Source organism: Streptomyces sp. PA03-3a (genome assembly GCF_033792735.1).
In the GTDB taxonomy this organism is placed as follows: Bacteria; Actinomycetota; Actinomycetes; order Streptomycetales; family Streptomycetaceae; genus Actinacidiphila.
In genome coordinates this window covers 56,080-167,916 of the sequence record NZ_JARAVM010000004.1, presented here as the reverse complement: position 1 = coordinate 167,916, position 111,837 = coordinate 56,080, and the positions used below count along the sequence as shown (strand labels likewise).

The 111,837-nt window shown below is 72.8% G+C and carries 102 protein-coding genes, 7 tRNA genes and 2 pseudogenes (2 of these 111 cut by a window edge); 29 read left to right on the top strand and 82 right to left on the bottom strand.

Features of this window, described 5'->3' with window-relative positions:
• The 3 genes from PV342_RS06345 to rpe all read right to left on the bottom strand — a co-directional run.
• Positions 1 to 269: the 5' portion of a guanyl-specific ribonuclease gene (locus PV342_RS06345; RefSeq protein ID WP_018564161.1), read on the bottom strand. It extends 118 nt beyond the left edge of the window; 269 of the gene's 387 nt are visible here — the first part of the coding sequence; the start codon lies at positions 267 to 269; the stop codon falls past the left edge of the window.
• 79 nt (positions 270 to 348) lie between these two features.
• On the bottom strand, positions 349 to 1,392 hold the full coding sequence (locus PV342_RS06340) for a sugar-binding transcriptional regulator (RefSeq protein ID WP_037733358.1): 1,044 nt from the start codon (positions 1,390 to 1,392) through the stop codon (positions 349 to 351).
• A 66-nt stretch (positions 1,393 to 1,458) separates the two neighbouring features.
• Positions 1,459 to 2,124 (bottom strand): ribulose-phosphate 3-epimerase, encoded by a 666-nt coding sequence (gene rpe / locus PV342_RS06335; protein ID WP_018564163.1) that lies wholly within the window; start codon positions 2,122 to 2,124, stop codon positions 1,459 to 1,461.
• Here rpe and PV342_RS06330 point away from each other — a divergent pair.
• A pseudogene (locus PV342_RS06330) lies at positions 2,123 to 3,376 on the top strand (MMPL family transporter). The gene rpe and the pseudogene PV342_RS06330 sit on opposite strands and share 2 nt — an antisense overlap.
• Before the next feature lie 43 nt (positions 3,377 to 3,419).
• Here PV342_RS06330 and PV342_RS06325 read toward each other — a convergent pair.
• Together PV342_RS06325 and PV342_RS06320 are read right to left on the bottom strand one after the other, a co-directional pair.
• Positions 3,420 to 3,494, bottom strand: a complete 75-nt coding sequence (locus tag PV342_RS06325) for a 50S ribosomal protein bL37 (RefSeq protein ID WP_373297613.1) — start codon at positions 3,492 to 3,494, stop codon at positions 3,420 to 3,422.
• A gap of 107 nt (positions 3,495 to 3,601) precedes the next feature.
• A complete protein-coding gene (locus tag PV342_RS06320) occupies positions 3,602 to 4,861 on the bottom strand; it encodes an FAD-binding protein (RefSeq protein WP_433418023.1) in 1,260 nt (419 codons plus the stop codon).
• A 391-nt stretch (positions 4,862 to 5,252) separates the two neighbouring features.
• On the opposite strand from PV342_RS06320, the gene PV342_RS06315 reads away from it, so the two are divergent.
• A complete protein-coding gene (locus tag PV342_RS06315; protein ID WP_391577797.1) occupies positions 5,253 to 6,404 on the top strand; it encodes a glycoside hydrolase family 19 protein in 1,152 nt (383 codons plus the stop codon).
• A gap of 59 nt (positions 6,405 to 6,463) precedes the next feature.
• Here the strand turns inward: PV342_RS06315 and PV342_RS06310 are convergent, their stop codons facing one another.
• The 3 genes from PV342_RS06310 to def form a co-directional block, all read right to left on the bottom strand.
• Positions 6,464 to 7,960, bottom strand: coding sequence for an RsmB/NOP family class I SAM-dependent RNA methyltransferase (locus PV342_RS06310; RefSeq protein WP_500316095.1), 1,497 nt, complete (start codon positions 7,958 to 7,960; stop codon positions 6,464 to 6,466).
• 77 nt (positions 7,961 to 8,037) lie between these two features.
• The gene (gene fmt / locus PV342_RS06305; protein ID WP_361014045.1) at positions 8,038 to 8,970 is read right to left on the bottom strand and encodes a methionyl-tRNA formyltransferase; all 933 of its coding nucleotides are present in this window, start codon (positions 8,968 to 8,970) and stop codon (positions 8,038 to 8,040) included.
• Positions 8,971 to 9,002: 32 nt separating this feature from the next.
• Entirely contained in the window at positions 9,003 to 9,548 is a 546-nt protein-coding gene (gene def / locus PV342_RS06300) for a peptide deformylase (protein WP_361014048.1), read from the bottom strand.
• Between the two features lie 187 nt (positions 9,549 to 9,735).
• On the opposite strand from def, the gene PV342_RS06295 reads away from it, so the two are divergent.
• On the top strand, positions 9,736 to 10,242 hold the full coding sequence (locus tag PV342_RS06295) for a hypothetical protein (RefSeq protein WP_386990420.1): 507 nt from the start codon (positions 9,736 to 9,738) through the stop codon (positions 10,240 to 10,242).
• A 94-nt stretch (positions 10,243 to 10,336) separates the two neighbouring features.
• On the opposite strand, the gene PV342_RS06290 is transcribed toward PV342_RS06295, so the two are convergent.
• The 15 genes from PV342_RS06290 to pyrR all read right to left on the bottom strand — a co-directional run bounded on the left by PV342_RS06290 (position 10,337) and on the right by pyrR (position 27,597).
• Complete coding sequence (locus tag PV342_RS06290) at positions 10,337 to 10,840, bottom strand: GNAT family N-acetyltransferase (protein ID WP_500316093.1); 504 nt, start codon at positions 10,838 to 10,840, stop codon at positions 10,337 to 10,339.
• Positions 10,841 to 10,926: 86 nt separating this feature from the next.
• A complete protein-coding gene (locus PV342_RS06285) occupies positions 10,927 to 13,074 on the bottom strand; it encodes a primosomal protein N' (protein WP_500316091.1) in 2,148 nt (715 codons plus the stop codon).
• Positions 13,075 to 13,422: 348 nt separating this feature from the next.
• Positions 13,423 to 14,631 (bottom strand): methionine adenosyltransferase, encoded by a 1,209-nt coding sequence (metK, locus tag PV342_RS06280; RefSeq protein ID WP_018564172.1) that lies wholly within the window; start codon positions 14,629 to 14,631, stop codon positions 13,423 to 13,425.
• Positions 14,632 to 14,835: 204 nt separating this feature from the next.
• On the bottom strand, positions 14,836 to 16,044 hold the full coding sequence (gene coaBC / locus PV342_RS06275) for a bifunctional phosphopantothenoylcysteine decarboxylase/phosphopantothenate--cysteine ligase CoaBC (protein ID WP_400800473.1): 1,209 nt from the start codon (positions 16,042 to 16,044) through the stop codon (positions 14,836 to 14,838).
• A gap of 103 nt (positions 16,045 to 16,147) precedes the next feature.
• Complete coding sequence (rpoZ, locus tag PV342_RS06270) at positions 16,148 to 16,420, bottom strand: DNA-directed RNA polymerase subunit omega (RefSeq protein ID WP_018564174.1); 273 nt, start codon at positions 16,418 to 16,420, stop codon at positions 16,148 to 16,150.
• Positions 16,421 to 16,449: 29 nt separating this feature from the next.
• Entirely contained in the window at positions 16,450 to 17,007 is a 558-nt protein-coding gene (gene gmk, locus PV342_RS06265) for a guanylate kinase (protein WP_329188955.1), read from the bottom strand.
• 38 nt (positions 17,008 to 17,045) lie between these two features.
• Entirely contained in the window at positions 17,046 to 17,369 is a 324-nt protein-coding gene (locus tag PV342_RS06260; RefSeq protein WP_018564176.1) for an integration host factor, read from the bottom strand.
• 223 nt (positions 17,370 to 17,592) lie between these two features.
• A complete protein-coding gene (pyrF, locus tag PV342_RS06255) occupies positions 17,593 to 18,426 on the bottom strand; it encodes an orotidine-5'-phosphate decarboxylase (protein ID WP_018564177.1) in 834 nt (277 codons plus the stop codon).
• Entirely contained in the window at positions 18,423 to 19,538 is a 1,116-nt protein-coding gene (locus PV342_RS06250) for a quinone-dependent dihydroorotate dehydrogenase (RefSeq protein ID WP_500316088.1), read from the bottom strand. The genes pyrF and PV342_RS06250 overlap by 4 nt, the downstream gene beginning before the upstream one ends.
• A gap of 76 nt (positions 19,539 to 19,614) precedes the next feature.
• Entirely contained in the window at positions 19,615 to 22,926 is a 3,312-nt protein-coding gene (gene carB / locus PV342_RS06245; RefSeq protein WP_500316087.1) for a carbamoyl-phosphate synthase large subunit, read from the bottom strand.
• Positions 22,919 to 24,058 (bottom strand): glutamine-hydrolyzing carbamoyl-phosphate synthase small subunit, encoded by a 1,140-nt coding sequence (gene carA, locus PV342_RS06240; RefSeq protein ID WP_386990409.1) that lies wholly within the window; start codon positions 24,056 to 24,058, stop codon positions 22,919 to 22,921. The genes carB and carA overlap by 8 nt, the downstream gene beginning before the upstream one ends.
• Positions 24,055 to 24,627, bottom strand: coding sequence for a PH-like domain-containing protein (locus PV342_RS06235; RefSeq protein ID WP_018564181.1), 573 nt, complete (start codon positions 24,625 to 24,627; stop codon positions 24,055 to 24,057). The genes carA and PV342_RS06235 overlap by 4 nt, the downstream gene beginning before the upstream one ends.
• Positions 24,624 to 25,922: a dihydroorotase gene (locus tag PV342_RS06230; protein ID WP_018564182.1), complete on the bottom strand. Its 1,299-nt coding sequence runs from the start codon at positions 25,920 to 25,922 to the stop codon at positions 24,624 to 24,626. Before PV342_RS06230 ends, PV342_RS06235 begins: the two co-directional genes overlap by 4 nt.
• A complete protein-coding gene (locus PV342_RS06225) occupies positions 25,919 to 26,902 on the bottom strand; it encodes an aspartate carbamoyltransferase catalytic subunit (protein WP_018564183.1) in 984 nt (327 codons plus the stop codon). The genes PV342_RS06230 and PV342_RS06225 overlap by 4 nt, the downstream gene beginning before the upstream one ends.
• A gap of 122 nt (positions 26,903 to 27,024) precedes the next feature.
• On the bottom strand, positions 27,025 to 27,597 hold the full coding sequence (gene pyrR / locus PV342_RS06220) for a bifunctional pyr operon transcriptional regulator/uracil phosphoribosyltransferase PyrR (RefSeq protein ID WP_018564184.1): 573 nt from the start codon (positions 27,595 to 27,597) through the stop codon (positions 27,025 to 27,027).
• A gap of 298 nt (positions 27,598 to 27,895) precedes the next feature.
• Here pyrR and bldD point away from each other — a divergent pair, with 298 nt between their 5' ends.
• Positions 27,896 to 28,396, top strand: coding sequence for a transcriptional regulator BldD (gene bldD, locus PV342_RS06215; RefSeq protein WP_018564185.1), 501 nt, complete (start codon positions 27,896 to 27,898; stop codon positions 28,394 to 28,396).
• Positions 28,397 to 28,579: 183 nt separating this feature from the next.
• Here bldD and nusB read toward each other — a convergent pair whose 3' ends face one another.
• The 13 genes from nusB to PV342_RS06150 all read right to left on the bottom strand — a co-directional run bounded on the left by nusB (position 28,580) and on the right by PV342_RS06150 (position 41,398).
• Positions 28,580 to 29,008 carry a transcription antitermination factor NusB gene (gene nusB, locus PV342_RS06210; RefSeq protein ID WP_018564186.1) on the bottom strand — a complete coding sequence of 143 codons (429 nt, stop codon included), beginning with the start codon at positions 29,006 to 29,008 and terminating at the stop codon, positions 28,580 to 28,582.
• Positions 29,009 to 29,010: 2 nt separating this feature from the next.
• The gene (gene efp, locus PV342_RS06205) at positions 29,011 to 29,577 is read right to left on the bottom strand and encodes an elongation factor P (RefSeq protein WP_018564187.1); all 567 of its coding nucleotides are present in this window, start codon (positions 29,575 to 29,577) and stop codon (positions 29,011 to 29,013) included.
• 55 nt (positions 29,578 to 29,632) lie between these two features.
• Positions 29,633 to 30,742 carry an aminopeptidase P family protein gene (locus PV342_RS06200; protein ID WP_500316083.1) on the bottom strand — a complete coding sequence of 370 codons (1,110 nt, stop codon included), beginning with the start codon at positions 30,740 to 30,742 and terminating at the stop codon, positions 29,633 to 29,635.
• Between the two features lie 57 nt (positions 30,743 to 30,799).
• Complete coding sequence (locus tag PV342_RS06195) at positions 30,800 to 31,549, bottom strand: AAA family ATPase (RefSeq protein WP_500316082.1); 750 nt, start codon at positions 31,547 to 31,549, stop codon at positions 30,800 to 30,802.
• A 135-nt stretch (positions 31,550 to 31,684) separates the two neighbouring features.
• Positions 31,685 to 32,788 carry a 3-dehydroquinate synthase gene (aroB, locus tag PV342_RS06190; protein ID WP_500316080.1) on the bottom strand — a complete coding sequence of 368 codons (1,104 nt, stop codon included), beginning with the start codon at positions 32,786 to 32,788 and terminating at the stop codon, positions 31,685 to 31,687.
• A complete protein-coding gene (locus PV342_RS06185; RefSeq protein ID WP_018564191.1) occupies positions 32,785 to 33,300 on the bottom strand; it encodes a shikimate kinase in 516 nt (171 codons plus the stop codon). Before PV342_RS06185 ends, aroB begins: the two co-directional genes overlap by 4 nt.
• On the bottom strand, positions 33,297 to 34,481 hold the full coding sequence (gene aroC, locus PV342_RS06180) for a chorismate synthase (RefSeq protein ID WP_500316078.1): 1,185 nt from the start codon (positions 34,479 to 34,481) through the stop codon (positions 33,297 to 33,299). The genes PV342_RS06185 and aroC overlap by 4 nt, the downstream gene beginning before the upstream one ends.
• 173 nt (positions 34,482 to 34,654) lie before the next feature.
• Positions 34,655 to 35,488, bottom strand: a complete 834-nt coding sequence (locus PV342_RS06175; RefSeq protein ID WP_500316076.1) for a shikimate dehydrogenase — start codon at positions 35,486 to 35,488, stop codon at positions 34,655 to 34,657.
• 188 nt (positions 35,489 to 35,676) lie between these two features.
• Entirely contained in the window at positions 35,677 to 37,404 is a 1,728-nt protein-coding gene (gene mltG / locus PV342_RS06170) for an endolytic transglycosylase MltG (RefSeq protein WP_500316074.1), read from the bottom strand.
• Between the two features lie 134 nt (positions 37,405 to 37,538).
• Positions 37,539 to 38,003, bottom strand: coding sequence for a Holliday junction resolvase RuvX (gene ruvX / locus PV342_RS06165; RefSeq protein WP_018564195.1), 465 nt, complete (start codon positions 38,001 to 38,003; stop codon positions 37,539 to 37,541).
• A 7-nt stretch (positions 38,004 to 38,010) separates the two neighbouring features.
• Positions 38,011 to 40,680, bottom strand: a complete 2,670-nt coding sequence (alaS, locus tag PV342_RS06160) for an alanine--tRNA ligase (protein ID WP_018564196.1) — start codon at positions 40,678 to 40,680, stop codon at positions 38,011 to 38,013.
• The gene (locus tag PV342_RS06155; protein ID WP_018564197.1) at positions 40,680 to 40,970 is read right to left on the bottom strand and encodes a DUF6167 family protein; all 291 of its coding nucleotides are present in this window, start codon (positions 40,968 to 40,970) and stop codon (positions 40,680 to 40,682) included. Before PV342_RS06155 ends, alaS begins: the two co-directional genes overlap by 1 nt.
• 5 nt (positions 40,971 to 40,975) lie before the next feature.
• Positions 40,976 to 41,398, bottom strand: coding sequence for a DUF948 domain-containing protein (locus PV342_RS06150; RefSeq protein ID WP_018564198.1), 423 nt, complete (start codon positions 41,396 to 41,398; stop codon positions 40,976 to 40,978).
• A 173-nt stretch (positions 41,399 to 41,571) separates the two neighbouring features.
• Between PV342_RS06150 and PV342_RS06145 the strand changes: the two genes are divergently transcribed.
• Positions 41,572 to 43,719: an ATP-binding protein gene (locus tag PV342_RS06145; protein WP_500316071.1), complete on the top strand. Its 2,148-nt coding sequence runs from the start codon at positions 41,572 to 41,574 to the stop codon at positions 43,717 to 43,719.
• 92 nt (positions 43,720 to 43,811) lie between these two features.
• Here PV342_RS06145 and rpsD read toward each other — a convergent pair whose 3' ends face one another.
• Positions 43,812 to 44,423, bottom strand: a complete 612-nt coding sequence (rpsD, locus tag PV342_RS06140; RefSeq protein WP_018564200.1) for a 30S ribosomal protein S4 — start codon at positions 44,421 to 44,423, stop codon at positions 43,812 to 43,814.
• 199 nt (positions 44,424 to 44,622) lie between these two features.
• On the opposite strand from rpsD, the gene PV342_RS06135 reads away from it, so the two are divergent.
• Positions 44,623 to 45,336: a DUF2470 domain-containing protein gene (locus tag PV342_RS06135; RefSeq protein ID WP_400800799.1), complete on the top strand. Its 714-nt coding sequence runs from the start codon at positions 44,623 to 44,625 to the stop codon at positions 45,334 to 45,336.
• A 19-nt stretch (positions 45,337 to 45,355) separates the two neighbouring features.
• On the opposite strand, the gene PV342_RS06130 is transcribed toward PV342_RS06135, so the two are convergent.
• Both PV342_RS06130 and PV342_RS06125 read right to left on the bottom strand, forming a co-directional pair.
• Entirely contained in the window at positions 45,356 to 46,705 is a 1,350-nt protein-coding gene (locus PV342_RS06130; RefSeq protein ID WP_018564202.1) for a replication-associated recombination protein A, read from the bottom strand.
• 44 nt (positions 46,706 to 46,749) lie between these two features.
• The gene (locus tag PV342_RS06125; RefSeq protein WP_018564203.1) at positions 46,750 to 47,394 is read right to left on the bottom strand and encodes a vitamin K epoxide reductase family protein; all 645 of its coding nucleotides are present in this window, start codon (positions 47,392 to 47,394) and stop codon (positions 46,750 to 46,752) included.
• A gap of 280 nt (positions 47,395 to 47,674) precedes the next feature.
• Between PV342_RS06125 and PV342_RS06120 the strand changes: the two genes are divergently transcribed.
• Both PV342_RS06120 and PV342_RS06115 read left to right on the top strand, forming a co-directional pair.
• The gene (locus PV342_RS06120; protein ID WP_026251925.1) at positions 47,675 to 48,484 is read left to right on the top strand and encodes an SAM-dependent methyltransferase; all 810 of its coding nucleotides are present in this window, start codon (positions 47,675 to 47,677) and stop codon (positions 48,482 to 48,484) included.
• Positions 48,481 to 50,586 (top strand): putative bifunctional diguanylate cyclase/phosphodiesterase, encoded by a 2,106-nt coding sequence (locus PV342_RS06115; RefSeq protein WP_386990384.1) that lies wholly within the window; start codon positions 48,481 to 48,483, stop codon positions 50,584 to 50,586. The genes PV342_RS06120 and PV342_RS06115 overlap by 4 nt, the downstream gene beginning before the upstream one ends.
• Positions 50,587 to 50,662: 76 nt before the next feature.
• Here the strand turns inward: PV342_RS06115 and hisS are convergent, their stop codons facing one another.
• Together hisS and PV342_RS06105 are read right to left on the bottom strand one after the other, a co-directional pair.
• Positions 50,663 to 51,925, bottom strand: a complete 1,263-nt coding sequence (hisS, locus tag PV342_RS06110) for a histidine--tRNA ligase (RefSeq protein WP_018564206.1) — start codon at positions 51,923 to 51,925, stop codon at positions 50,663 to 50,665.
• A gap of 14 nt (positions 51,926 to 51,939) precedes the next feature.
• Entirely contained in the window at positions 51,940 to 52,656 is a 717-nt protein-coding gene (locus PV342_RS06105; RefSeq protein ID WP_018564207.1) for an MBL fold metallo-hydrolase, read from the bottom strand.
• 189 nt (positions 52,657 to 52,845) lie between these two features.
• Between PV342_RS06105 and PV342_RS06100 the strand changes: the two genes are divergently transcribed.
• Together PV342_RS06100 and PV342_RS06095 are read left to right on the top strand one after the other, a co-directional pair.
• Positions 52,846 to 53,670 (top strand): peptidylprolyl isomerase, encoded by an 825-nt coding sequence (locus PV342_RS06100; RefSeq protein ID WP_400800528.1) that lies wholly within the window; start codon positions 52,846 to 52,848, stop codon positions 53,668 to 53,670.
• Positions 53,671 to 53,890: 220 nt separating this feature from the next.
• The gene (locus tag PV342_RS06095) at positions 53,891 to 55,120 is read left to right on the top strand and encodes a DUF349 domain-containing protein (RefSeq protein ID WP_375815609.1); all 1,230 of its coding nucleotides are present in this window, start codon (positions 53,891 to 53,893) and stop codon (positions 55,118 to 55,120) included.
• 79 nt (positions 55,121 to 55,199) lie between these two features.
• Here PV342_RS06095 and PV342_RS06090 read toward each other — a convergent pair whose 3' ends face one another.
• From PV342_RS06090 to pgsA, 15 genes are all read right to left on the bottom strand, one after another.
• Positions 55,200 to 57,662 carry a RelA/SpoT family protein gene (locus tag PV342_RS06090; protein ID WP_386990378.1) on the bottom strand — a complete coding sequence of 821 codons (2,463 nt, stop codon included), beginning with the start codon at positions 57,660 to 57,662 and terminating at the stop codon, positions 55,200 to 55,202.
• 213 nt (positions 57,663 to 57,875) lie between these two features.
• Positions 57,876 to 58,436 carry an adenine phosphoribosyltransferase gene (locus tag PV342_RS06085; protein WP_500316070.1) on the bottom strand — a complete coding sequence of 187 codons (561 nt, stop codon included), beginning with the start codon at positions 58,434 to 58,436 and terminating at the stop codon, positions 57,876 to 57,878.
• 55 nt (positions 58,437 to 58,491) lie between these two features.
• Entirely contained in the window at positions 58,492 to 59,634 is a 1,143-nt protein-coding gene (gene secF, locus PV342_RS06080) for a protein translocase subunit SecF (RefSeq protein WP_500316069.1), read from the bottom strand.
• Positions 59,634 to 61,394 (bottom strand): protein translocase subunit SecD, encoded by a 1,761-nt coding sequence (secD, locus tag PV342_RS06075; protein ID WP_400800537.1) that lies wholly within the window; start codon positions 61,392 to 61,394, stop codon positions 59,634 to 59,636. Before secD ends, secF begins: the two co-directional genes overlap by 1 nt.
• Positions 61,395 to 61,497: 103 nt before the next feature.
• The gene (yajC, locus tag PV342_RS06070; RefSeq protein WP_500316067.1) at positions 61,498 to 61,920 is read right to left on the bottom strand and encodes a preprotein translocase subunit YajC; all 423 of its coding nucleotides are present in this window, start codon (positions 61,918 to 61,920) and stop codon (positions 61,498 to 61,500) included.
• Positions 61,921 to 62,081: 161 nt separating this feature from the next.
• Positions 62,082 to 63,146 (bottom strand): Holliday junction branch migration DNA helicase RuvB, encoded by a 1,065-nt coding sequence (gene ruvB / locus PV342_RS06065; protein WP_386990373.1) that lies wholly within the window; start codon positions 63,144 to 63,146, stop codon positions 62,082 to 62,084.
• Positions 63,147 to 63,177: 31 nt separating this feature from the next.
• Positions 63,178 to 63,792, bottom strand: coding sequence for a Holliday junction branch migration protein RuvA (gene ruvA / locus PV342_RS06060; RefSeq protein WP_329188923.1), 615 nt, complete (start codon positions 63,790 to 63,792; stop codon positions 63,178 to 63,180).
• Positions 63,789 to 64,319, bottom strand: a complete 531-nt coding sequence (ruvC, locus tag PV342_RS06055) for a crossover junction endodeoxyribonuclease RuvC (protein WP_018564217.1) — start codon at positions 64,317 to 64,319, stop codon at positions 63,789 to 63,791. The genes ruvA and ruvC overlap by 4 nt, the downstream gene beginning before the upstream one ends.
• Before the next feature lie 134 nt (positions 64,320 to 64,453).
• Positions 64,454 to 65,206, bottom strand: a complete 753-nt coding sequence (locus PV342_RS06050) for a YebC/PmpR family DNA-binding transcriptional regulator (RefSeq protein ID WP_329188921.1) — start codon at positions 65,204 to 65,206, stop codon at positions 64,454 to 64,456.
• A gap of 61 nt (positions 65,207 to 65,267) precedes the next feature.
• Positions 65,268 to 65,867, bottom strand: a complete 600-nt coding sequence (gene pdxT / locus PV342_RS06045; protein ID WP_500316064.1) for a pyridoxal 5'-phosphate synthase glutaminase subunit PdxT — start codon at positions 65,865 to 65,867, stop codon at positions 65,268 to 65,270.
• Positions 65,868 to 65,954: 87 nt separating this feature from the next.
• Positions 65,955 to 66,869 carry a pyridoxal 5'-phosphate synthase lyase subunit PdxS gene (gene pdxS, locus PV342_RS06040; RefSeq protein WP_018564220.1) on the bottom strand — a complete coding sequence of 305 codons (915 nt, stop codon included), beginning with the start codon at positions 66,867 to 66,869 and terminating at the stop codon, positions 65,955 to 65,957.
• A 147-nt stretch (positions 66,870 to 67,016) separates the two neighbouring features.
• On the bottom strand, positions 67,017 to 67,574 hold the full coding sequence (locus PV342_RS06035) for a LemA family protein (protein WP_386990368.1): 558 nt from the start codon (positions 67,572 to 67,574) through the stop codon (positions 67,017 to 67,019).
• A gap of 158 nt (positions 67,575 to 67,732) precedes the next feature.
• Positions 67,733 to 68,920, bottom strand: coding sequence for a glycosyltransferase family 4 protein (locus tag PV342_RS06030; RefSeq protein WP_400800552.1), 1,188 nt, complete (start codon positions 68,918 to 68,920; stop codon positions 67,733 to 67,735).
• Complete coding sequence (locus PV342_RS06025; RefSeq protein WP_391577828.1) at positions 68,917 to 69,900, bottom strand: phosphatidylinositol mannoside acyltransferase; 984 nt, start codon at positions 69,898 to 69,900, stop codon at positions 68,917 to 68,919. Before PV342_RS06025 ends, PV342_RS06030 begins: the two co-directional genes overlap by 4 nt.
• Positions 69,897 to 70,556, bottom strand: coding sequence for a phosphatidylinositol phosphate synthase (gene pgsA, locus PV342_RS06020; protein WP_089227746.1), 660 nt, complete (start codon positions 70,554 to 70,556; stop codon positions 69,897 to 69,899). The genes PV342_RS06025 and pgsA overlap by 4 nt, the downstream gene beginning before the upstream one ends.
• A gap of 249 nt (positions 70,557 to 70,805) precedes the next feature.
• Between pgsA and PV342_RS06015 the strand changes: the two genes are divergently transcribed.
• Both PV342_RS06015 and PV342_RS06010 read left to right on the top strand, forming a co-directional pair.
• The gene (locus tag PV342_RS06015; protein ID WP_500316061.1) at positions 70,806 to 73,010 is read left to right on the top strand and encodes an elongation factor G-like protein EF-G2; all 2,205 of its coding nucleotides are present in this window, start codon (positions 70,806 to 70,808) and stop codon (positions 73,008 to 73,010) included.
• A gap of 179 nt (positions 73,011 to 73,189) precedes the next feature.
• Positions 73,190 to 74,833, top strand: a complete 1,644-nt coding sequence (locus tag PV342_RS06010; protein WP_500316059.1) for an AbeC-like domain-containing protein — start codon at positions 73,190 to 73,192, stop codon at positions 74,831 to 74,833.
• Positions 74,834 to 74,917: 84 nt separating this feature from the next.
• Here the strand turns inward: PV342_RS06010 and PV342_RS06005 are convergent, their stop codons facing one another.
• Positions 74,918 to 75,478, bottom strand: coding sequence for an HIT family protein (locus tag PV342_RS06005; protein ID WP_361006284.1), 561 nt, complete (start codon positions 75,476 to 75,478; stop codon positions 74,918 to 74,920).
• Positions 75,479 to 75,544: 66 nt separating this feature from the next.
• Between PV342_RS06005 and PV342_RS06000 the strand changes: the two genes are divergently transcribed.
• Positions 75,545 to 76,219 (top strand): potassium channel family protein, encoded by a 675-nt coding sequence (locus tag PV342_RS06000; RefSeq protein ID WP_500316058.1) that lies wholly within the window; start codon positions 75,545 to 75,547, stop codon positions 76,217 to 76,219.
• 37 nt (positions 76,220 to 76,256) lie between these two features.
• On the opposite strand, the gene thrS is transcribed toward PV342_RS06000, so the two are convergent.
• From thrS to PV342_RS05985, 3 genes are all read right to left on the bottom strand, one after another.
• Complete coding sequence (thrS, locus tag PV342_RS05995; protein ID WP_386990359.1) at positions 76,257 to 78,239, bottom strand: threonine--tRNA ligase; 1,983 nt, start codon at positions 78,237 to 78,239, stop codon at positions 76,257 to 76,259.
• A gap of 131 nt (positions 78,240 to 78,370) precedes the next feature.
• On the bottom strand, positions 78,371 to 79,558 hold the full coding sequence (locus PV342_RS05990) for a hypothetical protein (protein WP_500316056.1): 1,188 nt from the start codon (positions 79,556 to 79,558) through the stop codon (positions 78,371 to 78,373).
• Entirely contained in the window at positions 79,558 to 80,124 is a 567-nt protein-coding gene (locus PV342_RS05985) for a DUF4365 domain-containing protein (RefSeq protein WP_500316055.1), read from the bottom strand. Before PV342_RS05985 ends, PV342_RS05990 begins: the two co-directional genes overlap by 1 nt.
• 172 nt (positions 80,125 to 80,296) lie before the next feature.
• On the opposite strand from PV342_RS05985, the gene PV342_RS05980 reads away from it, so the two are divergent.
• On the top strand, positions 80,297 to 81,037 hold the full coding sequence (locus tag PV342_RS05980; protein WP_500316053.1) for an exonuclease domain-containing protein: 741 nt from the start codon (positions 80,297 to 80,299) through the stop codon (positions 81,035 to 81,037).
• A gap of 46 nt (positions 81,038 to 81,083) precedes the next feature.
• Here the strand turns inward: PV342_RS05980 and PV342_RS05975 are convergent.
• Together PV342_RS05975 and PV342_RS05970 are read right to left on the bottom strand one after the other, a co-directional pair.
• Positions 81,084 to 81,155 (bottom strand) — tRNA-Val (locus PV342_RS05975).
• A gap of 38 nt (positions 81,156 to 81,193) precedes the next feature.
• Positions 81,194 to 81,670: an SRPBCC family protein gene (locus PV342_RS05970; protein WP_400800568.1), complete on the bottom strand. Its 477-nt coding sequence runs from the start codon at positions 81,668 to 81,670 to the stop codon at positions 81,194 to 81,196.
• 80 nt (positions 81,671 to 81,750) lie between these two features.
• Here PV342_RS05970 and PV342_RS05965 point away from each other — a divergent pair, with 80 nt between their 5' ends.
• Positions 81,751 to 84,111 carry an SCO7613 C-terminal domain-containing membrane protein gene (locus tag PV342_RS05965; RefSeq protein WP_500316052.1) on the top strand — a complete coding sequence of 787 codons (2,361 nt, stop codon included), beginning with the start codon at positions 81,751 to 81,753 and terminating at the stop codon, positions 84,109 to 84,111.
• A 424-nt stretch (positions 84,112 to 84,535) separates the two neighbouring features.
• Here the strand turns inward: PV342_RS05965 and PV342_RS05960 are convergent, their stop codons facing one another.
• The 5 genes and pseudogenes from PV342_RS05960 to PV342_RS05940 form a co-directional block, all read right to left on the bottom strand.
• Positions 84,536 to 85,270, bottom strand: coding sequence for an HAD family hydrolase (locus PV342_RS05960; RefSeq protein ID WP_500316193.1), 735 nt, complete (start codon positions 85,268 to 85,270; stop codon positions 84,536 to 84,538).
• Between the two features lie 594 nt (positions 85,271 to 85,864).
• Positions 85,865 to 86,637: pseudogene (locus PV342_RS05955) on the bottom strand (carbohydrate ABC transporter permease); the annotation flags it as partial.
• Positions 86,638 to 86,674: 37 nt separating this feature from the next.
• On the bottom strand, positions 86,675 to 87,064 hold the full coding sequence (locus tag PV342_RS05950) for a hypothetical protein (RefSeq protein WP_500316050.1): 390 nt from the start codon (positions 87,062 to 87,064) through the stop codon (positions 86,675 to 86,677).
• A 318-nt stretch (positions 87,065 to 87,382) separates the two neighbouring features.
• Positions 87,383 to 87,454, bottom strand: a tRNA-Val gene (locus tag PV342_RS05945).
• Positions 87,455 to 87,543: 89 nt separating this feature from the next.
• Entirely contained in the window at positions 87,544 to 88,020 is a 477-nt protein-coding gene (locus PV342_RS05940) for a TIGR02611 family protein (RefSeq protein WP_500316049.1), read from the bottom strand.
• 190 nt (positions 88,021 to 88,210) lie between these two features.
• Between PV342_RS05940 and PV342_RS05935 the strand changes: the two genes are divergently transcribed.
• Both PV342_RS05935 and PV342_RS05930 read left to right on the top strand, forming a co-directional pair.
• Positions 88,211 to 88,624 carry an SsgA family sporulation/cell division regulator gene (locus tag PV342_RS05935; protein WP_003959770.1) on the top strand — a complete coding sequence of 138 codons (414 nt, stop codon included), beginning with the start codon at positions 88,211 to 88,213 and terminating at the stop codon, positions 88,622 to 88,624.
• 156 nt (positions 88,625 to 88,780) lie between these two features.
• Positions 88,781 to 89,365 (top strand): CGNR zinc finger domain-containing protein, encoded by a 585-nt coding sequence (locus PV342_RS05930; protein WP_400800577.1) that lies wholly within the window; start codon positions 88,781 to 88,783, stop codon positions 89,363 to 89,365.
• Here the strand turns inward: PV342_RS05930 and PV342_RS05925 are convergent.
• Both PV342_RS05925 and PV342_RS05920 read right to left on the bottom strand, forming a co-directional pair.
• Positions 89,344 to 89,478, bottom strand: coding sequence for a hypothetical protein (locus PV342_RS05925; RefSeq protein WP_018564240.1), 135 nt, complete (start codon positions 89,476 to 89,478; stop codon positions 89,344 to 89,346). The genes PV342_RS05930 and PV342_RS05925 overlap by 22 nt on opposite strands.
• Positions 89,479 to 89,622: 144 nt before the next feature.
• A complete protein-coding gene (locus PV342_RS05920; RefSeq protein WP_361013440.1) occupies positions 89,623 to 90,069 on the bottom strand; it encodes a hypothetical protein in 447 nt (148 codons plus the stop codon).
• Between the two features lie 126 nt (positions 90,070 to 90,195).
• Here PV342_RS05920 and PV342_RS05915 point away from each other — a divergent pair, with 126 nt between their 5' ends.
• Positions 90,196 to 90,702, top strand: a complete 507-nt coding sequence (locus PV342_RS05915; RefSeq protein WP_329188909.1) for a DsbA family protein — start codon at positions 90,196 to 90,198, stop codon at positions 90,700 to 90,702.
• Positions 90,703 to 90,851: 149 nt separating this feature from the next.
• Here the strand turns inward: PV342_RS05915 and PV342_RS05910 are convergent, their stop codons facing one another.
• The 3 genes from PV342_RS05910 to PV342_RS05900 form a co-directional block, all read right to left on the bottom strand.
• A complete protein-coding gene (locus PV342_RS05910; RefSeq protein ID WP_500316046.1) occupies positions 90,852 to 91,688 on the bottom strand; it encodes a GNAT family N-acetyltransferase in 837 nt (278 codons plus the stop codon).
• A 64-nt stretch (positions 91,689 to 91,752) separates the two neighbouring features.
• Positions 91,753 to 92,616: an aminotransferase class IV gene (locus PV342_RS05905; RefSeq protein WP_400800585.1), complete on the bottom strand. Its 864-nt coding sequence runs from the start codon at positions 92,614 to 92,616 to the stop codon at positions 91,753 to 91,755.
• Positions 92,603 to 93,670, bottom strand: coding sequence for a chorismate-binding protein (locus PV342_RS05900; RefSeq protein ID WP_500316044.1), 1,068 nt, complete (start codon positions 93,668 to 93,670; stop codon positions 92,603 to 92,605). The genes PV342_RS05905 and PV342_RS05900 overlap by 14 nt, the downstream gene beginning before the upstream one ends.
• Before the next feature lie 202 nt (positions 93,671 to 93,872).
• On the opposite strand from PV342_RS05900, the gene PV342_RS05895 reads away from it, so the two are divergent.
• From PV342_RS05895 to PV342_RS05875, 5 genes are all read left to right on the top strand, one after another.
• Positions 93,873 to 93,945: transfer RNA gene (locus tag PV342_RS05895), tRNA-Gly, on the top strand.
• 27 nt (positions 93,946 to 93,972) lie between these two features.
• Positions 93,973 to 94,043, top strand: a tRNA-Cys gene (locus PV342_RS05890).
• 4 nt (positions 94,044 to 94,047) lie between these two features.
• Positions 94,048 to 94,119: transfer RNA gene (locus PV342_RS05885), tRNA-Val, on the top strand.
• Between the two features lie 44 nt (positions 94,120 to 94,163).
• Positions 94,164 to 94,235, top strand: a tRNA-Val gene (locus tag PV342_RS05880).
• Positions 94,236 to 94,270: 35 nt separating this feature from the next.
• Positions 94,271 to 94,345, top strand: a tRNA-Val gene (locus PV342_RS05875).
• A gap of 41 nt (positions 94,346 to 94,386) precedes the next feature.
• Here PV342_RS05875 and PV342_RS05870 read toward each other — a convergent pair.
• The 4 genes from PV342_RS05870 to PV342_RS05855 all read right to left on the bottom strand — a co-directional run bounded on the left by PV342_RS05870 (position 94,387) and on the right by PV342_RS05855 (position 96,570).
• Positions 94,387 to 94,680, bottom strand: a complete 294-nt coding sequence (locus PV342_RS05870; RefSeq protein WP_078620275.1) for a TFIIB-type zinc ribbon-containing protein — start codon at positions 94,678 to 94,680, stop codon at positions 94,387 to 94,389.
• Between the two features lie 7 nt (positions 94,681 to 94,687).
• Positions 94,688 to 95,665 carry a phosphotransferase enzyme family protein gene (locus tag PV342_RS05865; RefSeq protein ID WP_386990336.1) on the bottom strand — a complete coding sequence of 326 codons (978 nt, stop codon included), beginning with the start codon at positions 95,663 to 95,665 and terminating at the stop codon, positions 94,688 to 94,690.
• 194 nt (positions 95,666 to 95,859) lie between these two features.
• Positions 95,860 to 96,063, bottom strand: a complete 204-nt coding sequence (locus PV342_RS05860) for a hypothetical protein (RefSeq protein WP_500316042.1) — start codon at positions 96,061 to 96,063, stop codon at positions 95,860 to 95,862.
• 264 nt (positions 96,064 to 96,327) lie between these two features.
• On the bottom strand, positions 96,328 to 96,570 hold the full coding sequence (locus tag PV342_RS05855) for a DUF8836 family protein (protein ID WP_037733380.1): 243 nt from the start codon (positions 96,568 to 96,570) through the stop codon (positions 96,328 to 96,330).
• Between the two features lie 207 nt (positions 96,571 to 96,777).
• On the opposite strand from PV342_RS05855, the gene PV342_RS05850 reads away from it, so the two are divergent.
• The 4 genes from PV342_RS05850 (at position 96,778) to PV342_RS05835 (ending at position 100,517) form a co-directional block, all read left to right on the top strand.
• The gene (locus tag PV342_RS05850; protein WP_500316191.1) at positions 96,778 to 98,001 is read left to right on the top strand and encodes a serine/threonine-protein kinase; all 1,224 of its coding nucleotides are present in this window, start codon (positions 96,778 to 96,780) and stop codon (positions 97,999 to 98,001) included.
• 170 nt (positions 98,002 to 98,171) lie between these two features.
• Positions 98,172 to 98,933, top strand: coding sequence for a VOC family protein (locus tag PV342_RS05845; protein WP_400800601.1), 762 nt, complete (start codon positions 98,172 to 98,174; stop codon positions 98,931 to 98,933).
• A gap of 5 nt (positions 98,934 to 98,938) precedes the next feature.
• Complete coding sequence (locus PV342_RS05840; RefSeq protein WP_392613465.1) at positions 98,939 to 99,685, top strand: SDR family NAD(P)-dependent oxidoreductase; 747 nt, start codon at positions 98,939 to 98,941, stop codon at positions 99,683 to 99,685.
• 64 nt (positions 99,686 to 99,749) lie between these two features.
• Complete coding sequence (locus PV342_RS05835) at positions 99,750 to 100,517, top strand: TetR/AcrR family transcriptional regulator (protein ID WP_500316040.1); 768 nt, start codon at positions 99,750 to 99,752, stop codon at positions 100,515 to 100,517.
• A gap of 7 nt (positions 100,518 to 100,524) precedes the next feature.
• Here the strand turns inward: PV342_RS05835 and PV342_RS05830 are convergent, their stop codons facing one another.
• Both PV342_RS05830 and PV342_RS05825 read right to left on the bottom strand, forming a co-directional pair.
• The gene (locus PV342_RS05830) at positions 100,525 to 101,577 is read right to left on the bottom strand and encodes a CU044_5270 family protein (protein WP_400800606.1); all 1,053 of its coding nucleotides are present in this window, start codon (positions 101,575 to 101,577) and stop codon (positions 100,525 to 100,527) included.
• Positions 101,574 to 102,227: an RNA polymerase sigma factor gene (locus tag PV342_RS05825; protein ID WP_329188897.1), complete on the bottom strand. Its 654-nt coding sequence runs from the start codon at positions 102,225 to 102,227 to the stop codon at positions 101,574 to 101,576. Before PV342_RS05825 ends, PV342_RS05830 begins: the two co-directional genes overlap by 4 nt.
• Before the next feature lie 192 nt (positions 102,228 to 102,419).
• Between PV342_RS05825 and PV342_RS05820 the strand changes: the two genes are divergently transcribed.
• On the top strand, positions 102,420 to 103,604 hold the full coding sequence (locus PV342_RS05820; RefSeq protein ID WP_400800612.1) for an acyl-CoA dehydrogenase family protein: 1,185 nt from the start codon (positions 102,420 to 102,422) through the stop codon (positions 103,602 to 103,604).
• Positions 103,601 to 104,722: an acyl-CoA dehydrogenase family protein gene (locus tag PV342_RS05815; protein ID WP_400800615.1), complete on the top strand. Its 1,122-nt coding sequence runs from the start codon at positions 103,601 to 103,603 to the stop codon at positions 104,720 to 104,722. The genes PV342_RS05820 and PV342_RS05815 overlap by 4 nt, the downstream gene beginning before the upstream one ends.
• 1 nt (position 104,723) lies before the next feature.
• Here the strand turns inward: PV342_RS05815 and PV342_RS05810 are convergent, their stop codons facing one another.
• The 4 genes from PV342_RS05810 to cbiE all read right to left on the bottom strand — a co-directional run.
• The gene (locus tag PV342_RS05810; protein WP_500316037.1) at positions 104,724 to 105,542 is read right to left on the bottom strand and encodes a TrmH family RNA methyltransferase; all 819 of its coding nucleotides are present in this window, start codon (positions 105,540 to 105,542) and stop codon (positions 104,724 to 104,726) included.
• A gap of 46 nt (positions 105,543 to 105,588) precedes the next feature.
• Positions 105,589 to 106,836, bottom strand: coding sequence for a uroporphyrinogen-III C-methyltransferase (gene cobA / locus PV342_RS05805; RefSeq protein WP_400800621.1), 1,248 nt, complete (start codon positions 106,834 to 106,836; stop codon positions 105,589 to 105,591).
• A gap of 919 nt (positions 106,837 to 107,755) precedes the next feature.
• On the bottom strand, positions 107,756 to 110,929 hold the full coding sequence (gene cobT / locus PV342_RS05800) for a nicotinate-nucleotide--dimethylbenzimidazole phosphoribosyltransferase (protein WP_500316035.1): 3,174 nt from the start codon (positions 110,927 to 110,929) through the stop codon (positions 107,756 to 107,758).
• A gap of 251 nt (positions 110,930 to 111,180) precedes the next feature.
• Positions 111,181 to 111,837, bottom strand: the 3' portion of a protein-coding gene (gene cbiE / locus PV342_RS05795) for a precorrin-6y C5,15-methyltransferase (decarboxylating) subunit CbiE (protein WP_018564260.1). Its footprint extends 564 nt past the window's final position; the window shows 657 of its 1,221 coding nt (coding positions 565-1,221); its start codon lies off the right edge, out of view; the stop codon is at positions 111,181 to 111,183.

Genomic DNA, 111,837 nt, shown 5'->3' with positions numbered 1-111,837 from the left:
TACTCGCGGTAGTAGTCGCTCGGGCGTTTCGGCAGGATGCCCTCGAAGTTGTGGAAGACGGTGCCGTCCTTCGCGTACGGGAAAGGCCCCCCGGCGTCGATCAGCCGGAGTGTCTCGCGGGCCTCGGGAGGAAGGCTCGCGGCGGACACCGTGGGCACCGCCGCCACGGGTTCGGCGGCGGGCCGGGAGCAGCCGGTGAGCAGCAGCGCGAGGCAGCCCAGCAGGGCGACGGCGATCGCGGTGGCACGGCGGACGGGGCCGGTCGGCATGCGGCGATGCTGCCACACCCCGCGCCCCCCGCCTCGCAGGGCACGCGAGCGGAGGGCGAAGCGTTGGCGCGGCGGGAGCCTAGGCCCGGCGCAGCACCTCGGGGTCGGCGCGGTCGAGGGCGGGGCGCGGCATGGGCGCGGTGGAGTCGAGCAGGTAGTCGGCGGCGGCGGTGTCCGTCACGATGCTGGTCACCAGACCGGACCGCAGCACGGCGTCGACCGCGGCGGCCTTGCGCAGGCCGCCGGCGATGGCGAGCACCTCGGGGATGCGGCGCAGTCGGTCCGCCTCAATGGTGATGCAGCGTTCGCCCAGGTCGCGGCCGACCAGCAGGCCCTCGGCGTCGAAGAGGTGCGAGGACATCTCCGCGGCGACGCCGAGGGAGGCGTAGTGCTCGCGCTCGGCCTCGGTCAGGGCGTCGTGGACGGTGGAGATGCCGGCCGCCCAGGAGCCGATCGACACCACGGCCACGGTGACCTTGTCGAAGTAGCTCATGGCCGCCGCGATACCGCTCTGGGCACGCAGCGCCGCCGCGGTCGCAGGGTCGGGCAGCACCATGGGGGCGTACATGGGGTGGGCCTCGCCACCGGAGACGGCCGCGGCGGTGCGGACCGCCTCGACCGAGCCGCGGTCGGCGGTGCCGGCGTCGTACACGCCGGTGAGCTGGACGACCGTGCACGGCGGCAGCCGGTCCAGGGCGTTGGCCATGGTGATGATGGAGCGCCCCCAGGCGAGGCCGAGCACGTCGCCCTCGCTGACCAGTTCGCCGAGCAGCTGGGCGGCGACCGCGCCCAGGTTCTCCGGATCGGGGCCGTCGGTCTCGTCGGCGGGCGACTCGACGACGACGGCGTGCCGCAGCCCGTAGCGGGCCCGAAGGGCGTCGGAGCGTTCGGCGTCGAGTTCCGCCGGGACCCTGATCTCGATGCGCACGAGGTCACGTTCGAGGGCGGTCTCCAGGACACGCGCCACCTTGAAGCGGCTCACGCCGAACTCCTCGGCGATCTGGATCTTGGACTTTCCCTCCAAGTAGAAGCGGCGTGCCATCGCCGCCGCCTGGACCATCTCGCCGGGGCCCATGCGCACCCCTGTGCGGCCTGTGGTCACGTTCTCTCCCCAGTTGCGCATCTGATCGGCTCCGCGCTCATCCTCGCACGTACTCCGGGGTACCGGGGCACGGTGCCCACGGAGTGGTCAGTGCGCGCAGGCCGCCGCCGCCTGCTTGCGCAGACGCCGTACCGCCTCGGCCGGGTCCTCGGCTCCGTAGACGGCGGAGCCGGCCACGAAGACGTCCGCCCCAGCCTCGGCGCAGCGCTCGATGGTGGAGGCCGAGACTCCCCCGTCGACCTGCAGCCACAGGTCCAGACCGTGCTTGTCGATCAGCTTCCGGGCCCGGCGGATCTTGGGCAGCATGATGTCGAGGAACGCCTGACCGCCGAAGCCCGGCTCCACGGTCATGATCAGCAGCATGTCGAGCTCGGGCAGCAGGTCCTCGTAGGGCTCGACGGGCGTGGCCGGCCTGAGCGCCATCGAGGCCCGCGCGCCCTTGGCGCGGATCTCCCGGGCCAGCCGCACGGGTGCGGCGGCCGCCTCCACGTGGAAGGTGACGGAGCCCGCGCCCGCCTCGACGTACGCCGGGGCCCAGCGGTCCGGTTCGGCGATCATCAGATGGCAGTCGAGCGGGGTCTCGGTCGCCTTGTGGAGGGACTCCACGACCGGCACACCGAGCGTCAGGTTGGGGACGAAGTGATTGTCCATCACGTCGACGTGGAGCCAGTCCGCGCCCTCCACGGCCCGCGCCTCGTCGGCGAGGCGCGCGAAGTCGGCGGAGAGGATACTGGGGTTGATCTGCACGGCCATGTGTCCAGTATGGCGGTGCCCGCCCCCTCCCCGCGCACCCGGGCGTCCGGCTGTGGAAAACCTCTCCGCACGGCCCTTGCGGGCGTGGGATGCCGTGCGGATCGGAGAGCACTCCCCGGGGGACGCCTTGGACGAGGCGGAGGTGGCGGGTGTGAAGGCTCCACGCCGCTGGGCGGTCCTGGTCTGCGGCCGGCGCGGCGAATGGATCGTGGCCGCGCTCTGGCTGGCCCTGCTGGTCGTGGTCGCGCCGCTGGCCCAGAAGCTCACGGACGCGCAGCAGAACGACTCCTCCTGGCTGCCCGGCGGCGCGGAGTCGACCCGGGTCCTGGAACTGCAGAAGCGGTTCCTCCCCGACACCGCCCCGGCTGTCGTGGTCTACGCCCGGCCCGGCGGGCTCACCGGGGCCGACCGTGCGACGGTCGCTCAGGACGCCGCGCTGATACGGGAGATGACCGCGCACGGCGTCTTCGGCGACCGCACCGTCGGCCCGGTGCACGAGAAGCGCGCCGCCGGCCCGCGGGCCGCGCAGCTCATCGTCCCCGTCAGCATGGACGAGGGCGGCTGGACGGGCCTCACGGACGCGGTCGCCGGCATCCGCGCCGTCACCGCCGACGACATTGGCGCCCTCGAGGTGCACATCGCCGGACCGGGCGGCTTCGCGGCCGACTCCGCCGAGGCGTTCGAGGGTATCGACGGCACCCTGCTGTACAGCGCCCTCGCCGTGGTCGTCGTCATCCTGTGGTGCTCTCCTTCGCCGCCGCGCTCGGCGTCAGCGCGCTCGCCTTCCGGCACGTCTTCGGCTTCCAGGGCGAGGACACGGCGTTCCCGCTGTTCGTCCTCGTCTTCCTGGTGGCGCTGGGGATCGACTACACCATCTTCCTCAACGCGGATCCGCGAGGAGAGCGCGCTGTCCGGGACCCGCGAGGGCATCCTCACCGCTCTCGCCGCGACCGGCGGCGTGATCACCTCCGCGGGCCTGGTGCTCGCCGGCACCTTCGCGGCCCTGGCGACGCTGCCCGTCGCCGGTTTCGCGGAGATCGGCTTCGCGGAGATCGGCTTCGCGGTGGCTTTCGGCCTCCTGCTGGACACCATGGTCGTACGGTCGGTGCTGGTCACCGCGCTCACCCTCGACATGCGGCACCGCGTGGGGTGGCCGAGCCGGCTCGACCGTTCCCGCACCAGCGCGCTCCCGGCCGGGGAGCGGGCGGTGCCGGACCCCTCGCAGCGGTACATGAGCCCCGGACAGCGGTGACCGCCCGCGCCTGGCGCGGGCGGTCACCGTGGCCCGGCGTGTGTCACGCGTTGGGACGCTTGCCGTGGTTGGCGCCCTTCTTCTTCCGGGCGCGCCGCTTGTTGCCTCGCTTGGACATGATGCCCAACTCTCTCGTACGGGACATTTCGACCGCGGTCAGTCTATGACCCGCCCCGGCGGGCGGCACATCGGTGGCGCCGGGGCGCGCCGGGCGCGCACGCCGGGTCAGTCCGGGAAGTGCTCACGCATGAAGGTGTTCCGGAAGACCCCGGACGGGTCGAGCCGGGCGGCGAGCGCCCGGAAGTCGTCGTAGCGCGGGTAGAGCTCGCGCAGCGCGCCGGGAGAGGGGGCGGTGAAGAGCTTGCCCCAGTGCGGACGGGCGGAGAAGGGGCGCAGCGCCTCCTCGACGACCCTGACCGCCCGCGCCACCGCCTCGGCGTCCGGGGCCCACGTGAAGTGGAAGGCGACGCTGTCCCGTTCGTATGCCGGGCTGAGCCACAGGGGGTCGGCCGCCACGGTGCGGATCTCGCCGATGAGCACCTCGGCCGAGAACCGCTCCCGCACCTGCCACAGGGCGTCGAACGCCGCCACGGCGTCGCGCCGGTCGACGAAGAACTCCGACTGGATCTCCTCGCCGCTGCTCGGGGTGAACTCCAGGCGGAAGTGCGGCAGCCGCGCGTACCAGGGGCCGACAAGCCCCTGCTGCGGCGTGCAGTGCGTACCGGGCATGCCCGGGATGGGGTGCCGCGGCCCGTCGGCCGCGGTGGCACCGAACCACGTCGGCGGTGCGGGCTCCGTCCCGTCGGCCTCTACCCGCTCCTTGAGCCAGACCTGGTCGAGGGCGCGGTCCCGCCAGCGGGTGAAGCCCGAGACGCTGTACCCGGCGGACATCACCGCATCGAAGTTCTCCCGGAACTCCTCCCGCGGCATGTCCTCGTAGACGGTCTGGCGCACGGCGAAGGCCGGGACGAGGTCGAGGGTCAGCCGGGTCACGACGCCCAGCGCGCCCAGGGCGACGACCGAGCCGTCGAAGTCGGCCTCGCCCCGCCGGACCTCGGCGATCGCGCCGTCGGCGGTGACCATGGTCAGCGCGCGGACCGCGCCGGCCAGGCTGCGCCGTCCGGTGCCGGAGCCGTGGGTGCCGGTGGCGCACGCCCCGGCCACGGAGATGTGCGGCAGCGAGCCGAGGTTGTGCAGCGCCAGGCCCGCCTCGTCGATCGCGTGGACGATCTCGCCGAAGCGCAGCCCCGAACCGACCGTGGCGGTGCGCTCGGCGCGGTCGACGTCGATCACGGCGGGCAGCCGGGAGGTCGAGACGTGCTCGCCGTCGGTGTCGGCGACGGTGCTGAAGGAGTGCCGGGTCCCGAGGGCGCGCACCCGTGGCGCCCGGGCCACGATCTCCTGCAGCTCGGCGACGGACTCGGGGTGGTGGAGCCTTCGTGCGGTGAAGGCGACATTGCCGCCCCAGTTGCTCTCCGCGGGCATCGCGGTCGTTCCTTCCTGTCCGGCCCTCACCGCCGGCCGCCGCGCGGTGCGCGACCTGCCGGACCGGCGGTTCCGGGCCTGCCGTTCCAGGACGATTCTCGCCGCTGCGGACGGCGGGCGCGGGACAGGGGTGCGCCACGGGGCCGGGCGCGCCGGGTCCCACCACCCCTTCCAGTATTGACGTGACCCCGTCACCCTGGCATGGTCTAGACCTAGCTGGGCTCAACGGGACGGTGCAGCAGGGAAGTTCACGCCGCCCTGGACACGACGCACACGCGCCGCGCCCGCGCGCGACCTCCACGGAACCACCCGCGCCTGCCGTGCGGAGCACCCCCGCGAAGCTCCCTCCCCCACGACCACGGCCCCGGGCCGGGTAAGGAGCGACTCCCCCATGTCCACGTCCCTCGCCGGACGGCTTCCCGCAGGACGTACCGTCCTCGGCCCGTCCGCGGTGTTCGCCGTCCTCGCGGCGCTCCTGGCCACCCTGTTCGTCGCGACGCCGACCGCCCGCGCGGCGGACGGCCAGATCAGCGGCCTGGCGGGCAAGTGCGTCGACGTCGCCGGGGCGAACAACGCCAACGGCACCGCCGTACAGCTCTACGACTGCAACGGGACCGGCGCCCAGCGCTGGTCCAACCCCGGCGACGGCACACTGCGCGCCCTCGGCAAGTGCCTCGACGTCGTCGACCGCAGCACCGCCGACGGGGCCGCGGTACAGCTGTGGGACTGCTCCGGCAGCGCCAACCAGCAGTGGGTCGTCACCGCGGCGCGCGACATCGTCAACCCCGCCGCCGACAAGTGCCTGGACGTCCGGGACAACAGCTCCGCCAACGCCACCCGGCTGCAGATCTGGACCTGCACGGGCGGGGCGAACCAGAAGTGGAACGCCCCCGCGAGCGGCGGTGGCGGCGGCACGAACCCGTCCGGATTCGTGGTCAGCGAGTCCCAGTTCAACCAGATGTTCCCGGGCCGCAACGGCTTCTACACCTACAGCGGCCTGGTCGCGGCGCTGAGCTCCTACCCGGGCTTCGCCAACTCCGGTGGCGACACGGTCAAGAAGCAGGAGGCCGCCGCCTTCCTCGCCAACGTCAGCCACGAGACGGGCGGGCTGGTGTACGTGGTCGAGCAGAACACCGCCAACTACCCGCACTACTGCGACTGGGGCCAGCCCTACGGCTGCCCGGCCGGCCAGGCCGCCTACTACGGCCGCGGACCGATCCAGCTCAGCTGGAACTTCAACTACAAGGCCGCCGGCGACGCCCTCGGCATCGACCTGCTGGGCAACCCCTGGCGCGTGGAGCAGGACGCGGCCGTGGCCTGGCGCACGGGTCTTTGGTACTGGAACACCCAGAGCGGCCCCGGAAGCATGACCCCGCACAACGCCATGGTGAACCAGGCCGGCTTCGGCCAGACCATCCGCTCCATCAACGGCTCCCTGGAGTGCGACGGCCGCAACCCGGCGCAGGTGCAGAGCCGGGTGACCAAGTACCAGCAGTTCACGGCGATCCTCGGGGTCAGCCCCGGCGCCAACCTCTACTGCTGAGCCCCTGAGCCGCCGCCGCGCGGGTGCGGTCCGGACGTCCGGACCGCACCCGCGCGCGCTCACTCGCCGGTGCGGCGCAGCAGGGCGAGGTACATCGCGTCGGTGCCGTGCAGGTGGGGCCAGAGCTGGACGTCCGGGCCGTCGCCGAGGTCGGGGACCCCGGGCATGAGCGGGCGGGCGTCGACCCATTCGGCGGGGACGGCGCCAGGGCGGCCCAGGACGTCCTCCACGACGGCGCGGGTCTCGGCCGGGTGCGGGGAGCAGGTCGCGTAGCCGACGACCCCGCCCACGCGCACCGCGCTCAGGGCGGACTCCAGCAGGCCGCGCTGCAGGGGCGCGAAGCCCGGGACGTCCTCGGCCCGTCGCCGCCAGCGCGCCTCGGGACGGCGGCGCAGGGCGCCGAGGCCCGTACAGGGCACGTCGACCAGGACGCGGTCGAAGGCGCCGGGACGCCAGGCGGGGCGGGTGCCGTCGGCGACGATCACCCCGTACGGGCCGGGGTTGCCCGCCAGGGCGCGGGCGACGAGCCGGGCCCGGTGCGGCTGCTTCTCGGAGGCGACCAGGGCCGCCCCGCGCTCCGCGGCGAGCGCGGCGAGCAGGGCCGCCTTGCCGCCGGGGCCCGCACAGCCGTCCAGCCAGAGCCGGTCGGGGCCGTCGCCGAGCGGGGCCGCTGCCAGGGCGGCGGCGACGAGCTGGCTGCCCTCGTCCTGGACACCGGCGCGGCCCTCGCGCACCGCCTCGATGGCGGCGGGGTCACCGCCCTCGGCGAGCCGGACCGCCCAGGGGGACCAGCGGCCGGGAAGGGTGGTGTCCGCGGGAAGGGCGTCGGCGAGTTCCTGCGCGGTGGCGCGGCCGGGGCGCGCGACGAGGGTGACCTCGGGGCGCTCGTTGTCGGCCGCGAGCAGTTCCTCCATGCCCGCGCGGCCCCCGCCGAGGGCGTCCCACAGGGCCGAGACGATCCAGCGCGGGTGCGAGTGGACGACGGCGAGGTGGTCCTCGGCATCCTCGTCGTAGGGCGGTGCCACCTCGTCCAGCCATGCGCCCAGGTCCCGGGCGGCGATCCGGCGCAGCACCGCGTTGACGAACTTCGCCCGCCCGTCGCCGAGGACCACGCGGGCGAGCTCGACGGTGGCGGAGACGGCCGCGTGGGAGGGGATGCGGGTGCCCAGCAGCTGGTGCGTGCCGAGCGACAGCACGTCCAGCACCGGAGGGTCGACCTCGCGCAGGGGCCGGTCGACGCAGGCCGCGATCACCGCGTCGTACGTGCCCCGGCGGCGCAGGGTGCCGTATACCAGCTCGGTGGCGAGCGCGGCGTCGCGCCGGTCGAACTCCCGGCCCTTGCGCGCCGCCTCGGCCTCGGCCTCGCGCAGCAGCGCCGGCAGGACGAGGTTGGCGTACGCGTCGCGCTCGTCGACCGCCCGCAGGGCCTCGAACGCCAGGATGCGCACGGGGTCGCGCTGGGGCTTGCGGTAGGGCCGGCCGCCCTGCGGGGGCCCTCCCTGGCTGCGGCCCTGACGGGCGGCGGGACGCGGTCGGCGGCGTGACGGTTCGCTCACGTGGAAGGTGCTCCGGGAGTCTCGGTGGTACGGCGGGACGCGGTGCGGCCCGCTTCGAGCGTACGTGGGGGGCGCGGTCAGGCGCCGAGCCGCTCCCCGGAGGGGACGCGGACGCCGCGCGCCCAGTCGGCGGCGGGCATCGGCTTCTTGCCCTGCGGGCGCACCTCGCCGAGCTCCACGGCGTGGCTTCCCGTGCCCGCGTACACGGCGCGCTTGGTGACCTCCAGCTCTCCGGGCGCCAGGTCGGTGCGCTCGGGCAGCAGGGTGACGGGGCCGACCTTGAGGCGTTCACCGCCGAACAGCGTCCAGGCGCCGGGGGCCGGGGTGCAGCCGCGGATCACCCGGTCCACCCGCAGGGCGGGGGCGTTCCAGTCGACGCGGGCGTCGTCGACGGTGATCTTGGGGGCCAGGCTGACGCCCTCGGCGGGCTGCGGCCGGGCGACCAGCGCTCCGTCCTCGATGCCGTCCATGGTGGCGGCCAGCAGCTTCGCACCGCTGTGCGAGAGCCGGGTCAGCAGGTCGCCGCTGGTGTCGCGGGGGCGGACGTCCTCGGTGACGACGCCGTACACCGGTCCGGAGTCCAGGCCCTCCTCGATGAGGAAGGTCGCGGCCCCGGTGACCTCGTCGCCCGCCATGACGGCGTGCTGCACGGGGGCGGCGCCGCGCCAGGCGGGCAGCAGGGAGAAGTGCAGGTTGACCCAGCCGCGGGCGGGCACGTCGAGGGCGACGCGCGGCAGCAGCGCACCGTAGGCGACGACCGGGCAGCAGTCGGGGCCGATCTCGCGCAGCCGGGCCAGGAAGTCCTCGTCGCGGGGCCTGGCGGGCTTGAGCACCTCGATGCCGGCCTCCTCCGCGCGCTGGGCCACCGGGCTGGCGACGAGCTTGCGGCCGCGCCCCGCCGTGGCGTCCGGCCGGGTGACCACGGCGACGACCTCGTGCCGCCCGGAGGCGAGCAGGGCGTCGAGGGCGGGAACGGCGACCTCGGGGGTGCCGGCGAAGACGAGCCTCATGCGTGCGGGATGCCTTTCTGCGGTGCGCGGCCCTACAGCGCGCGGCCGAATGTGCTGTGCGGGGAGACGCGGACCTGGGGCGCGGGCTGACCGGCCCACTCGGCGTCGCGTATCGCCTTCATCGCGGCCTTGCGCTGCTCGCGGTCGAGGCGGTCGATGAAGATGATGCCGTCGAGGTGGTCGGTCTCGTGCTGGATGCAGCGGGCGAGCAGCTGGGTGCCCTCGACGGTCACCGGGTCGCCGTACATGGTGAAGCCCCTGGCGACGACACCGTGGGCGCGCTTGGTGTCGAAGCGCAGCCCGGGCAGGGACAGGCAGCCCTCGGGGCCGTCCTGCTCCTCGTCGCTCAGGCTGAGGTCCGGGTTGATCAGATGGCCCAGCTCACCGTCGACGTGGTAGGTGAACACCCGCAGCGAGACGCCGATCTGAGGAGCCGCCAGGCCTGCGCCCGGGGCGTCCTTCATGGTCTCCTCGAGGTCTTTGACCAGGGTGCGCAGCTCTTTGTCGAAGACGGTCACGGGCTGCGCCTTCATGCGCAGCACGGGGTCGCCGAAGAGGCGGATCGGCTGGATGGACACGCGGTGGCTCCGTGGTCGGACGGTGACAGGGCAACCGCACCAGTCTATGGGCCGCCGGGGTAGGGGCGCGCACCCCTGTGCACGCCCCCTGGAGGGTGCGATGCGCCCCTTGGGCGTGACTCCACGGGAGTCTGGCGCGTTGGTCAATGGAGTTTGACCCACAAGAGCCGGTTCGAGAGGCCAGTTGATGCCCGAACACGCAACTCATGACGCCCAGGCCAGGGCGAGCCTTCACCTGCTGGTGCGGGACATCGAGCGGGTCCGCCGACAGGTCGACGCGCTGCGCACCCTCACCACGCAGCTGGGCAATGTCTACCGTCCCCGCCGCGGCGGGCCGTCCGCGGGATTCGTGGTCTACGGCCGCGCCCCCGCCCCCACCGTCCGGCTCGCCCAGGAGCTGCGGGACAGCGTCGAGACCCTGGTGACGGCGGCCGTGGAGTTCGACCGCTCGCTGGGCTTCAGCTGGGACGCCGTCGGCTCCGCCCTGGGCGTCACCAAGCAGGCCGTCCACCGGCGGTACGGCAACCGGCGCTCGGTGCCGGCCGGAGCGGCCGTGACGGAGGTGCACGGCGAGCCTCCGGCGCCGGCGGTCGTGCCCTCGGTGCCCGCGGCCCGCGCCATGCCCGCGCACTCCGCCCCCGCCACCCGCGACGAGGCCGTCCCCGGTGCGGTCCCCTCTCCGCGCACGGGCTGAATCCGGCGGTTCCCCGGGCACGCCCGCCCCGCCGCCCGCCACGCCGACAGGACGGCCGCCGGGGCGGGCGCGTACGGGCACGGACGCACCGCGGTCAGGGCCGCCGGTGCGCCGCGGGCGGCCGTGTCGGACCGAGCTCCAGCTCCCCCACGGTCTGGCCGCCGCTGGACTCCCCCGTCGGCCGGAATCCCAGCCCCAGGTAGAAGCCTTCCGGGCCGTCGGCGCCGGGATGCCAGGTGGTCGTGACCCGGGTGCCTCCCCGGCGGCGGACCTCCTCCGCGACGGACTCGACGGCGTACCTTCCGTAGCCGCGGCCCTGCTCGCCCGCGGCGATGGCGAGGCGCCACAGGCCGGAACGCAGGTCGACGCCGCTTCCGTCGCCCGCGAAGTCGATGTCGAAGAAGGCCATGAGGAATCCGACGGTCCGGTCGCCGTCGACGATCAGCCGGGGCCAGGCCGTGTCTCCGTACGCGTAGGCCTCCGCGAGGGACTTCACGACCGGGGCCACGAGATGCTCCTGGTCGGGGCGGATCTTCAGGGCGATCGCGGCGTCGACGTTGTCCGGGGTGACCTTCTCCAGTCGCAGTGTGCTGGTCATACCGGAAACCCTAGGCCAGGGCGTCACATGCTTTCCCGAACGCTTCGTCAGGCCGCCTCGTCGGCCGAGACCGCGCCCGGCCGCTCCTAGCCGATGTCGGGCGGGTCGATGCGGACCCGGACCGGGTCGGGCTCCTTGCGGGCGATGCGGGCCGTCTGCGCGGCTTTCAGGGCGGTCGCCAGGGCCGCGCCGTTACCCGGCGGCACACGCAGCAGCACACGCTCCCAGCGCTCGCCCGGCGGGGTGTCCCCGGAACGGCGGGGCCGCGCGGGGTCGGTGATGGGCAGCGGCACCGGGCCGAGGACATCGGTGCCCTCGGGCAGCCGCACCGTGGCCAGAAGATCGGCGACGGCGGCGGGGCGGCCGCTGACCGCGGCCATCCGGGAGACCGGGGGGAAGCCCAGCTCCGCGCGTTCGGCCAGCTCGCGCACGGCGTGGCCGACCGGGTCCCAGCGGACGAGGGCCTGCACCGGCCGCAGCGTGGGCTCCGCGAGGACGACCACCATGCCGCCCTCGCCGGCCGGGCGCACCAGCGCCGCCGCCGCGGCCCAGCGGCGCAGGGTCTCCTCCCCCGCCCGCAGGTCCGGACGGTTGAGCAGGGCCCAGCCGTCCAGCAGCAGCGCCGCCGCGTAACCGCCCTCGGCGACCGGTTCCGCGCCCGGGGTCGAGATCACCAGCGCGGGCGTGCCCGGCACGGACGCCAGCACGCCGTCCCGCCCTGAGGTCCGCACCGGCACCTTGGGGAAGGCCCGGCCGAGTTCGTCGGCGGTGCGCCGGGCGCCGACCACCTGGGCGCGGAGCCGGAAACCGCCGCACTCCTTGCAGTGCCAGCCCGCCTCGGGGCGCCCGCACCAGCCGCAGTGCGGCGCGCTCTCGCCGTCGCCGAGCTGCAGCGGCCCCGCGCAGTGGGCGCACCGGGCGGGCTCGCGGCAGCGCTCGCAGGCCAGCCTCGGGACGTAGCCGCGCCGGGGCACCTGCACCAGCACCGGGCCATGCTGCAGGGCGTCCCGGGTCACCTGCCAGGCCACCGACGGCAGCCGTGCGGCCCGCGCGGCGGCGTCCCGCGCCTCGTCGCCCTCGCCGATCGTACGGACCATGGGTGCGGCGGCCCGTACCCGCTCGCGCGGTGCGGTCAGCGGCAGCGCCCACTGGGTGTCGACCAGCTGGGCGCCCTCCACGGTGCAGGTGAGACCGCCGAGCAGGAAGCCCGCCCGCTCCTCGGCGGCCCGCAGCAGCAGGACGTCCCGGGCGTGCGGCTGCGGCGCGTGCTGCTCGGCGTGGCTGGAGTCGCCGTCGTCCCAGAGCACGGCGAGCCCCAGGTCCGCCACCGGCGCGAACATCGCGGCCCTGGTGCCCACGACGGCGCGTACGCTGCCCCGGCTCACGGCGAGCCAGCGGCGGTACCGCTCCTCCGGCCCGGCGTCGGCGGTCAGCAGCACATGGCGGCCCTCGCCGACGATCGCGGTCAGCGCCTCGTCGACGCGGGCGGCGGCGCGGCCGTCCGGCACGACGGCCAGCGCTCCGCGCCCCGAGGCCAGCGCCGCCGCCATGGCACGGGCGATCTCCTCGGGCCAGTGCGGCCCGGGCAGCGCCGTCCACACCGCCCGCGGGGTGTCTCCCCGGGCCAGCGCCTGCAGGAAGGCGGGCCCCGTCGGATAGCGCCGCCACGGCCCCGGCTCCGGCGGGCGGGGCGCCGCCAGCGGATCGCGTACCGGCTCCGCCTCGGCCTTGGCCCGGCGCGGGGGCACCGCGAGCTGCACGATGTCGGCGAGGGCGCCCGCGTAGCGGTCGGCGACGGCCCGGCACAGCCTGAGCAGCCCGGGGGTCAGCACCTCCTCGGGCGACAGGACTTGGGCGAGCGGGGCCAGCGGGCCCCGGTAGTCGCTCTCGGCCAGCCGGTCGACGATGAAGCCGTCGTGCAGTTCGCCGCCCTCGCGCCGGCCGCCCTTGCCCACCCGGCCGCCGAACCGCACGCGGACGCGCACGCCTGGCCTCGCCTCGGCGTCCATGGCCGCCGGGACCGCGTAGTCGAAGTACTGGTCCAGGTGGAGCAGGCCCTTGTCGACCAGCACGCGCGCCACCGGCAGCCCTTCGGCCAGCGCCGCGCCCCGCCAGGTGCGCGGCTTGGCGCGGGGCTCCTTGGCCTTGCGCACCGTCTCCCGGATGAGCGCGAGCTGCTCTCCCCCGTGCGGCTCCGCCGCCGGGGACACCTGCCGGTCGTCCTCGCTGCTCACAGCCTCAGTGTTACCAGACGCGTCGGACACCCGGCCCCGCGCCCGGCCACGCGGGGCCCCTGCCCCATGACCCACCGGACGGGGAGCGCGCGGGCGGCCCTGTGCGGCAAGGCGACGGAACGCGAGGGGAGTTCGCCGGCGGCCGACACGGTCGCGACCGGAGCGCGGCGCAGGCACCGCGGATGGCGCTGCCCGCTGCGGACCTCGCGCGCAGCCCCCTCGCGGCCTCCGGTGCCGGGCGCCCGCTGCCGGCGCAGGTACTGCCGGTCCCGCCCCGCTCCCCGCGCACGCCGACGGCCCCGGACCGCCAGGGTCCGGGGCCGTCGTCAGGCCGTGGATGCGGCAGGCCTAGAGGCCGGCCGCCTGGCGCAGCGCCTCGACGCGGTCGGTGCGCTCCCAGGTGAAGTCCGGCAGCTCACGGCCGAAGTGGCCGTACGCCGCGGTCTGGGCGTAGATCGGGCGGAGCAGGTCGAGGTCGCGGATGATCGCGGCCGGGCGGAGGTCGAAGACCCGGCCGATGGCCTGCTCGATCTTCTCGTGGTCCACGGTGTGGGTGCCGAAGGTCTCCACGAACAGGCCCACGGGCTCGGCCTTGCCGATCGCGTAGGCGACCTGGACCTCGCAGCGCGAGGCGAGGCCCGCGGCGACGACGTTCTTGGCGACCCAGCGCATGGCGTAGGCGGCGGAGCGGTCGACCTTGGACGGGTCCTTGCCGGAGAAGGCGCCGCCACCGTGGCGGGCCATGCCGCCGTAGGTGTCGATGATGATCTTGCGGCCGGTGAGGCCGGCGTCGCCCATCGGGCCGCCGATCTCGAAGCGCCCGGTGGGGTTCACCAGCAGCCGGTAGCCCTCGGTGTCGATCTTGATGCCGTCGTCGAGGAGCGCCTTCAGCTCCGGCTCCACGACGAACTCGCGGATGTCGGGGGCGAGCAGCGACTCGAGGTCGATGTCGCTGGCGTGCTGCGAGGAGACGACGACGGTGTCGAGGCGCACGGCCTTGTCGTCGTTGTACTCGATGGTGACCTGGGTCTTGCCGTCGGGCCGCAGGTAGGGGATCGTCCCGTTCTTGCGGACCTCGGTGAGCCGCCGGGAGAGCCGGTGCGCCAGCGTGATCGGGAGCGGCATCAGCTCGGGGGTCTCGTCGCAGGCGTAGCCGAACATCAGACCCTGGTCGCCCGCGCCCTGCCGGTCGAGCTCGTCCTCGTCGCCCTCGACGCGGCTCTCGTAGGCCGTGTCGACACCCTGCGCGATGTCCGGGGACTGCGCGCCGATGGAGACCGAGACACCGCAGGACGCGCCGTCGAAGCCCTTCTTCGACGAGTCGTAGCCGATGTCGAGGATCTTGTTCCGCACCAGGGTCGCGATGTCCGCGTATCCCTTGGTGGTGACCTCTCCGGCGACGTGCACCAGACCGGTGGTGATCAACGTCTCGACGGCGACGCGCGAGGAGGGGTCCTCCTTGAGCAGGGCGTCGAGGATCGTGTCGCTGATCTGGTCAGCGATCTTGTCGGGGTGACCCTCGGTCACGGACTCCGAGGTGAACAGGCGGCGGGACACATCGCTCCCTGGGGTTGCAGCGGCTGCTGGCTGATCGTTTGCGGCTCGCGCGGGGCTGCGCCCGGCGGGCCATGGGTCAGTTTATCGTCCGACGCATGCGCAAGGACACGGCATCTCGCACCTTGGATATGCCGTGACCTGCGACACTGTGCATCACCTCGGGACGGAACGCCAGTAGCTCACACGCACCGACCCGAAGTGTCGTCAGCTCAGCCGCGCGGCGACCAGGTCCCAGACCTGCTCCGCGAGGGCCTCCTTCGGCCCGTACGGCACCGCGGTCTCGGTGCCGTCGGCGCCGAGCACGACGGCCTCGTTCTCCTCCGACCCGAAAGCCTTGTGGTCCCCCACCTCGTTGACGACCAGCAGGTCGCAGCCCTTGCGGGCGAGCTTGGCGCGGCCGTTGGCCAGCACGTCGTCGGTCTCGGCGGCGAATCCCACGACGATCTGCGCGGGGTGCGGCCGTTCGGCTGAGAGCTCGGCGAGCACGTCGGGGTTGCGCACCAGCTCCACGGGCGCGGGCTCCTCGCCGTCCTTCTTCTTGATCTTGCCCTCGGCGTACCGCGCCGGACGGAAGTCCGCGACGGCGGCCGCCATCACCACCGCGTCGGCGTCGGACGCGGCCTTCAGCACGGCCTCGCGCAGCTGCACCGCCGTGCCGACGCGTACCACGTCCGCCCCCGCCGGGTCGGCGAGGCCGGTGTTGGCGGAGACCAGGGTGACCCTGGCGCCCCGGGCCAGGGCCGTACGGGCGAGCGCGTAGCCCTGCTTGCCGGAGGAGCGGTTCCCCAGGTAGCGGACCGGGTCGAGGGGCTCGCGGGTGCCTCCGGCGCTGATGACGACGTGGCGTCCGGCCAGGTCGGTCTCCAGTGCGCGCGGGCCGCGCAGCAGCACCCGGCGGCAGGCCTCGAAGATCTCGGCGGGCTCGGGCAGCCGGCCCTTGCCGGTGTCGACGCCGGTGAGGCGGCCGACCGCGGGCTCCAGCACGAGGGCGCCGCGGCGGCGCAGCGTCGCCACGTTCTCCTGGGTGGCGGCGTGCTCCCACATCTCGGTGTGCATGGCGGGCACGAACACCACGGGACAGCGCGCGGTGAGCAGGGTGTTGGTGAGCAGGTCGTCGGCGAGCCCGTGGGCCGCCTTGGCGAGCACGTCGGCGGTGGCCGGGGCGACCACGACGAGGTCCGCGCCCTGCCCGATGCGCACGTGCGGCACCTCGTGGACGCTCTCCCACACCTCGGTCGAGACGGGGTTGCCCGACAGCGCCGACCAGGTGGCCTCACCGACGAAGTGCAGCGCCGAGGCGGTGGGCACGACGCGTACGTCGTGTCCCGACTCGGTGAACCGGCGCAGCAGCTCGCACGCCTTGTAGGCGGCGATCCCGCCGCTCACGCCCAGGACGACCTGTGGCTTCCCCATCGTCTCTCCCGCGCTGTGTTGGACCGTGGTGCGTACTACCCCATGACACACCACGGGCCCGGCGGTCGTACCGCCGGGCCCGTGGTGTGACGCCTGGGCGCGGTTACTGGACCGGGCCCTCGACGGCCTCGGAGGTCAGCAGACCCGCGTTGATCTCACGCAGCGCGATCGACAGCGGCTTCTCGTGCACGTGGGTGTCCACGAGCGGGCCGACGTACTCGAGCAGGCCCTCGCCGAGCTGCGAGTAGTAGGCGTTGATCTGACGGGCACGCTTGGCCGCGTAGATCACGAGGCTGTACTTCGAGTCGGTGGCCTCGAGCAGCTCGTCGATCGGCGGGTTGATGATGCCCTCGGGCGTGGTGATGGAAGAGGACACGCTCTACCTTCCGATTGGGTGCAAAAAGATCAGACTACAGCCATCAAGGCTAGCAGCTCGCGCGCGACGTCCTCGACGGAGGTGTTCACCAGGGTGGTGTCGAACTCCGGCTCGGCCGCCAGCTCGACCCGCGCGGCCTCCAGCCGGCGCTCGATGACCTCGGGGGCCTCGGTGCCCCGGCCGGTGAGCCGGCGGACCAACTCGTCCCAGCTCGGCGGAGCGAGGAAGATCAGCTGCGCCTCGGGCATCGACTCCCGGACCTGGCGGGCGCCCTGCAGATCGATCTCCAGCAGGACCGGCTCGCCGGCCTCGAGGCGCTCCAGCACCGCCTGGCGCGGTGTGCCGTACCGGTTCCCCGCGAATTCGGCCCACTCCAGCAGTTCGCCGTTGGCGACGAGCTTGTCGAACTCGTCGTTCTCGACGAAGTAGTAGTGCACCCCGTGTTCCTCACCGGGGCGGGGCTTGCGGGTGGTGGCCGAGACGGAGAGCCACACCTCGGGGTGGACTGTGCGCATATGAGCGACGACCGTGCTCTTGCCGACCCCCGAGGGGCCGGAGAGCACGGTCAGCCGCGGACGTTCACTCATGGAGCGATTATCCCGGTTCCCGGAGGGTGCTGGGAACGTCAGGCAGCGGGGCTGCCGAACTCGCGCTCCAGGGATGCGATCTGGTTGGAGCCGAGCCCGCGGACCCGGCGGCTCTCGGAGATGCCGAGCCGCTCCATGATCTGCTTGGCGCGGACCTTGCCCACGCCGGGCAGGGACTCCAGGAGGGCGGAGACCTTCATCTTGCCGATGACGTCGTTCTCCTGGCCCTGCTTGATGACCTCGTGCAGCGAGGCGCCGGAGTGCTTGAGCCGATTCTTGACCTCGGCGCGCTCCCGGCGAGCCGCGGCGGCCTTCTCGAGCGCGGCAGCGCGCTGTTCAGGGGTAAGGGGCGGAAGAGCCACGCCTACGTCACCTCGGAAGTAGAACTGTCGGATACGGACCGGTGTGGAACCTAGTCGCCCCCACCTGCAGGGGCAACGTGAAACGCGCACCTTGCGCGCTCTCGTCGGAGACTAGCGGCCCCAGCGGCCGGAGTCAGCGCAAACAAGAAGAAAAGTCCTGGTCAGCGTCAACCGACCAGGACTTTTGGGACAAATCTGCGCAGGTTTCCGGACGTCTTGACCGCTACTTGACGACCGAGGCCAGTTCCGCGGCCTCCCTTTCGGCCGCTTCGCGGAGCGCCGCGACGGACGGTCCGAGCTTGAGGACCCCCCTGCTGACGCTCGGCACGACATTGCGCACGGCCTCCCCGAACACCCTGGGGAGGTCGGCCGCGGTGGCCCCCTGGGCGCCGATCCCGGGGGCGAGGAGGGGCCCGTTCACGGCCAGGTCCACACCCGCCTCCCCGAGCGTGGCGCCGACGACTGCGCCGACCGATCCGAGCGGCACGTCACCCTCGTTCTCGGCCGCGATGTGGTTCAGCATCACCTGGGCGAGGGACGCGCCGCCCGCCGCGGTTGACCGCTGCACTTCCGCGCCCTCCGGATTGGAGGTCAGGGCGAGCACGAAGACGCCGCTGCCGCTCGCCCGGGCGGCGTCCAGGGCGGGGCGCAGCGAGCCGAACCCCAGGTACGGGCTGACGGTGACAGCGTCCGAGAACAGCGACGAGGCGGGATCGAGATAGGTGGCGGCGTACGCGGCCATGGTGGAGCCGATGTCGCCGCGCTTGGCGTCCATCAGCACCAGGGCGCCGGCCGCGCGGGCCTCGGCGACGGCCGTCTCCAGGACGGCGATGCCGCGGGAGCCGAAGCGCTCGAAGAAGGCGCTCTGCGGCTTGAGGACGGCGACCCGGTCGGCCAGCGCCTCCACCACGGTACGGGTGAAGCGCTCCAGGCCGGCGACGTCGTCCTGCAGGCCCCAGGCGGAGAGCAGGGAGGAGTGCGGGTCGATGCCGACGCAGAGCGGCCCACGGGTGTCCATGGCGCGGCGCAGCCTGGCGCCGAAGGGCTCGGGGTTCATCGCGGGGTGGCTGCCTTCCGGGTTTCGGCGCCGACGGCGTCGGCGAGGGTGGCGTACGGGCTGGCCTGGAGCAGCGCGGCGAGGTCCCGGTGGATCGTGCGGCACCAGAAGGGACCCCGGTAGACGAAGGCGCTGTAGCCCTGCACAAGGGTGGCGCCGGCCAGGATGCGCTGCCAGACGTCCTCGGCGGTCTCGACCCCGCCCACGCCCACGAGGGTGATGCGGTCGCCGACGCGGGCGTACAGGCGGCGCAGCACCTCCAGGGAGCGTTCCTTGAGGGGGGCGCCGGACAGGCCGCCGGTCTCCTTGACCAGCGAGGCGTCCGAGCGCAGGCCGAGGCCGTCGCGGGCGATGGTGGTGTTGGTGGCGATGATGCCGTCCAGGCCGAGTTCGAGGGCGAGGTCGGCGACGGCGTCCACGTCCTCGTCGGCGAGGTCGGGGGCGATCTTGACCAGCAGGGGGACGCGGCGGCCTGTGACGACGCGGTCCGCGGCCTCGCGCACGGCGCTGAGCAGGGGACGCAGGTGGTCGACGGCCTGCAGGTTGCGCAGTCCGGGGGTGTTCGGCGAGGAGACGTTGACGACGAGGTAGTCGGCGTGCGCGGCGAGCCGCTCGGTGGAGGTAACGTAGTCGGCGACCGCCTCCTCCTCCGGGACGACCTTGGTCTTGCCGATGTTGACGCCGACCGTGGTCGGGAAGACCGCCCTGCGCGCGGCCAGGCGCGCGGCGACCGCGGCCGAGCCCTCGTTGTTGAAGCCCATGCGGTTGATCAGGGCGCGGTCGGCGACCAGGCGGAAGAGCCGCTGCCTGGGGTTGCCCGGCTGCGGCTGGGCGGTGACGGTGCCGATCTCGACGTGGTCGAAGCCGAGCATGGTGAGCCCGTCGATGCCGACGGCGTTCTTGTCGAAGCCCGCGGCGAGCCCGAAGGGGCCGTGCATCCGGCGGCCCAGCGCCTCCGTGCCCAGCGCGGGGTGCCGCGGGGCGAGCAGCGCGGCCGCGAAGGTGCGCAGGACGGGGACCCGGGCGGCGAGCCGGATCCAGCCGAAGGCGAGGTGGTGGGCCTGCTCCGGGTCGAGGCGCTTGAAGAACAGACTGAACAGCAGGGAGTACATGCGGGGCCTTCCACGGCGGGCGAACTGAGGGGGCTCGTGAAGAGGGGGACACCGGATCGGTGTCCCCCTCTTCGGCCTACGCCTCGCGGGCGGCGGTCAGGTGTTCCGCGTGCTCCTGGAGTGAGCGGACCCCGACGTCGCCCCGGTTCAGCGCGTCGACGCCCTGGACGGCGGCGGCGAGCGCCTGCACCGTCGTCAGGCACGGCACGCCGCGCGCGACGGCGGCGGTACGGATGTCGTAGCCGTCGAGGCGGCCGCCGGTGCCGAACGGGGTGTTGACGATGAGGTCGATGGCGCCGTCGTGGATGAGCTCGATGACGGTCGGCTCGCCGTTGGGGCCGGTGCCCTCGCTCTTCTTGCGCACCACGGTGGCCTCGATGCCGTTGCGCTTGAGCACCTCGGCGGTGCCGGAGGTGGCCAGCAGCTCGAAGCCGTGCTCGACCAGCGCCCGGGCCGGGAAGATCAGCGCGCGCTTGTCGCGGTTGGCGACCGAGACGAAGGCGCGGCCCTTGGTCGGCAGCGCGCCGTAGGCGGCGGCCTGCGACTTGGCGTACGCGGTGCCGAAGACCGAGTCGATGCCCATGACCTCGCCGGTGGAGCGCATCTCCGGGCCGAGGACGGTGTCGACGCCCCGGCCGTGCACGTCGCGGAAGCGGCTCCAGGGCAGCACGGCCTCCTTGACGGAGATCGGCGCGTCCAGCGGCAGGGTGCCACCGTCGCCGTGGGCCGGGAGCAGGCCCTCGGCGCGCAGCTCGGCGATGGTGGCGCCGAGCGAGATGCGGGCGGCCGCCTTGGCCAGCGGGACCGCCGTCGCCTTGGAGGTGAAGGGGACGGTGCGGGAGGCGCGCGGGTTGGCCTCCAGCACGTAGAGGATGTCACCGGCCAGGGCGAACTGGATGTTGATCAGACCCTGGACGCCGACGCCCTTGGCGATGGCCTCGGTGGAGGCGCGCAGCCGCTTGATGTCGTGTCCGCCGAGGGTGATCGGGGGCAGGGCGCACGCGGAGTCGCCCGAGTGGATGCCGGCCTCCTCGATGTGCTCCATGACGCCGCCGAGGTAGAGCTCGTGGCCGTCGTAGAGCGCGTCGACGTCGATCTCGATGGCGTCGTCGAGGAAGCGGTCGACCAGGACGGGGCGGTCCGGGCCGATCTCGGTGGATTCGGCGATGTAGGAGGCGAGGCGGGTCTCGTCGTAGACGATCTCCATGCCGCGGCCGCCGAGCACGTACGAGGGCCGGACCAGGACCGGGTAGCCGATCTCGTCGGCGATCGCCTTGGCCTCCTCGAAGGTGGTGGCCGTGCCGTGCTTGGGGGCGGGCAGGCCCGCCCGGTCCAGGACGCGGCCGAAGGCACCGCGGTCCTCCGCGAGGTGGATGGCCTCGGGCGAGGTGCCGACGACCGGCACGCCGTTGTCCTTCAGCGCCTGGGCGAGGCCGAGCGGGGTCTGGCCGCCGAGCTGGACGACGACGCCCGCGACGGGGCCGGCCTGCTGCTCGGCGTGGACGATCTCCAGGACGTCCTCCAGGGTGAGCGGCTCGAAGTAGAGCCGGTCGGAGGTGTCGTAGTCGGTGGAGACGGTCTCGGGGTTGCAGTTGACCATGACGGTCTCGTAGCCCGCGTCGCTCAGCGCGAAGGAGGCGTGCACGCACGAGTAGTCGAACTCGATGCCCTGGCCGATGCGGTTCGGGCCCGAGCCCAGGATGATGACCGCGGGCTTCTCGCGCGGCGCGACCTCGCTCTCCTCGTCGTAGGACGAGTAGAAGTACGGGGTGCGGGCGGCGAACTCGGCGGCGCAGGTGTCGACCGTCTTGTAGACCGGCCGGACGCCCAGCGCGTGCCGGACCTCGCGGACGACGTCCTCGCGCAGGCCGCGGATGGCGGCGAGCTGGGCGTCGGAGAAGCCGTAGCGCTTGGCCTCGGCCAGCAGCTCGGGATCGAGCCTGTCTGCGGCGGCGAGATCGTCGGCGATCTCCTTGATCAGGAAGAGCTGGTCGACGAACCAGGGGTCGATCTTCGTGGCGTCGAAGACCTCCTGCGGGGTGGCGCCGGCCCGGATCGCCTGCATGACGGTGTTGATCCGGCCGTCCGTGGGACGCACGGCGGCGAGCAGCAGCTCGCCCTTGTCGCCCGGGTCGCCGGTGAAGGCGAACTGGCTGCCCTTCTTCTCCAGGGAGCGCAGCGCCTTCTGCAGCGCCTCGGGGAAGTTGCGGCCGATGGCCATGGCCTCGCCGACCGACTTCATGGTCGTGGTGAGGGTGGCGTCGGCGACCGGGAACTTCTCGAAGGCGAAGCGCGGCACCTTCACGACGACGTAGTCGAGCGTCGGCTCGAAGGAGGCCGGGGTCTGCTCGGTGATGTCGTTGGGGATCTCGTCGAGGGTGTAGCCGACGGCGAGCTTGGCGGCGATCTTGGCGATCGGGAAGCCCGTCGCCTTGGAGGCGAGCGCCGAGGAGCGGGAGACGCGCGGGTTCATCTCGATGACGATGACCCGGCCGTCCTCGGGGTCGACGGCGAACTGGATGTTGCAGCCGCCGGTGTCGACGCCGACCTCGCGGATGACGGCGATGCCGATGTCGCGCAGGATCTGGTACTCGCGGTCGGTCAGCGTCATGGCGGGCGCGACGGTGATGGAGTCACCGGTGTGCACGCCCATGGGGTCGAAGTTCTCGATGGAGCAGACGACCACGACGTTGTCGTGCTTGTCGCGCATCAGCTCCAGCTCGTACTCCTTCCAGCCGAGGATGGACTCCTCCAGGAGCACCTCGGTGGTCGGGGAGAGCGTCAGGCCCTGGCCGGCGATGCGGCGCAGCTCCTCCTCGTCGTGGGCGAAACCGGAGCCGGCGCCGCCCATGGTGAAGGAGGGGCGGACGACGACGGGGTAGCCGCCGAGGGTGTCGACGCCCGCGATCACCTCGTCCATGGTGTGGCAGATGACCGAGCGGGCGGACTCGCCGTGGCCGATCTTGGCGTTGACGGCCGCGACGACCTCCTTGAACAGCTCGCGGTCCTCGCCCTTGTTGATGGCCTCGACATTGGCGCCGATCAGCTCGACGCCGTACTTGTCGAGGACCCCGGCCTTGCTGAGCGAGATCGCGGTGTTGAGCGCGGTCTGCCCGCCCAGGGTGGGCAGGAGCGCGTCGGGGCGCTCCTTGGCGATGATCTTCTCGACGAACTCCGGGGTGATCGGCTCCACATAGGTGGCGTCCGCGATCTCCGGGTCGGTCATGATCGTGGCCGGGTTGGAGTTGACGAGGATCACCCGCAGGCCCTCGGCGCGCAGGACGCGGCAGGCCTGGGTGCCGGAGTAGTCGAACTCCGCGGCCTGGCCGATGACGATCGGGCCGGAGCCGATGACCAGGACGGACTGGATATCGGTGCGCTTAGGCACGCTGGCCCTCCATGAGCTTCACGAAGCGGTCGAACAGGTACGCGGCGTCGTGCGGACCTGCGGCGGCCTCGGGGTGGTACTGGACACTGAAGGCGGGGGTGTCGAGCAGCCGCAGGCCCTCGACCACGTCGTCGTTGAGACACACGTGGGAGACCTCGACCCGCCCGTACGGGGTGTCGGCGACCTGGTCGAGCGGCGCGTCCACGGCGAAGCCGTGGTTGTGCGCGGTGACCTCGACCTTGCCGGTGGAACGGTCCTGCACCGGCTGGTTGATGCCGCGGTGGCCGTACTTCAGCTTGTAGGTGCCGAAGCCGACGGCGCGGCCGAGCAGCTGGTTGCCGAAACAGATGCCGAACAGCGGGGTCTTGCGCTCCAGGACGCCCTGGATGACGGTCAGGTCCGCGGTGGCCGGGTCGCCGGGGCCGTTGGAGAGGAAGACGCCGTCGGGGTCGACCGCGTAGACCTCGTCCAGGGTGGCGCCCGCGGGCAGCACGTGCACCTCGATACCGCGCTCGGCCATGCGCTGCGGGGTCATCCCCTTGATGCCGAGGTCGATCGCGGCGACGGTGAACTTCTTCTCGCCGATCGCCGGGACGACGTACGGCTCCTTGGTGGCGACCTCGGCGGACAGGTCGGCGCCCTTCATCTGGGGACTGGCCTGAACCGCGGCCAGCAGCGCGGCCCCGTCGGTGAGCGCCTTGTCGCCGGAGAAGATGCCGACCCGCATGGCGCCGCGCTCGCGCAGGTGGCGGGTCAGCGCCCGGGTGTCGATGCCGCTGATGCCGACGACGCCCTGGCGGGTCAGCTCCTCGTCCAGGGTGCGGCGGGAGCGCCAGTTGGACGGCACGCGGGCGGGGTCGCGGACGACGTACCCGGCCACCCAGATGCGGGAGGACTCCTGGTCCTCGTCGTTGACGCCGGTGTTGCCGACGTGGGGGGCGGTCATGACGACGACCTGCCGGTGGTACGACGGGTCCGTCAGGGTCTCCTGGTAGCCGGTCATGCCGGTGGAGAAGACGGCCTCGCCGAAGGTCTCCCCCACGGCCCCGTAGGCGCGGCCGCGGAAGGTGCGGCCGTCCTCCAGGACGAGTACGGCAGGGACCCTCGCGGGCCGCTGGGTGGAGGTGGTCATCGTGCGCCTTCCTGGTCGTGCGTGAGAGTGTTCAGGGCCTCGACCCACGCGGCGTGTTCGGCGGCGTGGTCCGAGCGGAAGCCGGAGTCGATCAGCCGGTCGCCGTGCGCCCAGGTGACCACCAGCAGGCCGCCCTCGGTGAGGACCTTGCCGGCGATGCCCTTGTCGAGGCGTGCGCCGCGCAGATCCGCGGCCGGGACGAAGAAGCTCGGCGCGCCGGTGCGCTCGACGTCCAGTCCCCGGTCGGTGAGGGTGAGCTCGACCCGGCTGCGCACGCCCAGTCCGTGGGCGACGATCCGGTCCAGCCACTGCCCCGCCGTGGTGCTGCCGTGGTAGCGGCCGCTCGTCGTGAGCAGGACCGGCCGAGGCTCGCCGGTCTCCTCGGGGGCGGTGGGGAGGGCGGGCAGGTCGCCCTGGAGGGTGCCGCGCCACTTCCAGCCCTGGCGCATCAGCCAGTAGACGAGGGCGATGAACAGCAGCAGTCCGACGACCCAGCCGATGCGGGCCGACCAGTCGGTGACCTCGGCGGAGTGCTTCCCCTCCGCCGCGATGAGTACCAGGGGTGTCACGAGAGCTTCCCGTCCATGACCGTCGCCTTGCCCCGCAGGAACGTGGCGAACACCTGGCCCGGCAGCTCCAGACCCTCGTAGGGGGTGTTGCGGCTGCGGGAGGCGAAGCCCGCGGGATTCACCTCACCACGGTATGCCGGATCGACCAGGGTGAGGTTCGCGGGCTCACCGGCCGAGACGGGACGTCCGTGGCCGGACAGGCGGCCGATCACCGCGGGGCGGAACGACATCCGGTCGGCGACGCCGGCCCAGTCGAGCAGGCCGGTGTCCACCATGGCGTGCTGGACGACCGACAGCGCGGTCTCCAGGCCGATCATGCCCATGGCCGCCGCGCCCCACTCGCAGTCCTTGTCCTCGTGCGGGTGCGGGGCGTGGTCGGTGGCGACGCAGTCGATCGTGCCGTCGGCGAGCGCCTCGCGCAGCGCCATGACGTCGGCCTCGGTGCGCAGCGGCGGGTTGACCTTGTAGACGGGGTTGTAGGTGCGCACCAGTTCGTCGGTGAGGAGCAGGTGGTGCGGGGTGACCTCGGCGGTGACGTCCCAGCCCTTGGACTTGGCCCAGCGGACGATCTCGACCGAGCCGGCCGTGGAGAGGTGGCAGATGTGCACGCGGGAGCCGACGTGCGCGGCGAGCAGCACGTCCCGGGCGATGATCGACTCCTCGGCGACGGCCGGCCAGCCGGTCAGCCCCAGCTCGCCGGAGACGACGCCCTCGTTCATCTGGGCGCCCTCGGTCAGGCGGGGCTCCTGGGCGTGCTGGGCGACGACGCCGTCGAAGGCCTTCACGTACTCCAGGGCGCGGCGCATGATGACCGCGTCGTCGACGCACTTGCCGTCGTCGGAGAAGACCCGCACACCGGCGGCGGAGTCCGCCATCGCGCCGAGCTCGGCGAGCTTCCTGCCCTCCAGGCCCACCGTGACGGCGCCCACCGGCTGGACGTCGCAGTAGCCGTGCTCGCGGCCGAGGCGCCAGACCTGCTCGACGACACCCGCGGTGTCGGCGACGGGGAAGGTGTTGGCCATCGCGTGGACGGCGGTGTAGCCGCCCGCGGCGGCGGACCGCGTACCGGTGAGGACGGTCTCGGAGTCCTCGCGGCCGGGCTCGCGCAGGTGGGTGTGGAGGTCGACCAGGCCCGGCAGGAGGACCTTGCCGTCGGCCTCGACCACGGTGGCGCCCTCGGGGGCGGTCAGGCCCGGGCCGACCTCGGCGATGGTCTCGCCGTCGATCAGGACGTCCTGCGGCTCTCCGCCGAGGATCCTCGCGCCGCGGATCAGGGTCTTCGGGGTCGCGCTCATGCTTGGTTGTTCTCCTCGGTGCGGGCGGGGGCGGGGGCGGAGACGGCGGGCTCGGCGCCGCCGAGCAGCAGGTACAGCACGGCCATGCGGATGCTGACGCCGTTCTTCACCTGCTCGACGGCGGTGCAGCGCGGCGAGTCGGCGACCTCGGCCGTGATCTCCATCCCGCGGTTCATCGGGCCGGGGTGCATCACGACGGCGTGCTCGGGCAGCGCGGCCATGCGGAGGCCGTCGAGGCCGTAGCGGCGGGAGTACTCGCGCTCGGTGGGGAAGAAGGCGGCGTTCATGCGCTCGCGCTGGACGCGCAGCATCATCACGGCGTCGGACTTGGCGAGCACCGCGTCCAGGTCGTAGGAGACCTCGCAGGGCCAGTCCTCGACGCCGATCGGCAGCAGGGTGGGCGGCGCCACCAGGGTCACCTCGGCGCCCAGGGTGCCCAGCAGCAGCACATTGGAGCGGGCCACCCGGCTGTGCAGCACGTCGCCGACGATCGTGATCCGGCGGCCGGCCAGGTCGCGGCCGGGGCCGGACAGGTGGCGGCGCATGGTGAAGGCGTCCAGCAGCGCCTGTGTGGGGTGCTCATGGGTGCCGTCGCCGGCGTTGACCACGCTGCCGCCGATCCAGTCGGAGTACGCCAGCCGGTGCGGGGCGCCCGACATGTGGTGGCGGATGACGACGGCGTCGGCGCCCATGGCCTCCAGGGTGAGGGCGGTGTCCTTCAGGGACTCGCCCTTGGACACCGAGGAGCCCTTGGCGGAGAAGTTGATGACGTCGGCCGACAGGCGCTTGGCGGCGGCCTCGAAGGAGATGCGGGTGCGGGTCGAGTCCTCGAAGAAGAGGTTGACGACCGTGCGACCGCGCAGGGTCGGCAGTTTCTTGATGGGCCGGTCGGCGACGCGGGCCATCTCCTCCGCCGTGTCGAGCACGAGGAGGGCGTCGTCGCGGGTGAGGTCGGCGGCCGAGATCAGGTGGCGCTTCATCGGGTCACTCCGGAGGATGCGTGCGGGGGCGGGCCGGGTGGCGGCACGCCACGTCTCCCGGGCGGGCCGGGTGGGGACGGGCGGGCAGGGCGCTGCCCCGGGAGGCCGGGGCGGCGCTCGCGCTACTCGTCCGCCGGGGAGCCGTCGCGTACGCCGAGCAGGACGCAGTCGCGCCCGTCCTCCTCGGTCAGGTGGACCTTGACGGTCTCGCGCAGCGAGGTGGGGATGTTCTTGCCGACGTAGTCGGCCCTGATGGGCAGCTCGCGGTGGCCGCGGTCGACCAGGACCGCCAGCTGGACGGCCCGGGGGCGGCCGATGTCGTTGAGCGCGTCGAGGGCGGCGCGGATCGTGCGGCCGGAGAAGAGCACGTCGTCGACGAGGACGACCAGCCGGCCGTCCACCCCGTCGGCCGGGATGTCGGTGCGGGCGAGCGCGCGCGCCGGGCGGAGCCGCAGGTCGTCGCGGTACATGGTGATGTCGAGCGAACCGACCGGGACCTTGCCGCCGGTGATCTCGTCGAGTTTGTCGGCGAGCCTGCGGGCCAGATGGACGCCGCGGGTCGGGACGCCGAGCAGCACCACGTCGTCGGCGCCCTTGGCGCGCTCGACGATCTCGTGGGCGATGCGGGTCAGGACCCGCGCGATGTCCGGGGCCTCGAGGACGGGCCGGGACGGATCGGAACCGATGGTGCCCATGAAAAAGGGACCTCCTTCCCCGCCTCACGGGACGGGCCTTAAAGGACGCCAAAACTTACGGTTCCACCGTATCAGGCACCCTGGCGTGCTCCCTGGCGGGGCCTGGCGGCGGCCTGGCGCGGCTCTCGGGGCGGGTCCGCCGCACGTACCACGATCGACCACGGATCCCGGCCGAAAGGCCGGTGACCGGCCATTCCTCGCTCTTCCGGGGGACCGGTGTGGACCATTCGGCTTGACGGATTCCAATTACGCTGCGTAACCTCACAGTGAGTTACTGAGTTTCCGTCCGGGGAGCCATATGTCCAGCGATTACGCCAAGCAGCTCGGAGCAAAGCTCCGCGCCATCCGCACGCAGCAGGGACTCTCCCTCCACGGCGTCGAGGAGAAGTCCCAGGGCCGCTGGAAGGCCGTGGTGGTCGGTTCCTACGAGCGCGGCGACCGCGCCGTGACCGTGCAGCGCCTCGCCGAGCTCGCCGACTTCTACGGCGTTCCGGTCCAGGAGCTGCTGCCCGGTTCCGCGCCCGGCGGTGCCGCCGAGCCGCCGCCGAAGCTCGTCCTCGACCTCGAGCGGCTGAGCCAGGTGCCCTCCGACAAGGCCGGTCCGCTGCAGCGCTACGCCGCGACCATCCAGAGCCAGCGCGGCGACTACAACGGCAAGGTGCTGTCGATCCGCCAGGACGACCTGCGCACCCTCGCCGTCATCTACGACCAGTCGCCCTCGGTCCTGACCGAGCAGCTCATCAGCTGGGGCGTCCTCGACGCGGACGCACGGCGAGCGGTGCAGCACGAGGAGGGCTGAGCCCTCGGGAAGCAGAAACGTCCCGCCCCTTGGGCGCGGCCGCCAGGCCGCGTCTGAGGGGCGGTTGTGTTTGCCGCCTCTCGCGCCCCGGCGCACCGCCCCCGGCCGACGCGCCGGGCGCCGGCCGGACATGCCACGGGCCCGGAACGCGATGCGTTCCGGGCCCGGCGGGCACGCGCGGGACTAGTCGTCCCGCAGGCCCGGCTTCAGCTCCTTGAGGCGGGCGAGCAGGCCGTTCACGAACGAGGGGGACTCGTCCGTGGAGAACTCCTTGGCCAGCTGCACCGCCTCGTCCAGGACGACGGCGTCGGGGACGTCGTCCTCCCAGATCAGCTCGTAGGCGCCGAGCCGCAGGATGTTCCGGTCGGTCACCGGCATCCGGTCGAGGGTCCAGCCCACGGCGTGCTTCGACAGCAGTTCGTCGATGCGCCTCGCCCGTCCGGCGTAGCCCTCGACGAGCTGCATCGTGTATTCGCTGACCGGCGGCTGCCGGTCGTCGGTCCGGGCGAGCCTGATCCAGTCCGCCATGGCGGTCTTGGGGTCGACACCCCGCTGCTCCGCCTCGAAGAGGATCTGGAAGGCGCGCTTGCGGGCCTTGTTACGTGCGGCCACGGTTAGCTGGTCACCCGGCCGAGGTACTCACCCGAGCGGGTGTCGACCTTGATCTTCTCACCGGTGGTGATGAAGAGCGGGACGCCGATCTCGTAGCCGGTCTCCAGCTTGGCGGGCTTGGTGCCGCCGGTGGAGCGGTCGCCCTGGACGCCGGGCTCGGTGTACTCGATGACCAGCTCGACGGCGGCCGGGAGCTCGATGTAGAGCGGGGAGCCCTCGTACATGGCGACGACGGCCTCGAAGCCCTCCAGGAGGAAGTGGGCGGCGTCGCCGACGACCTCGGGGGTGATGTAGATCTGGTCGAACGTGTCCATGTCCATGAACACGAAGCTCTCGCCGTCCTTGTAGGAGAACTGCATCCCGCGCTTGTCGACGTTGGCCGTCTCGACCTTCACGCCGGCGTTGAAGGTCTTGTCGACGACCTTTCCGGAGAGCACGTTCTTGAGCTTCGTACGGACGAAGGCGGGGCCCTTGCCGGGCTTGACGTGCTGGAACTCGACGACGGACCAGAGCTGGCCGCCGTCGAGCTTGAGCACGAGGCCGTTCTTGAGGTCGTTCGTGGTGGCCACGGTTGCGGAATCTCCTGCACTGCTGCTTCGGGGACCCGGGAGCCGCGGCCGCCCTCTACAGGGCGAGCAGCTCCTTGGTCGTGATGGTGAGTAGCTCGGGCCCGCCGTCCGTCGGTGGACGCACGACGAGTGTGTCGTCGATGCGGACACCGCCGCGGCCCGGGATGTGGACTCCCGGTTCGACGGTGACCGGCACGCAAGCGTCCAGTTTACCCATGGCCGAGGGGGACAACCGAGGGTCCTCACCGATCTCCAGTCCGACACCGTGTCCGGTGGTCTCCCCCAGCGCCTCGCCGTGTCCCCCTGACTCCAGCACATGGCGCGCCGCGTGGTCCACGTCGCGGCAGGCGGCCCCGGGCGCGAGGGCCTCCCGGCCGGCCCGCTGGGCCGCGAAGACCAGGTCGTACAGCTCGATCTGCCAGTCCGCCGGGGTGGTGCCGATGACGAAGGTCCGGCCCACCTCGCAGCGGTAGCCGCGGTAGCAGGCGCCCAGGCAGACGGTGAGGAAGTCGCCCTCCTCGACGCGCCGGTCGGTGGGCAGGTGGCGCGCGGCCCCCGAGTGCGGGCCCGTGCCCACACAGGTGGGGAAGGCGGGGCCGTCGGCCCCGTGGTCGATGAGACGGCGCTCCAGCTCCAGGGCGAGGTGGCGTTCGGTCCGTCCCACCAGGATCGACTCCAGGAGCTCGCTGAGCGCCTGGTCGGCGATCTCTGCGGCGATCCGCAGCGCCGAGATCTCCTGCTCGTCCTTGACCAGGCGGAGCTGCTCCACGGCGGAGCCGAGGTCGGAGAGGCGTACGCCGGGGGCCGCGCCGCCGACGGCGCGGTGCCGTGCGACGGTGAGGTGGTGCTCCTCGACCGCCAGGGCCTCGGCCTTGCGGTCCGCGGCCAGCGCGGCGGCGGTGACCGCCGGGTCGCCCTCGGGGCCGGACAGGACGACGCCGCGCACGTCGTCCGGCAGCCGGCCCTCGGCCAGGTCGCCGGACGGATGACGTCGATGGACGAGCACGTCCTCGGGACCCGGCCCGACCAGCAGCACGGTCCCCGGCGGGGCGCAGCCCGTCAGATAGCGGACGTTGGCGGGTCGGGAGACGAGCGCCGCCGCCGATCCGGCCGCCGCGCAGCGGTCCCGAAGGCGTTCCCTGCGGGCAGCGTGCACCTCGGACATGTGGCGAGCGTACGTCGCGTGCCGCCGGTCGGCCTGTCGAGAGCCGCCGGGTGGCGGCTACCAGGCGGGCGGGCCCTGCAGGCTGCGGGTGACGACGCCGTCGAGCGCGGCGGCGGCCGCGGCGACGTCGAGGTGGGAGTTGTCGATGATGGGCAGCCCGGAACCGTACCAGCCGGCCATGCGGCCGTGGATGCGGGCGACCTCCTCGTCCGAGAGCCGCCGGTTGCCGCTGCGCTGGGCGTTGCGGGCCAGCACGATGTCGAGGCCGGGCAGGAGGACGACGGGCAGCAGGCCGGGCCCGACGTGGCGCTTCCAGCCGCCGAGGCCGACGACCGGGCGGTCGGGGAAGACCGCGTCGTCGATGATGCAGGAGATGCCGTTCGCCAGGAAGTTGCGGGCCGCGAAACCGCAGGTGCGGCGGGCCAGGCGGTACTGCGCCTCGGAGTTGTCGTTCCAGCCGGACTGCGGGTCGGCGAAGCCTGAGCGGACCCACTCGCGGACGTCGTCCAGGCTGACGTGGGCGGTCGGTACGCCGCGGTGGTCGGCCCAGTGCCGGGCGATGGTCGTCTTGCCCGCCCCGGCCGCGCCGATCAGCAGGACCGCGACGGGGCCGTGCGTGGCGCGCGGGAGCGGAGCGCCGGCTCCGCCGGCGGACTGCGCGGACGGCTGGACCGGATGCTGTACGGGGGACCCCTGGGCCATCGGGAAGTGGCCGGTGGTGCCCGGGGGCTGCGGCGGCGGCCCTGGCTGCCCGGCCTGCTGCCCACCGTGCGGCGGTGGCAGCGGCGCACCCACGGCATGCTGCATCGAGGCCACTCCATCCGTACGAGAGCTTTCAGGTTCGACCGAACGGTACCGTGGGCGGCCGCAGTTGTGTGAACGGCCGGGCAGCCCACGGGGTGCCCGGCCGTTCGGGACCCGTCGTCCCGTGCGTGTGCGCGCCTACGTGGAGATCTCCGCGTAGGCGGCGAGGAGCACCCCGGGGTCGGGGGCTTCCAGGACGGTCGGCTTGGCGAGGCCGTCCAGGACGATGAAGCGCAGCCGGTCGCCGCGGGACTTCTTGTCGACCTTCATCGTCTCCAGCAGCCTCGGCCACTGGTCGCCGCGGTAGGTCAGCGGCAGGCCGACGGACTCCAGGACGGAGCGGTGGCGGTCGGCGGTGGCGTCGTCGAGGCGGCCGGCGAGGCGGCCGAGCTCGGCGGCGAAGACCATGCCGATGGAGACAGCCGCGCCGTGCCGCCAGTTGTAGCGCTCGTTCTTCTCGATGGCGTGGCCGAGCGTGTGGCCGTAGTTGAGGATCTCGCGCAGGCCCGACTCCCTGAGGTCCGCGGAGACCACCTCGGCCTTGACGCGGATGGCGCGCTCGAGGAGCTCGGCGGTGTGCGGGCCCCCGGGACCGCGGGCGGCGGCCGGGTCCCGCTCGATCAGGTCCAGGATCACGGGGTCGGCGATGAAGCCCGCCTTGATGATCTCGGCGAGACCGCTGACGTAGTCGTTGACCGGCAGCGACTCCAGCGCGGCGAGGTCGCAGAGCACCCCGGCGGGCGGGTGGAAGGCCCCGACGAGGTTCTTGCCCTCGGCGGTGTTGATGCCGGTCTTGCCGCCGACGGCCGCGTCCACCATGCCGAGCACGGTGGTCGGCACGGCGACCCAGCGGACCCCGCGCAGCCAGGTCGCCGCGACGAACCCGGCGAGGTCGGTGGTGGCACCGCCGCCGACGCCCACGATGACATCCGTACGGGTGAATCCCGACTGGCCGAGCGCCCGCCAGCAGTACGCCGCGACCTCCGTGGTCTTGGCCTCCTCGGCGTTGGGCACCTGGATGGCGACGGCCTCGTACCCCTGCTCCGCCAGGTCATCGCGCAGCGCCTGGCCGGTGGCCTCCAGGGCCTCGGGGTGGATGACGGCGACCCGCGCCGCCCTGTCGCCGATCAGGCCCGGCAGCTCGCCGAGCAGCTGCCGGCCGACCAGCACCTCGTACGACTCGGTGCCCTCACCGCCCCCGACCCGGATGCGGATGGGGGCGTGTGCGGCGTGCTCCGTCATGCGTTCTTCAGCTCCAGTGCGTCCAGGACGGCGTCCGCGACGTCCTCGGGGGTCCGGCCCTCCGTGCCGACCACGGCGCGGGCGACCTCGGTGTACAGCGGGCGGCGGGCCTCCATCAGCTCGCGCCACTGCCGCCGCGGGTTGACGGCGAGCAGCGGGCGGGCGGTGTCGAGGCCGACCCGCTTGACTGCCTCGGCGACGTCCATGTCGAGGAAGACCACCGGCAGGCCGGAGAGCAGCTTGCGGGTGTCCTCGTCCAGGATCGAGCCGCCGCCGAGCGCGAGCACGCCGCGGTGCTCGGCGAGCGCCGCACGGACGGCCGCCGCCTCCAGGGCGCGGAAGTGCTCCTCGCCGTCCTCGACGAAGATGTCAGCGATCGGCCGGCCCTCGGCCTCGACGATGTCGGCGTCGGTGTCGCGGCAGGTGGTGCCGAGCCGCTGGGCGAGCAGCTCGCCGACGGTGGTCTTGCCGACCCCCATGGGGCCCACCAGGACGACGACCGGGGCGCTCATCGGATCGCCAGGTTCTCGAGGTAGCCGCGCACGTTGCGGCGGGTCTCGGCGACGCTGTCGCCGCCGAACTTCTCCGCGACCGCGTCGGCCAGGACCAGGGCGACCATCGCCTCGGCGACGATGGCCGCGGCCGGGACGGCGCAGACGTCGGAACGCTGGTGGTGGGCCTGGGTGGCCTCGCCGGTGGTCACGTCCACGGTGGCCAGGGCGCGCGGCACGGTGGCGATGGGCTTCATCGCGGCCCGCACCCGCAGCAGCTCGCCGGTGCTCAGGCCGCCCTCGGTGCCGCCCGAACGGCCGGTGGAGCGGCGGATGCCGTCCTCGGTGGAGACGATCTCGTCGTGCGCCTTGGAGCCGGGCACCCGGGCGAGCTCGAAGCCGTCGCCGACCTCGACGCCCTTGATGGCCTGGATGCCCATGAGGGCGCCGGCCAGCCGCGCGTCCAGCCGGCGGTCCCAGTGCACATGGCTGCCGAGGCCGACGGGCACGCCGTAGGAGAGCACCTCGACGACGCCGCCGAGGGTGTCGCCGTCCTTGTGGGCCTGGTCGATCTCGGCGACCATCCGCTTGCTCGCGTCGGCGTCGAGGCAGCGCACGGGGTCGGCGTCGAGCTTCTCGACGTCGGCGGGGGTGGGGAGGACGCCGTACGGGGCCTTGGCCGCGGCGAGTTCCACCACGTGGGAGACGATCTCGATGCCGGCCGTCTCCTTGAGGTAGGAGCGGGCCACGGCGCCGAGTGCGACCCGGGCGGCCGTCTCACGGGCGGAGGCGCGCTCCAGGATCGGCCGGGCCTCGTCGAAGCCGTACTTCTGCATGCCCGCGAGGTCGGCGTGGCCGGGGCGCGGCCGGGTCAGCGGGGCGTTGCGCGCGAGCCCGGCGAGGACCTCGGGGTCCACCGGATCGGCCGCCATGACCTGCTCCCACTTGGGCCACTCGGTGTTCCCCACCATGATCGCGACCGGGGAGCCCATGGTGAGCCCGTGGCGCACACCGCCGAGGAAGGTGACCTGGTCCTGCTCGAACTTCATCCGGGCACCGCGGCCATAGCCGAGCCGCCGCCGTGCGAGGTGGTCCGCCACCATCTCGGTGGTGATCGGCACACCGGAGGGCAGACCCTCCAGCGTCGCGACGAGTGCGGGGCCGTGCGACTCCCCCGCGGTCAGCCAGCGCAACCTGCTCAACGGTGCTCGCTCCTTCATCATCGCCCGGACCGCGGCGAGGCGGACCGGACCATCCGTGCGTAAACCGATCCTTTCACGTCCGGCGGCGAAGCCGGCGCGCGGTCCGCTGGGCGGACAGCCCCGTGGACACCTCCGTGGACCGCCGCGGGCCGCTCAGGAGCGGTCAGAAGGGGTCAGGAGCGGTGCAGCGCCGCCTCCCCCGCCGCCCGCATGGCCGCCAGGGGGGCCGGTTTGCGGCCCGTCATCAGCTCCACCTGCAGCACCGCCTGGTGCACCAGCAGGTCGAGTCCCCCGACGACGGCTCCGCCGCGCCCCGCCCAGGCGGACACGAGCGCGGTGGGCCACGGGTCGTACAGCACGTCGAAGAGGGTGCCGGGCCGCTCCGGCACGGCGGCGGCGAGCGCGTCCGCGGTGCCGGCCGGTGTCGTGGAGATCACCAGGGGCGCGGAAAGCGCCCCGGCGGCGTCCTCCCATGCGGCCGTCCGCACGGCCACGCCGAGCCGCTCGCCCCACCCCCGCATCTCGTCGGCGCGGGTGCCGCTGCGCACGTACGCGGTGATCTCGCCGTCGCAGATCTGCGCCAACGCGGCCAGCGCGGACGAGGCGGTCGCCCCGGCGCCGAGGACGGCGGCGGAGTCGACGCGTTCGACGCCGCGCTCGCGCAGGGCCGCCACCATCCCGGGGATGTCGGTGTTGTCGCCCAGGCGGCGTCCGTCCTCGGTGAGGACGAGTGTGTTGACGGCCTCGACGGCGGAGGCGGTGTCGCTGACCTCGTCCAGCAGCGGGATGACCGCCCGCTTGAGCGGCATCGTGAGCGACAGCCCCGCCCAGCGTCCGCCGCCCGGCTGGTCGGCCAGCCCGGCCAGGAACCCCGGCAGCGCGGCCTCGTCGACCTCGTAGCGGTCGTACGTCCAGTCGGTCAGACCCAGTTCCGTGTAGGCGGCGCGGTGCAGCACCGGGGAGAGGGAGTGCGCGATCGGCGATCCGAGGACGGCTGCCCTAGGCACGCGCGGCCTCCCGAGGGCTCTTCGTCATGGGCTGGTCCCCTCGGTGCGTGATGTCCGGCGGTTCGGGCCGCCCTCCTCAGGCCGGGGACGGCCCGGTCGAGTCTAGGGCCCGGTGGTCCGACGGGGCCGGGCAGCACCAGGGCGCCGCGCGGGGGACGTTCCCCGCGCGGCGCCCAAGAGGCGGCGGCTCAGCCGTTGTGCTTCTTGTCGAACTCGTCGGCGAGCTTGTCGTGCTCGGCGAGTGTCTCCGTGAACTCGGTCGTGTGCCCGTCCAGGGAGATGAAGTAGTACCACTTGCCCGGTTCGGGATCCATGGCCGCGGCCAGCGCCTTCGCGCCGGGGTTGCCGATCGGTCCCGGCGGGAGACCCCGGTAGTAGTACGTGTTGTAAGGGTCGTCGAAGGTGCGGAGCTCCTTGAGCGAGAGATTGATCTCGCTCTGGTTCTTCAGGTAGTTGTACGTCGAGTCGAACTCGAGCTTGCCGTTGGTCTCGGTGTTGGTCGGCTTGAGGCGGTTGTAGACGACGCGCGACATCTTCCGGAAGTCCTCGTCCGACTTGCCCTCGGCCTGCACCAGGCTGGCCAGGGTGACGACCTGCAGCGGCGACTCCAGCCCCAGCTTCTCGGCCTTCGCCTCGACGTCGTACTTGGTGTACTGCTTCTTGGCGTTGGTGACCATGCTGCGCAGCAGGTCGACGGGCTTGGTGTCCTTGCCGACGCTGTAGCGGCTCGGCCAGAGGAAGCCCTCCAGCGGGTCCTTGATCTCCTTGTCGTCGTCCGCCCACTCGGGCAGTCCGAGTTTGCCGACCTCGTCCTCGGCGACCTTGGCGGTGGTGCCCTTGTCGAGCCCCAGCTTGGCGTCGACGATCTCGTAGATCTGCACGTCGCGCAGGCCCTCGGCGATGACAAGGACGTTCTGCGACTTCGGGTCGAGCATCATCGTGACGGCGCTGGACGCGGCCATCTCCTTGTGCAGGACGTAGACGCCCGCCTGGATGGAGTTGCCTTCCGGGTCCTTGCTGACGGCGGCCGTGAAGGCGTCGACGCTCTTGACCACGCCTGCCTTCTTGAGGATGTTGCCGATCTGGATGCCGCTCGCGCCCTGCGGGATCTCGACCTGGACCTCGCCGCTGCCCTTCCCCGCGAAGTCCGGCGGCGGGCCGAAGTTGCTCTGGTAGTACCGGTAGCCGAACCAGCCGACACCGGCGATGCCGCCGCCGAGGACGACCAGCACGACCAGGCACGCCATGCCGGAGCGCCGCTTCTTGCCGCCCTTCCCCGCCTTCCCGCCCTTGCCCGCGCGGCCGCGCCGGTCGTTGCGGCCCTGCTGCGGCTCGTCGTCCTCGTCGTCGTCCGAGCCGGAGAAGAAGGAGTGGTCGTCGGCGGCACCCTCCTCCTCGTCCCAGAGCGGGGCGTCCTGCTCGGCCGGCCGGGAGCGCTGCTGCCGCTGCGGCGGCTGCTGCGGTTGCGGTTGCTGCAACTGCTGCGGCTGTTGTTGCTGCGGCTGCTGCTGGTACTGGGGCTGGCCCTCCGGGTAGCGCTGGTCGGGCCGCTGCGGGGGCGGGTAACCGCCCTGCCCGTAGTAGTCGGGCTGCTGCTGGCCGCCGTAGCCGTCCTGGCCGTAGCCCGCCGGGGCGCCCCAGGAGTCGTACTGCTGCTGGGGGTCGTACGGGTACTGCTGCTGCTGACCGGTGTTGCCGTAGGGGTCCCAGCCGCCCTGCTGCTGGTACTGCGGGTGCTGCTGGTTCTGTGCGTGCTGAGGGTGCTGCTGCTGCGGGTGCTGGGGTTGCTGCTGGTACTGGGAATACTGCTGGTGCTGTTGTTGCTCGGGGTGTTGCTGCTGCCCCCACTGATCACCGAAGAGAGGGTCTTCGGGGTGCCATGCTTCGGAGCCCGGGCTCCGGCCATAGTCAGTCATCGATCCCCTACGGTTCGGTTCGCGAGGCGGCAGCAGGCCGGCGCTTGTGGCGCGGGCGGGACGGGTCCCGGCCCGTCGGCACCCACGGATCCAGCTGTGGCCGCCGTGCTGCGCGGAACGTTACCGTACCGCGATCAGATAAACGGTTCGACGCTCTCGCCCGGCTCTTTACCGGACACCCGTTCCGTCTCGAGGGCGCTCTGCAGGATGACCACGGCCGCCGCCTGGTCCACGACGGAGCGTCCCTTCTTCGCCTTGACGCCCGATGCGCGCAGCCCCTGCGTCGCTGTCACGGTCGTCATCCGCTCGTCCACCAGGCGCACCGGTACGGGGGAGATGATCTTCGCCACATCCTGGGCGAAGCCGCGGGCCTTGGCCGCGGCCTGCCCCTCCCGCCCGTTGAGCGAGCGGGGCAGGCCGACCAGAACCTCGATCGGCTCGTACTCCTCGACGATCTGTGCGATGCGACGGCGCGCGGCCGGGGCGTCCCGGCCGGGCACCGTCTCGACGGGTGTGGCGATCAGCCCGTCGGGGTCGCACGAGGCGACCCCGATGCGGGCGTCCCCGACGTCGATCGCGATCCTGCGACCCCTGCGCATCGAGGCCTCAGGCCGTCTCTGCGACCAGACGCTGCACGGCGGCGATGGCCTCGCCGACCGCGTCCGCGTTCTGGCCTCCGCCCTGGGCGACGTCCGGCTTGCCGCCACCGCCGCCGCCGAGGGTCTTGGCAGCGGTACGGACCAGCTCGCCGGCCTTCAGGCCGCGCTCACGGGCCGCCTCGTTGGTGGCGATGACGGTCAGCGGGCGGTCGCCCGCCACGGCGAACAGGGCCACGACGGCCGCACGGCCGCCGCCGATCCGCTGGCGCACGTCCAGGACGAGCTTGCGCAGGTCGTCGGCGCCGGTGCCGTCCGGGACCTGTCCGGTGACCAGGGCCACGCCCTTGACGTCCTGGGCGGAGTCGGCGAGCCCGGCCGCGGCCTGCAGGACCTTCTCGGCGCGGAAGCGCTCGATCTCCTTCTCGGCCTCCTTGAGCTTGGCGAGCATCCCGGAGATCTTCTCCGGGAGCTCCTCCGGGCGGCCCTTGACCAGCTGCTGGAGCTGGGCGACGACCGTGTGCTCGCGGGCGAGGAAGTTGTACGCGTCCACGCCCACCAGGGCCTCGACCCGGCGCACGCCGGAGCCGATCGAGGACTCGCCGAGCAGCTTCACCAGGCCCAGCTGGGCGGTGTTGTGCACGTGTGTGCCGCCGCAGAGCTCCTTGGAGTAGTCCCCGATCGTCACGACGCGCACCCGCTCGCCGTACTTCTCGCCGAACTCGGCGATGGCGCCCTGCTTCTTGGCCTCGTCGATGCTCATGATCTCGGCGCTGACGTCGAGCTCGCGGGCGAGCACGGCGTTGATCTTCTGCTCGACGTCCGACAGCACGCTGCCCGGCACGGCGGCCGGCGAGCCGAAGTCGAAGCGGAAGCGGCCCGGGGAGTTCTCCGAACCGGCCTGGGCGGCCGTGGGGCCGAGGGCGTCGCGCAGCGCCTGGTGGGTGAGGTGGGTGGCACTGTGGGCGCGGGCGATCGCCCGGCGGCGGCCGAGGTCGATCTTGGCGAGGACGCCGGCGCCGACCGTCACCTCGCCGACCTGGACGCTGCCCTTGTGCACGGTCACGCCCGGCACGGGCTGCTGTACGTCGCGGACCTCGATGACGGCGCCCGAGTCGGTGCGGATCCGGCCGGTGTCGGCGAGCTGGCCGCCGCCCTCGGCGTAGAAGGGGGTGCGGTCCAGGATGACCTCGACCTCGTCGCCCTCGTTGGCGGCGGGCGACGGCACACCGTCGACGAGCAGGCCGACGACGCTGGCCTCGCCCTCGTTGTCTGTGTAGCCGGTGAAGACGGTGCTGCCGGCGGTGTCGGCGACGGCCCGGTACGCGGACATGTCGACATGCCCGCTCTTCTTCACCAGGGCGTCCGCCTTGGCGCGGTCCCGCTGCTCCTTCATCAGGCGGCGGAAGCCGTCCTGGTCCACCGACAGGCCCTGCTCCGCGGCCATTTCGAGGGTGAGGTCGATCGGGAAGCCCCAGGTGTCGTGGAGCAGGAAGGCCTTGTCGCCGGAGAGGACGCCGGAACCGGTGGACTTGGCCTCGGTGACGGCGGTGTCCAGCACATTGGTGCCGGCCTTGAGCGTCTTGAGGAAGCGGGACTCCTCGGCGAGGGCGACCGTCTCGATGCGCTTGCGGTCCTCGACGAGCTCCGGGTACTGCTGCCCCATCGTCTTGATGACGGTGTCCACGAGGTCGCCGACCACGGCGTCCGTGGCACCGAGCAGCCGCATGTTGCGGATGGCGCGGCGCATGATGCGGCGCAGCACATAACCGCGGCCCTCGTTGCCGGGGGTGACGCCGTCGCCGATGAGCATGACGGAGGTGCGCATGTGGTCGGCGACGACGCGCAGCGAGACGTCGGACTCGTGCGCGGAGCCGTAGGCGACGCCGGTGAGCTCGGTGGCCTTGTCGATGACGGCACGCAGGGTGTCGGTCTCGTACATGTTCTGCACGTCCTGCAGGATCATGGCGAGACGCTCGAGACCGAGACCGGTGTCGATGTTCTTGGCGGGCAGGTCGCCGAGGATCGGGAACTCCTCCTTGCCGCTGCCCTCCCCGCGCTCGTACTGCATGAAGACCAGGTTCCAGATCTCCACGTACCGCTCGTCGTTGACGGCGGGGCCGCCCTCGACACCGAACTCGGGGCCGCGGTCGTAGTTGATCTCGGAGCACGGGCCGCAGGGGCCCGGGACGCCCATGGACCAGAAGTTGTCCTTCATGCCCAGGCGCTGGATGCGCTCGGCGGGCACGCCCACGACGTCGCGCCAGATCTGCTCGGCCTCGTCGTCGTCCTTGTAGACCGTGATCCACAGCCGCTCGGGGTCGAGGCCGTAACCGCCGTCCGCCACAGAACTGGTGAGCAGCTCCCAGGCGAACTTGATGGCGCCTTCCTTGAAGTAGTCGCCGAAGGAGAAGTTGCCGCACATCTGGAAGAACGTGCCGTGGCGCGTGGTCTTGCCGACCTCTTCGATGTCGGGCGTGCGGACGCACTTCTGCACGCTGGTGGCGCGCGGGAAGGGCGGCTTGACCTCACCCAGGAAGTAGGGCTTGAACGGGACCATGCCCGCGGGCACCAGAAGGAGCGTCGGGTCGTCGGCGATGAGCGACGCCGACGGCACTACGGTGTGCCCGCGCTCCTCGAAGAAACGCAGCCAGCGGCGGCGGATTTCTGCCGACTCCATCAGTGTTCGTCCTTCCGGTGGTGGTACGAGATCGCCGGCCGCGGGGCCGGCATGTCGAGGTCGGGGGCCGTACGGCCCAGTGCGTCGTTGAGCTGTCCCTCGCGCTCCGACATGCCGGCGCGGACGTCCTGCGCGAAGGTGCGCAGCCGGTCCCCGGCCTCGAGGGCCTTGTCGGCCGCCTTCGCCGCGAGGCTCTCGGGCGTCAGGCTGCGGATCTTGCGATGGACCTTGTTGGTGGCCCACACCCCGGCGGCGGCACCGGCGGTGAACCAGAAGGCACGGCGGAACATGCAGGTCAGCCCCTTGACTTACGGCGGCGGGCGGACGGGAGCGTCCGGCCGACGACCACGGTGCGCTTCTTGGCGGCGCCCTTTGCCTGCAGGGTGACCGCGCGCCGCACGCCGTAGCCGAAGGCCGCGACCTTCACGAGGGGGCCTCCGAAGGTGGAGGCGACGGTCGTGGACAGGGCGGAGGCGTTGGCGGTCACCTCGGCGACGTCGGAGGTGATGGTGTCCACGCGGGCCAGCTGGGCGTGGGCCGCGCGAACCGCGTCGGAGGCCTCGCCGAGCAGCGGCACGGCCTGGTCGGTCACCTCCGCCACGAGGCGGGTCGCCTGACGGAGCGCCTGGGCGAGCCGTACGAGTGCCACGGCGAGGAACGACACGAGGATCGCCCAGAAGACGGCCACGATGAGGCCGGCCACCTCTCCACCGGACACGTTGCCACTCCCTCGGATTCCACCGCGCGAACCAGGTACCGATCAGATACCGACCTTATCGCGACGGGCAGCACGCTCCGTACCGCATTGCGGGCCGGTGCCGCCCCCGACCGCCCCCGGGCGACAGGCCCGGATTGTACGTTCCGCTTATTCGACGATACCCTCCGTGACCCATGCGCCATGAGACGACGCCGGGCAACCTGCCGTGCGAGCTGGACCACTTCGTCGGCCGGCGGCCCGAGCTCGACGACGTGGCCCGCCTGCTGGAACGGGCCCGGATGGTGACGGTGACCGGCGTGGGCGGGGTCGGCAAGAGCCGGCTCGCGCTGCGCGCGGCGGCCGGCCTGCGCGCCGGCTTCACCGACGGGGTCTGGCTGGCCGAACTCGCGGCCGTGCGGGACCCGGGACTGGTGGACCACGCCGTGGCGGACGCGCTCGGCCTCACCGACCACACCGCGCGCGGCCCCCGGGCCGCGCTCGGCGCCTTCCTGGCCCACCGCGAACTGCTCCTCGTGCTGGACTGCTGCGAGCCCCAGGTGGAGGTGGCGGCGGAACTGGCCGACGCGATGCTGCGGCGGGCACCGGGCCTGCGGGTGCTGGCCACCAGCAGGCAGCCGCTGGGGGTGGCGGGCGAGCACATCGTGGCCCTGGAACCGCTGAGCGACGCCGGCGAGGCGGTGGAGCTGTTCGCCGACCGGGCGGCCGCGGTGCTGCCCGGCTTCACCGTGGACGCGGGCAACCGGGCCGAGGTGGAGGAGCTGTGCCGCCGCCTGGACGGGATCCCGCTGGCGCTGGAGCTGGCGGCGGGCCGGGTGCGGGCGCTGTCGGTGCGGCAGATCACCGGGCGCCTGGACGACCGCTTCCGGCTGCTCACCCGCCGCGGCGGCACCGGCGGCCCCGAACGGCACCGCGCGCTGCGCACCACGATCGGGTGGAGCCATGAGCTGTGCACCCCGCGCGAACGGCTGCTGTGGGCACGGCTGTCGGTGTTCGCCGGGGACTTCGACCTCGACGCCGCCGAGTACGTGTGCGCGGGCGGCGAGGTGGCGGCCGAGACGATGGTGGACCTGCTGGCGGACCTGGTGGACAAGTCGGTGGTGCTGCGCCGCGAGGACGCGGGCGTGGTGCGCTACCTGCTGCTGGACACGGTGCGCGAGTACGGGCTGGGGTGGCTGCGCGAGCTGGGCGAGGAGCGCCGGCTGCGGACCCGGCACCGCGACTGGTACCTGGGCTTCGCCACCTGGGGCGAGATGGAGTGGTTCGGCGCGCGGCAGGAGGAGATCTCGCTCGGCACCGAGCGGGAGCTGGCCAATCTGCGGGCCGCGCTGGAGTTCTCCCTGGAGGCCCCCGAGGAGTTGCGGACCGGGCAGTACCTGGCGGCGAGCCTGTGGTTCTTCTGGGTCGGCTGCGGCCGGCTCGCCGAGGGCCGCTACTGGCTGGAGCGCGCGCTGGCGGCCGATCACGAGCCCACGGGGCAGCGTGCCAAGGCGCTGTGGGTGTGCGGTTACGTCTCGATCCTCCAGGGCGACGGCACCGCGGCGCTCGGCATGCTCTACGAGTGCCGGGAGCAGGCACTGGCCACCGGCGACGCGACGGCGGTGGCGTACGCGGTGCACCGCATGGGGTGCGGGGCGCTGCTCGGCGGCGACCTGCCGCGCGCCAGGGCGCTGTTCGAGGAGGCACTGGGCCACTACCGGACGCTGGGCGAGCTGAACAGCAACGTGATCATGGCCGAGGTCGAGCTGGCGATGGCGGTGGCCTTCGACGGCGACCTGGAGGGCGGGATCGAGCTGTGCGACCGCATCCGCGAGGTCTGCGAGGACCACGGGGAGCGGTGGGCGCTGGCGTACGCGCTCTACACGCGGGCGGTCATCGCCTGGTGGCAGGACGACCCGGTGCTCGCCGCCGAACTCGCGGCCGAGTGCGTGCGGATCAACCACACCTTCCGCGACATGGTGGGCATCGTGCTCGGCATCGAACTGCTCGCGCTGCTGCGCGCCCCGGGGGACGCCCGGGAGGCGGCGGTGCTGCAGGGCGCGGCGGGCGGCATCTGGCGGCTCGTCGGGCTGCCGGTGTTCGGCTCGCGCCACTTCGGCATCCCCCATCAGCGCTGCGAGGAGCTGGCCCGCGCCGAGTTGGGCCGGCCCGGCTACGAGGGCGCGTACGCCGAGGGCCTCGTGCTCGACCTGGACGCCGCCGTCGCCAGGGCCCTGACCGGGCTGCCCCCGACGCGGCCCGGCCCGCGTCGGCCCAGCGGTCCCGTCCCGCCGGCCGGCCCGCTGCCCGCCGGCGCGCCGCTCGGCCGGTCGGCCCAGGACTGACCGGCCGGGCCTGCCGGGGGACGCGAAAGCCCCGGCGCCCCGCCGGAAGGGCGGGGCGCCGGGGCTGACGTGCGTGCCGGGTGCGGCAGGCGTCAGCGAGCGTAGTACTCGACGACGAGCTGCTCGTCGCAGATCACGGGGACCTCACGACGGTTCGGCAGACGGTCCAGGCGGAAGGCCAGCGCCTGCAGGTTGACCTGCAGGTACTTCGGGGTCTCGCCCTCGCCGGCCCAGCCGCCCTCGCGGGCGACCTGGAACGGGGTCTTGGCGCGGGAGCGCTCGCGGACCATCACGACGTCGTCGGGGGTGACGCGGAACGACGGCTTGTCGACCTTGTGGCCGTTGACCTCGATGTGGCCGTGGACGACCATCTGGCGGGCCTGGTAGATGGTGCGGGCCAGGCCGGCGCGCAGGACGAGGGCGTCCAGGCGGCGCTCGAGCTCGACGATCAGGGCCTCGCCGGTCTTGCCGCTGACCTTGCGGGCGCGGTCGTAGGCGCGGGCCATCTGGCGCTCGGAGATGTCGTACTGCGCGCGCAGGCGCTGCTTCTCCAGCAGTCGGACCTTGTAGTCACTGTTCTGCTTGCGGCCACGGCCGTGCTCGCCCGGCGGGTAGGGACGGGCCTCGAAGTACTTGACGGCCTTCGGCGTCAGGGCGATGCCGAGGGCACGCGACTTCTTGACCTTGGGACGCGACTGGTTCACGTTTCCCAGACCTCCATGTAAGTTAGGTAAGGCTTACCTTAGCGAAGGAGATCGTATGTCGCGCCCAGGGAACACCACACGCATCACGGACGTAACGGGCGCCGCACAGGGCGCCGCCGACGCCAACGAGGGCGCCGACTTGACGGAGGTCCGATCAGCTCATGGTCAGCCGCGTCCCAGCGGGCATGAAATCGCCCGACTGCCGTCAGCAGCCGAGCGCACACGAACTCTCGTACAGAGTACCGCCTCCGCCATCCTGGTGATTCCCGGCCTGGTGCCCGACCTCCCCGAGCTCATGGTCCCAGAGGAGCGGATCGTGGGCACCGACGGCGACCTGTTCCTGCTGTTCCCCGCGGAATCACCCGCCGTCCGGGCCGCGACGCACGCCGAGGACGACGACCTCACGGCTGTGCTCGACATCACTGACGTCGCCCCGGTCGCGGTGCCCGGGCGCATCCGCGGCCGCGCCTGGATCGCGGGCTGGGTCACCGTGGCACGCGACCTGCCGGCCCCGGCCGGGAAGGTACGGCTGCGGCTGGAGGTCGGCGAGGCGTCGCTGGACGACCTGTGGGGCGCGGAGCAGGTGGAGCCGGACGAGTTCGCCGCCGCCCGCCCCGACCCGCTCGTCGACCACGAGGCGGAACTGCTCCAGCACCTCGCGGCCGCCCACGCCGACCAGGTGGGCCGGCTGTGCGCCCTCGCCGGCGGGGCCGGCGCCTGCCGCGGCGTCCCGGCCACCGCGGTGCCGCTCGCCCTGGACCGCTTCGGGCTGCGGGTGCGCTTCACCGGCGAGGACGGCGTCTTCGACGCCCGCTTCGAGTTCCCGGAGCCGGTACGGGGCCACACCGACCTGCACCGGGCCATGCACGCGCTCTTCGACGCCGCGCGGGAGGCGGCGGCGCGGGACCGCTGAGCTCGCGGGCGGCTCCGCGCTACTCGCCCGCCAGACGCTCCCTGACGCGCTCCAGCACGTCGGCGTAGCGGGCCTCGGCCCCGTAGCGGGTCGGCTCGTAGTAGCGCCGGCCGTGGATCTCGTCGGGTGCGTACTGCTGGGCGGCGATGGCGCCGGGCAGATCGTGCGGGTACTGGTAGCCCGTGCCGTGGCCGAGCTTGGCGGCGCCCTTGTAGTGGCTGTCGCGCAGATGGGACGGGACCGGACCGGCCTTGCCCGCCCGTACGTCGGCCAGGGCGGCCCCGATGGCCGTCGTGGCCGCGTTGGACTTGGGGGCCAGGGCGAGCGCGATCGTGGCGTGGCTGAGGGTGAGCGCGGCCTCCGGGAAGCCGATCATCGCCACCGCCTGGGCCGCGGCGACCGCCGTGGGCAGCGCGGTCGGGTCGGCGAGGCCGATGTCCTCGCTGGCGGAGATCATCAGCCGGCGGGCGATGAACCGCGGGTCCTCCCCGGCCTCGATCATGCGGGCCAGGTAGTGCAGGGCGGCGTCGACGTCCGAGCCGCGGATGGACTTGATCAGCGCGCTGGCCACGTCGTAGTGCTGGTCGCCGTCGCGGTCGTACTTCACGGCGGCACGGTCGACGGTCTCCTCGAGGGTGCTCAGGGAGATCTCCGGCTCACCCTTCGCCAGGGCCGCGCCCGCCCCCGCCTCCAGGGCCGTCAGCGCCCGGCGGGCGTCCCCGCCCGCGATCCGCAGCAGGTGCTCCTCGGTGTCCTCGGGCAGCGTGACCGCGCCCTTCAGGCCGCGCTCGTCCGTGAGCGCCCGGCGCAGCAGGCCGCGCAGGTCGTCGTCGGTCAGGGACTCCAGGGTGAGCAGCAGGGACCGGGACAGCAGCGGGGAGATGATCGAGAAGTACGGGTTCTCGGTGGTGGCGGCGATCAGGGTGACCCAGCGGTTCTCGACCGCGGGGAGCAGGGAGTCCTGCTGGGCCTTGCTGAACCGGTGGATCTCGTCCAGGAAGAGCACGGTGTCGCGTCCGTAGCCCCCGGACTCGCGCTTGGCGCTCTCGATGACCGCGCGGACCTCCTTGACGCCCGCGGTGATCGCCGACAGCTCGACGAAGCGCTTGTTGGTGGCGTGGCTGACGACGTACGCGAGGGTCGTCTTGCCGATGCCCGGCGGGCCCCACAGGATCACCGAGGACGGTCCCGCCGGTCCGCCGCCGCCCTCGCCGACCAGGCGCCGCAGCGGCGACCCGGGGCGGAGCAGATGGCCCTGCCCCACGACCTCGTCGAGGGTACGGGGGCGCATCCGTACGGCCAGGGGGCTGCCTCCGGGCTCCCTCGACTGGCGTTCCTCTGCGGCGGCGGTGAACAGGTCGGGCTCCACGGCAAGAAAGCCTATGTCACCGCACCGACAGCGCGGCGCCGCCGTCAGATCAGGGTGCTCCAGTACGTCCACCAGCGGGTCAGGATCGCCACCGCGATCACGCCGTACCAGAGGACGGGGACGACCCAGTGGAACTCCAGGACCAGGCCCCGGACCCGGGCCGGCGCCGGGATGATCCCGTGCTTGAGGTTGTGGACGAGGGTGTACCAGAACAGCGCGATGGTGACGACCCAGGCCAGCGAGCACCACAGGCACAGCGAGCCGATGCTGTACAGCGACTGGTACTGCAGCCACGTCACGAAGCCGACGCCGAAGAGCGTGCCGCCCTGCAGTCCGAGCCAGAACCAGCGGCGGTAGCGGGCACCGGCGAGCATTCCCACGGCGAGGGCGATGACGACGGGGTAGGCGACCATGCCGATCATCGGGTTGGGGAAGCCGAAGGCGTGCGCCTGCTCGCTCTTCATGATGTTGCCGCAGGAGATGATCGGGTTCAGGCTGCAGCCGGGGACGAAGTTCGGGTCCTCCAGCAGCTTGAACTTGTCGATCGTGATGACCCACGAGGCGAGCAGGCCGAGCGCACCGCAGACCACGAGCAGCCAGGTGAAGGCCCTGCCCGCGCCGATGAGTCCGTCCGCGGACTCCTGGCTCCCGCTGTCGGTGCGAGCCGTGTCAACCGCCGTAGTCACCATGTCGCCGTTTCCGTGGGTGGGGGATGTGCCGCACTGCCCAACGGGTCGGACCGCCGGAAGTGCCGGGTCCCATGGTGCCGTGTCACCCGCGCGAGCGACAACGGCCGGGCGGGAAGGGTGAATTCGTATGCCGTACGTACACACTCCATCACGCTGTGCTATCGAGCTGCGTCACGTTCGGCGAGAACCGCGTTCACCGAAAATGCGTCGATAAAGGACATATAGGATTCTGAGTGGACCCGTGGATCCGAGGAGTCGTCCCGACGGGGAGAGGTGCGCCATGCGTCGACCCGAGTGGGTGCCCGCAGGAACGGACGTGGAGACGCCCAACGCCGCCCGGGTCTACGACTACTACCTGGGCGGGTCCCACAACTTCGAGGCCGATCGCGACATGGCGCGCCAGGCCATGGCGCTCTGGCCCGACCTGCCGGTGATCATGCGCGCCAACCGCGCCTTCCTGCGCCGCGCGGTCCAGCACCTCGCCGCCCTGGGCATCACCCGCTTCCTCGACATCGGCTCCGGGATCCCGACCTTCGGGGCCGTGCACGAGGTCGCGCGGGCCGTCCACCCGCAGGCGCGCGTGGTGTACGTGGACATGGACCCGATCGCGGTGGCGCACAGCCGTCTGCTGCTCCAGGACGACCCGCGCAGCGCCATGGTGATGGCCGACATGACCGACACCGGCGACCTGCTCTCCCGGCCCGAGATCACCGAACTGCTCGCGCCAGGGGAGCCGGTCGCCGTGCTGCTGGTGGCGATGCTCCACTTCGTCACCGACGCCGAGGACCCCGGCAAGATCGTGGGCGCGCTGCGCGACGCCGTGCCGCGCGGCAGCCACCTGGTGCTCACCCACGCCTCCCGTGAGATCCGCCCCCGGCAGGCGGACTCGCTGGCGGAGCTGTACGCCCGGCGCACCACGACACCGCTGGTCATGCGGACCAGGACGGACGTGGAGGCCTTCTTCGACGGCTGGGAACTCCTGCCGCCGGGGCTGGTCTGGCTGTCCGAGTGGCGCCCCGAGGACCCGGAGTCCGTGGGGCCCCACCCCGAGCAGATGTCGGGTCTGGCCGGCGTGGGGCGGCGGCCGTGAGGGAGTCGCCGTCGGCCGTCGCCGGCCCCGCCCCGGACTTCGCGGACGCCTGGTCGCAGCTGCTGCGCTCCGGCCCGGGGATGGCGCTGCCCCCGCAGACCCTGCGCCGGGTCGCGGCCACGACCGCGGACCTGCTCCGCCGGGCGCTCGGCGACCGCACGTGCGACACCGGGCTCGCGGAACAGGCCGGCACCCTGCTGGTGGAGGCCCACTTCACCGATCCGGAGATCCTCGCGGCCGCCGTGGCGCTGCTGCAGATCCAGCCGGCCGGTCCCGAGCGGGTACCGGCCGTCGCCGGAGCCTTCGCCTCCGGCTGGGCGGCCGCGCTGCGCGAGCGGACCCTGCGCGAGCAGGAGGCGATCCAGCGTGCCGCGTTCCGCGCCCGTGAGGACGCCGAGCGGGCCAGGAACGCCTCGGAGGCCCGCTTCCGCGCGTTGTTCGAGCACGCCGCCATCGGCATCGGCATCGCCGACGTGGACGGGACGATCGTGCAGTTCAACCAGGCACTGCGGGAGCTGCTCGGGGCCCGCCCCGAGGACCTGTGGGGACGCCGGGTCACCGAGCTGGTGCACCCCGAGGACGCCCCCGGCGTGTGGGAGGCGTACGAGGACCTGGTCAAAGGGCGCCGCGAGCGGTTCCAGTGCGACAAGCCCTACTACCGGCGCGACGGCGAGGTGGTGTGGACGCACCTGACCGTCTCGCTGATCCGCGACGAGCACGGCGAACCCCGCTACCAGGTGGCGATGGTCGAGGACATCACCGACCGCTACCGGCTCCAGGAGCGGCTGCGCCACCAGGCCACCCACGACCCGCTGACCGGGCTGCCCAACCGCACCGCGTTCTTCGACCGGCTGGAGGGCCTGTTCGAGCAGCCGCCCCCCGACGCGCGCTTCGGCCTGTGCTACGTCGACCTCGACGGCTTCAAGGTCGTCAACGACAGCCTCGGCCACGAGACCGGGGACCAGTTGCTGACGGCGGTCGCGGAGCGGCTGGACGCCGCGCTCGCCCCGCTCGGGCACCTGGTGGCACGGCTCGGCGGGGACGAGTTCGTGGTGCTGCTGGAGGAGTGCCGGGGCGACCAGGAGGCCGTGGCGGTCGCCAAGCTCGTCCTGACCACGCTCTCGCGGCCCTTCCTCGTGGGCGGCCAGCAGCTGACGATCGGCGCGAGCGTCGGGGTGCTGGCGCAGCGGATCGCCGCCACGACGCCCGGCGCGGCGGTGCGGGCGGCGGATCTGACGCTGTACCGCTCCAAGGAGGCCGGACGGGGCCGCTGGACGCTCTTCGACCCCACGCACAACGCGCGCGCCGTCAGCCGCTACGCCATCTCCGTACGGCTGCCGGTGGCGCTGGACCGCGGGGAGTTCTTCGTCGACTACCAGCCGCTCTGCTCGCTGTCCGACGGCTCCCTGGTGGCGGTGGAGGCCCTGGTGCGCTGGCGTCACCCCGAGTTCGGGGTGCTGGGCCCGGACGAGTTCGTGGGGACGGCGGAGGAGACCGGGCTGATCATGCCGCTGGGCCGCTGGATCCTGGAACGCGCGGTCGGGCAGGCGGCCGCGTGGGTGCGGCGCTACGGGGAGGCGGCCCCGCAGATCAACGTCAACCTGGCGGTCCGCCAGATCCGCAACCCCGGCCTGGTGCACGACGTCACGTCGATCCTGGACAGCACCGGTCTCGAACCCGGGCGGCTGGAACTGGAGATCACCGAGAGCGCGGTGATCGGACCCGAGGACGAGTCGCTGCGCGCCCTGCAGGCGATCGCCGACGCCGGGGTCTCCCTGGCCGTGGACGACTTCGGCACCGGCTGGTCGAACCTCGCCTATCTGAGGGATCTCCCGGTGTCCGGACTGAAAATCGCCGGAGCGTTCGTCACGGACCCCCACCGCGCCGGGACGGACGACCCGGTCGGCTGGCGCATCGTCGGCGGACTGGTGTCCCTGGCGCACGCGCTCGGGCTCACGGTCACCGCCGAGGGCGTGGAGAGCTCGCAGCACGCCCGGCGGCTGCGCTCACTGGGCTGCGACTGGGGCCAGGGCTGGTACTTCGGCCGGCCGATGCGGCCCGAGCGGATCGCGCGGTGGATCGAGGGGGGCCGCCCCGACTGACCCGTGGCCGCGGCCCCTGCGCCGACGGCGCGGCCGGCCGGTGAAAGCACCGGCCGGCCGCGTCACCGCGTACGGTTCAGGCGAGCCGCTCGCGCACGGCCGCGACGACGCCGTCGAGCGGAACGGCGCTCTGCTCGCCGCTCTCCAGGTCCTTGACCTGCACGACGCCCTCGGCGAGGTCGCGCTCGCCGGCGACGATCGCCAGACGCGCGCCCGAACGGTTGGCGGACTTCATCGCGTTCTTCAGGCCCTTGCCGCCGAAGGCGAAGTCCGTGGCGACACCCGCCCGGCGCAGCTCGGTGACGGCCCCGAACAGCACCCGGCGCGCCTCCTCGCCCATCGGCACCGCGAACACCTGCGTGGGCGCGGGCAGTTCGAGCTCGATGCCCTCGGCCTTGAGGGCCAGCACCGTACGGTCCACACCCAGCGCCCAGCCCACCGACGGCAGCTCGGGGCCGCCGATCATCTCGGACAGACCGTCGTAGCGGCCGCCGCCGCCGACCGCGGACTGCGAGCCGAGGCCGTCGTGGACGAACTCGAAGGTGGTGCGGGTGTAGTAGTCCAGACCGCGCACCAGCTTGGGGTCGTCCTCGAACTCCACGCCGGCCGCCGTGAGCAGCTCGCGCACCTGCTCGTGGTACGCCTTGCACCCCTCGCACAGGTGATCGCGCATCATGGGCGCGCCGACGAGCTGCTTCTGGACGCTCTCGCGCTTGTCGTCCAGGACGCGCAGCGGGTTGATCTCGATCCGCCGGCGGGTGTCCTCGTCGAGGTCGAGGCCGCGCAGGAAGTCCTGGAGGGCGGCCCGGTAGACCGGACGGCACTCGCGGTCCCCCAGCGAGTTGAGCAGCAGGCGGAAGGTGCGCAGGCCGAGCGAGCGGTAGGCGTCCACCGCCAGGATGATCAACTCGGCGTCCAGCGCCGGGTCCTCGGCGCCGATCGCCTCGGCACCGACCTGGGAGAAGTGCCGGTAGCGGCCGGCCTGCGGCCGCTCGTAGCGGTAGTACGAGCCGGAGTACCAGAGCTTGACCGGCAGGTTGCCGGCCTTGTGCAGGTTGGCCTCCAGCGCGGCGCGCAGCACGGAGGCGGTGCCCTCGGGGCGCAGTGCCAGCTCCGTACCGCCCTTGGTGGTGAGGGTGTACATCTCCTTGGTCACGATGTCGGTGGACTCGCCGACGCCGCGGGAGAAGAGCTCGACCTGCTCGAAACCGGGGGTCTCGACGTAGCCGTAGCCGGCCCGCCGCAGCGGCGCGGAGAGCGCCTCGCGGACCGCCAGGAAAACGGCGGAATCGGGCGGCAGGAGGTCATAGGTGCCCTTGGGGGCCTGGAAGGTGCTCACTGGGAGGTCTCTCGTCACATTCCTCGTCGCGGAGGGGACGGGTGGTCGTCGCCTCCGAGGCCGCGGGCCACCTCCGCCAGATACGGATTGGTGGCGCGCTCACGGCCGATGGTCGTCTGGGGTCCGTGGCCGGACAGCACCACGGTCGAGTCGTCGAGCGGCAGGCACACACGGGCCAGCGACATATACAGCTCGTCCATGGAACCGCCGGGCAGATCGGTGCGGCCTACGGAGCCGGCGAACAGCAGGTCGCCCGAGAAGAACACCGAGGGGATCTCGGTCGTCTCCGGGAGCCTGAACGTCACCGACCCCTCGGTATGGCCGGGCGCGTGCGCCACGGACAGCTCGAGACCGGCGAGCGCCAGTGTGCTGCCGTCGGTGAGCTCCTTCAGCTCGTCGGGCTCGCCGATGGTGAGTTCACCGAGCAGCTGCGCGCCGATCGAGCGGCCGAGGGCCTTCTCCGGATCGTTCAGCATGTAGCGGTCCCGGGGGTGGATCCAGGCCGGGACGCCATGGGCGCCGCAGACCGGGACGACCGATGCCGTGTGGTCGAGATGGCCGTGGGTGAGGATGACGGCGACGGGCTTGAGACGGTGTTTGGCGAGCGTGTCCTCGACGCCCTGGGCCGCTTCGTGGCCCGGGTCGATGATCACGCACTCCTCACCGGCGGCGGGGGCGACCACGTAGCAGTTGGTGCCCCAGGCCCCGGCGGGGAACCCGGCAATGAGCACGTTCGTCCTTCTGTCGGCTGTCGTTCTCGGCAGGTCGTACCGCACGATGGCGGCCCCACGAGCCTACCGGCGCGAACGCGGCCATCGCGAACCAGTAACGTCGCTGGACTGTGGGGCGCGCCGGGCGCGAAGATCGGCGGCGTACTCACATTCGGACGCGACGAGCAGAAGGCATCGGGAGACGGCTCAGTGGTCACCAAGGATCAGCGGCGGCGCCAGCTCGCCCGGGACAAGTTCGAGCGGCAGCACGAGCGCCGTGTGCAGGCCCATCGCAAGACCGTGCGGCGCAACGCGGTGGTCGCCGCCGTGCTCGCGGTCGTGCTGGCGGCGGGCGCCACGGCCTGGGCGGCCGGCGCCTTCGGCCCGGACGCCAAGAAGGACGACGCCGCTTCCGCGGACGCCTCCCCCACCCCCGCGGAGCCGAGCAAGGCGCCCGACCCCTGCGCCAAGCCGGCGGAGGGCAGCCCCGGCACGGAGCAGTGGAAGAAGGAGCCCGCGGTCACCGTCGACACCGCGGCGAAGTACACCCTCGCGCTGCAGACGACCTGCGGCGACATCGCGCTGGACCTCGACGCGAAGAACGCCCCGCACACGGTCAACTCCTTCGCGTTCCTGGCCGGCAAGGGCTACTTCGACCACACCAAGTGCCACCGGCTCACCACCAGCGGCATCTACGTGCTCCAGTGCGGCGACCCGACGGGCCAGGGCACGGGCGGTCCCGGCTACACCATCCCGGACGAGAACCTGAAGGCGAAGGCGATCGCCGGCGGTACGTACCCGGCGGGCACGGTGGCCATGGCGAACACCGGGCAGGCGCACACCGGCGGAAGCCAGTTCTTCCTGGTCTACAAGGACAGCCCGCTGCCGCCGAACTACACCCCGTTCGGGACGATCAGCGCGGCCGGCATGAAGGTGCTGGACAAGATCTCCGCCGCGGGCGAGTCGACCGGCGGCGGTGACGGCGCCCCGAACGCCACCGTGGTGATCAACAAGGCGACGGTCGGGAAGTCCTGACCGCCGCGTCCCGCACCCGCGGGTTAATTTCGCGGGTGCGGGATGCGGACAGCCGGGGCACCGGTCGCCTATGTTGGCGTTGTGTAGGGTGCCTGCTCCGACGGCTGCACCATGGATGTGAGCGGACCGTCGGACCGGCCTGGGCACGGCCCGGCCGAATGGAACTGTGGACGATGCCCGCGAGCCGCGCGACGGCCGGGCATCACGTGGAGGAGGCGCTGTGAGCAGCGACCCGTGGGGCCGCGTCGACGAGACGGGGACCGTGTACGTGCGTACGGCCGATGGCGAGCGCGAAGTCGGCTCGTGGCAGGCAGGCTCCCCCGAGGAGGCGCTGGCCTACTTCGAGCGGAAATACGAGGGTCTCGTCGTCGAGATCGGCCTCCTCGAACGCCGGGTGAAGACCACCGACCTGGCCCCCAAGGACGCGTTGACCGCCATCGAGCACCTGCGCGCCGCGGTGACCGAGGCGCACGCCGTGGGCGACCTGGCCGCGCTGGCCAAGCGCCTGGACGCGCTGACCGAGCAGGTCGACGCGCGCCGCGAGGAGCGCAAGGTCGCCAAGGCCAAGGCCTCCGAAGAGGCCAGGACCGCCAAGGACGACCTGGTCACCGAGGCCGAGCAGCTGGCGCAGAGCGAGCAGTGGCGGGCCGCCGGCGAGCGGCTGCGCGCCCTGGTCGACATCTGGAAGGGCCTGCCCCGGCTGGACCGCAAGACCGACGACGAGCTGTGGCACCGCTTCAGCCACGCCCGTTCGGTCTTCTCCAAGCGGCGCAAGGCCCACTTCGCGGCGCTCGACGCCCAGCGCGAGGACGCCCGCCGCCGCAAGGAGAAGCTGGTGGAGGAGGCGCAGGCGCTTTCCGGCTCCACCGACTGGGGCCCGACGGCGGCGCGCTACCGCGAGCTGATGACGGACTGGAAGGCCGCCGGCCGCGCCCAGCGCGAGGCGGAGGACGACCTGTGGAACCGCTTCCGCGGCGCCCAGGACGTCTTCTTCGCGGCCCGCTCCGAGGTCTTCGCCGAGCGCGACACCGAGCAGCGCGAGAACCTCACGCTGAAGGAGGAGCTCGCCATCGAGGCCGAGAAGCTGCTCCCGGTCACCGACCTGAAGGCGGCGCGGGCGGCCTTCCGCGGCATCAACGAGCGCTGGGAGGCCATCGGCCACGTGCCGCGCGACGCCCGGCCGCGCATCGAGGGCCGCATGCACGCGGTGGAGCGCGCGATCCAGGAGGCCGAGGAGTCCGAGTGGCGGCGCACCAACCCCGAGGCGAGGGCTCGTGCCGCGGGCCTGACCGGGCAGCTGCAGGCGGCCGTCGACAAGCTGCGTGAGCAGATCGAGACGGCGCGGGCGGCGGGCAACACCTCCAGGGCCGACAAGCTGCAGCGCGAGCTGGACGGGCGCCAGGCACTGCTCGACCAGGCGCTCAAGTCGCTGGACGAGTTCGGCGGCTGAGTCGTCCCGCCCGGGCGTCACCCCGGACCACGGCGAAGGGCCCGTACGCGAGGCGTACGGGCCCTTCGCCGTGTCTGCGTCAGCGCTGGCGCGCCGACGTCACGCGGTAGACGTCGTAGACGCCCTCGACGCCGCGGACGGCCTTCAGGACGTGCCCGAGGTGCTTGGGGTCGCCCATCTCGAAGGTGAAGCGCGAGGTGGCCACCCGGTCGCGGGAGGTCTGCACGGCGGCGGACAGGATGTTGACGTGCTGGTCGGACAGGACGCGTGTGACGTCAGACAGCAGCCTCGACCGGTCCAGCGCCTCGACCTGGATGGCGACCAGGAAGACCGAGGACTGGGTCGGTGCCCATTCGACGTCGATGATCCGCTCGGGCTGCTGCGAGAGCGACTCCACGTTCACGCAGTCGGCCCGGTGCACGGAGACACCGTTGCCGCGGGTGACGAAGCCGATGATCGGGTCGCCCGGCACCGGGGTGCAGCAGCGGGACAGCTTGACCCAGACGTCCTTCTCGCCCTTGACGATCACACCAGGGTCCGCGGCCGAGCGCCGCTTGGTGCGGCTGCGCGAGGGGGTCGTGATCTCGGCGATGTCCTCGGTCGCGCCCTCCTCGCCGCCCAGTGCCTCGACGAGCTTGTGCACGACGGACTGCGCGGTGATGTGCCCCTCGCCGATCGCCGCGTAGAGCGCGGAGATGTCGGGGTAGCGCATCTCGTGGGCGAGCGTGACCAGGGAGTCGCCGGTGAGCACCCGCTGGATCGGCAGGTTCTGCTTGCGCATCGCGCGGGCGATGGCTTCCTTGCCCTGCTCGACGGCCTCCTCGCGGCGCTCCTTGGAGAACCAGGCGCGGATCTTGTTGCGGGCGCGCGGGGACTTGACGAAGCCGAGCCAGTCGCGGGACGGACCGGCGCCCGCCGCCTTGGAGGTGAAGACCTCCACCGTGTCGCCGTTGTCGAGGGTCGACTCCAGCGGCACCAGGCGGCCGTTGACCCGCGCCCCTATCGTGCGGTGCCCGACCTCGGTGTGGACGGCGTACGCGAAGTCGACGGGGGTCGCGCCGGCGGGCAGCGCGATGACATCACCCTTGGGGGTGAAGACGAAGACCTCGTTGCGGGACAGGTCGAAGCGCAGCGACTCCAGGAACTCGCCCGGGTCCTCCGTCTCCTTCTGCCAGTCGAGCAACTGCCGCAGCCACGCCATGTCGTTGACGGCGTCGTCCTTCTTGGCGGACTTCGGGCTGTCGGTGCGCACCTTGGAGGCGCCTGCGACGGCTTCCTGCTTGTACTTCCAGTGCGCCGCGATGCCGTACTCGGCGCGGCGGTGCATGTCGAAGGTGCGGATCTGGATCTCGACCGGCTTGCCGCTGGGCCCGATGACCGTCGTGTGGAGCGACTGGTACATGTTGAACTTGGGCATCGCGATGTAGTCCTTGAACCGCCCCGGCACCGGGTTCCACCGCGCGTGGATGGTGCCCAGCGCCGCGTAGCAGTCGCGGACGGTGTCGACGAGGACGCGGATGCCCACCAGGTCGTAGATCTCGGCGAAGTCCCGGCCCCGCACGATCATCTTCTGGTAGACGCTGTAGTAGTGCTTGGGGCGGCCGGTGACGGTCGCCTTGATGCGTGCGGCGCGCAGGTCCTGCTGCACCTGGTCCGTGACGACCGCCAGGTACTCGTCCCGCTTGGGGGCGCGCTCGGCGACCAGCCGGACGATCTCGTCGTACATCTTGGGGTAGAGGATCGCGAAGGCGAGGTCCTCCAGCTCCCACTTGATGGTGTTCATGCCCAGCCGGTGCGCCAGCGGGGCGTAGATCTCCAGCGTCTCGCGGGCCTTCTTCTCCTGCTTCTCCCGCTTGAGGTAACGCATGGTGCGCATGTTGTGCAGACGGTCGGCGAGCTTGATGACCAGCACGCGCGGGTCCTTCGCCATGGCGACGACCATCTTGCGCACCGTCTCGGCCTGCGCGGCCTCGCCGAACTTGACCTTGTCCAGCTTGGTGACGCCGTCCACCAGCAGGGCGACGGAGTCGCCGAAGTCGCGGCGCAGGGCGTCGAGGCCGTACTCGGTGTCCTCCACCGTGTCGTGCAGCAACCCGGCCATCAGCGTCGCCGGGTCCATGCCGAGCTCGGCCAGGATCGTGGTGACCGCGAGCGGGTGCGTGATGTACGGGTCGCCGCTCTTGCGCTTCTGCCCCCGGTGCCACCGCTCGGCGACCTGGTAGGCGCGCTCGATCTGGCGCAGCTGCGACGTGTCGCCCTTGGGGTCGTTGCTGCGCACTATGCGCAGCAGGGGCTCCAGGACCGGGTTGTACGGGCTGGACCGCTGCACACCGAGCCGGGCGAGGCGGGCACGGACGCGGTTGGAGGAGGTGGCGGGCCGGTTCGGGGCCGCGCTCCCGGGAGTGCGTACCGGCCGGGCGGCAGGGGTCGCCGGGGCGGCGGGAGCGGGCTTGGCGGCCTTGCCCTCCGCCGGTGCGGCGGGCGCGACGGGAGGAGCCGCGGAGAGGGAAGCCGCCTGCTTCTTCCCGTCTGCGGCGGTCATCGGCTGAGCCTGCCTGGCCTCTTCTTGCAAGGGCACTCCTTCTGGTCCCCTCCCGGCCGGAAGACGGGCGAGGAGGGAGGTTCCGAGACACCATGGTAGCGATCTGATCGGGTGAACCGCGTCCCGTCCGCCCCGTGGACCCCCCGCAACGACCGGAGGCGGGCTCCCGTGCCGCTTCCGCGGCCGGGAGCCCGCCTCCGGCGAGCCAGGGGCTCAGACGGCGATCAGCGCCTCCAGGGGGGCGCCGGCGAGCGACGGGGCGAGGCGGGCCCGGCCGCCGAGGAAGCCCAGCTCCAGGAGGACCGCGACGCCCGCGACCTCGGCGCCGGTGCGGCGGATCAACTCCAGCGACGCCTGGGCCGTGCCGCCGGTGGCGAGCACGTCGTCGATGACCAGGACCCGGTCACCGGCCGAGAAGGCGTCCTGGTGGACCTCGATCTCGGCGGTGCCGTACTCGAGCTCGTACGCCTGGCCCAGCGTCGTCCCGGGCAGCTTGCCCGCCTTGCGCACGGGCACGAACCCGAGCCCGGCGCGGGCGGCCGCCGGGGCGGCGAGGATGAACCCGCGCGCCTCCAGACCGACGACCTTGTCGGCGCCGTGCCGGGCGCAGAGCCCGGCCAGGGCGTCGATCAGCGCGTTGAACGCCTGGGGGTCGGCCAGCAGCGGGGTGATGTCCTTGAACATCACGCCCGGCCTCGGGTGGTCGGGCACGTCCCGGATACGGCTGAGCAGCAGGCTGCGCAGCCCCTCCGGGGTGGCGTCCGTCGTGGTCATCGGCTGTGTTCCTCGGTGCTCGTCCGCTGTGTCCCGTCCGTCGTCCGCCCCGTCCTCAGTGGCGCTTGCCGGAGGGACGGTTGCGGCCGCGGTTGTTGCGGGCCGGCTGGGTGCGCTGGCTGCCGACGACGGCGCCCGCGTGGGCGTCCTCGTCCGGCTCCCCGTCCGCGTCCCCGTCCGCGGGGGAGCCGTCCTGCGGCCCGTCCTCGGCGTCGCCGCCACGGCGGGCGTCGGCGGCACGCTTGGCGAGCACGCGCTTGCGCAGCGCCTTCATCTGCGGGTCGCGCTCCTTGAGGTCCGCGACCAGCGGGGTCGCGATGAAGATCGAGGAGTACGCACCGGCGGTGAGGCCGACGAAGAGCGACAGGGCGATGTCGTTGAGCATGCCGGCGCCGAGCAGGCCGCCGCCGACGAAGAGCAGACCCGCCACCGGCAGCAGCGCCACGACCGTGGTGTTGATCGAACGCACCAGGGTCTGGTTGAGGCTGCGGTTGGCCAGCTCGCTGTACGTGTAGCGGTTCTGCTTGGTGATGTCCTTGGTGGACTCCTTCAGACCGTCGAAGACGACGACGGTGTCGTAGAGGGAGTAGCCGAGGACGGTCAGCAGACCGATCACCGTGCCGGGGGTGACCTCGAAGCCCACGATCGCGTACACGCCGATGGTGATCGTGAGGTCGTGGATGAGGGCGATCAGGGCCGCCACGGCCTTGCGCCACTCGAAGGCGATCGCCAGGTAGATCGTCACCAGGACCATGAAGATCACCAGGCCCTGGAAGGCCTTCTTGGAGATCTCGTCGCCCCAGCTCGGACCGATGATCTGCGGGTCGATGTCGTTCGCCTTGACGTTGAGATCCGTGGCGATCTCGCCCTGGATCTCCTTCGCCTCGTTGAGCGAGATGTCGCTGATCTGGATGCGGACGGCACCGGAACCGAGCTTCTGCACGATGGCCTGGTGCCCGCCGGTGTTGTCGGCGACCTTCTCCTGGATCTGGCTGACCGACATCTCGGTCTTCGGGGTGGTGAAGACCGCGCCGCCGGAGAACTCGATGCCGAGCTTGAGGCCGTTCACGGCGAGGCCGACGATCGCCGCGATGGTGATGAGGACCGAGACGCCGTACCAGAGCTTGCGGTGGCCGACGAAGTCGTAGGCGATCTCGCCTCGGTGCAGGCGGTGCCCGAGGTTACCGAGCCGGGACATCAGGCCTCCTTGACGTCGGTACGGGCCGCGGGGCGGCGGGTGCGGCGCAGCGGGGGGTTGACGCCCAGGGCGCGCGGGTCGAGCCCGGACCAGGGGTGTCCGCCGGCGTAGAACTTCTTGCGGGCCAGGATCGTCATCAGCGGCTTGGTGAAGAGGAACACCACGGCCACGTCGAGCAGCGTCGTCAGGCCGAGGGTGAACGCGAAGCCCTGCACCTTGCCGACCGAGACCACGAAGAGCACGGCGGCGGACAGGAACGACACGAAGTCCGAGACGAGGATCGTGCGGCGGGCGCGGGGCCAGCCGCGGGCGACGGCCGGCTGCAGGGAGCGGCCCTCGCGCAGCTCGTCGCGGATGCGTTCGAAGAAGACGATGAACGAGTCGGCGGTGATGCCGATGGCGACGATGGCGCCGCAGACCGCGGGCAGGTTCAGCGCGAAGCCGATGGCCGGGCCGAGCAGCGTCATGATCTCGTAGGTGAGGATCGCCGAGACGATGAGGCTCAGGATCGCCACGAAGCTCAGGCCGCGGTAGTAGGCGACCAGGTAGAGCACGACCAGGGCGAGGCCGACGCCGCCGGCGATCAGACCGCCGTGCAGCTGCTCGCCGCCGACCGCCGCCGACACCTTGGTGACGTCCGACTTGTCGAAGGTCAGCGGCAGCGAGCCGTAGGACAGGACGTTCGCGAGCTCCTCCGAGCTCTCCTGGGTGAAGCTGCCGTAGATCTCGGCGCTGCCGCTCAGGGTCTGGTTCACCGAGGGGGCGGAGACGACCTCGTTGTCCAGCACGATCGCGAACTGGTTGTTCGGCGGCTGCTGCTGGGAGAGCTGCGAGGTGATCTTCGAGAAGGCCTTGGAGCCGGCGCCGTCGAAGTTCAGGGTGACGACCCAGCCGTTGCCGCCCTGGGTGTCGAACTGCGCGGCGGCCTTGCTGACGTTCTTGCCGTCCACCGCGGCGGGGCCGAGGGCGTACTTGGCGGTGCCGTCCTGGTTGCACGCGACGATCTTGTCCGTCGGCTTGGCCTTGAGGTTCAGGTTGGCGCGCGTCTTGGCGTCGGAGCAGTCCAGCGCGGCGAGCTTCGCCTGCAGGTCCTCGGGGACGGAGGTGTCCAGCGCGCTGCCCGGGGCCGCGGTGCTCGCCGAGGGCGACGGGTTCGGCGAGGGCGCGCCCGAGGCGGTGGCGGACGGCGTCGACGAGGCCTTCAGCGCGTCGGTGACGGCGCGGCCCTGCGTCGAGGCGCTCGCGGACGGGGAGCCGGAGGCCTTCGCGCCGGTCGAGGCGGTCGCGGACGGCGACGCCGGGGAGGAGGGCGAGCCCGAGGGGCTGCCGCTCGGCGAGGCCGGGGTCGCCGGGGTGTTGGCCACCTCGGCGAGCACGGGCCGGAAGTAGAGCTGGGCGGTGGTGCCGACCTGCTGCTCGGCCTGCGCGGCGTTGGTGCCCTTGGGGATGTTGACGATGATGTTCCGGTCGCCCTGGATCTGGCTTTCGGCTTCCGAGACACCCAGACCGTTGACACGCCGGTCGATGATCGACTTGGCGGTCTCCATGTTGGTCTTGTTGATCGCGCCGACCTGGTCGCTCTTGGCCGTCAACGTGATGCTCGTACCGCCGGCGAGGTCGATGCCCAGCCGGGGGGTGGTGTGGCCGGAGAGGAACATCCCTCCGGTGAGCGCCACGATGGCCAGCAGGATCACTGCCAGCGCCCGCCCGGGGTATCCCTGGCTCCCCGAGGGCCTACGGCCCCTCTTCGGTGCTGCCACCTTCTCGATTCTCCCTGTCCAACCGCCCTGCGACCTGCGCGCAGCGGAGCGGCACGATGAGTAGTACGGACTTGCCGACCCTGGAAAAGTACCGGGCGGGCCGTTACTTCTTGTCGGTGCCGTCCGTCTTGGCGTTCTCGGCCGCGGCCTCGTCGGCGGACTTGCTCAGGTCGACGGCCTCGTCGGCGGCGTCGGCCTTCTCGACGTCCTCGGCGCCGTGCGCCTCGAGGTCGGGCTCCGGTTCGATGCCGTGCACGATGCGGTCGTACTCGGCCTGGTCGAGGACCGCGGCGATGGCGTTCTTCGCGAAGTGCGCGTGGACGCCGTCGGCCAGCTCCAGCAGGACCGTGTCCTCGTTGACCTCCTTGACGACGGCGTACATGCCGCCGATCGTCCGGATGCCAGAACCGGGGCCCATCTGGTCACGCATCTGCGTGGCCTGACGCTGCTTGTTCTTCGCGGAGCGGGTCATCAGCAGCATGACACCGATGATCAGGACGAAAGGCAGGATTTGAACCAGATTCATGGTGTCTTGACGATCCTTCGCACGGCCGCTGGGGGCCTGGTCTACGGGATTGTGGCGTCGGTCCCGGAGGGACGACGTCGGCGGAGTCTAAGCGTTCGTTCGCCGGTGGAACAACGCCAAGCATTACACCGAGGTTCCTGCGGCGGCGAGTCTCCCCGCCGTCAAGGGCCGAACAGCCCGTCTTGCCCGGGTCCGCCGCCCTGTGGCGGCACGAGGCCGAGGTGCGCCCACGCGGCGGGAGTGGCGACCCGGCCACGGGGGGTGCGTGCCAGCAGGCCCTCGCGCACCAGGAACGGTTCGGCCACCTCCTCCACCGTCTCCCGCTCCTCCCCCACGGCCACCGCCAGTGTCGACAGCCCCACCGGGCCACCGCCGAAGAGCCCCAGCAGCGCGCGCAGCACGGCGCGGTCCAGCCGGTCCAGGCCGCGCCCGTCGACCTCGTACACCTCCAGCGCCTGCTCGGCGACCTCGCGCGTGATCACGCCGTCGGCCTTCACCTGCGCGAAGTCCCTTACGCGGCGCAGGAGTCGGTTGGCGATACGCGGGGTGCCCCGGGAGCGGCCGGCGATCTCGGCGGCACCCTCGGGTTCGATGTCGACGTCGAGCAGCCTCGCGGAACGGTGGATGACCCGCTCCAGCTCGGCCGGGGCGTAGAACTCCATGTGGCCGGTGAAGCCGAAGCGGTCGCGCAGCGGCGGCGGCAGCAGTCCCGCCCGGGTGGTGGCGCCGACCAGGGTGAACGGCGGCAGTTCCAGGGGGATGGCGGTGGCGCCGGGGCCCTTGCCGACGATGACGTCGACCCGGAAGTCCTCCATCGCCATATAGAGCATCTCCTCGGCCGGCCGGGACATCCGGTGGATCTCGTCGAGGAAGAGCACCTCGCCCTCGGCGAGTGAGGACAGGATCGCCGCGAGGTCCCCGGCGTGCTGGATGGCGGGGCCGGAGGTGATGCGGATCGGGGCGCCCATCTCGGCCGCGATGATCATCGACAGGGTCGTCTTGCCGAGCCCGGGAGCGCCGGAGAGCAGCACGTGGTCCGCGGTGCCGCCGCGCCGGCGTGCGGCCTTCAGCACCAGGTCGAGCTGCTCACGGACCCGCTCCTGGCCGACGAACTCCTCCAGCGCCTTGGGCCGCAGCGCCGCCTCGACGGCCTGGTCCTCGCCGTCGGCGGCGGCGCCGACGAGGCGGTCGGCGGTGGTCGGTACGGACTCGTCGTCCCAGTTCACTTCGGTGCGCCTTACGCTCGGCGGGCTACGGTCAGCGGGCTCGGTTCAGGGTCTGCAGTGCGGCCCGCAGCAGGGCCCCGACCTGCGGCTCGGCGCTCGCCTCCGCCTGCGGCGTCACGGCGGCGACGGCCTCCTCCGCCTCGCGCGGCTGGTACCCCAGGCCGATCAGCGCGGCGTGCAGCTGCTCCCGCCACGAAGCGGGCCCGGCGGCCACCGCGGGACGTGCGGCGCCCGCTCCGCCGACGGGGGCGCCGAGGCGGTCCTTGAGCTCCAGCAGCAGCCGCTGGGCGCCCTTCTTCCCGATCCCCGGGACGGCGGTGAGGGCCTTCTCGTCGCCGGTGGCGACGGCCGTGCGCAGCGTGTCCGGGCTGTGCACGGCGAGCATGGCCTGGGCGAGGCGGGGGCCGACGCCGCTGGCGGTCTGGAGCAGTTCGAAGACCTGGCGCTCGTCGTCGTCGGCGAAGCCGTACAGGGTGAGGGAGTCCTCGCGGACCACGAGGGAGGTGGCGAGCCGGGCCGGCTCCCCCAGGCGCAGGGTGGCGAGGGTGCCCGGGGAGCACTGGACGGCCATCCCGACACCGCCGACCTCGATCACGGCCGTGTCGGGGGCGAGGGCGGCCACCGGCCCGCTGACGAAGGCGATCATGTGCTGGGCTCCTGGGTTCGTGCTCGGGCGACGGCCTGCTGGAGGCGGTTGGTCGCGGTGCCGCGCCAGATGTGACAGATGGCGAGCGCGAGTGCGTCGGCGGCGTCGGCGGGCTTGGGCGGTGCGTCGAGCCGCAGCAGCCGGGTGACCATGGCGCCGACCTGGGCCTTGTCGGCCCGTCCGCTGCCGGTGACGGCCGCCTTGACCTCGCTGGGGGTGTGCAGGTGGACCGGCAGCCCGCGGCGGGCGGCGCACAGCATGGCGACCGCGCTGGCCTGGGCGGTGCCCATCACGGTGCGCACGTTGTGCTGGCTGAACACCCGTTCCACGGCGACCGCCTGGGGCGCGTACTCGTCCAGCCAGACCTCTATGCCGCGCTCGATCAGCACGAGGCGGTGGCCGATGTCGGCGTCCGCCGGGGTACGGACCACACCGACCCCCGCCATGCGCAGCGGCCTGCCCGGGACCCCGTCCACCACGCCGACGCCGCACCGGGTCAGCCCCGGGTCCACGCCCAGCACACGCACCGCGCCCCTCCCTCCCTCGGACAGCCGTTCAGCGGGTTCCTGGAGGCTATCGGGTGCCACCGACAACGACGGCGGCCCGGTGGGGGTGTGTCATCCCCACGGGCCGCCGTCCTGCCGTGCGTCCTGCGGACGGATCAGGCGTCGACCTTCTCCATGACCTCGTCGGAGACGTCGAAGTTGGCGAAGACGTTCTGCACGTCGTCGCTGTCCTCGAGCGCGTCGATGAGCTTGAAGATCTTGCGAGCGCCCTCCTCGTCGAGCTCCACCTGCATGGTGGGGACGAAGTTGGCCTCCGCGGAGTCGTAGTCGATGCCGGCGTCCTGCAGCGCCGAGCGCACCGCGACGAGGTCGGTGGCCTCGCTGAGCACCTCGAAGGACTCGCCGAGGTCGTTGACCTCCTCCGCGCCGGCGTCCAGCACCGCGCCGAGCACGTCGTCCTCGCCCAGCTCGCCCTTGGGGACGATCACGACGCCCTTGCGGTTGAACAGGTAGGACACCGAGCCCGGGTCCGCCATGGAGCCGCCGTTGCGGGTCATGGCGACACGCACATCGGAGGCGGCGCGGTTGCGGTTGTCGGTGAGGCACTCGATGAGCACCGCGACACCGTTGGGGCCGTAGCCCTCGTACATGATCGTCTCGTAGTCGGCGCCGCCCGCCTCGAGACCGGCACCGCGCTTGACCGCGCTGTCGATGTTCTTGTTGGGCACCGAGCTCTTCTTGGCCTTCTGGATGGCGTCGAAGAGGGTCGGGTTGCCGGACACGTCGGCACCGCCCGCACGGGCGGCGACCTCGATGTTCTTGATCAGCTTCGCGAAGAGCTTGCCGCGCTTGGCGTCAATCACGGCCTTCTTGTGCTTCGTCGTAGCCCATTTAGAGTGGCCGGACATCAGCCTGTCTCCTTCACGTCACCGATTGCTTCACGAACATTGCGATCCTACCGGGATCGCGTCACCCGGCGGCGCGCACCATGTCGACGAAGTACCGGTGCACCCGGTGGTCCCCGGTCAGTTCGGGGTGGAACGAGGTGGCCAGCAGGTTGCCCTGGCGGACGGCGACGACCGTGCCGTCGTCGAGTCGCGCCAGCGTGGCGACGCCGCTGCCGGTGGACTCGACCCAGGGAGCGCGGATGAAGACGCCCTCGACCGGGCCGCCTTCCACGCCCTCGACCTCGACCGCGGTCTCGAAGGACTCGTTCTGCCGGCCGAAGGCGTTGCGGCGCACGATCATGTCGATCCCGCCGAAGGTGTCCTGGTCGTCCCTGCCGTCCAGGATCTTGTCGGCGAGCATGATCATGCCGGCGCAGGTGCCGTAGACGGGGAGCCCGTGCCGGATGCGGTCGCGCAGCGGCTCCATCACGCCGAAGAGCGTCGCGAGCTTGGAGATCGTGGTCGACTCGCCGCCCGGGAGCACCAGGCCGTCCACCTCGGCCAGTTCCTCCGCCCGCCGCACGGGACGCGCCAGGGCGTCGGCCTCGGCGAGCGCGACCAGGTGCTCGCGGACGTCGCCCTGCAGGGCGAGGACTCCGATGGTCGGGGGGCTGCTGGACACGGTGGCGGGACCTTCCGGGACGTGGGGTGGGGCAACGGACGATGGGCAGGCCGCCGCCGGCCTGCCCGTCGCGGGGCGCTGGGGCGCCTACCAGCCGCGGTTGGCGTAGCGCTCGGCCTCGGGAAGGGTGTCGCAGTTGATGCCGACCATGGCCTCGCCCAGGTTGCGGGAGGCGTCCGCGATGATCTTGGGGTCGTCGTAGAAGGTGGTGGCCTTCACGATGGCGGCGGCGCGCTTGGCCGGGTCGCCGGACTTGAAGATGCCGGAGCCGACGAAGACGCCCTCGGCGCCGAGCTGGCGCATCAGCGCGGCGTCGGCCGGGGTGGCCACACCGCCTGCGGAGAAGAGCACGACCGGCAGCTTGCCGAGCTCGGCGACCTCCTTGACCAGCTCGTACGGGGCGCGCAGCTCCTTGGCGGCGGCGTACAGCTCGTGGTTGTCGTAGCCACGCAGACGGGCGATCTCGTTCTTGATCTGGCGCAGGTGGCGGACGGCCTCGACCACGTTGCCGGTGCCGGCCTCGCCCTTGGAGCGGATCATGGCCGCGCCCTCGGCGATGCGGCGCAGGGCCTCGCCCAGGTTGGTGGCGCCGCAGACGAAGGGGGTGGTGAAGGACCACTTGTCGGAGTGGTTGACCTCGTCGGCCGGGGTGAGGACCTCGGACTCGTCGATGTAGTCGACGCCGAGCGACTGCAGGACCTGGGCCTCGACGAAGTGGCCGATGCGGGACTTGGCCATGACCGGGATCGAGACGGCGCCGATGATGCCCTCGATCATGTCCGGGTCGGACATGCGGGCCACGCCGCCGTCCTTGCGGATGTCGGCCGGGACCCGCTCCAGCGCCATGACGGCGACGGCGCCCGCGTCCTCGGCGATCTTGGCCTGCTCGGGGGTGACGACGTCCATGATCACGCCGCCCTTGAGCTGCTCGGCCATGCCGCGCTTGACGCGGGCGGTGCCGGTCTCGGGGGACTCGGGGGTGCTGGGAAGCGTGGTGGACACGGGGACCTCACTCGGGGCTCAACTGCAGGGTGGTGGCAGCCCCCGGCGCCTGCCGGCCCGGTCAGGGTCGTCCGGCGGAACACCGATGGTTGCTCTGTGTCTCATCGTGGACCGCACGAAGTGGACCGCAAAAGGGCCAATCGCTCCTCAGTGGCCTGCCACGCCCTCCACGGTCAGGACGACCGGGGGCTCGTCGTCCATCTCGAAGGTCACCGGCCGCGGCGCGTGCCCGGCGAGGCGGAACCAGCGCACCTTGCGGTGCGCGCGCAGCGCCCTGGCGGCGCGCACGGCGTCGTTGTGGAAGCGCCGCGCCATCGGCACCCGGCGCACCGCCTGGGTGAGCTCGTGGGCGGCCTCGTCGCCGCCTGGGGCGGCCCGTACCGCGTCGACGGCGTCGGGCTCGGCGAAGACGGCCCGAAGCGCCTGGCTCAGTTCGCTCTCGGCCACCTCGCGCTGCTCGTCCTCGGCCTGCCGGGCGGAGTGCGCCGCCTCATAGAGCACGATGCTCGCCGCCGGGTCCAGCACCCCCGCGGTGGCCAGCTCCTGCGCCACGGAGGCCCTGCGCAGCAGCTGCGCGTCCAGCGCGGCCCGGGCGGCGTCGATACGGGCGTGCAGGCGGTCCAGCCGCCCCGCGGTCCAGCTCAGGTAGAGGCCGACGGCGACCAGCGCCACGGCGACCCAGATGAAGGTGGTCACGGGCCGCAAGGCTACCGGTGCGCCCGGTACGGGCCAGCGGGCCGCCGGCCCCGGGCCCCCGTCCCGGCCTCGGGCGGGGTGGCGTGTGCCGGTCGGGGGGTGCCGGCCTGGGGTGCCGGCCTGGGGTGCCAGCCTGGGGTGCCGGCCTGGGGTGCCGGTCGTGGGTGTCAGTCGCGCGCGAAGCCGAAGCGGGCGCGCAGGCCGACCCGCTCGTCGGCGGCGACCGACGCGGCGCCCGCCGTCACCGTCTCGTACACCGCGAGGATGTCGGCGGCCACGACCGACCAGTCGAAGCGCCGCACATGGCGCGAACCGAGCTCGCTCAGCTGCGCGCGCCGCTCGGCGTCGCCCAGCAGCCGCAGAGCGGAGGCCGCCAGCGCGTCCGGGTCCTCGTTGGGGAACAGCTCGCCGGCCGCGCCCCCGTCGAGCACCTGGCGGAAGGCGTCCAGGTCGCTGGCGAGCACCGGCGCCCCGGCCGACATGGCCTCGACGAGGATGATCCCGAAGCTCTCCCCGCCGGTGTTGGGCGCCACGTAGAGGTCGACGCTGCGCAGCAGCCGCGCCTTGTCCTCGTCGCTGACCATGCCGAGGAACTCGACCCGCTCGCGCATCTCCTTGGGCAGGTCCTCCACGGCCTCGGCCTCGTCGCCGCGCCCGGCGACCAGCAGCCGTGTGCCCGGCCGCTCGGCGAGGATCTTCGGCAGGGCCTTCATCAGCACGGGCAGGCCCTTGCGGGGCTCGTCGATCCGCCCGATGAAGCCGATGGTCTGCCTCCGCTCCTCGCCTGCGCAACCCCCGCCCTGCCACTCCGACTTGGGCTCGGCGTCGGCGAAGAAGCGTACGTCGACGCCGTTGGGGATGACCACGGCGTCCCCGCCCAGGTGCTCGACCAGGGTGCGCCGGGCGTACTCGCTGACCGCGATCCGGGCGCTGATCTTCTCCAGCGCCGCCTGCAGGATCGGGTAGGCGGCGATCATCGCCCGGGAGCGCGGGTTGGACGTGTGGAAGGTGGCCACGATCGGCCCCTGCGCTGCCCAGCAGGTCAGCAGGCCGAGCGAGGGCGAGGAGGGCTCGTGGACGTGGATGACGTCGAAGGCCCCCTCGTGGAGCCAGCGGCGCACCCGCGCGGCCGACAGGAACCCGAAGTTCAGTCGCGCGACCGAGCCGTTGTACGGCACGGGCACGGCGCGCCCGGAGGAGACGACGTACGGGGGCAGCGGGGTGTCGTCGTCGGCCGGCGCCAGGACGGAGACCTCGTGGCCGAGCGCGATGAGGTGCTCGGCGAGGTCGCGGATGTGGAACTGGACGCCGCCTGGGACGTCCCACGAGTACGGGCTGACGATCCCGATCCTCAAGGCTTCTCCGTTCCGGAGCGTTCGGTGGGGTCGCCGGACACCGGGGAGGACGCCGCGCCGCCCCCTGCGGGTTGCCCGGCCGGCGCGTCCTCCCGGGGTTCGAGGTCGGCGAGCCACAGGCGCTGCAGCATGTGCCAGTCCTCGGGGTGCTCGGCGATGCCGGCGGCGAAGACGTCCGCCAGGCGCTGCGTCATGACCGCGGTCCGCTCCGCCCGCGTGCCGCCCTCCGGCACCTCGATCGGGGCGTGCACCTGGCCCTGGAGGTTGGGCGACTGGTCGTACCAGAGGGTGACCGGCAGCAGCAGCGCCCCGGTCTGCTGGGCGAGGAGGGCGGGACCCGCGGGCATGCGGGTGGCCTCGCCGAAGAAGTCGACCCGCACGCCGGAGGAGGACAGGTCCCGGTCGGCGACCAGGCACACCAGGCCGCCGCCGCGCAGCCGCCGGGCCAGCGCGCCGAAGGCGGCGCCACCGGTGTGCGGCAGCACCTCCATGCCCAGACCCTCGCGGTAGGCGACGAAGCGGTCGTACAGGGTCTCGGGCTTCAGCCGCTCGGCGACGGTGGCGAAGGGCACCCCGAGCCTGGTGGTGACCCAGGCGCCCGCGAGGTCCCAGTTGGCCATGTGCGGCAGGGCGAGGACGACGCCGCGGCCGGAGGCCAGGCCCTCCTCGAGGTGGTGCAGGTCCTTGCAGTCGAACGAGGAGCGGATGCGTTCCTTGCTCCAGGCCGGCAGCCGGAAGGACTCCATCCAGTAGCGCAGGTACGAGCGCATGCCGGCCTTCGACAGCTCGCGCAGCCGCGCCTCGCCGGCGTCGGGCACCACCCTGGCCAGATTGGCCTCCAGGCGCTGCACACCCTTGCCGCGGCGGTTCCAGGCCAGGTCGGCGACGGACCGGCCGAGCCGTGCCGCGACGGGTTCCGGCAGCCGTTTGACCGCGCTCCAGCCCAGTCCGTAGAGCGCGTCGGTCAGCCCGTCCTTCACGCCCGCCCGCTCCCTTCGTGCGCCGCCGCGTCGGCCTCGAAGGCCTCGCGGCGCACGGTGATCACCCGCTGCACCAGCGTCACCAGGCTGCCGACGGCCACGATCCACAGGGCGATCGGCAGCAGCCACTGGATCCCGGGGACGCCGAACTTGTGGAGCCCGGCGAAACCGCAGGCCACCAGCGAGATCACCAGTCGCTCGGCCCGCTCGACCAGGCCGTTCACCGCGACCGGCAGTCCGATGCTCTCACCGCGCGCCTTGGTGTACGAGACCACCTGGCCGCTGGCGAGGCAGAAGATCGTCACCGCGCACAGCGCCAGGTCGTTCCCGCCCCCGGCGTACCAGAGCGCCAGCCCGCCGAAGATCGCCGCGTCGGCGACCCGGTCCAGGGTGGAGTCCAGGAAGGCGCCCCAGCGGCTGGAGACGCCCGCCTGGCGGGCCATGTTCCCGTCGACGAGGTCGGAGAAGACGAACAGGGTGATGACGACCGTGCCCCAGAAGAACTCGCCCCTGGGGTAGAAGACCAGCGCTCCCGCGACCACGCCTCCCGTGCCGATCAGCGTGACCGTGTCGGGGCTGACGCCCCGGCGCAGCAGGAACGCGGCGAACGGTGTGAGGACACGCGTGAAGAAAGCACGCGCGTACTTGTTCAGCATGGCCTTCCCGGAGGTTCGGTGTGGGTGCCCCGGCGCGGCCCCTTTCGGCCGCCCGGCTGGCCCATCGTAGCCAGGCGCGTTCCGGGGCAGGTCCGTGGCTCCCGTCCTGTCGCAGCACGTACGACGTATGGACGCACCGTGACGGGCGTGGGAAGGTCGAATTACCGCGGGCGTCACTGCAGACCGCCTGGGCGGGTGGTCTCCCGTGGCGCCAGTCCCCATGCCGTGACGGACCGGGAGGCGAGGCACATGGGCGACAGGAGAGATGCAGGTCCGGGAGCCGCCGGAAGGGCATTGGCGGCCGGCCGGCCCGAGGACGTGCGCAACGTGGTGCTGGTCGGCCACAGTGGCTCCGGAAAGACGACACTGGTCGAGGCGCTCGCCCTGGCGACAGGGGCGGTGAACCGCGCCGGGCACGTGGCCGACGGCGGGACCGTCTCCGACCACGACGAGATCGAGCACCGTCAGCAACGCTCGGTACAGCTCTCGCTCGTACCGGTGGAGTGGGACGGGATCAAGGTCAATCTGCTGGACACCCCCGGGTACGCCGACTTCGTGGGGGAACTCAGGGCCGGTTTGCGAGCGGCGGACGCGGCCCTCTTCGTCGTCTCGGCCGCCGACGGCGTCGACGGCGCGACCCGGATGGTCTGGGAGGAGTGCGCGGCGGTCGGCATGCCGCGCGCGGTCGTCGTCACGCACCTGGAGGCGGCACGGGCCGACTTCGACGAGATGACCGAGACCTGCCGTGAGGCCTTCGGGGGCGACTCCCCCGACACCGTGCTGCCGCTGTACCTCCCGCTGCACGGCGAGGCGACCGCGGACGGCCACGCTCCCGTGACCGGGCTCATCGGCCTGCTGTCGCAGCGGGTCTACGACTACTCCTCCGGCAAGCGCGAGGAACGCCCGCCAACCGAGGGGCAGTTGCCGGAGCTGGACGACGCGCGCTCCCGGCTCATCGAAGGGATCATCGCCGAGAGCGAGGACGAGACCCTCATGGACCGCTACCTGGGCGGCGAGGAACTCGACCTCAAGACGCTGATCCAGGACCTGGAGCGCGCCGTGGCGAGCGGCTCCTTCCACCCCGTGCTGGCCGCCGCGCCGGCCGCCGAGGGCTGCAAGCAGGGCATCGGCACGGTGGAACTGCTGGAACTGATCACCGGCGGCTTCCCGACGCCGCTGGAGCGCGAGGTCCCGCAGGTCACCACGCCCCAGGGCACCTCGCACGCGCAGCTCACCTGCGATCCCGGCGGGCCGCTGGCCGCCGAGGTCGTGAAGACCTCCTCCGACCCGTACGTGGGGCGGATCAGCCTCGTACGGGTCTTCTCCGGCACCCTGCGCCCCGACGAGACGGTCCACGTCTCCGGGCACGGCCTGGAGGACCGCGGCCACGAGGACCACGACGTCGACGAACGCGTCGGCGCGCTGTCCTCGCCGTTCGGCAAGCACCAGCGGACGGTGCCGCACTGCATCGCCGGCGACCTCGCCTGCGTCGCCAAGCTGACCCGCGCGGAGACCGGGGACACCCTCTCCGCCAAGGACGACCCGCTGCTCATGGAGCCCTGGCTGATGCCGGACCCCCTGCTGCCGGTCGCGATCCAGGCGCACAGCAAGGCCGACGAGGACAAGCTGTCCGTCGGCCTGTCCCGGCTCGTCGCCGAGGACCCCACGATGCGGCTGGAGCAGAACCCCGACACCCGGCAGGTCGTGCTGTGGTGCCTGGGCGAGGCCCACATGGACGTGGCGCTGGAGCGGCTGCGCACGCGCTACGGCGTGCAGGTCGACGCGGTGCCGCACAAGGTGGCGCTGCGCGAGACCTTCGGCGAGAAGTCGACGGCGCGCGGACGGCACGTCAAGCAGTCCGGCGGGCACGGCCAGTACGCCATCTGCGACATCGAGGTCGAACCGCTGCCGGTCGGCTCCGGCATCGAGTTCGTCGACAAGGTCGTCGGCGGCGCGGTACCGCGGCAGTTCATCCCCTCCGTGGAGAAGGGCGTGCGCGCCCAGGCCGCCAAGGGCGTGGCCCTCGGCTTCCCGGTCGAGGACATCCGCATCGTCCTGGTCGACGGCAAGGCGCACTCGGTGGACTCCTCCGACGCCGCCTTCCAGACCGCGGGGGCGCTCGCCCTGCGCGAGGCCGCGTCGCAGTGCCGGATCCACCTGCTGGAACCGGTCAGCGAGATCCGGGTGATGGTGCCCGACGAGTACGTCGGGCCGGTCATGAGCGATCTGTCCGGGCGCCGCGGCCGGGTGCTGGGCACCGAACCGGTCGGCCTGGGACGCACATTGGTGCGGGCCGAGGTACCGGAGATCGAGATCGGGCGCTACGCGGTCGACCTGCGGTCGCTGTCGCACGGCACCGGACGGTACGGCCGCAGTTACGCCCGGCACGAGCCGATGCCGCCTCAGCTGGCGCAGAAGCTGAGGGAGCAGCACGCCCAGGAGTCCGGCAGGTAACCCCCTCACGGGGGAGGTCGGCGGCCCGGCGGAACGATCTTCTTCCGCCGGGCCGATGACGCATGTCACATGCCCCGTATACGCTGGGTGGGCGGCGTCGCAGGTGTGCCGGTGCCGCGGCCGGGGAAAGGGCCGGGCGGGTTCACTTCCGCGCGGGCGGGGACCAGAAGGGGGCGGCAGTGACCGACGGTTTCGACTTCCTGAGCCCGGGCGCACAGATACCGCTGAGCGGTGTCGACGGCCAGACCGGCGCCACCCAGGCGCTCGCGTCGGCCGCGTACCGGGACAGCGCCCTGGAGGCCCTGTCGGCGGCCGACGAGGGTATGTCGTCGGTCAAGGAGCCCAAGGTCAAGCTGCTGCGGGCGAACCTGGGCGAGGCCTTCGCCCGCGCCGTGCAGAACCGGATGCTCGGCGCCGGGCGCAACGAGCTGGTGCAGTCCTTCGGCGCGGAGCCGCAGACCGTCGTCGAGCACTGCCTGGCCGCCAACCGGATCCGCCAGGAGCGCGACAACAAACTGACGGCGGTCATGGCCGTGTTCGGCCTGCTCTTCCTGCCCGGCATGCTGATCTGGCTGGGCGCCTTCCAACTCCGCGCCGTCGTAAGGAAGTCCGAGGGATCCCGGGCGGGGCTGCTCGGCTCGGTGGTGCTGGTCGTGGTCGGCTTCTTCGCCGTCCTGTTCGTCCTCAACCCGCCGCTCACCGGCTTCTGGTCGCAGTATCTGCGGGTGATGATGGTGGCGCCGATCCTCGGCTGGTTCTGGGCGAAGCGGATCTGCGAGCAGACCGCCAAGGACCTTCGCGACCGGTGGGCGGGCCTGGTCTCCGGCAGCGGCGTAGGCGCCAAGATCCCCGAGGCCGTGCCGCGCAACCCCAACCAGACCCGCGCCGAGACCCTGCGCCAGAACCTCGCCAAGCTCTCCGCCGAACAGCGGAGCAACGTGGTGTTCTACGCCGGCCCCAAGGGCGTGCTCGGCATGGGGGCCCGCTGGGGCGCGTGGCGGATGGCCGAGGAGCTCGTCCCGCGCGAGGGCCTGAGCGAGATCCACCCGTTCCGCAGCTGGGACGTGATCAAGGTGATCCAGGGCAAGCTCCGCGACCTGCAACGCGGCCCGCTGCACACCGGCGGCTTCCCCAAGCCCCTGGTGCAGCACTGGGTCGTCTCCCACGTCGGCGCGGGCGCCAAGAAGATCGCCCGACCCACGGGCGCGAACGTCGACGGCTACACCGTCCGGGACTTCGAGGTCCAGCGCATCTGCAACGAGCAGCAGTTCGACAAGGGCGACCGGCACTACCTGGGCGTGCAGTTCGTGGTCTGGGACGGCCAGCTGGTGATCACCATGATGGTCACCGTGACCGTGCTGGCGAGCACCCTGCGCGTCGAGGTGACCGGACACGTCCTCGGACCCGTGCACTCCCTGTTCACCACGGCTCCGGAGGCCAAGGAGAGGGAGGTGGTCCACCCCTACAAGTTCTGGGAGACCAGGAAGGTGCAGCTGCCGCTCGTCGCGAGCGACGAGGTGGTCCGGCTGGCCGCCCGCGCCCCCCTGACCCGCTTCCCCCAGATACTCGACCACCTCGGCGGAAAGATCGCCCTGCCCGAACCCTTCGGGCTCCGGCACACCTGGGTCTCGACCCCGTGGACGCACCGGTTCATGGCCGACGACGCGCTGCGCGCCGCCACCCCGGTGCTGCGTGCGGTGCACGCAGCGGCCATATCGGTCATGGAGGAGAACGGGGTGGACGTCTCGAAGTTCAAGAACCGCTCGGACATACTCAGCAACGTGGTGCAGGACGCCTCGCCCACCGAGGCCGACGTCTACTGACCGGCCCCGGTCCGCACGGCGTCCTCGCCGGGCCGGTCCGGGAAGCGGAAACCGGCAGAGGGCGGCCGGCGGAAGCGGGCCGGATCAGGCGGCCGGCCAGGCGTCGGCGAGCATCTTGCGGGTGTCGGCGAGGAGCTGCGGCAGCACCTTGGTGTGGCCGACCACCGGCATGAAGTTGGTGTCGCCGCCCCAGCGCGGCACCACGTGCTGGTGCAGGTGCGCGGCGATCCCGGCGCCCGCCACGGTGCCCTGGTTCATGCCGATGTTGAAGCCGTGCGCGCCCGAGGCCGAGCGCAGCGCGACCATGGCGCGCTTGGTGAACTCGGCGAGTTCGATGGTCTCCGGCCCATCGAGGTCGGTGTAGTCCGCGACGTGACGGTAGGGCACCACCATCAGGTGGCCGCCGTTGTACGGGTAGAGGTTGAGGACCGCGTAGACGGCGTCGCCGCGTGCGATGACCAGCCCGTCCTCGTCGCTCATCTCCGGAATCGCGCAGAAGGGGCAACCGTCGCCGGCCCCGGGGCCGGTCGGCTTGTTCTCCCCCTGGATGTACGCCATGCGGTGCGGCGTCCACAGGCGCTGGAACGCGTCCTGCGTCCCCACTCCGTTCTGCAGTTCCGGCTCACTCGTCATGCCTTGCAGCATATGGCGTCGTCCCGGCCCTGCGTGTCGCCGGGGGCGCTCCCGGCCGTGGGGCACGATGCTGGCCCCATGCCCAAGGATGACGAGCGGCGGCTGCACGAGTGGGAACGGCGGGGCAGCGTGCCGCTGTCCATCGCGTCCCTGGTGTTCCTCGTCACGTACGCGGTGCGCGTGCTCGCCCCCGACCTGCCACCCGACTGGTCCGACCTGCTGCTCACGATCACCGTCGTGACCTGGGGGATCTTCGTGGTGGACTACCTGGTCCGGGTGGCCGTCGGACCGCACCGCTGGACGTACGTGCGCCGGCGCTGGCTCGACCTGGTCGTGGTGATCCTGCCGCTGCTGCGCCCGCTGCGCCTGCTGCAGCTCTACGGGAAGATCCAGAACCGCCACAAGCAGCCGCGGCTGTCCCTGGAGGCCCGGGTCATGGCGTACGCGGGACTCAGCGCGCTGCTCCTCGGCTTCGCGGCGAGCCTGCAGGTCTACGCGGACGAGCACGACGCCCCCGGCGGGCAGATCCGCACCTACGGCGAGTCGGTGTGGTGGCTGTGCTCCACGATCACCACGACCGGCTACGGCGACCTCGTACCGGTGACGGTGCGCGGACGGGTGATCGCGGTGGGCGTGATGTTCCTGGGCGTCGTCCTGATCGGCGCGGTCGTCGGGTCGTTCTCGGCCTGGCTCACGCAGAGCTTCCGCCGCGCCGACGAGCGGCAGGACGCGGGCGGGCCCCCGGAGGGCTGACCTCCGGGGACCCGTCGCCGTGTGCCGTGCGGGCGGCTCAGACCTGGACGCGGTCCTCGACGGCCTTGGCGATCTCCGCGATCGCCTCCTCGCGCGGGATGCCGTTCTTCTGCGAGCCGTCCCGGTAGCGGAAGGAGACCGAACCCGCAGCCATGTCCTCGTCGCCGACGATGACCATGAACGGCACCTTGCTCCGCTGCGCGTTGCGGATCTTCTTCTGCATCCGGTCGGCGGAGGCGTCCACCTCGACCCGCAGGCCCTTCTTCCTCGCCTCGGCGGCGAAGTCCTGCAGGTAGGACACGTGCGCGTCGCCGATCGGGATGCCGACCGCCTGGACGGGGGCCAGCCACGCCGGGAAGACGCCCGCGTAGTGCTCCAGCAGCACCGCGAAGAAGCGCTCGATGGAGCCGAAGAGCGCCCGGTGGATCATGACGGGGCGCTGCTTGGTGCCGTCGGCAGCCGTGTACTCCAGGTCGAAGCGCTCGGGCAGGTTGAAGTCGAGCTGCACGGTCGACATCTGCCAGGTACGGCCGATGGCGTCCTTGGCCTGGACGGAGATCTTCGGGCCGTAGAACGCGGCGCCGCCCGGGTCGGGAACGAGCGGGAGGCCCTGCTTCTCGGCCACCTGCCGCAGCGTCTCGGTGGCCTCCTCCCAGATCTCGTCGGAGCCGACGAACTTCTCCGGGTCCTTGGTGGACAGCTCCAGGTAGAAGTCGGTCAGACCGTAGTCGCGCAGCAGGTTGAGGACGAAGGTGAGCGTCTTGTCGAGCTCGTCCGCCATCTGCTCCTTGGTGCAGTAGATGTGCGCGTCGTCCTGCGTGAAGCCGCGGGCACGGGTGAGTCCGTGCACGACACCCGACTTCTCGTACCGGTACACGGTGCCGAACTCGAACAGGCGCAACGGCAGTTCACGGTAGGAACGGCCGCGCGCGTCGAAGATCAGGTTGTGCATCGGGCAGTTCATGGGCTTGAGGTAGTAGTCCACGCCCTCGTCGAGCTGCATGGGCGGGTACATGCCGTCGGCGTACCAGTCCAGGTGGCCCGAGGTCTCGAAGAGCTTCCCCTTGGTGGCGTGCGGGGTGTAGACGAACTCGTAGCCCTCCTCCTCGTGCCGGCGGCGCGAGTAGTCCTCCATGACCCGGCGGACGATGCCGCCCTTGGGGTGGAAGACCGCCAGGCCCGAGCCGATCTGCTCCGGGATCGAGAACAGGTCGAGTTCGGCGCCGAGCTTGCGGTGGTCGCGCTTCTCGGCCTCGACGAGGAAGTCCAGGTACTCCTTGAGCTCGTCCCTGGACGGCCAGGCGGTGCCGTAGATGCGCTGCAGCTGCTTGTTCTTCTCGCTGCCGCGCCAGTAGGCGGCGGCCGAACGCATCAGCTTGAACGCCGGGACGATCCGGGTGGAGGGCAGGTGGGGACCGCGGCAGAGGTCCTTCCAGCACAGCTCGCCGGTCTTGGGGTCCAGGTTGTCGTAGATGGTCAGCTCGCCGGCGCCGACCTCAGCGGAGGCGCCCTCGGCGGCCTCGGCGGCGGAGCCCTTGAGGCCGATCAGCTCCAGCTTGTAGGGCTCGTCCGCGAGTTCCTCGCGGGCGGCGTCGTCGCTGACGGCACGGCGCGAGAAGCGCTGACCGCGCTTGACGATCTCCTGCATCTTCTTCTCGATGCGCTTGAGGTCGTCGGGGTGGAAGGGCTTCTCGACGTCGAAGTCGTAGTAGAAGCCGTCCTTGATCGGCGGACCGATGCCGAGCTTGGCCTCGGGGAAGAGCTCCTGCACGGCCTGGGCCATCACGTGCGCGGTGGAGTGGCGCAGGATGTTGAGGCCGTCCTCGCTGGCGATCCCTACGGGCTCGACCTCGTCGCCGTCGGAGACCTCGTACGCGAGGTCCTTCAGCTGTCCACCGACACGCGCGGCAACGACGGTGCGGTCGCCGTCGAAGAGCTCGGCCGCCGTCGTGCCCGTGGTGACCAGCCGCTCTTCCTGCTCCTCGGAATCGCGTTTGATGATCACACGGACGTCTGACACCGGTCTCTCCTGACGTATGTCCCACTGGGTCCGGCAGCGGAATGCTGCACCGCTGAATCCTACCGAGCCGCGCCGGTGCGCCGCGAAGCGATAGTGCCGGGCGGCGCGGCCGCCGGGCGGCGGGTACCCAGTCAGCCCCCGAAGGAGTCCTCGAAGGTGTCGACGCCGCCGTGCAGGGCCTTCATCAGCCGGTCGCGGTCGGCCTCGTCGACGTGGACGGGGGCCGGCGCGGACGGGTGGGTCAGATGCCGGAACCCGGTTCGCCGCTCCAGGCGCCCGGAAAGGCGTACGGGCAGCCCCACCAGGTGCGCCTGGGCGGCGATGCGGTACCCCTCCTCGGGCAGGCGGACGCGTACGTGGCGGACGTCCGCGCCGGCCAGGACGCGCAGCCGGATGGTGCCGCCCCCCGAGGGACGCGGCCGGCGCAGCCGGGTGACGGTGCCCGTGACGCGTACGTCCACCGACGGTTCCTCGCGCACGTAGCGGTCACTGGCGGCCTCCAGCGCGGGGAGGTCGCCAGGGGAGAACTCCACCGGCTCCGGCACGGTCGCGAACCCGCCGGGTGGCCCGGCCGCCGGCGCCCAGGCGAGGGCGACCACCACGCCCTCGGTGCCGCGCACCATCCGGATCAGGGAATCGGCCAGTTCGTGGCAGACGCCGAGGCCCACGGCCGCGTCGAAGGCCTCCATGCCCCCGGTGGTCCGCTGGTAGTCCACGGCGTCCCGGGTGGCCTGCAGGGCGCGCAGCAGCGTGGTCACGGTGCGGCGGCCCTCCGGGACCGGCACGTACGCGGTGAGCTGGTGCCCCGGTGCGTGACCGACCAGCACCTGCTCCACGAAGGCGTCGGCGTGCCCGGTGTGGCGCGCGCCGAAGTAGCCGAAGCGGTCGCGTTCGGCGCGGGCGGCGGACATGAGCATGGCGCGCGCGGCGCCGCGCAGTTGCTCCGCCGCCGTCCACGGCACGGCCGCGCCCGCGGCCGGCGGCCGCTCGCGGTGCCAGCGGATCTCGTCGCCCGGGACGGCGAGCGCGGTCAGCACCTCACGCGCCGATGGCTCGCCGCAGCGGGCGAGGGCGTCCAGGGCCTCGCCCAGCAGCTCGGTGTGGTCGGCGTAGCGGGCGCCCGCGGTACGCCGCTCGGGCACCAGGAGGCTGGTCCGGGCGGCGGACTCCGGCTCGCCGGGGGGCGTCCAGCGTGTGTAGCGGCCCGGGGCGCCGCCGCGCCGCCGCCAGCCGTGGCGGGCGAGCAGCGCGACGAGGACGCCGGGGTCGACCCGCTCGGGGTCGGGCGGGACGAGTGCGTCCTCGGCCGTGCGGCTCATCAGGGCCTCCCTCCCGCCCCGACCCGCGTCATGATCTCGCACAGGGCCCGGTCGTCGAAGATCCGCGCGGTCGGTATCCGCACGGTGGTCTTGCGCCTGCCGGTCACCGCGTGGCCGGCCAGGTTCGTCCAGTAGCAGCAGTGCCGCAGCTCCAGCCGGTCGTGGCTGGCGCGCAGCCACTCCTCCTGGGTGCGGGGCACGAGCATCACCACCAGGATCTTGTGCACCGAGACCGGGTTCCGGGCCAGCTTCACCAGGTGCTCGTTCTCGAGCGTGAAGGCGAAGGTCGGACCGGGAGGCCTCGGGGCCACCTGGTAGGTGCACTTGAGCTGCACCTTGATCGTGACCTCGTCGTCCACGCTGTGGCCGTGCGAACTGTGGCTTATGTGCCAGTCGATGCCGTTGTCCGGGAAGGGCTGGGCGAACGAACAGCCGGCGGCGGCCGCCACCGCGTGCAGATATCCCACTTGGAGGGTTTCCATGCAGCTGGTGGTGGCGAGTCCGCCGCGCAGCGAAGTGTTTCGCTCGGACAGCAGCCCACCCGGGCCGGGCTGCTCGAGCGCCATCGCTCTCCGTGCCTTTCCGGGCCCGGGAATCCTGGCGATCCCCGTTGTCGTCATCATCCCCACCAGCGACAAGTCGCAAACCGTTGCGGTTCGGTGACGTGCGGTCACGGGTACGTACCGTAAGGGCGGCGCACGGCCGCCCACTTCCTGCGATCCGCACGGGAGGTGCGCCATGCCGCACTGGTACGACGGCCCGCTGGCCGCCTTCGACACGGAGACCACGGGGGTCGACGTGGAGCACGACCGGGTCGTCTCGGCCGCGTTGGTGGTCGAGGACGCCCCCGGCATACCCGCCAGGACGACACGCTGGCTGGTGGACCCGGGGGTCCCGGTGCCCGAAGGGGCCCGCGCGGTACACGGGCTGGACGACGACTACCTCCGCGCCAACGGACGCCGTCCCGGACCGGTGGTGGAGGAACTGGCACGCGCGCTGGCGGACCAGGCCGCGGCCGGCGTGCCGCTGGTGGTGATGAACGCGCCCTTCGACCTGACGCTGCTCGACCGGGAGTTGAGGCGCCACCGCGGCATGGCCCTCGACACCTACCTGATCCGCGGTCCGCTGCGCGTCCTCGACCCCCGGGTCCTGGACAAGCACCTCGACCGCTACCGCAAGGGCCGCCGCACCCTGACCGACCTGTGCGCGCACTACGGCGTCGTGCTGAGCGACGCCCATGACGCCGCGGCGGACGCCCTCGCCGCGCTCGCCCTCGTACGGGTGCTGGGGCGCCGCTTCGCCGCGCGGATCGGCGGGGTGCCGCCCGCCGAACTGCACGCCCGGCAGGCCCTCTGGCACGCCGGCCAGGCTCGCGGCCTGCAGGCGTGGTTCGCCCGCAGCGGCACGGACGACCGGGTCGACCCCGCCTGGCCGCTGCGGCCGTCGCCGCTGCGGGCCCCCGAGGAGCCGGCGGCCTAGCCGCACGACGAAGGGCCGGTCCGTATGGACCGGCCCTTCGTGAGGGTGGGCGATACTGGGATCGAACCAGTGACCCCTTCGGTGTGAACGAAGTGCTCTCCCGCTGAGCTAATCGCCCGGGACGAGCTGAACAATACAGGGCACGGGCGGCTGCGTTCAAACGGCTTCCCCGCCGGGTGCGTCCCGCGCGCGCAGCCGGGCCTCGAGGCCGCGCCGCCCCTGCCGCATCATCAGGGCGTGGTTCGCCCGGAACAGCGGCCGGCACGGCACGGCCAGCCGCCGCATCAGCGGCTTGTTGACGATCACGTCCTCCTCGAAGAGGAGCCGGGTGCCGCCGCCGGCCCCGTCCGCACCGGCCGTCCACCGCACCCACCCCTCCAGATCCCCGTACATCGCCACCTCCAGGACCCGCGCCAGCGGGTCGCGGCGGGTCTGGTGCGCGGTGACGAGCAGGTCGTACGGCAGGACCGAACGGAAGCGCAGGGTGCCGGCCGTCTCGCCGGTCCGCCGCACCTCGCGGACCTGGGGCCACCAGGCCGGGTACTCGTGCGGACGCTCCAGCAGGCCGTACACGGCCTCGGGCGGGGCGGTGATCCGCCACAGACTGCGGAAGCGGTAACGGCTCCAGTCCATGAGGCCAGTGTGCGTACTCAGCGGGGATCTGAGTACCGGCGCGCATGCCCGTGCACGTGGGCCGCGCCACACTCCGAGCCATGGAGACGATGCCCCCGCCGCACGACCGCTGCCCCGCATGCGGCACCCCTCTGCCCGCGACGGCGCCGCCGCCCGCGTGCCCGCGTTGCGCGCTGCCCCTGGTCGGGCCGGTCGCCGGGGAACTGCGCGAGACCGACCGCGCGCTCCTGCGGCTGGACGCCGAGCGCGGCCGCCTCCTCGTGCGCCGAGGGCAGTTGCTGGCGCAACTGCGGCCGCCGTACCCGCAGGCGCCGTGGGGCGCGGCCCCGGGCACGCCGTGGGGCGCCCCGCCGCGGCGCGAGACGTCGCCGCGCGCGGTGCAGAACCTGCTGCTCGCCCTGGGCGGCGTGCTGTTGGCGGTCGCCGCGATCGCGTTCACCGTCATCAGCTGGGGGAGGCTCGGCATCGGCGGCCGGGCCGCCGTCCTGGGCGTCCTGACGCTCGCCGCGACGGGCGTCCCCGTGCTGCTGCTGCGGCGCACGCTGAAGGCGACGGCCGAGGTGGTCGCCTGCCTCGGCCTCGTCCTGCTGCTGCTCGACGCGTACGCGCTGCACCGCGTGGCCTTCGCAGAAGCCGACGGGCTGCGCTACGCGGCCGTGTCGCTGGCCGCCGTGGCCGCGCTCTGGGCCGGGTACGGGAAGGCATTCGGGCGGCTCGTGCTGCCGGTGCCCTTCGCCGTGGCGATCGGTCAACTCCCCCTGATGCTGTGGGCGTCGGCGGAGGAATCGGCGTACGGGATCGCGGCCGCCCTGCTCGCCACCGCCGCACTGGACGCGGCGGCCGCCCTCCTCACCGGCGGGCGCGGGACGCGTGTCACCGCCGCCGTCGCCGGCACGGCCGTCGGGGCGGCCGGACTGCTCACCGCGGGCGGGCTCTCCGTCTCGGCGGGCGACGGCGGCGCGGCACTGCGCGCCGGCGCGCTGCTGCTGGGCGCCGCGGCGGTGGCCCTCGCCGTCGCACTGCGGCGGCCGGTGCCCGCCGCCGTGTCCGGGATCCTGGCCGGGGTCGCGGCGGTCGCGGCCGTGGGCGCCGCGGGCGGGGTCGTCCGGACCGGCGTGAGCGTCGACTGGATCGTGCCGGGGTACCTGGTGTGCGCGGTCGTCGTGCTGGGCGCCGCGGCCTTCGCCGTCCCGGCCCGGCTGCGCCCGGTGGCCGCCGGTCTCGCGGCCGGCGCGGCCGCGGTGCACTCCCTGGCACTGCTGTGGGCGCTGCCCCCGCTGGCCGTGGGGGTGGTCACGCCCGACGCGTGGGAGGGCCCGTACAGCGCGGTCGCGGTGGCCGGCCTGCTCTCCGCCGAACTGGCCGCGGCGGCACGGCTGCACCGCGGCACCCCGTACGCCCCGCCCGCCGCCTCCGGCGCCCTGGTGTCGGCCGCAGTCGCCGTCTGCGCCCCCGGTCCACTGCCCGTACGGCTCGTCGCCGTGGCCGCCCTGCTCGCGCTGTCGGCCAGGGCGCTCACCTGGACCGCCCTGGTGAGCGCGTGCGGGCTCGCCGCGACCGCCGTCGCCTGGGCCCACCCGGAGCGCACGACGACGCTCACCGTGCTCGTCGTGCTGCTGGCCTGCTTCGGCGCGCTGTACGCCGCCGCGTCGCGCACCCGCGCGGTGACCGCCTCCGCCGTCGTCGCCTGCGCTGCGGGCCTCGCCTGGACCGGACTGCCCGCCCACGCGGCGGCGTTCACCCTCCTCGCGATCGCCGCGGCCGCCCAGGCCGCCGCGCTCCGCGCCCCGGGACGCCCCTTCGAGCACCCCGGCCACGCCGCCGCCCTCCTCGGGATCGGCCTCGCGGCCGACGACCCGGCGCTGCTCGCCCTGGCACTGGCCCTCGCCGGTGTCCTCGCCGCGGCCGTCGCCGCGCTGCGCACCGACCGGCGCCGCCTCGGGCACGTCGCGACCTGCCTGATGGTCGCGGCCAGTTGGGTGCGCCTCGCGGCGTCCGGCGTCGACGCACCGGAGGCGTACACGCTCCCCGTCACGGTCGCCGCCCTGGCCGTCGGTGCGCTGCGGCGGCGCCGCGACCCCGCGTTCTCCTCCTGGGCCGCCTACGCCCCCGGGCTCGCCGCGACCCTCCTGCCGAGCCTCGCCGCGGCCTGGGGCGACCCCGGCTGGGTCCGCCCCCTGTGCCTGGGCGCGGCCTCCCTGGCCGTCACGCTCCTCGGCGCCCACCACCGCCTGGCGGCGCCGCTCCTGCTGGGGGCGGGCGTGCTCGCGCTCGACGCGCTGCACGAGTTGGCCCCCTACATCGCCCAGGCCCTCGGCACGGTCCCCCGCTGGGTGCCGCTCGCCCTGGCCGGGGCCCTTCTGCTGGGGGTGGGGGCGACGTACGAGCGCCGTCTGCGGGATGTGCGGCGCGTGCGGGAGGCGCTGGGGCGCCTGCGGTAGTTCTTGTGCGGGTGGGTTGTGGTTGCGGCGCGTTGTCGTGTGCGGGTTGTCTGCGCCTGCGGCGGGCATCACCCGCCCTCCCGCCCTCCCCCCAGCCTTCGGCCGGGGGTGCGTGGGTGCCCCCATCCGGCCCGGTTGGTGCGGGCCTCGCGCGGTTCGTGGTGGGCCGGGGGCGGGCCTCCGGGGCTGGGCATTCTGTACCGCATATTTATGTGCATGGGCGGGCGGTACGTGTTGTGCCGTCCGCCGGACAACACATACACGTCAGCGTCCAGAACGCCCACCCTCCCCCAGCCTTCGGCCGGGGGTGCCCCCGACTCCCCCGCCGCCCGTGGGGGGTGAGGAGGCGGTCCGGAGTGGCCGCACGTGCCAGCGTCCGCCCTCTCCGGCCCCCTCTGTCACCCGGCAACGACGAGAGGCAGTCTCAGGGGCGCACGTGGTCACGCAGTCCGCAGGAGGCGAGCACGAGGTGCAGTCGTTCCACGGTGGCCTGGGCGAGTGGCGGGAGCAGCAGTGTCGCGATGCCCGCCTCGACCGCCGCACCGTCATAGGCGGAACGGTCGCCCACCATCAGCGCCTCGCCCGGGCCCACCTTGAGCCCGTCCAGCGCCAGGCGGAAGATGGCGGGGTCGGGCTTGCCGACACCGTGCTCGAAGGAGAGCACGAACCGGTCGACGTAACCGTCGAGGCCCGCCTTCACGAACCAGGGGCGGATGTCGAAGTGGACGTCACTGACAACGGCCACCCGTACCCCGGCGACCTTCAGCGTCGCGAGTGTCCGCTCCACGTCCACCGCGAAGAGATCGACATCCGGCTGGGCCAGTTCGTCGTACAGGGCGTCCCTCAGCGCCTCGTCGATGCCGGCGGCCGAGACCCACCGGGCGAACCCCGCACGGTACGACTCCACGGACGCGTCCGCACCCCTCATCGCCTGCACCACGTCCGGCTGCCCGATCGCCGCGTTGAGAGCCCCGCTGATCCGGCTCACCTCGAACAGCGAGGCGTCCCGGCCAAGGCGCCGCAAGGCCCCCTCGATCCACGCCCCACCCTTGGGACCGGCCTGGTCCGGCCCCCACTTGGGGACGATGAGCGTTCCCACCCAGTCGAGAAGGGCGGCCTTGAAGGTGGGTGAGTGCCGACCGGGGCGAAGTTCGATCACCTCGCCGGTATACCGGTGCCGCTTCGCGCGACGGAAGGGCGCTCCCCCCGTCACTCCCCTCCGGGCGTCGGTCGCCGAACGATACGGAGGGGGCGGGGGAGGTGGGGGCACCCCCGGCCGAAGGCTGGGGGAGGGCGGAGATGCCCGCCGCAGGCGCGAACAATCAGCACCCAACAACGGACCGCAACCACAACCCACCCTCACGCCGCTGCGCGGCCACCCCGGCCGCCCTCCCCGGACCGCCAGAGAACGGCAGTGCGAAGCCCCGTCACCACGAGGGCGACCGCGGCAAGCACGCTGACCCCGGAGCGGACGAGACGGCCAGGTCGAGCCCGAGCAGCGCGAGGCCGCCCCACCACACCAGCGTCCGGCCCCCGGCCGCCGCGAAGTCGTGCCAGGTGGACCGCTCCCCGTGCAGATGCCGACGCAGGGTCCGCAGGCGGCGGCGAACGCCGGCAGCGCGGTGACGAGCGGCAGCGCCGCCACCACCCGCCACACCCCGGTCAGCAGGCACTCGGCGAACAGCGCGAACCGGGCCGCGGAGCGGCGACGTGCACCCTCGGCCGCGGCCAGGGGCGTCATCCCTTCAGCCCCGAGGTGCCGCTGGAAGGCGAGAAAGAAGAGGATGAGGACGGGCAGCGGGGCGACCAGCGACATGGCGACCATGCCGCCGTAGTCGGCCACGCTGTCCTGGTCGATGAACATCTTCAGCCCGAGCGGGACGGTGTACCTGTCGGGCTCGTTCATGTGCAGCAGGGGCCCACGGAAATCGTTCCAGGACCATATGAACGTGAAGATGGCGCTGGTGATGAGTGCGTGCCGGCTCAAAGGGAGCACGGTGCTCCAGAGGATGCGCGGATGCCCGCAGCCGTCGATGCGCGCGGCCTCGTCCTATTCCCGGGGGAGATTGCGCATGAATTGCGCCATGGGAAAGACGAAGAACGCGTCCGCGGCGAGATATTTCCCGAGCCGCAACGGAACATAAGTGTTCATCAGATCGAGTTTCTGGAAGAGCACGTACCGCGGGATGATGCGCACTGGAAGGGCAGCACCAGCGTCGAGATCATCACCGCGAAGAGCAGGTTGCGCCCGGCGAAGCGGATCCGGGCGAAAGCGTAGGCCGCCGGCGAGCAGGAGATGAGCACGCCCGCCACCGAACCGACGGCCGGGACGGGAAAGTTGGTGAAGAAAGGTGGAGACGGGGATGTCGGCGATGCCGCGGGTCGGCCGGGCAGCGGTTCGAGGCTGCCGACGATCTCGTCGCCCGACTTGGACGAGGCCCCGACCAGCCACACCACCGGGTCGAGGATGACCGCGAGCAGGGCCAGGGCGCCCGCGTGCCAGGCGAGGGCGCGCGCCGTGCGGCGGGGGTCATCGGGCGGCCGTCCCCTCCTCGTAGTTGGCTCAGCCGCGCTGGGTGCGGAACGGCACCGCGGTCAGCAGGCCTCTCGGCGGCGTAGCGGACGATGAAGTTGACCCGGGCGAACTCGACGGCGGAAAGGTCGCCGCCGACCGAGGACTTGGGCTTGATCTGCTCGCTCTTCCTGGCCGGTCGTACAGGCACATGACCCCGCCGTTGTCGCTGGCGCCGTACTGGTCGCCCTCGGCGGCCCTGATCCTGTGGACGGCGGTGCCGAACTCGTCCCATGTCCAGTCGGCCGCGGGGGTGACGCCGACGCGCTCGAAGGCCTCGGGGTCGTGGACGAGGGCGAAGGTGTTGCCGCCGACGGGAACCCCGAGCAGTCTGCCGTCGACCTCACCGGCCCCGTTCAGGCCGGCCCGGAAGTCGTCCATGCTGACATGGCCGGCCTTGACGCGCGCGGGAAGGCGACGGAGTTCTGGAAGACGTCGGGGGCGTTGCGGTCCCGCCGTCGTCCGGATGGCCGCCACCGCCGCAGCCCGCCTGCGGCGCCAGCGCGGCGACCGCGGCCCCGTCCGCCCGCGGGGCCCGTGACCCGCGCACACTCCGCCGAACGCTCACGTCGATGCTGACGACGGAGAATGATGGAAAGCGCTTCCCCGCTGCCACCCGAGGTACCGGGACCACCGCGGCCATCGGACATACGACGAGGGCCCGGAAGCCGCTGTCGGCTTCCGGGCCCTCGGTCCGGGTGGGCGATACTGGGATCGAACCAGTGACCCCTTCGGTGTGAACGAAGTGCTCTCCCGCTGAGCTAATCGCCCCGGTGCGGACACAACATTACCGCATGTCAGCGGGTGCCCCGACCATCGTGGACGGCGCACCCCCGAGGGCGGTGGGCCCTTCCGCGGCGTCACGAGTGCAGGTCGGCCTTCCACGGCATCACGAAGCCGAACCGCCACACGTAGTAACCCAGCAGCGCGCCGATGATCGCCAGCCCGATGACGGTCAGCGTCACGTTCCGCCGCCGCACCTTCGGGTCGAGTGCCTTCTGTGCCGCCTCGGTCACTTTGCGCTTCGTCCAGCGCAGCACCAGCTGGGCCCAGACGAACTCGGTCGCCCAGACCGCCATGCCGGCGAAGATCACCACCCAGCCGGGCCCCGGCAGCGGGAGCAGGACCACGCCCGTCCCGACGATCGCCAGACCCACCAGGAAGACACCGACCTGCCAGCTCACGTGCAGCGCGCGGGAGCGCCGGATGAAACCCGGTGCCCTCGACCCCAGCGGTCGCTCGGAGCCCTCGGGCTCCCCGTCCTCGCCGCCCCCGTCGCCGGGGGTCGCGGGATCCATGGCCACAGCCACCTCCCGCTCGTCACTCTCCGCAGTCATACAGCCAAACTTACCCGAAGCCGCTTCGTCACCGGAATGGCTCGCCGGGGAGGAAAAGAACTCGGCCGGACGAGGTACCGGAACCCTCACAAACCCGTCAGAGGGGTTTACAACGTCCCCGCAGGTGGCATGTCGATTTCGCCGACGTGCGAATCCCCGAGCGCACACTGAGCGAAAGGCCCTGGCGCTTATGAACACCACGGTCAGCTGCGAGCTGCACCTGCGCCTCGTTGTGTCGAGCGAATCGTCACTGCCCGTACCCGCGGGCTTGCGGTACGACACGGCCGATCCCTACGCCGTGCACGCCACCTTCCACACCGGTGCCGAGGAGACAGTCGAATGGGTCTTCGCCCGCGACCTGCTCGCCGAAGGTCTGCACCGGCCCACCGGCACCGGCGACGTCCGGGTCTGGCCGTCCCGCAGTCACGGTCAGGGCGTCGTGTGCATCGCCCTCAGCTCTCCGGAGGGGGAGGCGCTGCTCGAGGCCCCTGCGCGGGCCCTGGAGTCGTTCCTCAAGCGGACCGACGCCGCGGTGCCCCCCGGCACCGAACACCGTCATTTCGACCTGGACACCGAGCTCTCGCACATCCTCGCCGAGAGCTGAGTCCACCGACCGTCCGTCGCCGTACGCATCTCGGGGGTACGGCGCGGACCCGACCTGCCGGAGCCGTCGTCGGGGAGCAGCGCGCTCCACGACGACGGCTCTCGCGCTAAAGTCACCGGAACGCCCGACCCACCAGGCCAGGGAGAGAGCGATTCCGTGCTGATCAACCATGACACCAGGTGCGCACTCGACTGCGTGGTGGATCTCATCAACACCACACCGGAGAGTGACGGCCGCGAGGGTCTGGCCGATCTCGCGGCGCTGCGCGCCTTCGTGGAGCGCAACGAGGTCAGCGACATCGGTTCGCTCGACGAGGACGACCTCGTCGCCGTGCGCGCCGTCCGGCAGCTCTTCACCCAGGTCTTCTCGGCGCCCGACACGCCCGAGGCCGCGACGCTGATCAACTCCCTCGTCGCCGAGGCCGGCACCACACCCCGGCTGACCGACCACGACGGCTACGACTGGCACGTCCACTACTTCGCCCCGGGCGCCTCCCTCGCCGACCACCTTGCGGCCGACTGCGGCATGGCCCTGGCGTTCCTCCTCGTCGCCGGGGAGCGGGAGCGGCTGCGCCGCTGCGACGCCCCGGACTGCCGGCGCGCCTTCGTGGACCTGTCACGGAACCGCTCACGCCGCTACTGCGACAGCCGCACCTGCGGCAACCGCCTCCACGTCGCCGCGTACCGGGCGCGCCGCCGCGAGGCCGTCGCCGTGCCGGCTCAGAACGGCCAGAGGTCGTAGAGACCGCCCAGGGCGAGCAGACCGCCGATCACGGTCAGGAACAGCATCAGCGGCGGCTGGGAGAGCGCGAAGAGGCAACCGCGTGGCTCGTCGTCGTCTGCTTCGGCTTGCATGGCCTTACGGTGTGCTCGGAGGGGACGCGAACCCGCACAACCGTACGCCCCCGGGCATGCCAAATCGCGCTCAGGGGGCGGTAGTTGAAGTCCGCCACGGCGATGATGACCTAACCCCGCCAACCCCGGGCACCAACACGCCGCTCAGATCCCCCTGCGCTTGAGGATCTCCTCGATCTCACCGAATTCGGCCAGATCGGGATCGGTCTTCGCCGCCTTAGGGACCGGTTTCTTCCCTTGCGTCAGGGCCGGCGCCCCCGCGCCCGGAGCGACCGCCCGGCCCGGCTTCGCCTCAGGGACCGCCTTGCGGCGGCCGGCGACCCGCGCGAGGACGTACAGCACGACCGCCAGGGCGAGCACGGCGAAGCCCGCCCACACCGACGGCTTGAACACCAGGCCGGCGGCCCAGTCGGCGACGGCCCGGACGACCGTCCCGGCCAGCGAGACCAGGCCCGTCATGTACAGGCCGACGGGCAGCAGTGCCGCCGCCGCGATCATCGTCGCTCTGCGGAACCTGCGCCGGTAGGCGGTGAGCAGGGCGATCGCCAGGCCCGCCGCGGACAGCGCGACACACACGGTCGAGGTCAGCATGCGGAGCTCCTCCGAAGTGTTCTGCTCGCTCCATCGTGCACCCGCCCGCCGCCCCCGGGCCACGGCCCGGCGGCAACCTCAGGGTGATCTCCGGGGCGGCTCCTCCCCCGGTGGGAGACTGGCCCCATGAACGAAGCGACTCCCCGCACCGTCGTCCTCGAGTACTGGTGCGAACTCCAGTGTCCCGACTGCGCCGCCGCCCTGACCGACCTGCACGCCCTGCGCGAGCGCTACGGCGACACCCTGGAGGTGCAGCTGCGGCACTTCCCCCTGGAGAAGCACAAGCACTCCTACGCCGCCGCCCAGGCAGCGGAGGAGGCCTTCGCCCAGGGGCGCGGCTGGGAGTACGCGGAGGCGGTCCTCGCCCGCACCGAGGAACTGGGCGAGCGCGGCGAGGCGCTGCTGGTCGAGATCGCGGCCGACCTCGGGCTCGACGCGGAGGAGGTCGACACGGCGCTCGTCGACGGGCGGCACCTGCTCGTCGTCGACGCCGACCACGCCGAGGGCAAGGCCATCGGCGTCACCGGCACCCCCACCTACGTCATCTCCGGCGAGCGCCTCGACGGCGGCACGTCCCAGGAGGGCCTCCGCGCCCGCATCGAGTCCCTCGCGGACGCGGCCCTGGGCCGCTGACCGCCACCCGCGCCCCGGTACGGGCCGCTGCCCCGCCGGCGCTCTCCCTCCCGGCCGAAGGCTGGGGAGGGAGAGCGGGGAGACCACCCGCCTCGGGCGCGCACAGCCCGCGCACACGGCGACGAACCGCGATCGCGACCGCCGGGCACTCACACAAGCGGCTTCGCCAGATGCACTTCCGTCACCTCGTACCCCAGCGAGGCGTAGAGCCCCTCTGCCGCCTCGTTCCCGGCGAAGACGTTCAGCCCCAGCCGCTCCAGCCCGGCCGCCAGGCACTCCCGCTCCGCGGCGAGCATGAGCGTGCGCCCATGACCCCGCCCGCGGTGCCCCTCGGCGACCCGGACGTTGAAGACGACCCCCGTGCCCTCCTCGCCGCGCCCGACCCACAGGTCCCCCACGGCCTCCCCCGCCGCACCGCCGGCCTCCAGCACCAGCAGCAGCGTGCCCGGCGTCGCGAGCCCCTCGGGGAGAGCGGCCCGGTCGTCCGCCTCCGCCTTGGCCAAGGCCTGCGCCTCGGGCACGCCGCGCTGCGTCCAGGACCGTACGTACTCGTCCCGCTTACGGGCCGCCCACCCCGGGTACTCCGCCTCGGTCATGGGCCGTACGACGCTGCCTTCCGGCAGCGCCGGCGGTACGTCGGGCAGCGCCTTGAGCATGCTCCGGTTGCGGACGGTGTAGCCCAGCACGCCGGCGAGCCGGAGCCCGGCCGTGTCCTGTGCCCGCACGGAGACCTCGATACGGCGGCAGCCCCATCCGCGCAGCACCTCCTCCGCGGCGAGGGCCGCGACCGTGCCGCGGCCGCGGCGCTGCTGGTCGTGGTCGATCCGCAGCGCGACGATGCGCCCGGCCTCCGGTCCGAACCGGGCGTCGGTGGACAGGGTGGTCTCCCCCACCCGGCGCCCGTTGACGCAGACGTGGAAGCGGCGGGCGCGCACTCCGCCGTGCCGTCGCTGCTCGGGCTCGGCCGGGCGCAGGGTGGTGGTCATGGTGTGGAGTTCTACCGGGTCGCCGCGGTCACGTCACGGGTTCGGCCGCCGGGGACGCCCCGGCTCAGGGGTTCGGGTGCTCCGCGGACCGCTCCGCGAAGAGCCGCATGGCCTTGGCCGTGACCGGGCCGGGGCGGGCTCCGGTGGCCAGTTCGCGGTCGTCGACCCGGTGGACGCCCTGGACGTCGCGGAGCGAGGAGGTCACGAAGATCTCCTCCGCCTCGCCGAGCGCCTCGAACGGCAAATCGGCCTCCTCGGCGCCCGCCCAGTCGATGACGAGCTCGCGGGTGATCCCGGCGAGGCAGCCCGAGGCGAGCGGCGGGGTGAGCAGCTTGCCCCCGAGGACGACGAAGACGTTGGAGCCGGTGCCCTCGCACAGGCGCCCCTGCGTATTGGCGAACAGCGCCTCGGAGGCGCCGTGCTGGTGGGCGCGGGCCAGCGCCACGACGTTCTCCCCGTACGAGGTGGTCTTCAGCCCCGCCAGGGCGCCCTTCTCGTTGCGGGTCCAGGGGACGGTGACGACGGCCGTCGTGTCGGGGCGGACGGTCGCGGCGCCGAGGGCGACGACCAGGGTGGGGCCGGTGGTGCCGCGCTCGGAGCCGAGCGGCGAGGTGCCGCCGGTGTAGGTGACGCGCAGCCGGCCGTGCGGAAGCGGGTTGGCGGCGAGGACGGCCTCGCAGGCGTGGCGCACCTCGTCCCGGTCGGGCTCGGGCAGGCCGAGGCCGCGCGCGGAGCGGGCCAGCCGGCGCAGGTGGCGGTCCATCGCGAACGCGGTGCCGCCGGTGGCCTTGAGCGTCTCGAAGACGCCGTCCCCGACGGTCAGCCCGTGGTCCATGACGGACACGGACGCCTCGTCGGTCTCGCGCAGCGCGCCGTTGACCCAGATCGCGCCCGCGGTGGTCGTGCTCACGGTGTCACTCTGCCCCATGGTTCCGTTCGCCTTCGTTCGAGTCGTACGTACCCGACGCTACCGCCAGCAGCCGGGAGGCCTTCAGTTCCGTCTCGTCCCACTCCCGCTCGGGATCGGAGCCCCAGGTGATCCCGGCGCCGGTGCCGAAGCGCAGCACGGGGCCGCCGGGGGCGGCGCGGTCGATCCAGAAGGTGCGGATGCCCACGGCGAGCTCGCCGGTGCCGCGGTCGGCGTCGACCCAGCCGATGCCGCCGCAGTAGGGGCCGCGGGGGGCGGTCTCCAGTTCGGCGATGACGCGCAGGGCGCTGGACTTGGGCGCGCCGGTGACGGACCCCGGCGGGAACGCGGCGTCCAGCAGATCGGCCCAGCCGGCGCCCTCGCGCAGTTCGCCGCGCACGGTGGAGACGAGGTGGACCAGGCCGGGGTGCTTCTCCACGACGCAGAGGTCGGGGACGGTGACCGTGCCCGTGGCGCAGACCTGGCCGAGGTCGTTGCGGACCAGGTCGACGATCATGACGTTCTCGGCGTGGTCCTTGGGCAGCAGGTCGGCCTCGGTGCGGCCGGTGCCCTTGATCGGCCCGGACTCGACGATGTCGCCGCGGCGCCGCAGGAAGAGTTCGGGCGAGGCGCTGGCCACCTCTATGCCGTGCTCGGGCAGCCGGACCGTCCCGGCGTGCGGGGCGGGGTTGCCCCGGGCGAGGACGTCCGCGAGGGCGTCGATGTCGGCGTCCGGGTCGGACAGCGGCGCGGTGAGCACCCGGCAGAGGTTGGCCTGGTAGACCTCGCCCGCCGCGATGTACTCGCGGACGCGGCGCACTCCCGCGGTGTACGCGGCGCGGTCCAGCGAGGACGTCCAGTCGCCGCGGGCGGGGCCCTTCCAGAGCCGGCGGGAGGCCGCCCTGGCGGGTTCGGGCCGTACGGTCCCGAAGCGCGCGCAGACCGTCCCGCCCTCGAAACCGGCGACCACCGCCCAGAAGCCGGAGGAGTCCAGCGCGGCGGGGTCGGTGGTGACATCCCGCAGGTCGGAGGCGACGAGGCCGCCGAATCTGGCGAGGGGCTCGAGGTCGGGCACGGGGCTTCCCAGGTCGGTCCGGTAGGGCGAGTGCGAGTCTAGGTCGGCGGCGACGGGCGAGATGCGCTGGTCACCGACCCGGCACGCTGCGGAAACGCGTTTTGGTGGCGGAGCCGTAATCCGCTAGAGTTCAACTCGTCGCCGGGACGCGCAAGCGCCTCGGCGAAGGTCCCGCCCGGGTGCGAGCTCCGGGGGAGACACTGCGGACGTGGCTCAGTTGGTAGAGCATCACCTTGCCAAGGTGAGGGTCGCGAGTTCGAATCTCGTCGTCCGCTCGAAGTGGGGGTCACCGCCCCCGCGCTGGTGGAGTGGCCGAGAGGCGAGGCAACGGCCTGCAAAGCCGTCTACACGGGTTCAAATCCCGTCTCCACCTCTGCGGACGATTAGCTCAGCGGGAGAGCGCTTCCCTGACACGGAAGAGGTCACTGGTTCAATCCCAGTATCGTCCACTGGGCCCGTAAGGGCCTTCCCGCGCTTCGGCACGGGGACCCGAGCGCGATTAGCTCAGCGGGAGAGCGCTTCCCTGACACGGAAGAGGTCACTGGTTCAATCCCAGTATCGCGCACGCTGCATCAACACCAGCACCACCGGTAGTACCGAGGACGATTAGCTCAGCGGGAGAGCGCTTCCCTGACACGGAAGAGGTCACTGGTTCAATCCCAGTATCGTCCACCACCACCCGAGGGCCGGAGCGTTCGCTCCGGCCCTCGGTCGTGTCACGACGAGAAGAGCATGTGGGCCCAGCTCTGCTGCTTGTGGTGACCGCGGTGGCCCCCGTGGTGCCCGCCGTGCGGGGCACCCCAGGCCGGGGCGGCGTGCTGCTGCTGCGGGTACGCCTGCGGGTAACCGGGCGGCGGCGGGGCGGGCTGGGCGTACTGCGACTCCATGCGGGTCAGCGCTTCGAGCTCCCCGTAGTCCAGGAAGATCCCCCGGCAGTTGCCGCACTGCTCGATCTGGACGCCGCTGCGGGTGAACGTCTGCATCGGGCCATGACACTTGGGACAGAGCATCGTCGGCTCATCTCCTCGTTCGCGCCGGCCGGGGGTCGTCCCCCGGCGTGGAACTGCACTTTACTTCCGCGATTCGGCGGCACGTATCGAGGACGGACTGTTCCGCCCCGTCGAGTGCGCGGCCCTCCTGCGCGGCCTTGGCGACGGCTGTCGCCGCGGTCTGGACCGCCAACGCCCGTGCCGCCGCGTCGAGATGCGGCCACGGGTCGCCGTCAGCGGGGACGGCGGGGCCGCCGCCGGCGCGGTACGCGCCGAGGAAGCGGCCCCAGTCGGCGGGGTCGAGCAGCCCGGCGGCGAACCACATCGCCGGCCGGGCCAGGTCCCAGGCGGGCTCGCCGAGCCCGAGGTCGTCCACGTCTATGAGGCACCACGGCCCGTCCGGCGCGGGGTGGCGCACCAGTTGGCCCATGTGCAGGTCTCCGTGGCAGAGCACCTGCCGCGGCTGCGGGGCCTCGCCGCGGGCCCAGGGCGGCAGGCCGTGCCAGGCGGCGAGCACCGCCGGGTCGCCGGGGCCGGCGGCGAGCATCCTGGCGACCGCGCGGGCCGCGCTGACCGGGCCGCGCATCTGCGGCGGCGGGCCGGGCAGCCGGGCCGGCGGCACGGTGTGCAGCCGGGCCAGGAGGGCGCCGGCCTCCGCCCAGGGCGCGGAGTCAGGGTCGTCGCGGTCGACGGGCTCGCCGAGGGGCCACAGGCTCACGGTGCGGCCCAGGAGCACGGTGCTCAGCGCGCCGCCGTGGTCGGGCAGCGGCGCCGGGGGCAGCAGGACGCCGTCCAGCAGCGGATGGGCGGCCACGCGCAGCCGCAGGGCGAGTTCGCCGGGATCGGTGCCCGGGGCGTGGGCCTTGGCGACGAGGCGGCCGCCGCGGACGACGGTGGCGTCGGGCCGCTCGGCGAGCACGGCGGGCCGTGCCTGGCCGGGCACCCGCGAGGCCGCTGCCGCGACCGCCCCCAGGGCGTGCGTCAGCGCCGCTCCGCTGCTGGTCACTCTCTCCCCCACAGCCCGTTCCACCGGCCCACTGTGCGGCAGCGCGCCGCGTACTGGCAATGCCGGGTGTGATGCCCGGGTACCGCCACAGGTACCCGGGCATTCATGCCGTCCGCCGGACCCCCGTCCCCACGGGGTTGGTTCACCGGTCCTCGCGGACCCCGGACCGCTCTTCCGGGGCCGCGGGGCGTCTGTCAGCGCCCCATCAGACCGGCTACGGACGACGCCTGTGTGACCACCGCGTCCCAGCCTCCGAAGGCCACCGCGAGCAGCACCGCGAGCGGCAGCACCATCGCCACCGCCACCAGCGGATGCCGGGTGCCCGACGGGCGTATGCCGAACGCGGCGATCCTGCTGCCGCGCGCCGGCGGCACCGTACGGCTCACCGTGTTCGCCATGGCCCTCTCCCGGGTCGTGGTCCGTGATCATGCACAGTTGTCGGAGCGGCGGGCGTTTGACCTCGGGGGACGAGTGCTCCGCCCGCCGCTTGACCTCAACACTAGGCGCGGCGCCGGCGGCCGTCGTCATGCCGTCGTACCGCTTCCCTGGCCTCCCCGAGGATGACTCCGGGTCCAGCTGTGTACTCCCCTGGGTGGAGGGACCCGGCCGCACCCCCGGGACATCCCCGAGGGGATGTCCCGGGCGGGCGTCCTCGGGGCCCTTCAGGCGCGCTCCTCGTCCTCCGCGTCGCCGGTCGGCATGGGCTGCTCGACCAGGGCGAGAACCCGGGTCGCCATGAAGCGCGCGGTGCGCACCACGGAGCCGGACCGGGTGACTTCGCTCACTTCCACGACCCCTCGGCGGACCGCTGTCTCGACCCTGCGGCCCGCCCTGGTGGCCACCACTTCATACGTCCTCGTCGTGTCGCCGGCGTCGACGACTATCTCCACACGATCACCCTTCATGGCGTCAATCTTCCTTGTCCGATGGACTGTTGACGGCATGACGAAATTCCTGGCCGTCAGCGGCAGGAATTTTCCCCACTCTTCAAGGATCCCATCCGGCACTGACAATCCACCGCCCGGCGCGGGCGCGGCCTCGCGGCACGACGGGCGGTCAGTCCGTAAGCTGTCGGCGTCAGACTGGCCAGGCAGGCAGCGGGGATGGACGACATGGCGATGATGCGGCTCCGGCGCGAGGACCCGCGTGTCGTCGGCTCGTTCCGGCTGCACCGGCGGCTGGGCGCCGGCGGCATGGGCGTCGTCTACCTGGGTGCCGACAAGCGCGGCCAGCGGGTCGCGCTGAAGGTGATCCGCCCCGAGCTGGCCGAGGACCAGGAGTTCCGCTCGCGCTTCGCGCGCGAGGTGTCCGCGGCGAGACGCATCCGCGGCGGCTGCACGGCCCGGCTGGTCGCCGCCGACCTGGACGCGGACCGCCCGTGGTTCGCCACGCAGTACGTCCCGGGGCCCTCGCTGCACGACAAGGTCGCCCGCGACGGCATGCTCCCGGCGGCCGAGACCGCGTCCATCGGATCCGCCCTGGCGGAGGGGCTGGTCGCCGTCCACGAGGCCGGGGTCGTCCACCGCGACCTGAAGCCCTCCAACATCCTGCTGTCGCCCAAGGGCCCGCGGATCATCGACTTCGGCATCGCCTGGTCCACCGGCGCGAGCACCCTCACCCACGTGGGCACCGCCGTCGGCTCCCCCGGCTTCCTCGCGCCGGAGCAGGTGCGCGGGGCGGCGGTCACGCCGGCCACCGACGTCTTCGCCTTCGGCGCGACGCTCGCGTACGCCGCGATGGGCGACTCGCCCTTCGGGCAGGGCAGTTCGGAGGTCATGCTCTACCGGGTCGTCCACGAGGAGCCGGACCTCGCCGGTGTGCCGGACTCGCTGGCCCCGCTGGTGTACGCGTGCCTCGCCAAGGACCCTGAGCAGCGGCCCAGCACGGTCCAACTCTCCGAGCGACTGGCCGAGATCGCCGCCCGCGAGGCCCGCGGACTCGGGGTTGCCCCGGGCCGGCGCGACATCGTGCCCAGGGCGTCCGGTCCGCGCCCCGAGCGGCCCACGGGCACGCGGGCGCAGGAGTACGCGGAGCAGCACACCGAGCGCCGGACCGCGCCGGGCACCCCCGCGGCGCCGCGCACCCCCGCCTCCCCCCGTACGCCCGCCGCGCCGCGCACCGCGGCCCGGACCCCGGCCGGACGCACTCCGGCCGGCCGCACGCCCGCCGGCCGCAGGCCCGCGGGCGCGGACCGCAGGCTGCTGCGGCAGCGGCTCATCGTCTTCGTCACCGTGACCCTCCTCGTCGCGCTCGGCATCGCCGCCGCGCAGGGCTGCCAGGGCCCGAGCCGCGGCCTCGGCCTGCTGCCCGGCGTGACGGCATCCCACACGCCGTAAGCGCCCGGCCGGCACGAACACCCACGCCTTCACCGACGTCGTCCTCACCACGGCGCGGCGCGTACCCATGCCCACGAGTGTGACCTCGGTCGCCACCTTTGTCATTGGCTGACACGCGTGTCTATAGTCGACAGGCAGGGGGGCAGAACCGGCGCAGCGAGGAGCAGCGAATGGACACGACCACGGCCGGTGCACCCGGCACCCCCTACTGGGCACAACTGGGATCGCCCGACCCGCAGACGGCGGCAGCGTTCTACGGCGCGCTGTTCGGCTGGGACTTCACCGAGGACCCCGCACGCGGCCCCGGCCACCTGACGGCCCGGCTGCGCGGGCTCCCCGTCGCGGGTCTCGGGCCGGTCGGCGACCTGCCGAGGCCGGGCTGGACGGCCTGCTTCACTGTGCACGACACCGACAAAGCCGCCGCCTCGGTCGTCGCCGCCGGCGGCAGCGTCCTCGCCAGGGCCCCCTACCGCACCGACGCGGGCGGCGGCGAGGACCTGTACGCGGACCCGAGCGGAGCGCACTTCGCCGTCCGGGAGCCGGACGCCCGGCAGGCCCCCTCCGCGGCCGCCGGACCCGGCGGCTTCGCCCTGGCCGAGCTCATCACCGACGACGTCGACGCCAGTGCCGCCTTCTACGGCGCGCTGTTCGGCTGGACGCCCGGCGACCCCGCCGGGCCGCTGGGCCGGCGCGAGTGGCGGCTCGACGGCACGGCCGTCTCGCTGCTGCTGCCGCGCCCCGCGGCGATGCCCCGGGAGATACCGCCCTACTGGGACGCGTACTTCACCGTCACCGACGTCTCCGCCGCGACCGCGCGCGCGACCTCGGCGGGAGGCACCCTGCTCATGCCGTCCACCGACATCGGCAGTGGAAGCATCGCCGTGCTCCTCGATCCGACGGGTGCCGTCTTCACCCTCGTCGAGCCGAGGTGACGGCCATGTCCGTGAAGGGGAAGACCGGCATCGTGACCGGCGCCGGGTCCGGGCTCGGCGAGGCGGGGGCCAGGCGGCTCGCCCGCGAGGGCGCCAGGATCGTCGTGGCCGACGTCGACGGGGCCGCCGCCGAACGCGTCGCCGACGGGATCAACCGCGCGGGAGGCGAGGCCGCGCCGTACGAGGTCGACGTCGTGTCCTTCGAGGACACCCGGCGGCTCGTGGAGTTCACCGTCACCACCTTCGGCGGCCTCGACATCGCCTTCAACAACGCGGGCGTGACCCCGCGACTGGTCGACGCGCACGAGATCGACCCGGCGGACTGGCTGCGCGTGATCGACGTCAACCTGACCGGTGTCTTCGCGTGCATGCAGGCCGAACTGGCCCACTTCGCGGCGCACGGCGGCGGCGCCATCGTCAACATGGCGTCCACCGCGGGGGTCATGGCACACGCCGGGCGGGCCGCGTACGCCGCCTCCAAGCACGGCGTCGTCGGCCTCACGCGCTCCGCGGCCGTGGAGTACGCGCAGCGCGGCATCCGCGTCAACGCGGTCGCACCCGGCCCGATCGACGCGCCGTCGGCGCGGGCACTCCCCCCGGAGGTCCGTGCCGCGATCGCCGCGAAGACCGCGATGAACCGCACCGGCGGCGTGGAGGACGTCGCCGCGGTGGTGAACTTCCTGCTGTCGGACGAGGCGTCCTTCGTCACCGGTTCCGTGTACGAGGTCAACGGCGGCCAGACCCAGCTGTGAGTGACGGACGACGACAGATCCGTCCCTGCGCGCCAGGGGTTTCAGCCTTGGCTACGCTGAGGCCATGAGCAGCACGGATCCTCTGCGGTCGGGCCTTCGCGAGCTGACCCGCCAGTCGGTGAGGGCGCAGATCTCCGACCGCGCGATGAAGTTGTTCATCGAGCACGGCTTCGAGAAGACGACCATCGAGCAGATCGCGGCGGAGATCGGCATGTCCGGGCGGAGCGTCTCGCGCTACTTCGCCAGCAAGGAGGACATGGTCGTCGGCAACCTCACCGGGATCGGGCAGGGCATCGCCGACCGCCTCGCGGCACGCCCCGCCGACGAACCCGTGTGGGAGGCACTGCGCCGATCCCTCGACGAGCACGTGGCCGCGCTCGACCGCGACCCGGACGGCACGCTGCTCGCCACCTCCGTGATGCTGGCCGGGACACCCGCCCTGCAGGGGGCGCTGGCGAAGAAGCAACGGGAGTGGCAGGACCTGCTCGTTCCCCTCGTGGCGGAGCGCCTCGGCGGGGGCGAGCACCGTGAGTTGAGGGCGCGCGCCCTCGCCGTGACGGTGCTGTCCTGCCTCAACGCGGCCGTGGGCGCGTGGACGGACAGTGGGGGGGCCGAGCGGGTCGACGTGCTCGTCGATGTGGCGCTGGGCGCGGTGGGCGAGGCCGCGGGTGAGGCTTCCGGCGGCCCGCGTCACGCGAGCGCGCCCCAGGCCGAATCGTCACCGGCCGAGTCGTCACAGGAGCGCCGGCCGACCGGGCGGACCGACCGCCGGCTCCCGCCCGACGCACCGCGCGGACTCCCCGCTCCGGGGAGCGGGGAGTCCGTGCGGTAGCGCCGGGTCAGCCCGCGGTGTCGGCGGAGACCTCGCCAGGGCTGTCGACGACACCGCTCGCCATGACGGCGTCGATGCCGTACAACGTATCGGTTCCGCCGGTGCCCTTGGCGGCGGTCATGTAGGACCGCGAGCCGAGGTAGGCGAAGGTCTTCTTGTCGAAGATCCATTCGTCGCGGGTGGCGGACCCGGGGTCCTCGCGCGTGATGCCGATGCCGCGGCGTCCTGCCGCATCGGCGGCGTCGGGCACCATGGTGACTCCGGGGATCTTCTCGACGACCTTGTACAGCGCGGAGGCGGTGGCGGGCGGCATGATCGTCGAGCGCAGCAGCTCACCGATGTTCCGGAAGACGGTCTCGTCCTGCGACAGGTCGCCCCAGGGCTCGGTCTGGGCGTAGAGCAGGGTGCGCAGGGCCTCGGGGTCCGTGGGCAGCGAGGCCAGCCACTTGTATGTGACGTGGTCCAGGCCCGCGCCCACGGGCGAGGTGCTGACGATGGGGACCAGTTCGCCGGGCATGACCGCGTCCTTGCCCGTGTCGCGGATCCAGCCCGTCCTGGTGGTGGGGCCGGAGCCCTGGGCGGTCCACACCTCGTGCCTGCCCGGCGCACCGAGCCGGACCGGGCTGTTCAAGGCGCCCTTGTTCTCGCGGCTCAGGAACGCGACGTACACGAACTGGCCGTCCTCCACCGGCGTCACGTCCCGTGTCATGGCGGCGGCAGCGATCCGGTCGAGGGTGACGGCCGCGCCGTTGTCCTTCGCCGGCCCGGCGACGGAGGTCCGGCGCGGGGCGGAGGTGTGGTCACCGCCGGACGCGGTGACGACCAGCACGCCGGTCAGTACGGCTGCCACGGGCAGGACCATCGCCGGACGGAGCCGACGGCTGAGCCGTGCCATCGGCGTCCGGGCGTCGGAGATGCCGTCCCGGTCGATCTGTTGCATCAGAACTTCCTTGTGGTGGAGGTGACGGTTCGGCGAGAGGTCCCAGGCGGCCGAGGCCGCCAGCAGTTCTTCCGCGGCGCTCCGGGGGGAGCCGGGGCCGTGCGGATCATCGGCGTTCATGGGGTTTCCTCCTGCAGAAAGAGCGCCGCGAACGCGGCCTCGCTCTCTATCCCTCCGCGGGCGCCGTCCGGTTCCACCCTCGCGCCCGGCGCTGGTGCGGCACTCAGCCTGGCCAGTCGGTTCCGGGCGCGCGAGAGCCGCGAGCGCACGGTGCCGACCGGGATGTCCAGGGCCTCGGCGGCTTCCCGGTAATCCAACCCGGCCGCCACGCACAGGGCGATCACCTCCCTGTCCTGGCGGCGCAGCCGGCGCAGCGTGTCGTAGACGGCCGCCAGGCGGCGGGCGTCGTCGATCCGGCCGGCCGTCTCCTCCGCGAAGTCCTCGACGGGGCGGGGCTCCGGGCTGCGTGCCAGGAAGGCGAGCTTCCGCCGCAGTCCCCGGTTGGCGTTGTGAGCCTTGTACGTGGCGATGCCCAGCAGCCACGGGGTGAGGGAGCCGCCCTCGGGATCCACGGTCTCCCGCGCGCGCCAGGCGGCGAGGAACGTCTCGGACATGACGTCCTCGGCCTCCGGCCAGCTACCGGTCAACCGCAGCGCGTGACTGTAGACCGCTCGCGCGTTCCGTTCGTACAGATCGGCGAACGCGGTGCGGTCTCCTGCTCGGATGCGCCCACGCGACGGTTCTGATGGTTCTCTTTGCGTCACATTCATTACCCTCCGCCGCCCCGGCAGAGTTCCTGTGTCCGCCGTCACACAGCCGTCAGGGAGGCGTCAGGGTCATGGAAGCACACACCGGCTGACGCCTTCGACATGCGGGCCCACCAGGGGGTGACGGGAGGCCACTCCGTGAGTTAGTTTCTAAGCGCTTGCTTAGGCTACGCACACGCGGAGGGACGCATTCGCATGACGGTCACACCGGAGGAGCTGCGCGAGCGAGTGCACGCGCTGCTGGCCTCTCACCATCCCGCGGCGACGGACCGCCTGGACTTCCTGCGGGCCCGGTTCGACGCCGGTCTGGCGTGGGTGCACTACCCGCAGGGCCTCGGCGGTCTGGGCGCGCCCCGCGCCCTGCAGGGGGTCGTGGACGCCGAACTGACCGCCGCCGGGGCTCCGGACAACGAGCCGCGCCGGATCGGCATCGGCCTCGGGATGGCCGCGCCCACCGTCCTCCGGTACGGCACCGAGGAGCAGAAGGCCCGCTTCCTGCGCCCGCTGTGGACCGGCGAGGAGGTCTGGTGCCAGCTGTTCAGCGAGCCCGGCGCCGGCTCGGACCTGGCCGGCCTGCGCACCAAGGCCGTACGCGACGGCGACGGCTGGATCGTCACCGGCCAGAAGGTGTGGACGTCCAACGCCCACAATGCGCGCTGGGCGATCCTCATCGCCCGCACCGACCCGGACGTCCCCAAGCACCAGGGCATCACGTACTTCGTGTGCGACATGACGGCCCCGGGCGTCGAGGTTCGGCCGCTGCGGCAGATCACGGGCGAGGCCGAGTTCAACGAGGTCTTCCTGACGGACGTCCGCATCCCCGACGCGCACCGCCTCGGCGAGGTCGGCGACGGCTGGCGGGTGGCGCAGACGACGCTGATGAACGAGCGGGTCGCCATCGGCGGCACCGCGCTTCCCCGCGAGGGCGGGATGATCGGAACCGTGGCCGCGACATGGCGGGAGCGGCCCGAGCTGCGCACCCCGGACCTGCACGACCGGCTGCTGCGGATGTGGGTGGAGGCCGAGGTCACCCGCCTCACCGGCGAACGGCTGCGGCAGCAGCTCGTCGTGGGCGCCCCGGGCCCCGAGGGCTCGGGCATGAAGCTGGCCTTCGCCTCGCTCAACCAGCGCATCAGCGGCCTGGAGGTGGAACTGCTGGGCGAGGAAGGCCTGCGCTACGGCGACTGGACGATGACCCGCCCGCAGATCGTCGACTTCTACGGCCGCGACGCCGGTTACCGCTATCTGCGGGCCAAGGGCAACTCGATCGAGGGCGGTACCTCCGAGATCCTCCGCAACATCATCTCCGAGCGTGTCCTCGGCCTGCCCTCCGAGCCGCGTACGGACAAGGACGTCCCCTGGAAGGACCTGCCGCGATGAGCTCCGACCTGCTCTACTCCGACGTCGAGAACGACCTGCGCGCCGCGGTGCGCGGCCTGCTCGCCGACCGGTGCGCCCCCTCGGACGTCCTGGCCCGCTGCGAGGGCGACGAGCCGTACGACTCCGCGCTGTGGCGCACCCTGGCACGGGAGGTCGGGGTCGCCGGGCTGCTGGTGCCGGAGAAGCTCGGCGGCCAGGGCGCCTCCGCGCGGGAGGCGGCAGTGGTGCTGGAGGAACTGGGGTCATTCGTGGCTCCCGTGCCCTTCCTGGGCAGCGCCGTGCTGGCCACCACGGCGCTGCTGGCGGCCGGCACCCCGGAGGCGGACACCGTCGTGGCGCGCCTCGCGGAGGGCGAGCAGACGGCCGCCCTGGCCGTGCCGCTGCCGTCGGCGCCCGGCACGGAGGTGTTCCCGGGGGTGCGGGCCGACGCGGGCGGCGTTCTCGGCGGGCGTGTGACCAGCGTCGCCGACGCGACCGCCGCGGACGTGCTGATCGTGCCCGCGACCGGCCCCGACGGGCCGGGCCTCTACGAGGTGCGCAACGACGCGCCCGGGGTCGCCCTGTCCGTGCCGGTGCCGCTCGACCTGACCCGCCCGATCGCCGACGTCACCTTCGACGGGGCGGCGGCCCGCCGGATCGCCGGCCCCGCGACGGCCGCGGCGGCCGTCGAACGCGCCCTGCTGGCCGGGGCGGGGCTGCTGGCCTCGGAGCAACTGGGCCTGGCCCAGCGGTGCCTGGACGAGACGGTGGCGTACCTGAAGGAGCGTCACCAGTTCGGCCGGGTCGTGGGCTCCTTCCAGTCCCTGAAGCACCGGCTCGCGGACCTGTGGCTCGAGGTCGTCCAGGCCCGCGCCGCGGCACGCAACGCCGCCGACACGCTCGCGCGCGACAGCGCGGACGCCCCGGTCGCGATCGCCGTGGCGCAGGCCTTCTGCGCGCCGGTGGCGGTGCGGGCCGCCGAGGAGTGCGTCCAACTGCACGGCGGCATCGGCATGACCTGGGAGCACCCGGCCCACCTGCGGCTGAAGCGCGCCAAGGCCGACGAGATCGCCCTGGGCACCCCCGGCCGTCACCGGGCGGCTCTCGCCGCGCTGGTGGAACTGCCGGCCGCGGGCTGAGTCAGTCCCGGGGGCGGTCGGTCGCCACCGCGTAGAACGCGACGGCGGCGGCCGCCCCCACGTTCAGGGAGTCCACCCCGTGCGCCATGGGGATGCGCACCCACTCGTCGGCGGCGACCAGGGCACGGGTCGACAGGCCGTCGCCCTCGGCGCCGAGCATCAGCGCCACGCGCTCCAGTCGGTGCGGGCCGGCCGCGTCGATGTCGGTGGCCTTCTCGTCCGGGGTCAGCGCGAGCAACGTGAAGCCCGCCTCCCGCACCGCCTCCAGATCCCGGGGCCAGTTCTCCAGCCGGGCGTAGGGCACGGAGAAGACGGCGCCCATCGAGACCTTGACCGACCTGCGGTACAGCGGGTCGGCGCAGTCCGGGGAGAGCAGGACGGCGTCCATGCCGAGGGCGGCGGCACTGCGGAAGATGGCACCGATGTTGGTGTGGTCGTTGACCGACTCCATGACGACGATCCGCCGCGCGTCACCCAGCAGGTCGGCGGCGTCGGGCAGTTGTCTGCGCTGCATGGAGGCGAGGGCGCCGCGGTGCACGTGGTAGCCGGTCACCTGCTCGGCGAGCTCCGGGCTGACCGCGTAGACCGGCGCCGGGACCTCGTCGATGACGTCCCGCATGACGTCGACCCACTTGGCGGACAGCAGCATGGAGCGCATGCGGTAACCGGCCTGCCGGGCGCGCCGGATGACCTTCTCGCCCTCCGCGATGAACAGCCCCTCGGCCGGCTCGCGGCGTCTGCGCAGCTCCACGTCGGTCAGGGACGTGTAGTCGCGCAGACGCGGGTCGTCGGGGTCGTCGATGGTGATGAGCTCAGCCACAGGGTGATACTGCCTTGTCCGAAGTGCGGTGCCAACGGCACCGATGTCACTGGTTACCGCTGGTTACCCGCTCGCCGACGGCGACGACCTCGCCGATGACGATCACCGCGGGCGGCCGGACGCCCTCCGCGGCCACCCGCTCCGCCACCGTCGCGAGCGTCGCGTCGACCCGGCGCTGTGCCGCCGTCGTACCCTCCTGGATCACGGCGACGGGGGTGTCCGCGCCCCGGCCGTGCGCCACGAGGGCCGCCGCGATCGGGCCGATCCGCTCGACGGCCATCAGCAGCACCAGGGTGCCGCGCAGCCGGGCGAGCGCTGCCCAGTCCACCAGCGTCCGCGGGTCCTCCGGGGCCACATGGCCGCTGACCACGGTGAACTCGTGCGCCACGCCCCGGTGTGTGACCGGGATCCCGGCGGCGGCCGGGACGCTGATCGAGCTGGAGATCCCGGGCACCACGGTGCACGCGATGCCCGCCTCCGCGAGCGCCTCCGCCTCCTCCATGCCGCGCCCGAACACATACGGGTCCCCGCCCTTGAGCCGCACGACCGCCTTGCCCGCCTTCGCGTGCTCGATCAGCGCCGCGTTGATCGCCTCCTGCGCCATCGCCCGGCCGTACGGGATCTTCGCGGCGTCGATCACCTCGACATGCGGGGGCAGTTCGTCCAGCAGGTCGCGCGGGCCGAGGCGGTCGGCGATCACGACGTCCGCCTCCGCGAGCAGCCGGCGGCCCCGCACCGTGATCAGGTCCGGGTCGCCCGGACCGCCGCCGACCAGCGCCACGCCCGGGGTCCTCCCCCGGTACTGCGGCGCCGCGAGCGAGCCGTCCCGCAGGCCCTCCACGATCGCGTCCCGCACCGCCGCGGAACGCCGCGGGTCCCGCCCGGTCAGGACGGCGACGGTCACGCCCTCCGTACGGCCGGTCGCCGGGGTCCACGCGGTCGCCGCCTCGGCGTCGTCGCTGCGGACGCACCACACCCGGTGCTCCTCCGCCTCCGCGGAGGCCGCGGCGTTCGCCTCGGGGTCGGTGGTGGCGATCAGCGCGTACCAGGCGTCGGCGAGGTCGCCGGGCCGGTAACGGCGGCGCTCCCAGCGGATCTCGCCCGCGGCGGCCATCGCGTCCACGGACGGTGTCGCGGACGGGGAGACCAGCACGACGTCGGCGCCGGCTGCGACCAGCGGGGGCAGCCGGCGCTGGGCGACCTGGCCACCGCCGAGGACGACGACGCGCCGGCCGGCGAGGCGCAGTCCGACGGGGTAGGCGGGTGGGTCGTTGCGGTCCTCGGCGGCAGTCATGGCGGTGCGGCTCCTAGGGTGTGCCTCGCGGCGTCTGCGTCTGCGGCGCGGCGCGGCGGTGGGGGTGCGGGGCGACCCTGCCCCGCCCCAACCCTACGGTGCGGGGCGGCTGCGCCGCAGCGCCCAAGATCACACCTGCGGTGCGCTTGCGGTTCGGTGGGGCCGGTTGCTCGTGTGCGGGTTGTTTGCGCCTGCGGCGGGCGGTTCCCCCGCCCGCCCTCCCTCCCCCAGCCTTCGGCCGGGGGGACCCCCATCCGGGGTGGTTGGTGCGGGCCTCGCGCGGTTCGTGGTGGGCCGGGGCGGGGCCTCCGGGGCTGGGCATTCTGTACCGCATATTTATGTGCATGGCGGGCACCTGCGCTCGGTGCCGTCCGTGCCGCACAACACATACACGTCAGCGTCCAGAACGCCCCCCCTCCCCCAGCCTTCGGCCGGGGGTGCCCCCACCTCCCCCGCCCCCTCCGTTTCGTTGGGCGACCAACGCCGGTGGGGGGTGATGGGGGCCACCCCTCCCCACACCGCCGGAAGCTGCCCCCTGCGGGGGAGGTCCCCCCGGCCACAGGCCGAGCAAGGGTGCGCGCACCGGTGGCAAGGGGCACCTCCCCCGCAGGGGTTGCCTGCGTCACGGCGAGCACGAGGGGTGGGGGCGCACCTTTGTCCTTCGGCGAGCGGCGGAACCGGCGCCTGCTCACCTTCGCCGGCAAGGAGCGGGATGGTTTGGGCGTTTGCTAGGACGCGCGTGCGGCAGCCCCCGACCGCCCCTACCACCCTCCGGCCGTCAGCCGCCCACGGATACGGATGGGGCGGGGGAGTTGGGGGCGCCCCCGGCCGAAGGCTGGGGGAGGCCGGGCGGGGGACAGCCCGCCGCAGGCGCAAACAACCCGCACACAACAACGCGCCGCAACACAGACCGACCGCGTCAGGACTTCTCCGTGACCCCCGCAGAGTCGAACGTCGCCACCTCATGCATCGCGCGCGCAGCGCTCTGCACCAGCGGCAGCGCCAGCAACGCACCCGTGCCCTCGCCGAGCCGCAGGTCCAGCTCGACCAGCGGCCGCAGGCCCAGCTTCGTCAGCGCCGCCCGGTGGCCGGGCTCCGCGCTGCGGTGGCCCGCGATGCAGGCCGCGAGGACCTCCGGAGCGATGGCGCGGGCCACCAGGGCCGCCGCGCCGGCGCTGACGCCGTCGAGGATGACCGGGGTCCGCAGGGAGGCCGCGCCGAGCAGCAGGCCCACCATGGCCGCGTGTTCGAGGCCGCCGATCGCCGCGAGGACCTCGATCGGGTCGGACGGGTCGGGCCGGTGGAGTTCGAGGGCGCGCCGTACGACGTCGATCTTGCGGGCGTGCATCTCGTCGTTGATGCCGGTACCGCGCCCGGTGACCTCCGCCGGGTCGACCCCGGTGTAGACGGAGATCAGGGCGGCGGAGACGGTGGTGTTGGCGACCCCCATCTCCCCGGTGAGCAGCGCCTTGTTGCCCGCGGCGACGAGGTCGCGGGCGGTCTCGATGCCGACCTCGATCGCGCGCAGTGCCTCCTCGCGCGACATGGCGGGCCCGGCCGTCATGTCGGCGGTGCCGGGACGGACCTTGCGGGGCAGCAGGCCCGGCGTGCTGGGCAGGTCGGAGGCGACGCCGACGTCGACCACGCAGACCTCGGCGCCCACCTGGTTGGCGAAGGCGTTGCACACCGCCCCGCCGCCGAGGAAGTTGGCGACCATCTGGCCGGTGACCTCTTGGGGCCAGGCGGTGACGCCCTGGGCGTGCACGCCGTGGTCCCCGGCGAAGATCGCGACGGCCGCGGGCTCGGGGATCGGCGGCGGGCACTGCCGGGACAGCCCGCTGAGCTGTGCGGAGATGATCTCCAGCATGCCGAGCGCGCCGGCCGGCTTGGTCATCCGCTTCTGCCGCTCCCAGGCCTCGCCGAGCGCCTTCGCGTCCAGCGGGCGGATGCCGCGCAGCGTCTCCTCCAGGAGGTTGTGCGGCTCCTCGCCGGGCAGGGCCCGGTTGCCGTACTCCTCCTCGTGGACGACCCAGGACAGCGGGCGTCGCTTGGACCAGCCCGACTGCACCAGTTCGGGGTCCTCGGGGAACTCGTCGACGTAGCCGACGCAGAGGTAGGCGACGACCTCGAGGTGCTCGGGCAGGCCGAGTTCGCGGACCATCTCGCGCTCGTCGAAGAAGCTGACCCAGCCGACGCCGAGGCCCTCGGCGCGGGCGGCGAGCCAGAGGTTCTCCACGGCGAGCGCCGACGAGTACGGGGCCATCTGCGGCTGCGTGTAGCGGCCCAGCGTGTGGCGGCCGCCGCGGGTGGGATCCGCGGTGACGACGATGTTGACCGGGGTGTCGACGATCGCCTCGATCTTCAGCTCGCGGAACTGCTTGGCGCGGCCCTTGGGGAGGGACTTGGCGTAGGCCTCGCGCTGCTGCATGGCGAGTTCGTGCATGCGCTCGCGGGTCTTGGCCGAGCGGATGACGACGAAGTCCCACGGCTGGGAGTGGCCGACGCTCGGCGCGGTGTGCGCCGCCTCCAGCACGCGGATCAGCACCTCGTGCGGGATCGGGTCCTTGCGGAAGCCGTTGCGGATGTCCCGTCGCTCACGGATGACGCGGTGGACGGCGTCCCGTACGGCCGGGTCGTAGCCCTCGGCGGGGGGCAGCAGCAGCTCCGGGTCCTCCTCGTCGGCCACCGGCACCTCGGGCGCCCCGGGCTCGTCGGGTGCCGGCTCCGCCTCGGCCGCGGGCACGGCCTCGGGCTGCGGCTCGACGGCGGGGGCGACCGGGGTCTCCTCCTGCACGACGACGGCGGGTGCGGGCTCGACGACGGCCGCCTCCGGCTCCGGCTCCACAACAGGCACGGGCGCGGGCACGGGCAGGGGCTCCGGCTCCACCACAGGCACGGGCGCGGGCACGGGCTCCGGCACGACTGCGACCGGCTCGGGCTCGGGCACCACGACCGGTTCCGGCACCACCACCGGCTCGGGCGCCGCCGGGACGACCGGCGCCACGGGCACCTCGGTGGCCGGCTCCATGCCGAACGGCAGCGGCTCGTCCGGGGTTTCCAGCGGCGGCACGGGCGCGGCCACCGGCTCGGGCGTCGCGGGCACGACGGCGACCGGCTCGGGCTCCGGCACGACTGCGACCGGCTCGGGCTCCGGCACGACGACCTCGGGCGCCGCCGCCTCGGGCGCCGCCGGGGCCTCGTCGCGCGGGATGTCCAGGTACTCCGGCCCCGTGGTGGGCGGCCCCGCGTGGCGCATGGGCGCCGGAACCGGCTGCGGCGCGGGCGCCGGTGCGGGCGGCGGGGTGGCCGGGCCGCGGTCGGCCAGGGAGCGCACGATGCCACCACCGTTGGACGGGTCCGGGATCGGCGGGCCCATGTGGAGGGGGCGCCGCGGCGGTACGGGGGCGGCCGGGGCGGCCTCCTGCACCTGCGCGGGCACCTGGGGCTGCGGAGCCGGCTCGGCCTCCGGGGCCTGGACCTGGAGCGCGTCCTCGGCGGGCGCCGGCTGCGCGACGGTTTCGGCCGCCACGGGCACCGGCTGCTCCACCACGAACGGCGCGGCCTGCTCCGCCGGCGGCTGCTCCGGGACCGGGGTACCCGGTACGAGCGGCCCCTCGGTGCGGACCGCCGAGTAGTCGAGGGAGACGGAGTCGCGGCCGCCGCTCTCGTGGGCGTCGTGCTCGATGCCATGGGGCGCCACGGGCACCCCGAGCGGGGTGTGCTCGACCGGCACGGGCGTGGGGGCGGCGGCCTGCGCCGGGACCTGCACGGACGGGGCCACGGGAGCGGGCGCCGGGACGGGTACCGCGACCGGGACCGGCTGCGGCGGCACGGGCTGCGGGTCGGCCCAGGACCCCTGCAGACCCGGCATCAGCAGCATCTCCTCTTCCTCGTCGACCGGCGCGGGGCCGGACGGCTGGTCGAGGTAGTGGTACTCGGGAGGAACCGGCGCGGTGAGCGGATCGACGTCCCACGAGGGGACGGACTGCTGGTGCGCGCCACTGCCGGGAAGGTCGGCGTGCGGCTGCAGAACCGCTTCTTCGCCTGCGTTCTCCGGCAGTCCCTCACCCGGGACCTGGCCGGTGTCAGTCATGCGTGCCCCTCGCCCATCGGTTTCGCTCCTTCCATCGCTGCGCCGAGCACACTGCCCACAGAGAGAACGAGCGTGGGCGGCAACCGGCACGACGACGGCGATTGACCGGTACTGACCATTACTGATCAGCCCTCACGCGACGTCAATGCGCGACAACGGCACAGCGGTCCGTCAGCCTACCGTGCGTGTGTCCGCGCGTGCTCAGGGGGGTTCACCTCAAACCGGTGCCAATGCGGGCGCAACCCACCCGCTCACCTGCGGTGTCCGAGGAGCGCGAAGACCACCGTGCGCTCCCGCTCGGACCACTCGTCATCCAGCTCGACTGCCTGCAACAACGCGCATTCCACGGTGTATCCGCCCTCGTCGAGGGCGCGGCTGACGGCTTCGGCCTCGTCCCGGTTCGCGGCGCTCGCGGCGATTCGCTCCGGCCGGCGCGCGGCGCAGGCGGCCACGACCTCCGGCCCGCCGCCCCCGATGCGCACGATGTCCGGTTCCGGAAGGTCCTCCAGCACGTGCGGGGCCCGGCCGTGGACGACCCGCACCTGCACCCCGAAGTCCCGTGCGGTGTCCTCGACGCGCTCGCACGCCGCGGCGTCGGCCTCCACCGCGATGACGGCCGCGCCGAAGCGCGCCGCCTCCACGGCGACGGCGCCGCCGCCGGCGCCGATGTCCCAGAGCAGGTCGCCCGCCCGCGGCCCGAGCCGGGCCAGTTGCAGCGCGCGCAGGTGCGCCGGGCCGTCCCCGGGGACGTACCGCTCGGAGGGCAGCGCCCAGCCCCGGACGCGGTCGGCCGTGGCGGGGTCGCCGCCCGCCAGCCAGCCGGACTGCGCGGGGACCGGGACGGGCACCGGCGCGGGGGCGGCGGCCGGGGCGGCGCCGACGACGAGGACGACGTTGGGGTCGCGCCA

What these genes read in the sequence shown, in the direction of transcription:
- PV342_RS05830 (WP_400800606.1), bottom strand. Translation starts at nt 101,577, where the DNA reads ATGAACGCCGATGATCCGCACGGCCCCGGCTCCCCCCGGAGCGCCGCG.
- mltG (WP_500316074.1), bottom strand. Translation starts at nt 37,404, where the DNA reads ATGACTGACTATGGCCGGAGCCCGGGCTCCGAAGCATGGCACCCCGAA.
- PV342_RS06155 (WP_018564197.1), bottom strand. Translation starts at nt 40,970, where the DNA reads ATGTTCCGCCGTGCCTTCTGGTTCACCGCCGGTGCCGCCGCCGGGGTG.
- PV342_RS06120 (WP_026251925.1), top strand. Translation starts at nt 47,675, where the DNA reads ATGCGTCGACCCGAGTGGGTGCCCGCAGGAACGGACGTGGAGACGCCC.
- PV342_RS05835 (WP_500316040.1), top strand. Translation starts at nt 99,750, where the DNA reads ATGAGCAGCACGGATCCTCTGCGGTCGGGCCTTCGCGAGCTGACCCGC.
- ruvX (WP_018564195.1), bottom strand. Translation starts at nt 38,003, where the DNA reads ATGCGCAGGGGTCGCAGGATCGCGATCGACGTCGGGGACGCCCGCATC.
- PV342_RS06315 (WP_391577797.1), top strand. Translation starts at nt 5,253, where the DNA reads ATGTCCACGTCCCTCGCCGGACGGCTTCCCGCAGGACGTACCGTCCTC.
- PV342_RS06195 (WP_500316082.1), bottom strand. Translation starts at nt 31,549, where the DNA reads ATGCAGCATGCCGTGGGTGCGCCGCTGCCACCGCCGCACGGTGGGCAG.
- PV342_RS05925 (WP_018564240.1), bottom strand. Translation starts at nt 89,478, where the DNA reads ATGCAAGCCGAAGCAGACGACGACGAGCCACGCGGTTGCCTCTTCGCG.
- PV342_RS05840 (WP_392613465.1), top strand. Translation starts at nt 98,939, where the DNA reads ATGTCCGTGAAGGGGAAGACCGGCATCGTGACCGGCGCCGGGTCCGGG.
- PV342_RS06320 (WP_433418023.1), bottom strand. Translation starts at nt 4,861, where the DNA reads ATGCCCGCGGAGAGCAACTGGGGCGGCAATGTCGCCTTCACCGCACGA.
- rpe (WP_018564163.1), bottom strand. Translation starts at nt 2,124, where the DNA reads ATGGCCGTGCAGATCAACCCCAGTATCCTCTCCGCCGACTTCGCGCGC.
- PV342_RS05915 (WP_329188909.1), top strand. Translation starts at nt 90,196, where the DNA reads ATGAACGAAGCGACTCCCCGCACCGTCGTCCTCGAGTACTGGTGCGAA.
- cobA (WP_400800621.1), bottom strand. Translation starts at nt 106,836, where the DNA reads ATGACTGCCGCCGAGGACCGCAACGACCCACCCGCCTACCCCGTCGGA.
- aroB (WP_500316080.1), bottom strand. Translation starts at nt 32,788, where the DNA reads ATGACGGAGCACGCCGCACACGCCCCCATCCGCATCCGGGTCGGGGGC.
- PV342_RS06125 (WP_018564203.1), bottom strand. Translation starts at nt 47,394, where the DNA reads ATGGTGACTACGGCGGTTGACACGGCTCGCACCGACAGCGGGAGCCAG.
- PV342_RS06015 (WP_500316061.1), top strand. Translation starts at nt 70,806, where the DNA reads ATGGGCGACAGGAGAGATGCAGGTCCGGGAGCCGCCGGAAGGGCATTG.
- carA (WP_386990409.1), bottom strand. Translation starts at nt 24,058, where the DNA reads ATGACCACCTCCACCCAGCGGCCCGCGAGGGTCCCTGCCGTACTCGTC.
- PV342_RS05815 (WP_400800615.1), top strand. Translation starts at nt 103,601, where the DNA reads ATGAGCTCCGACCTGCTCTACTCCGACGTCGAGAACGACCTGCGCGCC.
- fmt (WP_361014045.1), bottom strand. Translation starts at nt 8,970, where the DNA reads ATGAGGCTCGTCTTCGCCGGCACCCCCGAGGTCGCCGTTCCCGCCCTC.
- PV342_RS05850 (WP_500316191.1), top strand. Translation starts at nt 96,778, where the DNA reads ATGGCGATGATGCGGCTCCGGCGCGAGGACCCGCGTGTCGTCGGCTCG.
- PV342_RS05870 (WP_078620275.1), bottom strand. Translation starts at nt 94,680, where the DNA reads ATGCTCTGTCCCAAGTGTCATGGCCCGATGCAGACGTTCACCCGCAGC.
- PV342_RS06185 (WP_018564191.1), bottom strand. Translation starts at nt 33,300, where the DNA reads ATGAGCGCCCCGGTCGTCGTCCTGGTGGGCCCCATGGGGGTCGGCAAG.
- PV342_RS05980 (WP_500316053.1), top strand. Translation starts at nt 80,297, where the DNA reads ATGCCGCACTGGTACGACGGCCCGCTGGCCGCCTTCGACACGGAGACC.
- PV342_RS05820 (WP_400800612.1), top strand. Translation starts at nt 102,420, where the DNA reads ATGACGGTCACACCGGAGGAGCTGCGCGAGCGAGTGCACGCGCTGCTG.
- PV342_RS06000 (WP_500316058.1), top strand. Translation starts at nt 75,545, where the DNA reads ATGCCCAAGGATGACGAGCGGCGGCTGCACGAGTGGGAACGGCGGGGC.
- PV342_RS06230 (WP_018564182.1), bottom strand. Translation starts at nt 25,922, where the DNA reads ATGAGCGCGACCCCGAAGACCCTGATCCGCGGCGCGAGGATCCTCGGC.
- PV342_RS06050 (WP_329188921.1), bottom strand. Translation starts at nt 65,206, where the DNA reads ATGTCCGGCCACTCTAAATGGGCTACGACGAAGCACAAGAAGGCCGTG.
- PV342_RS06250 (WP_500316088.1), bottom strand. Translation starts at nt 19,538, where the DNA reads ATGTACTCCCTGCTGTTCAGTCTGTTCTTCAAGCGCCTCGACCCGGAG.
- PV342_RS05965 (WP_500316052.1), top strand. Translation starts at nt 81,751, where the DNA reads ATGGAGACGATGCCCCCGCCGCACGACCGCTGCCCCGCATGCGGCACC.
- pgsA (WP_089227746.1), bottom strand. Translation starts at nt 70,556, where the DNA reads ATGCTGAACAAGTACGCGCGTGCTTTCTTCACGCGTGTCCTCACACCG.
- PV342_RS05825 (WP_329188897.1), bottom strand. Translation starts at nt 102,227, where the DNA reads ATGAATGTGACGCAAAGAGAACCATCAGAACCGTCGCGTGGGCGCATC.
- bldD (WP_018564185.1), top strand. Translation starts at nt 27,896, where the DNA reads ATGTCCAGCGATTACGCCAAGCAGCTCGGAGCAAAGCTCCGCGCCATC.
- PV342_RS06225 (WP_018564183.1), bottom strand. Translation starts at nt 26,902, where the DNA reads ATGAAGCGCCACCTGATCTCGGCCGCCGACCTCACCCGCGACGACGCC.
- PV342_RS05910 (WP_500316046.1), bottom strand. Translation starts at nt 91,688, where the DNA reads ATGACCACCACCCTGCGCCCGGCCGAGCCCGAGCAGCGACGGCACGGC.
- PV342_RS06295 (WP_386990420.1), top strand. Translation starts at nt 9,736, where the DNA reads ATGCCCGAACACGCAACTCATGACGCCCAGGCCAGGGCGAGCCTTCAC.
- gmk (WP_329188955.1), bottom strand. Translation starts at nt 17,007, where the DNA reads ATGAGTGAACGTCCGCGGCTGACCGTGCTCTCCGGCCCCTCGGGGGTC.
- PV342_RS06085 (WP_500316070.1), bottom strand. Translation starts at nt 58,436, where the DNA reads ATGACCACGACGGACGCCACCCCGGAGGGGCTGCGCAGCCTGCTGCTC.
- yajC (WP_500316067.1), bottom strand. Translation starts at nt 61,920, where the DNA reads ATGAATCTGGTTCAAATCCTGCCTTTCGTCCTGATCATCGGTGTCATG.
- secF (WP_500316069.1), bottom strand. Translation starts at nt 59,634, where the DNA reads ATGTCCCGGCTCGGTAACCTCGGGCACCGCCTGCACCGAGGCGAGATC.
- PV342_RS06005 (WP_361006284.1), bottom strand. Translation starts at nt 75,478, where the DNA reads ATGCTGCAAGGCATGACGAGTGAGCCGGAACTGCAGAACGGAGTGGGG.
- PV342_RS05985 (WP_500316055.1), bottom strand. Translation starts at nt 80,124, where the DNA reads ATGGCGCTCGAGCAGCCCGGCCCGGGTGGGCTGCTGTCCGAGCGAAAC.
- PV342_RS06090 (WP_386990378.1), bottom strand. Translation starts at nt 57,662, where the DNA reads ATGACCGCCGCAGACGGGAAGAAGCAGGCGGCTTCCCTCTCCGCGGCT.
- PV342_RS06340 (WP_037733358.1), bottom strand. Translation starts at nt 1,392, where the DNA reads ATGCGCAACTGGGGAGAGAACGTGACCACAGGCCGCACAGGGGTGCGC.
- PV342_RS05860 (WP_500316042.1), bottom strand. Translation starts at nt 96,063, where the DNA reads ATGGCGAACACGGTGAGCCGTACGGTGCCGCCGGCGCGCGGCAGCAGG.
- PV342_RS06145 (WP_500316071.1), top strand. Translation starts at nt 41,572, where the DNA reads ATGCGCCATGAGACGACGCCGGGCAACCTGCCGTGCGAGCTGGACCAC.
- PV342_RS05845 (WP_400800601.1), top strand. Translation starts at nt 98,172, where the DNA reads ATGGACACGACCACGGCCGGTGCACCCGGCACCCCCTACTGGGCACAA.
- alaS (WP_018564196.1), bottom strand. Translation starts at nt 40,680, where the DNA reads ATGGAGTCGGCAGAAATCCGCCGCCGCTGGCTGCGTTTCTTCGAGGAG.
- PV342_RS05920 (WP_361013440.1), bottom strand. Translation starts at nt 90,069, where the DNA reads ATGCTGACCTCGACCGTGTGTGTCGCGCTGTCCGCGGCGGGCCTGGCG.
- cobT (WP_500316035.1), bottom strand. Translation starts at nt 110,929, where the DNA reads ATGACTGACACCGGCCAGGTCCCGGGTGAGGGACTGCCGGAGAACGCA.
- coaBC (WP_400800473.1), bottom strand. Translation starts at nt 16,044, where the DNA reads ATGGGGAAGCCACAGGTCGTCCTGGGCGTGAGCGGCGGGATCGCCGCC.
- PV342_RS05950 (WP_500316050.1), bottom strand. Translation starts at nt 87,064, where the DNA reads ATGGACGACTTCCGGGCCGGCCTGAACGGGGCCGGTGAGGTCGACGGC.
- PV342_RS05990 (WP_500316056.1), bottom strand. Translation starts at nt 79,558, where the DNA reads ATGAGCCGCACGGCCGAGGACGCACTCGTCCCGCCCGACCCCGAGCGG.
- PV342_RS05855 (WP_037733380.1), bottom strand. Translation starts at nt 96,570, where the DNA reads ATGAAGGGTGATCGTGTGGAGATAGTCGTCGACGCCGGCGACACGACG.
- pyrF (WP_018564177.1), bottom strand. Translation starts at nt 18,426, where the DNA reads ATGAACCCCGAGCCCTTCGGCGCCAGGCTGCGCCGCGCCATGGACACC.
- PV342_RS05940 (WP_500316049.1), bottom strand. Translation starts at nt 88,020, where the DNA reads ATGACTGCGGAGAGTGACGAGCGGGAGGTGGCTGTGGCCATGGATCCC.
- ruvA (WP_329188923.1), bottom strand. Translation starts at nt 63,792, where the DNA reads ATGATCGCCTTCGTCAGCGGGCCGGTGGCCGCCCTCGCCCCCGACACG.
- PV342_RS05935 (WP_003959770.1), top strand. Translation starts at nt 88,211, where the DNA reads ATGAACACCACGGTCAGCTGCGAGCTGCACCTGCGCCTCGTTGTGTCG.
- PV342_RS05905 (WP_400800585.1), bottom strand. Translation starts at nt 92,616, where the DNA reads ATGGGGCAGAGTGACACCGTGAGCACGACCACCGCGGGCGCGATCTGG.
- PV342_RS05970 (WP_400800568.1), bottom strand. Translation starts at nt 81,670, where the DNA reads ATGGACTGGAGCCGTTACCGCTTCCGCAGTCTGTGGCGGATCACCGCC.
- PV342_RS06290 (WP_500316093.1), bottom strand. Translation starts at nt 10,840, where the DNA reads ATGACCAGCACACTGCGACTGGAGAAGGTCACCCCGGACAACGTCGAC.
- pyrR (WP_018564184.1), bottom strand. Translation starts at nt 27,597, where the DNA reads ATGGGCACCATCGGTTCCGATCCGTCCCGGCCCGTCCTCGAGGCCCCG.
- PV342_RS06200 (WP_500316083.1), bottom strand. Translation starts at nt 30,742, where the DNA reads ATGTCCGAGGTGCACGCTGCCCGCAGGGAACGCCTTCGGGACCGCTGC.